This window comes from Pseudomonas sp. Rh2 (assembly GCF_040762985.1).
GTDB classification, from domain to species: domain Bacteria; phylum Pseudomonadota; class Gammaproteobacteria; order Pseudomonadales; family Pseudomonadaceae; genus Aquipseudomonas; species Aquipseudomonas taiwanensis.
In genome coordinates, this window is the sequence record NZ_CP142890.1 from 2,673,720 (window position 1) to 2,787,843 (window position 114,124).

Consider the following 114,124-nt stretch of genomic DNA (forward strand, 5'->3'; position numbering starts at 1 on the left):
TCTGTTGCAGGCTGCGCTTGGCGTTTTCCACCGTGGCCAGGATCAGGTGCGACTGGCGCAGGAACTGGTGGCCTTGGTGCGTGAGGGTCATGCCCTTGGCGTGGCGGTCGAACAGACGCACGCCGATTTCTTCCTCCAGCTGCTGGATGGCCAGGGTCAGGGTGGACTGGGAAATGAACACTGCCTGGGCGGCAGCGGAAATCGAGCCGGTTTCGGCGACGGCGATGAAATGGCGGATCTGGCGGAGCGTCATCATAGGTAGTGGGCCGCTTTCGATCAATCGGCGCGCAAGCCCGTCGTCGAGGCGGGTAGGGCGCTTTTTCGTTGTGGTTTATCGAAAGCCCATGGGAGCATTCTTTTTAATCGAAAGAAAGCAGTTGGACGCAAGCAATCAGGACCTGGGCGGTTCTCGTTCGAAGCAATGGCGCATGGCGTCCAGATAACGGCGTGCGCCAAGGCCCAGTGGTCGGGACTTGATCCAGATGATATCCACCCACAGCCGCAGGCGGCTGGCCATGTTGTCGAAGCGCACCTCGGCCAATGCGCCGGAGGCGATCAGTGGCTCGACCAGCGGCTGCGGCAGATAGGCCCAGCCCAGGCCGGATTGCACCAGGTCGAGCGTGGCCAGGTAGCTGTCGGTCAGCCAGATGCGCCGGGACAGCACCATGCGCGGGTCGGACCCGGTAGGGTTGCCGGACGCCACGATGATCTGCCGCTGTTCGGCAAGCTGTTCCTCAGGCAGCGGTGTGCCGCTGTGCTGACCGGCGGGGTGACGTGGCGAGGCGACCGCCACCAGCAGTTGGCTACCGGCTTCGAGAAAGGACTCGCGCTCGTCGATGCCAGGTCGTTCGAACACCAGGGCCAGTTGCACGCTGCCCTCATGCAGCAGGCGAATGGCTTCCGATTGCGTGGCAGAGCGGACCTCGATCTCCAGGTTGGGAAACGCGTTCGCCAGCATCTCCAGTGGTTGGCTCCAGCGCCCGGTCTGCAGTTCGGGTGCCATGGCGATGGTCAGGCGCTTTTCCAGCCCTTTGTGCAATTGCAGGGCCTGTGCATCCAGCAGGTTCAGTTGGCAGATCACCTGCCGGGCCTGGGGCTCGAGTGCCAGCGCCGCGCTGGTGGGCAGGGCCTTGCGGGTTGCGCGGTCGAACAGGGCCAAGTCCAGTTCGGCTTCCAGTTGGCCGATGGCCATGCTCACCGCCGAGGGTACGCGGCCAAGCTTGCGGGCGGCCGCAGAGAATGAACCGCCGTCCAGCACGGCGAGGAACACGGCCAGGGAATCGCTCGTGAATGCCATTGTCAGGAAACCTGATGACGCTTGTGTTTTATTGATAGAAATTATGAACACAAGAGGGCGCTATCACAACTATCGGCCTTGCCCACCGGGCGCACCGGTGGGCAAGGCTGAAGGACCGCTACAGGCCTTCCTGCAGGATCCGCTCGATGCTGTCGACGAAGTAGTCGACGCTGGCCCGCGTGGTGCACATCGGCGGTTTGATCTTGAGGATGTTCAGGTAATCGCCGGTCGGCTGCATGAAGATGCCGAGGTCGCGCAGGCGGTTGCACAGCGCGGTGGTTTCTTCGGTGGCTGGCTCCAGGGTCTGCCGGTCGCGCACCAGCTCCAGCCCCAGGTAGAAGCCCGAGCCATGGGCGGCGCCAGCCAAGGGGTAGCGGTCGACCAGGTCCTGCAGGCGCGCCTTGAAGTAACGCCCGACCTCCCGCGCATTGTCCAGCAGTCCTTCGCCATGCAGCACATCCAGCACCGCCATGCCGATGCGGCAACTGACCGGGCTGCCGCCTGCCGAGGAGAAGAAGTAGCCCTCTGCCTCCAGTGCCTCGGCGATTTCGCGGCGGGTAATGACCGCGCCCAGGGGTTGGCCGTTGCCCATACCCTTGGCCATGGTGATGATATCCGGCACCACGCCTTGCTCTTCGAAGCCCCAGAAGTATTCGCCCAAGCGTCCATAACCCACCTGTACCTCGTCGGCGATGCACACGCCACCGCGAGCACGGACCTTGGCGTAGGCCGCCTGCAGGTAACCCGCTGGCAAGGAAATGCCGCCGGCATTGCCGTACACCGGCTCGCAAATGAATCCAGCCAGTTGGCGGCCACGGGCATCGAGGTCGGCGAGCTTGGCATCGACATCGCGCAGGTAGTCCGCGGCGCTGTCCGGGCCCTTGTAGCGCCCGCGGAAGGTGTTCGGCGCCTGCACCGGGTGCACCCAGTCCGGTCGGGTTTCCAGGGCCTGCGGGTTGTCGGCGATGGAGGTGGAAATGGCATCGGTGGCCACTGACCAGCCATGGTAGGCCTCCAGCACGCTGAGCAGGTCACGTCCGCCGCTATAGGCCCAGGCCAGGCGAATCGCCAGGTCGTTGGCCTCAGTGCCACTGTTGACCAGGAACACCCGGTCGAAGCCCTCGGGCGCCAGTTCCAGCAGGCGTTCGGAGAACTCGGCGATGGCCGCGTAGTGGAAGCGCGAGTTGGTGTTGACCAGCGACCACTGGCGCGCCGACTCGGCGGCCATGCGCGGGTGACCGTGGCCCAGCACCGCGACGTTGTTGAGCATGTCCAGGTAGGAGCGGCCCTGCATGTCGATCAGGTAGTTGCGCCAGCCGCGCTCGATGTGGGGCGGCTGGGCGTAGTAGTGCTTCTGCGAGCGGGCGAAGCTGGCATCGCGGCGCGCCAGCAGGGCTTGCGGGTCGGGCAGTGGCTCGGCATCGCAGTCCAGGCCCAGCAACGCTGCCGGCGACGGGCACAGGGCCATCCAGGCGGCGGCCTGCGAGGGCGCGGCAAAGAATGGCGGCTGCAGGCCTTCGTCCAGGCACAGCTGAACGCTGAGAAAACCGCAGCTGCTGCCCAATGCCTGCCCTTTGGCCAAGGCCTGGCCATGCTCGGGGGCATCTTCCAGGCCACTGAGCCACAGGGTCCAGGTGGCGGTGCGCAGGCAGCCGCGACCATCGCCGGTACGCTGCCAGGTGCCGGCCTCCGGCGCCTGCACAAGGCTACCGTTCGGCAGATTGAGCTCTACGCCCAGGGCGCAGGTCGCCGGTTCGTCAGGGCGGTCGATGTGGGTTTGCGACAAACGGAACTGGCCATGCAGGCTGCACGCGGGGGCGGGCTGGGCCGTCAGTACGTGCTGGTCGAAACCGGGCTGCTCCCAGTTGCCAGCCTCGCAGTGCGGGCTGAGCACACCCAGGTCGACCCGGCTCACGGCCTGTCCGGCCAGGGCGGGAATCAGGGGCAGGCAGCCGGCGAAGTCCACGGTGGCCTGGGGTTTGCCGGCGGCGTGCAGGATTGCCGCCTCCATCAGTGCGGCGGGCACGGCACAGGCGGTGTCGAAGATTTCCCATTCGTGGGCGATGTTGTCACGGGTGTACTGGTTGGCCGGGTCGACCGCCAGTTGCTGTTCGCTGCTCAGGACCAGTACCGCCGAACGCAGTTGCACCAACGGCCACAGGGCATGTACCTCGGCGTCGTGAAGTGGGTTTAGCGCCTGGTAGGCACTGATCGCCGGCAGGATACGCAGCGGGTCGCCCTCGGCGTGGTGGAGCAGGGCCGAGCACGTCACCGACAGGTCGGCGATGCGCCAGGTGCGCAGCAGGTCGCCGAAGTCGATCACCCCTTGCACTTGCCAGTGACGTTCGGCATCGCGGCCCCAGACGACGTTGTCGTCGGTGATGTCCAGGTGCACGGCTTGGCTCGGCAAGTGCTCGACCAGCGGTTCCAGGCGCTTGGCCGCCTGCTGTGCCAGGCGCGATACCTGGTCCCGGCGCGCAGGGTCCTTCAGCACGGGGAGCAGGTGTTCGATCAGTGCCAGGGCGTGGCGAGGGTCCCATTGCAGGGTGCGCTCCAACCCCGGATGGTCGAAGCCGGCCAGGGCCTTGTCGACCCGGGCGCACAGCGCGCCGAATTCGGCAACGACCGAGGCTGGCAGGTGCGCCAGACGAGTCAGAGGTTGCCCGTCCAGATAGTCGAGCAAGCGTGCACGCAACGGCTGGCCGCCTACCTCGACGGCCAGCAGCGCCCGGCCATTGCGTGCCGTGCGCACGGCGGGTACCTGCAATCCCTGGTCACGCAGGTACGCCAGTGCCGCGTGTTGCGCTTCGAGCTCGATCTGGGCGTAGGTGCCATGGCAGGCCTTGAGCACATACCGCCCCTGCGGGCTATCGACCCGGTAGTTGAGGTCCTGCTGGCTGCCAAGGGCCTGTAGCGTCCCGTCGAGGTCATAGTGCTCACGCAGCAAGGCATGGGCCTGGTCTTCGTTGAGCGAAGGGCTGGACTGGCTGGAGCGTTCGAGCAGCGAAGCGAGCGAGGTGGAGGTTGCGTGCGGGAAGGACATGGATGCCACCGTGGGTCGTACAATTATTGGCGCCGAATCTATGCCTCAGTTGGCTGACGATAAAAGACAATCGTGATCAGAAATTCTGATAACGGCGCCCGGAGCCAAAGCCCATCTCCTTTTGGCGTCTCGGGGATGGCGGCGGCGACGCCAGCTTTCGGGTAAGAGGCTTGCACCCTTCGACATTAACCCGGCACGTTTGCAATCGCTGATTACACTGTTGAAACCGCAATACATGGAATACCCGGCATGGGCGAGGTGTCGATGGGTCGTGCAGCTTGGCTGGCAGGCCGCCTGGTGGCGCGTCTTGGGAAGGTGATTCGTGCGGTCGAACCGGCTTGTGCCAGGGAGACACCCCCATGAACAACCCAGGACGGGGTGTTTCCCTGCAGTGGCTGGTGGCATTGGCGATCATGCTGGGCATGCTGGTACTGGGTGTTGGCTTGGCCTGGCAGGGCTATCGCGCCATACAGCAGACGCTGGTGGCCGCAGCCGGCGACACGGCCGAGCAATTCGCCCGGACCATCGATGAGCGCGCCCGTCGCCTGGTCGACCCAGTGCAAAGCAGCATTCGCCTGCTTGCCGTCAACCCGTCCGCCAGTGGCTTGGCCCACCGTCTGCAGCAATTGGCCCAGCTGGTCGAAAGCCTCAACGCCAACCCGATGCTCAGCGCTGCCTACGTCGGTTACCCCAATGGCGAGTTCATGCTGCTTCGCCCGCTGCGCACGGCGCAGTTGCTCGAGCGCTTCGCCGCACCGCCAGGCACGGAGTTCCTGGTGCAGAGCGTCAGCCTGGGGGAGGGCGGGGCGATGCTGGGCGAGTGGCGGTTCTACGACCGTGCCCTGACCTTGCTCGAATCTCGGGTCAAACCGGATTACCACTACGATCCACGTCAGCGCCCCTGGTTCGTCGAAGCCTCAAGCCAGGCACAGACCGTGCTGACCCACCCCTACGTGTTCTTCACCACCGGCCAGATCGGCCTGACCATGGCCCAGCGCAGCCGCGATGGTGGGGCTGTGATCGGGATGGATGTGTCGGTCGACGACCTGGCGAGCCAGAGCCGTGACCTACGCATCACCGCTGGCACCGAAATCGCCGTGGTCGACGACCAGGGCAATGTGGTGGCTTACCCGGACCTTGCGCGCGTAATCGTGCGCGAGGGCGAAGCGGTGCGCCTGTCGCGCCTTTCGGAACTGGGTATCCCCAGCCTCGATCGGATATACACTGACTTGCCCCAGGGCAGCCGACCACAGCCGTACGAACTGCAGGGGCAGACCTGGTACGGCATGCGTGTGCGCTTCACCACCCTGGCTGGCCAGGAACTGCAGGTGCTGATCGCCGTGCCTGCTCGAGAGCTGCTGGCCGGAGCGCGCACGGTGCTGGTCGAGCAAGTGCTGTGGACGCTGGCACTGATGGCCATACTGCTGTTGCTGGGTGGGCTGCTCGGACGTCGTATCGGGCGCCCGCTGCGCCTGCTCGCCGAGCAGGTGCGGGCGCTGGCCAGTTTCGATTTCAGTCGTGAAGTTGGGGTGTCTTCGCGGGTGTCCGAGGTGCGTGAGCTGAGCCATGTGCTCAGCCGCATGTCCGTCACCATTCGCAGCTTCCAGGCGATCACCCTGGCGCTGAGCCGAGAAAGCCAGCTGGAGCGCATGCTCGACGGGGTGCTCACCCACTTGGTGAATGCCGCTGGAGTCAGTGCCGGTGCGGTTTACCTGCTCGACGCCGAGGGCGCCTCGTTGCGCCTGGCCGCCTGCCAAGGCGAGGGGTACCCGGCAGAGCTGGCCCTCGACGACCATGAGCGCGACGATCTGGCCAGCGCCGTGGCCCATGCCCTGGAGCTGCGTGGGGAGAGCCTGGCGGTGGTGCTCAACGATCGCAGCCAGGCGCTGCTCGGCATCCTGGTGTTGCAATTGAACAGCCAGCACGCCCGCGAAGAAGTACGCCAGCCGTTTCGACGCTTTGTCGAAGAGTTGTCCGGTGCCGCCGCCGTCGCCATCGAGACGCGCCAGCTGATCGAGGCACAGCAGCGACTGCTCGATGCCATGATCAAGTTGCTGGCCGACGCCATCGACGCCAAGAGCCCATACACCGGCGGCCATTGTGAACGGGTGCCGCAATTGGCGCAGATGCTGCTGGACAAGGCCGTGCAGGCCGAAACGGGCCCCTACGCCGACTTCGCCATGAGCGAAAGTGAACGCTACGAGTTTCGCGTGGCGGCCTGGTTGCACGATTGCGGCAAGATCACCAGCCCCGAATATGTGGTGGACAAGGCCACCAAGCTGGAGACCTTGTACAACCGTATCCACGAGGTGCGCATGCGCTTTGAGGTGCTCTGGCGCGATGCTGAGCTTGCTTACTGGCAAGGGCTGGCCGCCGGCGGCGACCGGCAAGGGCTGCAGCGCACCCTGGAGCTGTACCAGGCACAGTTGCAGGATGAGTTCGCGTTCGTCGCCAAGGCCAACATTGGCGGGGAGTTCATGCAGGACGAAGATGTCGAGCGGTTGCAGCGTATAGGCCAACGCCGCTGGCAACGGCATTTCGATGACCGTCTGGGCATTTCACGCGATGAAGAGCAGCGCTTTGCTGGCCTGGCGCCGGTGCCCCTGCCGGTGGAGGAGCCATTGCTGGCTGACCGGGACGAGCACCGCGTACCCTGGGGCCCGCGCAAGCCCCCCGTGACCCGCGACGACCCGCGCAACCTGTGGGGGTTCGACATGCGCCTGCCGGCCAATGCCAGCAACCATGGCGAGCTGTACAACCTGTCGATTCGGCGGGGAACGCTGAACGACGAGGAACGCTTCAAGATCAACGAACACATCGTGCAGACCATCATCATGCTCAGTGCCTTGCCGTTTCCACGGCAGCTGCGGCGCGTGCCTGCCATCGCCGGCAACCACCACGAGCGCATGGATGGCAATGGTTACCCGCGCCGATTGGGCGAGGACCAGCTGAGCCTCGCCGAACGGGTCATGGCCATTGCCGACATCTTCGAGGCACTGACCGCCGCCGATCGCCCGTACAAAGCGCCGAAGACACTGTCCGAATCGGTGAAGATCCTGGTATCCATGGCGCGCGACAGGCATGTCGACGGGCAACTGCTTCAGCTGTTCCTGAGCAGTGGGGTATACCGCGAGTATGGCGAGCGGTTCCTGCGTCCCGAGCAGCTTGACGAGGTGGACGTAACGTACTGGTTGGCCCAGATTGCGGGGCAGTCGCTGCTGGAAAGTTGAGGCGGTCGAGGAATCCGTCGGCGCGGGCAGGTCCCGCTGCCGGGTGTGCATGCGGCCCTGGCTTTTTCACTGGCTGGCGAGCTATCCCGGCGTTATGCTGGTGACTCACTTATCGGAACACTCAGCATGCGCAGGTTAGTGCTGTTACTCGTTGCCAGCGTCATCGCGGGCTGCCAGGCTCCGATGCCGGTGGCAGACCCGCAAAAGGCCTGGGTCGATTTTTCCACACCGTTTCCCAATGACAGGTTGCTGCTGGCCGAGCGGCTGGACAAACAGCGCCTGCGCGATGGCCGCTTCTTCGAGGTCGCCCCTGGCAGCCATGAGCTGATCGTACGGTTCGATTTCGAAGTGGCCGGTGGCGGTAGCATGAGCATGATGGGCGGTCCTTCCACCCGTGTCTGTTACCTGACGCTTCACTACGCGCATTTCGAGGCCGGCCAGCGCTACTTGCTCGAAGGCCGCTCGATGGCGTTCACCCCCGAGGCTCGGCTGTTCAACGCCAAGCATGAGGTCGTTGCCCAGGCCAGTGAGTACTACTGCCTGACCTGAGGTGGTGCACTGGCCATCTGCCCCCGCCCTGAATCCACGCCTTGCTCCTGTTGTCGCGCTCGCTGTGAGGGCATGGGCGCGCGCGTGCGTTTAGCTGAGGAACATGACCTTTGATGCGATTTGTGGATCCACAAAAAGTTTCCATTGCCTAAATAATTTGACTTTTCTCGCTTCTGTATCAGTTAATGGATCCACAAAAATAAATAGCCGGAGAGTCAAATGTTCCCGAAAAACGCCTGGTATGTGGCTTGCACCCCTGATGAAATCACCGAGAAGCCGTTAGGCCGACAAATCTGTGGGGAAAAAATGGTGTTCTACCGCGGGCAGCAGGACCAGGTCTGCGCCGTGGAGGATTTTTGCCCGCACCGCGGCGCACCCTTGTCCTTGGGGTATGTCGAGAACGGCAACCTGGTCTGCGGCTACCATGGCTTGGTCATGGGCTGCGATGGCAAGACCCTCGAAATGCCTGGCCAGCGGGTACGGGGCTTCCCATGCAACAAGGCCTATGCCACGGTTGAGCGCTACGGTTTCGTCTGGGTCTGGCCCGGCGACCAGGCACTGGCCGATCCCGCGACCCTGTGCCACCTGGAGTGGGCCGAGAGCGAAGAATGGGCCTACGGCGGTGGGTTGTTCCACATCAGGTGCGACTATCGCCTGATGATCGACAACCTGATGGACCTGACCCATGAAACCTACGTGCATGCTTCGAGCATCGGCCAGAAGGAGATCGATGAAGCGCCTCCGGTGACAACGGTCAATGGCGACGAAGTCGTCACGGCCCGGCACATGGAAAACATCATGGCACCGCCGTTCTGGCGCATGGCCTTGCGGGGTAATCATCTGCCTGACGACCTGCCGGTGGATCGCTGGCAGATCTGCCGTTTCACTCCGCCGAGTCACGTACTGATCGAAGTGGGCGTGGCGCTCGCGGGCAAGGGAGGCTATGACGCAGCGCCCGAACACAAGGCGTCGAGCATCGTTGTGGACTTCATCACGCCGGAAACCGAGACCTCGATCTGGTACTTCTGGGGCATGGCGCGCAATTTCAATCCGCAGGACCAGGCGTTGACCGACAGCATCCGGGAAGGGCAGGGGAAGATCTTCAGCGAAGACCTGGACATGCTCGAGCAGCAGCAAGCCAACCTGCTCGCCAACCCACAGCGCACTCTGCTCAAGCTCAATATCGACGCAGGCGGCGTGCAGTCGCGACGCATCCTGGAGCGGTTGGTGGCTCAGGAGCAGGCTGGCGTCGCAGCACAGCTGATCGCTACCGCGCAGTAACCGTCCCTGTCGATGTCCAGCACGGCCACCGGGTGGCCGTCAATGGAAGGTGAGCCATGATTGAAGTTGTCGTCACATCCCGTACCCGTGAAGCTGAAGGTATCTGCAGCTACGAACTGAGCTGCGCCCACGGCAACCCGCTGCCCGCATTCAGCGCCGGGGCGCACATCGACGTGCACCTGCCAGGAGGGCTGGTGCGCCAGTATTCCTTGTGCAACCACCCCCAGGAACGCCATCGCTACCTGATCGGCGTTCTCAACGACGCTGCTTCACGCGGTGGCTCCCGTTGCCTGCATGAGCAGGTCGTGACGGGGCAGTCCCTGCTGATCAGTGAGCCGCGCAATTTCTTTGCCCTGGCCCCCAAGGCCAGTCGCAGTCTGCTGTTTGCCGGCGGGATCGGCATCACACCGATCCTGTGCATGGCGGAGCAATTGTGGAGCCAGGGCGAGGAGTTCGAACTGCATTACTGCGCACGCTCCCACGAGCGAGCGGCGTTTCTCGAGCGTCTGACTAGCGCCGCGTATGCCAGCCAGGTTCACCTGCATTTCGACGCGCATCCAAACACGCGGCTCGACCTGGAGCAGGTGTTGGCAAACCCTGGGGCGCAGGACCATCTGTATGTCTGCGGCCCCGGTGGGTTCATGCAGCATGTGCTGGACAGTGCCCGCAGCCACGGTTGGCCAGATGCCCGGCTGCATCGGGAGTACTTCGCCGCCGAGCCGGTCGACACCCGCGATGACGGAGCGTTTTCGGTCAAGCTCGGCAGCACCGGTCAGGTATTCGAGATCCCAGCAGACAAGACCGTGGTCCAGGTGCTGGAGCGTCATGGCGTGTCGATTGCCGTTTCGTGCGAGCAGGGCGTATGCGGTACCTGCCTGACCCGGGTGCTGGAAGGCGTGCCAGAACACCGCGACCTGTACCTGACCGAAGACGAGCAGGCGGCCAACGATCAGTTCACACCCTGTTGCTCACGGGCTAGGACAACCATGCTGGTGCTCGATCTGTAACGGGCGTCTAGTCGCCCCTGGAAATCACCTGGACGCCACTTGCCGTGCTGGCTGCGCCGAACACCTCGGCGTAGCGCAACGTGGCATTGGCATGCTCGCGCATGATGCTTTCGGCGCGCGCGCCCTGACGGTTGCGCAAGGCGTCGACCAGCGAGTGGTGCTGCATATGGGCAAAGTTGAAGCGCCGGTATTCGCGGGCCATGTCGTCGCGGTCGAAGGCCAGCGCCGACACCGATGCGAATGGCCGATGATCGTTGCGTGCCAGTGCCTCGGCGATTGCCGGGTTACCGCTGCCGGTGATGATTACCTGATGCAAGCGCACGTTCAGGTCGTGGTAGGCCGCCAGGTCCTGCTCGGTGATGTAGCCCTTGTCGAACAGCGCGTCGCCCTCGTCCAGGCATTGCTTGAGCGTGGCCATGGCTTTGGCGTCCAGGCCGCGCTCGGCGCACTGCCGTGCTGCCAGGCCCTCGAGTACACCCCTCACCTCGACGGCGCCGGTAAGGTCTTCGACGCTCAGTGCGCGAACCTGAAAGCCCTTGCCGCCATGGCGGACCAGCAAGCCTTCCTGTTCAAGGGTACGAAACGCCATGCGCACCGGCATGCGCGAAACGCCGAAGCGCTCCGCCGTGGGAACTTCCATCAAGCGCTCACCGCCGGCCAACTCACCGGAAGCGATCATCTTGCGCAGGGCGACCAGGATGGTCTGGCCATGTTTGCTCATTGCAGGCGACCTCGGGGAATGAGCCGCCATGGTAACGCAACGAGCACAGGCGTGCGCGGTGCTGGCAGGGCAGCCTCCGGGTCGACGGTTTTTTCCTCGGTCGATGCATTGACGCGCGCGGCGATTGCTGACTATTCTCTCGAAACTGGAACGAGAATTCTAATTCTGTTGCGGGGTTCGAATCGGTACCGCCGGCCTCCCAGCCCTCGCCCAGCGACTCATCATGACAATAAGAGGACACACATGATGCGCTTCTCAGCATTCCTGGTCGGCCGCTCGACCGCCCCTGAACAAGACCGTTTCGTCATGGACGCCCTGGTAGAGCATGCCTGCGCTGCCGAACGGTTGGGCTTCGACGCGGTGTTCATGCCGGATCACCACTTCACCGGCTATGCCCCCATGTCCAGCGACCCGTTCATGTTCGCGGCCTACCTGGCAGCGCAGCTCAAGCGAGTAAATTTCGGCATGTCGGTCACCACGGTGCCACTGCACCATCCGGTGCGTTTCGCCGAGCGGGTGAATCTGCTTGACCAGTTGACCGATGGGCGTTTGCTGGTGGGGGTGGGCAGCGGGACCACACCGGAGGAGATGATTGGCTTCGGTGTGAACTACAAGCATGCTTCGGCCTTGCTGCAGGAAAATCTCGACCTGGTCCAGCGCCTCTGGGACAAGGAACTGGAAGACGCCCCAATCTCCTTCGAAACCGCGCACTACAAGGGCGCCGTCGTGCAACGCATCGTGCCGACGGCCTACCAGAAGAAGTTCAACCGCATCATGCCGGTGGCGCTGCGCGAAACCAGCATGCAGCGGGCCGCCGACTCGGGCTGGCCAGCCTTCATTCCGGCGTTCACCCCGCCAGTGGCGGCCAGTGCCGATCCGTTCACCGAGCTGACCAAGTACTTCCACCGCTACCGCGACGCGCTGCACGAAGCCGGTCATGCGCCGGAGGTCGTCGCACATTGCCTGTCCTGGACCACACATACCTACCAATGCGTGCACCTGGCCCCTAGTGCGGAGCAGGCGCAAGAGGAGCTCATGCAGATCCTCAAGGCCTACAAGCAGGCCATCGACCGCGAGTACCACTACAACAAGCGCGCCGAAGTGCTCAGCGGCGTCTCGCTGCACCCACACCCTGACTGCTTCAGCCCGGAATGGATCAAGACCTGGTGCTTGCACGGGACACCGGAGCAGGTCGCCGAAGAACTGCACAAGCACAAGCAGCTTGGCATCGGCAACGTACTGATGGGCTTCACCAATGGGCCGCTCACTGAGCAGCGCATCGGCTTTGCCAACCAGTCGCTGGATCTGTTCTCCCGCGAAGTCATGCCGCAATTTCGTTGAGCCGGAGGCTTGAGTCATGAAACGTACTGTTCAATTGCATGATGCTGATCGGCCACTGATCGTCGGCATCGGCGGCACCACCCGGCCGGGGTCCAGCACCGAGAAGGCTCTGCGTTGTGCCTTGGAGCGCGCGCGGCAGTTGGGCGCACGGACCATTTTGTTCGGTGGCGCCGAGCTCTCTGCCTTGCCAAGCTTCGATCCGCAGGTGACCGAGCGCACCCCGGCCGAGGTGGCGTTGATCGAGGCGGTGCGTGCCGCCGATGGTGTGATCTTCGCAACACCCGGGTACCACGGCGGCGTTTCCGGATTGGTGAAGAACGCCATCGACCTGCTGGAAGACCTGCGTGAGGATCGCCGCGTCTACCTGGATGGCCGTGCGGTGGGTTGCATCGTCACAGCGGCCGGATGGCAGGGGTGTAACACCACCTTGGGAGCCCTGCGCTCCATCGTCCATGCACTGCGGGGCTGGCCAACGCCATTGGGCGTAACGCTCAACACTGCCGGCGCTGCGCTGTTCGACGCCGAGGGCCGTTGCACCCATGAGCAGATAGCGGCGTCGTTGGCCACACTGGCAGAGCAGAGCCTTGCGCTGGTGCAGCAGCGTCAGGGGGCAGGGCAGAGGTTCAGCCATGGGTAGCCCAGTATTCGATTGGCGCCAGGTGGCGCACCTCACGGCCGGGCAGGATATGTGGTCGACTCATCCGCTGCCGGCAATCGGGCTCAAGTCCGTGCGTTTTTCCGACGGCCCGATGGGCATCACTGGAGGGCGGGTGGATGAGCGCGATCTTGCGCTGCTGACACCGTGCGGTCTGGCGCTGGCGGCCAGTTGGGATGGGGCGCTGGTGCGCAAGGTCGGCCAGGTGGTGGGCGACGAGGCGCTGCGTCTGGGAATCCAGGGCATCCTTGCGCCCAATCTCAACCTGATGCGTAGCCCGTTGGCGGGCCGGGCCTTCGAGTTGTTCGGCGAAGACCCACTGCTGATCTCGAATCTTGGTGGGGCCTGGGCTGCAGGGGTGCAGTCCCGTGGGGTGGCGTCGGTGATCAAGCACCTGGTGTGCAACGACTCGGAAACCGACCGGCGCAACATGAACGTGACGGTAGACGAACAGACCCTGCGGGAGGTGTATTTCCGCCCGTTCGAGCACACGGCCAGGCAGGGAGCGTGGGGCATGTTGACGGCTTACAACAGCGTCAATGGGGTGCGCTGTGCCGAGCTTGGCCAAGCCATTGGCTGGCTCAAGCAGGGCTTGGGTTGGGACGGACTGGTGATGTCGGACTGGTTTGGCACCCACGACGGCGTCGCTAGCCTGGCGGCAGGGCTGGACCTAGAAATGCCCGGCCCTGCCCGGCATATGGGCGCGGCGCTGGACGTCGCTGCGCCGATCGGCGAACGCCTGGTCGATGCCGTCGAACGCCTGCAGCGCCTTGCTGGTCGAGTCGACAACCCGCTTCCCTATGACGCCAGCGTCGCTGCCGAATCGGAGCGCATCGAGGTGCTGAAAGAGGCGGCGGCGGCTGGAATGGTGCTGTTGCGCAACGACGGCCTGTTGCCGTTGCGGCCGGATAAGGAAAAGCGCATCGCGGTCATCGGCCCCAACGCGATCCAGCCTTGTTTCCAAGGTGGCACGTTCGCCAAGGTAGCGCTCGACCCGGCGACGGAAATGCCGGTCACCTCGATCACGGCACGTTTCCACGAGGTGGTGTATGCCGAAGGCGTGGTCGCCGAGTACCGGATTCCCCCGTTGACCCGCGAGCCGCTGGACCTGAGCGTGACGTTCCGCGATGCCGAAGGGCACCTGGTGCACGAGGAAACGCGCCATGCTTCTTCGCTGGTCTGGTTCAAGGACATGCCCGGTGTGGGCGATCTTCTGTCGCTCGAAGGCATTGCCAACGTTACGGCTAGCACGGTCATGCAAGTGGCCAACAGTGGTGTGTATCGCTTCTTCCTCGGCGGTACGGGCGAGGTCAGCCTCTCCATCAACGGGCAGGCCTATGCCAGCTTCGATGGCGTCACCTTGTCCGGTGACATCATGGGCAAGTTGATGCAGAGCCCACACACCTGGGTCGATGTGATACTGGAGGCGGGCCAGCAGTGTTCGCTTGAATTCTCGATGAACATTGGCCGAAGTCTGGCGCATGGCCTGTGGTTCGGCTGTCGAGCACCTCAGTCACATGACCTGCTCGCGCAAGCCGTGGCGTTGGCGCAGCAGGTGGATAGCGTCGTGCTCATGGTGGGGGAGACCGCCGATGCGGGGCTGGAAAGCGTCGACCGCGACACCACCCAGCTCAGCGCCGCACAGCAAACCCTGGTTCGTGCGGTCTGCGAGGTCAATCCGCGTACGGTCGTTGTGCTCAATGTGGGGCATCCGGTCGATACGGCCTGCCTGAAGCACGCCGCCGCTGTCATCGTCGCCTGGTATCCGGGGCAGGCCTTCGGGCCTGCACTGGCCTCGGTATTGGCAGGCGATCTCGAGCCAGGTGGGCGGTTGCCGGTGACCTTCGCTGAGCGGGAGCAGGATTATCCGGTCTGGTCTCTCACGCCTGATCCGGCGGGTGAGGTGCACTACCACGAGCGTTGGTGGGTGGGGTATCGCCATTTTGCGGCGCACTCGCTAACGCCTGCCTTTCCCTTCGGCCATGGCTTGGGTTATGCATCGATCGAGCCTGAAGTGGCCCAGTTGTCCGGGGAGCACGTCGAGACACTGAGCGTGCGCCTTGGGTTGCTGAACAACTCGTCTCGCCAGGGCAAGGCTGTTCCCCAGCTCTACCTGCTGGCCCCCCCCGAAGAAGGCCAGGACAGGCGATATTCTCTGGAGGCCTTCGCGGCGGTGGACGTTCCCGCGACGGGGAGGGCCGCTGTCGACCTGGTGCTCCAGGCGCGCAGTTTTTCCCGTTGGGATTGCGAGCAGCAGCGGTGGCGACTGCAACCTGGGCTTTACCGCATGACCCTGGGCGCTTCGAGCACTGACGGCTGGCTGCAGCTGGCGCTTGAGGTCGATGAGAAGGGCGGCGTGGAGGCGGGCGCATGGCATTCGCTGTTCGATCAATCCATCCAAGCCAGCGATAGGCCGCTCACGAGATAAATGATGTGCAGTGGCGCGAGTGCTGTGGCTCACTGCCAGACAATCAGAATAAGAATCCTCGTTCAGAATAACAATGGCGGTCAGGAACCGCCCTACAAGGAGGTAAGACGTGTACCCATCAGCCTGTATCGAATGGCTCTTTCAGGATGACTGTCCCAATTTCGCCGATCGCATCCGTGCGGCGAAATCCGCCGGGCTCAGCCATGTCGAGTTTCACCTGTGGCGCGACAAACCCATGGACCAGGTAGCGCACGCCTTGCGTGAAACCGGCGTGACCTTGACCAGCTTCTGCGTCGATCCGCGACGAAGCCTGGTCGATCCGGCGCAGCATGCCGAGTTCATCGAAGCGGTGCGCGACAGTCTGGCGGCCAGCCAGAAGGTCGGTTCGCCTCCGCTGATCGTGGCCTCTGGCTTCACCCGTGAGGGCGTGTCGCATGCCGAGCAACGCGCAGCCGCCATCGACGCGCTGAGCAACGCCGCCCACCTGGCCGAACAGGCCGGCGTGGAGTTGCTGATCGAGCCACTCAACACCCGTATCGACCACCCCGGTATGTTCCTGCACGACACCCGCGAAGCCCTGGACATCATCGAGGAGGTCGACAGTCCGAACCTCAAGCTGCTGTTCGATGTGTACCACTCCAGCGTGATGGATGAATCGCTGGAGGATGTGCTGCGCGGCCGCATGCACCTGGTGCGCCACGTGCAGATCGCCGACCTGCCAGGGCGCAATGAGCCTGGCACCGGGCAACTCGACTGGGACGATGTGCTGCGACGGCTCGAGACGCTGGGGTACCGGCAAGCGATCGGCCTCGAGTACAAGCCCACCCTGCCTTCCCTGCAATCGCTGGCCACCGTGCGACAAGCCACCGGCCTGTAACAGCCACTCCAGGAAAAATGCCATGAACAACAAGATCAAACGCGGCGTCAGTCTGTACAGCTTCCAGAACGAAACCTTCCTCGGCAAGATGGACCTGGCCGATTGCATCCACCAGTGCGCGCAGATGGGGGCACTGGGTATCGAGATCATCGGTGAGCAGAGCTTCGCGGGCTGGCCGGAGCAGGGCGTGGCCGACACGGCCATCGAGCATTGGCATCACCTGATGAAGAAGTACGGCACCGTGCCGGTGAGCCACGACTTCATGCTCGATTACAAGCGTTACAAAGGGCGGCCGATGCCCTTCGAAGAGCAGGTTCGCAGTGTGCGCAACGACCTGGAGTTCGGTGCGCGCCTGGGCATGAAATACATCCGCTCGCTGGTCTCGGTCGACCCGGAAGTCTTGGTGGCCGCCGCACCTTATGCCGAAGAACTGGGGCTGAAGATTCTCCTTGAAGTTCATGCTCCGCTGCACTTCGACCATCCCTGGATCATCCGCCACGCCGAAGCCTATGAGCGCGCCGGTACCCAGGCGTTGGGCTTCTTGCCGGACATGGGGATGTTTCTCGATCGCTTCCCGCGGGTCTGGAAGGAGCGGTTCATCCGCAATGGCTGCCCGGTCGCTGCCGCCGACTTCATCGAAAAGAGCTACGAAGACCGCCGCCTCAGCGAGTACGTCATCCTGGACGTCATGGAGAAATGGGGGCCGGGCCCGCAACTGGCGATGGCCGAGACCCTGCGACACAACGCGGCGTTCGAACCCAAGCGAATGCTCGATTTCATGCCGCGCATCCACAATATCCACGCCAAGTTCTACGAGATGACCGAGTCGCTGCAAGAGTGGTCGATCCCGTATGACGAGATCTTCCGCGTGCTGCAAAAAGGTGGCTATGAGGGTTATGTCTGTTCCGAGTACGAGGGCAACCGTTGGGTGGAAGACGCCTTCGAAGTCGACAGCCTGCATCAGGTTCGCCTGCAACACCGCATGTTCTGCAAACTGCTGAACGAAGATCTGCCCGCCGCTTTGGCCGCCTGAGGATAGCCCCGATGTTCGATAAACACATGATTTGCCAGGAAGGCTTCAACAATGTCATCGAAGGCGGCAAGGTCACCGGCTTCCGCTTCCTCGCGCGTTTGCCGTATTACCGCGGCCTTGGCCTGTCGATGATCGAAGACATCGCTATCAGCGTGGACGGCGAGGCGATCGAACGCAGTGCGATTCGCTTTAGCGTAAGGGGCCGCAGCTGGAGCCTGGATGAGCTGGAAACCGTGTACGACGACCGCTGGAATTTTGGTGAGAAAGCCGAGCTGATCGTGCTCAAGCCCGGCGGCCTCGCCGAGGGCAAGCATCGCCTGAAGCTTGCCGAGAAGCTGCGGATTTCCTACCTGCCGTTCGTGCCCACCACGACGTGCGAGGCGGATGTCGCGCTGACGCAATGAACTGAACCTGTCCTGAACGCGGGCGAGTCGGGCCTTCCCGATTCGCCTTGCTGCGTGCCCAGTCCGTTTGATCTCCACAAGAACAATGAAGGAGAAGATCGTGGGAACTCCCCTTTCTGCTGCTCAAACCGCTCCACGCGCCGGGGTGGCGCAAGGCCTGATCATGGTGCTGACCGGATTCCTGCCCATTCTGGCTATTGTCTCGCTGGCACCGGCTGTACCGACGCTGATCGAGCACTTCGCGCCTGTCGCCCATGCGCAGGTGCTTATCCCGTTGATGATCACCGCACCGGGCTTGGTCATCGCCTTCGTGGCGCCTTTTGCCGGCTTGCTTGCCGACCGGCTGGGGCGTCGTCGTCTGCTCATCGGTGCGACATTCCTGTTCGGCGTGTGCGGTACCATGCCGCTGTGGTGCCAGTCGCTGACGCTGATCTTCGCCAGCCGTCTGGGCGTGGGTCTGGCGGAGGCCGTGGTACTGACGCTGGCTAACACCATGCTGGTGAACTATTTCAATGTCCGCCGTCGTCGCTTCTGGCTGGCGCTGCAAGGGTTCGTCGGGCCTTCGCTCGCCGCCGCTGTCATCGCCAGCTCTGGCTACCTGACCGCCCTGGTCTGGAATGGCGCGTTCTGGATCTACTCCATCGCCTTCCCGCTGTGCTTGGCCATGAAGGTATGGATGTTCGAGCCCGATGCCGATACCCGCCACGATGACGAGCCGCTGATCGACGACAGCGTTTTCCCTTGGCTGCGCATGGCGACCATCTGCCTGACCACCTTCGTCATTGCCGTCGTGTACTACGTCTACACCATCAACGCCGGTACCGCGTTCCATGCACTGGACGGCGCATCGCCGCAGCGCATCGGCATGCTGATGTCGTTGGCGTCGTTGGCGGTGCCGCTGGGGGCATTGCTGTTCGGCTGGGTCTCCAGCCGGACCACGCCGGAGCGTGTGCTCACCGTCACGTTGGCGTTGATCGGTGCGGGCATGATCGCTATCGGGCAGGCACGCAACCCGATGGTCATGGGCGTTGGCGCGGTGGTTCAACAGGTCGGTGCCGGCATGGCCGTCAGCGCGATGATCTTCTGGGTGGCCTCGCTGGTGGGGCCTGCGCATCGCGGTCGGGCGATGGGGGCGTGGTCCAGTGCCTTCTTCGCCGGGATGTTCGTCAGCCCACTGTTCGTCAACCTGCTGCGCGTGCAGGCTGAGGGCAATATCATGGTGCCGTTTTCGGTATTCGGTGGCGTGGCGTTGGTGCTAGCAGCCGCGATCTTCGCCTATTCGCTTTCCGGACACGGGCATGCGCTACGCAAGCTTCCCGCCTGAAACGCTTTATCGGCAGTAAAACAAAGGGCCTCCTGTTCAGGAGGCCCTTTGTTTTGTCAGCGTCACGACTCTGCAGCCACGCTCGCACTCTCCCTGGAAGGCTACTGGGCACGTAGCCAGACGATTCCGCCAACCATGAACGCCTGACACAGGGCGCAGACGATCACCATCGACAGGCCGCTGCCGAAGGACGCCAGGGCGGCAACCAGTGCCCCAGCCAGCGATGCACCGGCCATCTGCATGGCACTCATCAGCGCGCTGGCAGTGCCGGCGTGCTGACGGAAAGGCTGCAGCGCCATTTGCGTTGCATTGCCACTGACCAGCCCGCCAGACATCGTCAATGCAAGGATGGCGACCAACCAGGGCCAGATCGAACGGGCGTCGGTGAGTGCGCAGGTCGCCAGCCCTACACAGCCCGCGACGGCCAACCCGGCGCCGGCGAGCAGCAGTTTGTGTGCTTCGACATGTTTGGCGCTGAGGCGCCCGTTGCTGACGGCCCCCACGATCAGTCCCGCCGAGCAGGCGCCGAAGGTGAGCCCGAATTGTTGTGGGGTCAGCCCCAGGGTATCGATGAACAGGCTGGGGGCGGCACCGACGTAGGCGAAGATCGAGGCGAACGAGGCAGACGTAACGAGGGTGCCGGCAAGGAACAGGGGTTCTGCCAGCGCCTTCATGTATCCCGCGGCCAGGGACCTTGGGCTGAGCTGGGGCAGGGGAACCTTGAGGGTTTCCTTGAAACCACGGGCGAGCAGCAGCCCGATCACGATCCCGTAAACCGCCAGGAACACGTACAGCATCTGCCAGCGTGCAAACCCGATCAGCAGCGAGCCCAGGCTCGGCGCAAGCAGAGGCGCGAGCATCCCTAGGGCGGCCATGAACGACAGCTTGCTGCGCGCCTCGCTGCCTTGGAAACAGTCCCGCATGATTGCCAGGATCACCGGTCGGCCAGCGCCGCCGCCGACGCCCTGCAGCAACCGCCAGGAAAGCAACGTACCGAGGCTGTCCGACAGCGCACAGCCCAGGCTGGCCACGCTGAACAGCACCAGCGAGACAAGCAGCACCGGCCTTCTGCCGTAGCGGTCGCACAGCGGGCCCGCGATCAGTGGAACGGCGGCGAAGCCAGCAAGGAACACGCTGAGTGACCAGACCATCGCCTCCGGCGCGATCCCTAGCGCTGAAGCGGTGCTGCCGTTGGCCGGCAGCGCCATGTCGATTCCTAGCGCACCCAAGGCGCTCACGGCGGCCATGAGGATCAGAAACGCGCGTGCATGCGGGTCTATCGCCTTCAAGGGGCTAACCTCCTGATTGGATAAAACAAGAATTCTAATTCTAATTTAAGGCAGTGCCAATCCCGATTCGGCGGTTGAGCCGAGGCGGGAGGCGGTCAATGGGTGAGGAAGAGCACGCTCATGGTGCCCAGGTCTTGCTTCAAGTGGTTCCAGTCGCCTTCGCCCGCGGCGTCGGCCGCCGAGCCCAGCCCAAGGAAACGGGCAAGCGAGGAGTAGATGATGCGAAAGCAGGAATGGATGGCGCGGTCAGGGTCTGGATGACGGATTTCATCCTGGTGAGCGTTGATCTGTGCCATGAACGCGGCTGCCATCCTGGCGTGATATTCCTTGCCTGAACGGGCGATATCGGCGTGGCTGGCGCGGTTCATGAATGGCTTGAGGATCGCGGCATGCCGGGCCAGGTGTTCGGCCAGGGTGTCCACCAACAGTGGTAACCGTTCCGAGAGGTCAAGCTGGCGGGCGCCAAGCTCGCGCATCGAGGACTGCCACTCGAGGTCCATCTTCTCGAGCGCATCTTCGAAGACTACTTGCAGCAAGTCGTCCTTGCCCTTGAAACGGCCGTAGATCGAGCCGATCGATACGCCAGCTGCCTTGCTGACCTCAATCAGCGTGAGGTCTGCGGTGAGGCTTTCGCACAGTAGTTGTCGCGCTGCGGTGAGCACTTTTTCCAGGGACTGGCGGCTTCGGTCTTGCTGGGGCGGGCGTACGTTTGGGGTAGTCATGGTGGCAAGCTTGGAGTTTTTTCCGATGGCCCGCAAGGAAAAACTTGACGGACATGAAAAGGCAATTAAGTATGACTCATAGAACCAGAATTATGGTTCTATTTGCAAGCGACTTTGCTTGCCACCCACAACAAGAAAGGCCCGCTCGCCGAGGCGGGTGCAGGAGGTCGACATGGAAATGCCAGCAAGAATGCCAACGCCGCAACCAGGAGGGCCGTCCGATCCTAATGCGCTTGGGTGTCTCCATCTTCAGTCTTCACGTCGTTGAGGGGCCGCGCTCATGCGATTGAAGGGGCTGGATCTGAATCTGCTGATGGTGCTGGATATCCTTCTGCAGGAGTGCAACGTCTCAAGGGCCGCGCAACGCCTGGGCCTGGGGCAGTCCACCGTCAGCTCGTCGCTGGCCAGGTTGCGCGAGCATTTCGCAGACGAACTGCTGGTCAAGGGCAATCACAGCATGCTGCCCACCGCGCTTAGTCAGGAGCTCAAGCCTTTGGTGAGGCAGTGGTTGCAGGATGTGGGCGGCCTGCTCGAACAATCAACGGCCTTCGTGCCCGCGCAGTGCGATGCTACGTTGCGCATTGCCTGCACCGACGATCTGGCCCAGCAACTGCTGCCACGGATCATCAGGGCTTTGGGCCGGCAAGCGCCTGCCATGCGCGTTCAACTGCTGGCCGCACCCCGGGGCAGCGCTGAAAACCTCGATGCCTGGATGGCGCGTCAGCAGATCGATTTCATGATCGCCAGCGACGCCTGCAGCCATAGTGAGGCACTTTTCGATGAGCAGTGGCAGTGTCTCGCCCGGACCGATCACCCCGCCTTGCAAGACGGCCTGAGCCTGGAAACGTTCAACCGCCTGCCGCACCTGCGGGTGGCGGGGCAGCACTTCGCGGGCGATGAAACCCGCGACATCTGTGCGTGGGTGCCGGGTTACCTGGCCCTTGATACCTACCTGGACGCAGGGCAGGCGATTGCCTGCGTGCCCGCGTCCCTGAGTCGTGCGTACAGGACGCAGAGACCGCTCCAGGTGTGGCCGCTGCCTTTCGACACCGCAAGGCTGGTGCAGCGGCTGTCCTGGCGGGCTGGCGCCATACAAGAGCCACTGCACGATTGGGTACGTCAGTTGATCCGAGGCTGTGTGAACCTGCCGGACAAAGGAGCGCTGCCATGCGTTATCGGGCTCTAGACCTGAACCTGCTGGTCGTGCTGGACGCATTGCTTGAACACTGCAGTGTCAGTCGGGCAGCCGAGCAGCTGTACGTCAGCCAGCCCGCGATCAGCGCAGGCCTGGCCCGGTTGCGCCTGCATTTCGATGACCCCCTGCTGGAGCCGGACGGCCGACGGATGCGCCCGACCCCGCTGGCACTGGAAATGCGCGAGAAAGTGCGTCATGCCGTGCATCGAGCGGCCGAGATCGCGCGTCGCGACAAGGTATTCGATGCTGCGCATACCCGGCAATCGTTCAAGGTGATGTGCTCGGACCTCGACGCGGGTTTTCTCATTCCGCTGCTGTATCAACGCCTGGTGAAGCTTGCGCCTGGGGCTCGTCTGGAAGTGCTGTCGATTTCCCAGCTGGGCGAGAGCGCAGTCCAGGATGCTTTCCAGCGTCATGGCGCAGATGTGCTGATCCGCCCATTCGATGAGCACGACGAGGCCTACGCCAGCCAGATGCTGCTCGACGTGCCGCTGGCGACGCTGGTCTGCCAGCGCCCGGTCGAGCCGAGCTTTGTCGTCGATCCAGACGATGGCTGCGAGGTGATCGCTTCGGACCTTGGGCTGAAGTCGACCGAGGGTTGGCGCACCGACCACCTGCTGGCGCTGCCGACACTGCTCGGGGCGAGCAATCTGCGCGTGAGGCTGCCGGATTTCATCGCGCGCAGGTTCTGCCAACGCTACCCGAACCTGCGGATGCTCAACGCCTCACAACAGGCACCGCGTTGCCGGCAAGTGATGCAATGGCCCAGACACCGTGATCAGGAACCCGCGCACACGTGGCTGCGCGAGCAGTTGCTCACATGCGCAGCCCAGCTTGTGCAAGCGCCAGTGGGGGAAGGGCGCTCAGTGTCCCAGCTTCACCCATTGGCCACCCAGGGCGTGGCTGCGCAACATGGCCTCGATAGCGGCGAGACCGCGTAGTCCTGTGTCGAAATCAGGTAGCAGGGTAGCTGCGTAGGCGGCGGGACGCAGGGTTTGTCGTGCCAGCCAGAGCTCTGCGTAATCGCAATAAAGCTGGGCGAATGCCTCCAGGTATCCCTCCGGATGGCCCGCGGGTAGGCGCAACAGCGCATCCCGTTGTCGCGCATGTTCGCCCGCTGCGCGTTTGATGATGCGCGTCGCCTGGCCGGTTTCGGTGAACAGCAGCGCCTCGGGTTGTTGTTGATCGAAGGCCAATGCGCCCTTGCTACCGAACAGCCGGAGGCGTAGCCCATTCTCCTGTCCGGGCGCCACCTGGCAGGCCCAGAGGCCGCCCCGAGCGCCGTTGGTGAACCTCAACAGCGCTTGCACCTGGTCGTCCAGGCGACGTCCAGACACCAGCGATGCGAGGTCTGCGCAGACTTCGTTCAATACCAGGCCACTGACGAACTCCACCAGGTGCAAGGCGTGGCTGCCGATATCGCCCAGTGCCCCGGCCGGCCCAGCTTGGTCAGGGTCATCGCGCCAGGTTGCCTGCGGGCTCTGCGACAGATCCGTGAGCCATTCCTGGGCGTACTCGACCTGGACCACGCGTACCTCGCCGATGGCTCCGGCGGCTACCAATCGGCGCGCCTCACGCACCATGGGGTAGGCGCTGTAGGGATAGGTCACGGCAAAGATGCGATCGCTCGCACGTACGGTCGCGGCCAGTGCATGAGCTTGGGCGTACGTGCGGGCGAGGGGCTTCTCGCAGATCACATCGATACCATGGTCGATGAATGCCGACGCAATCGGTATGTGCAGGTGATTGGGCGTGGCGATCACCACGGCATCGATGCCATCGTCACGCATCGCTTCGGCGCGCGCCATTACCTGCCAGTCGTGGTAGCTGCGCCCTGGATGAATGAACAATGCCCTGGCGCTGGAATCGGCTCGTGCGGGATCTCTGCTCAATGCGCCCGCGACCCACTCGAAGCGGTCGTCGAGGCGGGCTGCCATGCGGTGGACGGCACCGATGAACGCGCCGTCACCGCCGCCGACCATGCCAAGTCGCAGACGCCGTGTCTGTGCACTCATCGCTCGCCTCCTATGCCCAGCAGATGCGATTGCGCCGTTGCGTCGAGGGTGCTGCTTGCGAAGTCGTCGAAGGCGTAGCGCGCCACGGGAATAATGTGCTCTGCGATGAACCGCGCGCCTTCGCGGGCACCGTCCTCGGGATGCTTGAGGCAGCACTCCCATTCGAGGGTGGCCCAGCCTGGATAGTCGTAGGTTGCCAGGCGCGAGAAGATCGCCTTGAAGTCGATCTGTCCGTCGCCCAACGAGCGGAATCGGCCAGCGCGTGATATCCAGTCACCATAGCCGCCGTAGAGACCCTGGCGGCCATCGGGTCGGAACTCGGCATCCTTGACATGAAATGCCCCGATCCGTGCATGGTAGTGATCGATGAAGGCCAGGTAGTCGACCTGCTGCAGATGCAGGTGGCTGGGGTCGTACAGCAGTTTTGCCCGGGGATGCTGGTCGACCTCGGCCAGAAAGCGCTCGAAACTGACTCCGTCGTGCAGGTCTTCGCCGGGGTGCAGCTCGAAGCAGACATCCACGCCGTGCCGGTCGTAGGTGTCCAGCAGAGGACGCCAGCGATCGCCCAGTTCCTTGAAAGCTCGCTCGACCAGCCCTTGCGGACGTTGCGGCCAAGGATAGAGGTAGGGCCATGCCAGCGAACCGGAGAAGGTCGCGTGGGCCGTCAAGCCGAGGCGCACAGAGGCCCGCGCAGCCAGCGCCACTTGTTCGCTGGCCCATTGCCGGCGTGCGCCGGGGTTGCCGCGCACTTCACGGGGAGCGAACGCGTCGAAGAGCGTGTCGTAGGCAGGGTGCACGGCGATCAACTGACCTTGTAGGTGAGTGGAAAGCTCGCTGACAACGACCCCGTGTCGGTCCAACCGACCGCGGATCTCATCGGCATAGCCCTGGCTTTGCGCAAGCTGCTGCAGGTCGAACAGGCGTGGATCGCAGGGGAGTTGCAAGGCCTTGTAGCCAAGGCTCGCTGCCCACTCGGCCAGGTTGTCCAGGGTGTCGAAGGGGGCGGTATTGCCCACGAACTGCGCAACGAACAGCGAGGGGCCTTTAAGCGTGACCATGGGTGTGCTCCTGCAGGATGCGCTCGCAGGCGCGTACGGCGAGGGCGACGCTGGTCAGCGTCGGATTGCAGGCCGTCGGAGTGGGAATGACGCCGTTGCCTGCGACGAACAGGTTCCTGAAGCCCCATACCTGGCCGCGGTCGTCACAGACACTGGTGCCATCGTCCGCTTCGCCCATGCGCGTCGTGCCCTGGTAGTGGAGCGAGCTGCCTGGCGGCAACATCAAAGGTGCTTCACCCAGTGGCTGGCCGAGGGCTTTGCCTGCGCGCTGCAACAGGTCGCGCGCCTTGTCGACCTGTGCCAGGTCGCGTTCGGTCAAGCTGTAGTCGAGGGTCATGGCGGGCATGCCGAGGAAGTCCTTCTCGGTCTCGCTGAAGCGCACACGGTCTTCGGCGCGGATGTCCTGCTTGCAGCAGAACCAGCCCATGGCGACGATGTGCTCGACGTTCGCCTGGGCTTCATCCGTCAGTGCAACCGGGCACGCTTCCATCTGCATGACCTGGCCATGAAACGGGTGATGCTGCCGGTCGAAGGGTACCCAGTACACGCCAACCGTCGCATCCTCTCCAGGGCGGGTGATACCGCATTCCTCGGCATCGAGTCGAACGGCATGCACGACCTGGGGCTGATCGTTGAGGTAGCGGCCGAGGGCCTGGGGGCGTATGCCCGAGGCCCAGAGCAGTTGCGGGGTGCGCAGTGCATCGGCGGCGACGATGACGGTCTTGGCGTCGACGCGGTAACGTGTGCCGCTGCTGCGGTCCAGCAGTTGGGCACCGATCACGCGGTCGTGCCTGACCAGCAACTGCAGGCAGGCGGTGTCATGGCGTAGTTCGAATCGCTCCGGCCTGCCTGCTTCGTCCGCCAAGGCACCGAGAATCGTATCGCTGCCACTCCATCGGCGTTGGTCGTGCTCGGCACTGCAGGCAAGCGGCATGCGCTGCACGGCGCGATCGCGCGAAGTGACCTCAGCGAAGGCATTGCTCAGGCGTTCACGCAGGCGTTGGCTGACAGGGGTATCTGGGTACGCGGCCGCCGTAACTTGCAGCAGCTCCCTGGCTGTCGCCAAGGCGGCTTGCATCTCGTCGGTGGGGATGAAGCCGATGGCTTCACCGTCGGCCGGCGGTGGGCACGCGCACGTCCAGTGCGCGCCCATGCCGCCAACATTGGTCGAGCAAGCGGCGGCAGGCAGTTCACCCCATCGTTCTCCGTTCGGCAGGTGAGTGCCGGGGCGCACGAGATGCTCGAGTCGATAGCGGCCCAACACGGCAGCGCCGGCGCGTTCAGGCATGCTGGGCACTGCGTAGCGGAAGGCGGTCGGCCCTTGCGCGGCGACCTGTGCTGCCACGCGGGCCTCTTCAGGCAGGTTGCGAACGTGCAGGCCGGCGCGCTCGGTCAATCGTGGGCCGGCATCCACCATCAGCACGTGCAAGTGGCCCTGGTCGACGAGCAGGCGAGCGCATGTCGCACCGACCGGCCCGCTGCCAACGATCAGCACATCTACATCGATCATCGCGTCACGCATTATTGGAATTCTCCGCGAGTGGCTAACAGCCTGGAAGTATGCGTTTCAAACGTTGCGGCGGGGCATGATAAATATCGATGTGGCAGTATCCGTCCAGCTGATGGGTAATGCCGAGGCATAATCAATGAAGATAGGAGGTGCTCGCCATAAACGATTTCTAAGTTAACGGCTGCTGTGGGTTACTTGTGGTGCAAGTCCACGCCTTGCGATGGTTTCCGTACAACTACAAGAACTTCGGGAGTCCTGACGTGCTTAAAAGTCACAAGGGCAGTTGCCTGCCGTCCATTTTAATGCTGCTGGTTTCATCGGTACTCACCCATTCGGCGTTTGCCGGGTCGACTGAAGAAACAAACGACACGGTCGGCCAGGCGTCCAAGGCACCGGCACCTTACAGTTGTGAATACTTTGACCAGTTTCTCTCGCGGGCGACCGCTGTCATCCGCCCTCAATCGAACTGTGAGTCGCTGCTTGGCGATGCCGGCGGCATTCGCTCCGAACTGGCCGACCGGGGTATCGGCGCACAGCTGACCTGGAACCCGATGGGGCTTTACGACCTGAAAGGTCAGAACCGCGACCCGCAAGAATACGGCGGGCAGAATTTCACCTACAGCCAGAGTGTCGCCCTGACCTTGACCTATGACCTTGAGCGCATCGGCTTCAGCAAGGATGCACAGCTGACATTCACGCCGCAGGTGCAGACATCCAACTACCAACAGGGCTACCCAAGGTTGCACAACGTCGCGATTCTCGCGGTCAACCAGCCGTTCAACGACGGCAAGCTGGAGCTGCAATACGGCTTCTACCCCCTGATTCGCCAGTTCTACGGCATGATTCTGGGCGGTAACTCGGCATCGGCGGCCCTTGGTCCGACCAGCGTGATACCCGTTCAGGTGGGCCTGAGCCTGAACGCACCGACGCCGTCATTCGATGTCACCTTCCGCGACGACAGCAAACGCTGGTACAACCATTCCTCCATCAGCCGAAGCATGACACCTGAAGGGTTCCTGGCCGATGTGCAAAAGAACCCCTATGGCTTGAAGTGGCACGTGGATGGCGCCAATCCCCTGTTCGTCAATGAGTTCGGCTACAAAGTCCAGCCCGGTCAGGGCAGCCATTCGCATTGGTTCCGAGCCGGGCTGATCTATAACACATCGCACTACACCTATTTGAAGACGCAGCAGCCGACCGACAGTAACTACGGTGCGTATGTTGCCAATACGATCCAGTTGACCACCCCCAGCCCGGGTACTGCGCAAGGGTTGTACCTGGATACCAAGGCGAGCTGGGCGCCAAAGGACCGCAACGCTTACAACGGCGATGTCCAGTTCACGTTATTTGACATCGGCCTGTTTCCGGGGCGGCCTCGTGATATGACATCCATTGGCTTTACCCGCTCATTTATCAGTAAGGACTTTCGCGACGTAATGGGCGAACGAGGTTTGGCGCCCGCCGATACTATTACCGCCGTCTCACTTTCCCACGCCTTCCGGGTCACCAAGGGTATCTATTGGATCAACGGGTTTACGTATCAGGATAATCCAACGTTAGTGCCCAAGCGCGGGGATGCCTTCTTGTGGCAGACCAGCATGTATTGGAACTTCTAGGTGGGGACTTTATAGGGTAGAGCACGTGCTTAGTTGGTGAATGTGAAAAGTGCCTGCATGTTTCAAGGGCGTGTGTGGCCGTGTAATCTGTACGGGGCATCAACCCGGCCCGCTAACAACAAGGTACAGACGGTTGAAACTTCACCAACTCAAGGCGCTGGTCGCCATCCATAACGCAGGCAGCATCCTTGAAGCCTCCAAGCTCATGCACATCACGCAGCCCGCATTGAGCCGTTCGATCAAGGAGCTGGAACGGGAGGTTGGCTTTACCCTGTTGCAGCGCTCGCACAAAGGCATGGCGCTCACCGAGGAAGGCAAGCGCGTCATTCGCCATGCCAACCTCGTGGTGGAGAGTATCCGGCGCCTGCAGATCGAAGCTGCGAGCATTCAGGATGCCGCGCTGGGCGCGGTATCCATCGGGGTCACTTCGCTGACTGCGATGCTCGACGGTGTCGATGAGAGCATCCTGGCCTTTCGGCGTAAGTACCCGAGGGTGAAGATCACCATCACCGACTTGCGGCCGTCCCAGATCCTGCAGCGGTTGCGCGATGGCAGCCTCGATTTCGCCATTACCTCCCAGCAGCCGCTGAGCCGTATGAGTCTGGATTGGGAGGCACTGGGCAGTATCAAGGGCAGGGTGATCTGCCATGCGTCGAATCAGCAGAAGTTCGCCAAGTCGCTGCGCACCTTGCAGTATGCCAACTGGATCAGCCTGGATGAACTGTCGGACCAGGCGTCGCAGTTTCATCAGTTGTTCGAAAGCAATGGCCTTCGGGTGCCGCAGAACACCGTCGAATGCACCTCCGTGATGATGGCGCTCAAGCTGCTTAAGAACACCGAATCGTTGATGACGATCAGTGAGCTGGCCGTGGACCAGGGGTTCACCTTTGGCGTCGAGTGCGACTACGTGGCCATGCCGGTGCAGGAGCTGATTCCGGACTACCCCATCAATTTGGTCTGCATCGACCGCCATAGCCTTACGGCACCTGCCCAGGAGCTGTTCCACAGCTTGCGCGGGCAGGTGCTCAGGCAAACTCGCCCGGTACCCTCAGAAGTGGTAGTACATTCCTAGCGCGACATTGCTTGGATCATCGCCAACCTGGTCCACCGGTGTGCCGGCGTAGGTGACCGACGAAGCTCGCTGGTTGACGATCCTGCCGAGTCGCCCATAGATGGCCCAACGCGGGGTGATGAAATGGTCATAGCCGATCATCACCCCGGTTGCGTCCTTGTCGCCGGCGCTGACTTGGCGTTGCATCACGGCCAGACGCAGGACGTCCCGATTGCCGACCGGTGCCAGCACGCCGAAGGTGTACAGCGTGGTGCTGGGCGTACCGGACTGGTCCACCTCCTGGCGTTGCCAGGTCATGCTGGTGGACAACGGGCCGAAGTCATAGAACGCTGACAGGCTCTTGTAGTGGTTGGCCGTCTGCCGGGAGACGCCACCGTCGTCATACGGATCGCTGTAGTACAGGTTGTAGGAGGCCAGCAGCATGACCTGGCTGTTGCGGTACTGCAACTTGGCACCGCCGCCACGGACGGTGCGCCCCGCGCTGGCGGCATCATCGAAGCCGAAGCTCAGTGCGGTGCCGATGCTGAAACCGTCCAGGTTCGGGCTGGTATAGGCCAGGGTGTGCTTGGGGCGCAGGTCCAGGTAATAGGCGCCCTTGCCAGCGGCAGGCAGGGCCAGGTAGGTGTAAGGCGAGCCGTAGGTGGCCAGGAACGGGTCGGCGTAGGTGGGCGTGCTCATGCTGTAGGTCTTGCCGAACTCGAGCTTGCCCAGGGTTCGCGAGCGCAGGGCGATCGTTGCCAGGCGCAGACTTCCAATGCTGTCCCAGGTTGCGTCCAGGGCTTTGCCGTTGATGTTGAAGCCCTCTTCGACGTCGAGCTCCAGCACCGTATCGGGGCTGAGCCCCTTGCGGGCATACAACCCGAGCTTGTTGGTCCATGCGCCGCCCCCGGCCAGCCGGTAGCCCGAATGGTGCTGCGAATCGTGATAGCTGGCGAATGCATCCACGGTGCCATAGACCTTGAGTTGGTCATCGAAACCGTAATCCACGCCGTAGTAACCAAAACCTGGCGCAAGGCGATCGAGCGCCGGAAAGCCTTCGGCTTGCGCCTGAACGGCCAGGCAAGCCCCTTGGATCATCAACAGCAACGACGTCATGCGAGTGTTCATTCACGACTCCAAGCCAGCACAGTGATGTGTGCCCGTAGCGTCGGTGAACGGAACGTTTCAGCGTGATTGCTTATTCGGCCATGTCATGCCGTTTGGTTAATAGCAGCTTCACGCGGCGTTGTGTTTCGCGGGAGCGCCGTTTCTACAGAGGCTGCCAAGCCGCCGAGAAGCGGCCCTTCAGGCGCGGTTCGGTGGGCATAATTGGGGCGGTGTGGCGAGGCAGGGCAAACTGTGCGCTAGCTCAGGGCAAATTGGCCAACCACCGATGAGGCCAATTAACCAGAGGTTAGCTTCATGCCGAAACTGCAAGTGTGTTGAGTGCCCGATTGGCAGATATTCGTTGCACGCCGCGATTTGCCATCGGAGACAACAATGACCAGAACGCCCCCCGCGCCGTCAGTCGTGCAGACAGGCCCGCATTCAGCCGCGAAAGCATCCTCCTCCCGCAAAACCTTGATCGCGTGCTCGTTGGGCAACGCGCTGGAGATGTACGACTTTACGATCTACAGCTTTTTCGCTGTGCTGATCGGCAAGCACTTTTTCCCCTCCGACTCGGCGATGGCTTCATTGCTCATGTCGCTGGCCACCTTTGGCGTCGGTTTCCTGATGCGACCGGTCGGGGCGATGGTCATCGGTCGCTACGCCGATCGGCATGGACGCAAGGCAGCATTGAGCCTGACCCTCGGGCTGATGACCCTGGGCACCGGGCTGATCGCCTTCGCGCCGACGTATTCGCAGATAGGTATTTTCGCGACCTTGCTGCTGGTGGCGGGCCGGCTCATCCAGGGCATGTCGGCGGGCGGGGAAGTCGGCACCGCGTCGGTGTTCCTGATGGAATCCAGTGCAGTGAGCAACCGTTGCCGCAATGTCAGCTGGCAGGCCGCCAGCCAGGGTTACGCCGCATTGGTGGGAGCAGGCTTTGGCGTTGCCCTCAACCAGTTGCTCGACCCCGCTGCCCTTGAAAGCTGGGGGTGGCGAATACCGTTCATCTTCGGGCTGCTGATCGGTCCGGTCGGCTGGTACATTCGCACGCGTTTGCCCGAAACCCACGACACAGGGCCTGCGCAGAAGGCCGAGCGGGGGCTCGACGCCGAGCTGCTCAAGCGTATCGGCCTAGGCATCGGCCTGATGGCCAGTTCGACCATAGGCATGTACCTGTTCGTGTTCTACATGCCCACCTACCTGACCACGGCGTTGCATTACCCGCCGGGCAGCGCCATGGCCATTGCCTGTATCAGCAGCGGTTGCATGGCAATCATCTGCCCGTTGGCTGGCCGATTCGCGGACAAGTATCAACTCAGGAAGCGCCTGCTGGCGTGGACGGTTGCGACGCCGGTGGTGCTGATACTGCCGGTGTTCCACCTGCTTGGCGAAGTGCGACACACAGGCCTGGCCATGATGTGCGTAGCCATCCTGATCCTGCCGTCCTGCATCGGTGCCGGTGCGTTCTTCGCATTGATCATGGAAGGTTTTCCCAAAGCTCGGCGCTCCTTCGGCACCTCAGTCAGCTATAGCCTGGGGGTGACGATCTTCGGTGGTTTTTCGCCGCTGGTGGCTACCTGGTTGATTGGCGTGATGGGCACCGCGCTGGCGCCAGCCTATTTCCTATTGGCTGGGGGCGTCGTCAGCCTGGCCTGCCTCAAACATTTCCCTGAAAACAAAGGATGCGCGTGACATGGGTACTTTCCAGAGCAAGCAACCTCGGCCCTCGTCTGCAGAGCTGGATGAGTTCGTCATGCTTCGTCGGCAGATCCATGCTGCGCCGGAACTGGGCGGCGACACCCCCAATACCGCCGCATTGGTGGCCGACAGGCTGCAGGCCTGGGGCTATGAGGTGCATCGCAATGTCGGTGGGCATGGTGTGGTCGGCGTATTGAAAGCAGGGGACAGCCCACGCAGCATTGGCTTGCGGGCCGACATGGACGCATTGCCCATGAGCGAAAAGAATCGCTTCGAGCATGCCAGCAAGATTCCCGGGCGCATGCATGCCTGTGGCCATGACGGGCATACCGCGATCCTGCTGGCCGCCGCTGCGCAACTGGCCGAGACGCGTGACTTCGATGGCACGGTGAATGTGATCTTCCAGCCTGACGAGGAAGGTCTGGGCGGGGCCAAGGCGATGATCGACGACGGCCTGTTCGAGCGCTTCCCATGCGACTCGGTGTACGCATTACACAATATGCCTGGCCTGCCAGTGGGTACCTGCGTGGTGCAGGCCGGGCCTACCATGGCGTCCTCTGAGCGGGTGAGCATTCGCATTACCGGCAAAGGCGGGCACGGTGCGATGCCGGAGCTGTCGGTGGACCCGGTGATGGCGTTGAACAGCCTGATCAGCGGCATCCAGACCATCAAGTCGCGCAACCTGAGCGTGGATGAATATGCGGTCATCAGCATCGGCATGATCCAAGCCGGCACCGTCTACAACATCATCCCTGACGAGGCCTGCATGCTGTTGAGCGTGCGCACCGACACGGCCCAGACCCAACACAAGATCAACCGCCGCATCGACGCTCTGGTCAAGGGGCATGCCGAGAGTTTCGGCGTGGCGATCGATGTGCAATTCACCCAACTGGCGCCCGCACTGTGCAACAGCGACCACGAAAGCACGTTGCTCCGTGAAAGCCTGAGGCCTTTGTTCGCCGACGGCTCAGTGCTGGACAAAATGCCCAGCAAGGTCATGGGCACCGAAGACTTCGCCTACATGCTGGAGGCGCGGCCAGGCTGTTACTTCATGTTGGGCAATGGTACGGGCGAGTTCCATGGATGCTCGGTGCACAATCCTCATTACGACTTCAACGATGCGCTGGTGAAGATTGGCGCCGATTGTTGGGTAAAGTGGGTCCAGGACTACTTGCGCTGATGGTGGATGGGCGCGGTTTAACTGCCAACGCTGTCACGCGCGGTTCCCACGGACACTGCTGGTACGCCTGAGGCGCGGGTGGTCTTTTGGCTTTAGCAGACGATACTTCTCTGTACAGGCGGGCGCATAGCCGGTGGCGCACCGCGGGAGGTGTCAGGTGAACAAGCTATCAATCGTGGGTGCTGGGATGGTGGGTGAGGCGGCGGCTCAGGCCATCGCCCGGGAAGAGTTGTGCAGCGAGTTGGTGTTGATCGATGTGCAGGGTGATCTGGCACGGGGCAAGGCACTGGATGTGTGGCAGGCGGCGGTCGAGTCAGGGTCTGATACCCGGGTTTACGGCGGGGCCGATGCCCAATGCCTGCAGGGCTCCGACCTGGTGGTGATAACGGCCGGTGTGCCGCGCAAGCCCGGCCAGTCGCGTCAGGATGTGTTGAGCGTCAACCTGCCGATTCTCGATGGCATCATGCGGGATATCCAGCAGCATGCGCCAGCCGCCACGGTACTGGTGGTGTCCAATCCGGTCGACGTACTGACCTATCGGGCCTGGTCCCTCAGCGGGCTGGGGCGCAACAAGGTATTTGGGCAGGCAGGGGTGCTCGATACCGCACGCATGAAGTGTTTCATCGCCGAGGAAACCGGCTTTTCAGCGCGGGATATCACCGCGCTGGTGCTGGGCGGGCATGGCGATAGCATGGTGCCGTTGATGCGCTATTGCGCGGTCGGTTCGGTGCCGTTGTCCCACTTCCTGTCGGACGAGCAGATAGCGCGGATCGTGCAGCGCACACGGCAGGGCGGTGGCGAGATCCTCGGCTTGAAAAAATCGGGCAGCGCCTGCGATGCGCCGGGCGTGGCCATTGCGCGGATGGTTGACGCCATCGCTTACGGACGGCGCAGTATCGTGCCGACGGTCGCGATGCTTGAGGGCGAGTACGGGCGCACGGGTATCGCCATGGGCGTCCCATGCGTACTGGCAGCGGACGGGATTTCGCAGGTGATCGAGTTGCCTCTGGATACCCGGGAACAGGCGATGTTCGACCACTCCGCCGACCAGGTAGCGCGTGATATCGCTGAGATGAACGCACTGGTGAGCGGGACGGCATGAGGGTGCAATGGCCCTGGGATTAAACCTTCGCGTCAGCGCGCAGTCAGTTGCAGTAACAAGCCTCGTTTGGTGATGGCTGGAGGGGTAGCTGATGAAACTCGTCTGCTTGCTGCGTGGTTGCCAGTGGCGCACGGTGATGACCCGTGAAGTCGCGGGTCTCGAATGCCAGTGTTGCGAGCGCTGCGGCGCCCTGCGCTACAGCAGCGCTGGCGATCCGTTCAACCCATAGGAGGTCAGCATGGCGCGGGCCATCTGGAAAGGCGCGATCAGTTTCGGCTTGGTGCACATCCCAGTTTCGCTCAATACGGCGGTGCGTACCGAGCGGGTCGATTTCGACTGGCTCGACAAGCGCAGCATGGAGCCGGTGGGCTACAAACGGGTGAACAAGGTCACTGGCAAGGACATCGACAAGGAAAACATCGTCAAGGGCGTGGAGTATGAGAAAGGTCGCTATGTGGTGATCAGCGAGGAAGAGATTCGCGCCGCGCGGCCTGAGGCGACCCAAACCATCGACATCTTCTCCTTCGTCGACGCCGGCGACATCCCGCTGCAGCACTTTGACACCCCTTACTATCTGAGCCCCGACCGCCGTGGTGGCAAGGTCTACGCACTGTTGCGCGAAACCCTGGAAAGCACCGGCAAGGTGGCGTTGGCGACGGTGGTGCTGCACACCCGTCAGCACCTTGCGTTGCTGCGGCCGCTGGACGATGCCCTGGTGATGATCACCCTGCGCTGGCCCGAGGAGGTGCGCAGCATTGAAACCCTGGAGTTGGACAAGAGCGTGACCGAAGCCAAGGTCGACAAGCGCGAACTGGACATGGCCAAGCGGCTGGTCGAGGACATGAGCGGGCCGTGGTCCCCGGATGAGTACCACGATGCGTTTCGCCAGACCATTCTTGACCTGGTGGAGGAAAAGGCCAGCAAAGGCAAGATCGAGACGGTGGAGAAGGGCGAAGGTACCCGTACGGAGAAAGGCGCCGACATCATCGACCTCACCGAACTGCTCAAGCGCAGCCTGGGCGGCGGCAAGACCGTCAAGGGCAAGAAATCGACGACCAAACGCTCGCGCAAGGCGTCATGAGGGCGACGGGTCGCCCCCATGCTGTGCAATCAGGCTGTAGCGTGACTCAGGCCGCGCCGCGGGCGGCTTCCCGGCTGCCTTGTGCTGGCAGTGGCTCGTGCAGCGAGATCCGCGATGTCTCCGGTAGCGCCAGGCCGCCCAGCAATGCCACCAGGGCAATCACCACCAGGTAGAATGCTGGCGCAAGGCTGCTGCCGGTCTGGCCGATCAGCCAGGTCGCCACCAAGGGCGCCGTGCCGCCGAACAGCGTGTAGGCCACGTTGTAGGTGATCGCCGATGCGGTGTATCGGGTGCGGGTCGGGAAGGTTTCCGACAGCAGCGCCGCGGTCACCACCCCGCTTAGCAGCGCCCCGACCGCCAGCAGGATCACCCCCAGCAGTGCCCCGGACATCGACCCGGAACTGGCCAGCCAGTAAGCAGGGAACACGCAGGCCATTACCCACAGGCAGGTGAAGCCAATGGTCTTGCGCCGTCCGACCCGGTCCGAGAATGCGCCAGCCAGCGGGCAGCCAATGGCGGCGAACAGCAGCGCCACGGTAGTCACCAGCAGCGACTGGGCGCGGGTCAGGTGGCCAACCAGTTGCAGGTAGGTGGCGAAGTAAGTGGTGAACATGTAGAACGACAGCGCCGTCAGCGAGATGAAAGCTCCCAGGTTGCGGATCGCCCGGCCATGGGTGCGCAGGGTCTCCTTGAGCGGCGAGTGCTCGTGTGCCTTGCCCTCGGCCATGGCTTCGCGGAAGGCCGGGGTTTCTTCCATGCGCCAGCGCAGGTAGAGGCCGACCAGCCCCAGCGGCGCGGCGACCAGGAACGGAATGCGCCATCCCCAGGTGTTCATCGCTTCGCTGGTGAGGCTGGCTTCCAGCCCGTACGCGATCACTGCGGCGCAGGCGAAGGCCGAGAAGGTCGAAACCGGAACGAAACTGCCGTAGAAGGCCCGGCGGTTTCTGGGCGCGTGCTCCATCAGGTAGGCACACGCACCGGCATACTCGCCGCCGGCAGAGAAGCCCTGCAGGCAGCGCGCCAGGGTCAGCAGTGCGGGGGCGGCCAGGCCAATGCTGGCATAGGTCGGCAACAGGCCGATCAGGGTGGTGGAGCCGGCCATGAGCAAGATGGTCATCGACAGGACGCGCTTGCGCCCAAGCCGATCGCCCAAGGCGCCGAACACAATTCCGCCCAGGGGGCGCAAGGCAAAGGCCACGGCGAATACCGCGAACGTCTTGAGCAGCGCCACGCTGGCATCTTCGCTGGCGAAGAACTGGCTGGCGATCAGGGTGGCGAGAAAACCGTAGACGGCAAAATCGAACCACTCGACGAAATTGCCGATGGCCGAAGCGGCGATGACGCGGCGTAGCGTGGCGGGGGATACCTCATGAGGTGCGGACATGCGTGTGCTCTCCGGTGGTCATAGGCAGCCTGGATGAATGTAGAGCGGTCGGGCCGCTTTATCGTTGTGGTACAGGCAGTAGACAGGCCAGCGCGGGTGAGTGCTGCTTCGAGGGCGACATCGGGATATCTGTTTTGACCGTTTGTCGTGCGATACGGCCCCGTAGGAGCCGGCTTGCCGGCGATGCGACCCATGCGGTGTATGCACCGGCCGAGCGGTGATGGTCGGCAAGCCGGTTTCCACAACGACCGTCCAGTCGCAATCGCTTAGACGGTGAATACGACGCCAGTACGCGATGCGGCATTGCGAATATGCTCCTGCATGGCCCGTTGCGCTCCAACTTGCGAACGCCGTGCCAGCGCGCGGAGGATCTTGCGGTGCTCCTGCCAGGTTTCCATGGCGCGCTCGGGGCGAATGAACGGAAGCTTCTGGCTTTCCAGGAAGATCTCCTGGCTGGCGGTGATCACCTGCAGCATCGCCTGGTTGCCGCAGGCTTGCAGTAACTGCTGGTGGAAGGCGAAGTCCAGGCGCGCGGCCGCTTCGAAGCGACCGGCCCGCAATTCCACACGCATGGCCTCGACATTGGCCTCCAGGCGGTCGATGTCGTCAGCGGTCAGCCTCAAGGCAGCTTGCCCGGCGGCAAAACCTTCCAGCGTGTAGCGCAATTGGAAGGTGTCGGCGGCCGACACCTGCTCGGCGTAGGGCCAGGCGAACGCCGGCGGCGTCTGGGCCAGCGGCGCCTGGACGAACACACCCTTGCCCGGCTGGACGCTCACCAGTCCCAGCGCACTGAGCGAGGAGAGGGCTTCGCGCAACGAAGCCCGGCTGACGCCCAATTGTTCCGCCAGGTCGCGCTGCGAGGGCAGGGCATCGCCGGGCAGGTAACCGCCGTCGTCGATCAGTTTACGAATCGCCTGCAGGGCGATTTCAGGGACTGCGCGGGGGAGGGTGTCGAGCATGCTGTTCAGACCGGTCGGAGGCGATATCCGCTCCTTTTACGGGCATTGGCGGCGCCTTGCAAGTCTTGCCCCGGTGTGGCGCAGAATCGGTTCACCCTGCACGAATGCGGGGCGCGGCGCACCGCTGTGGGTGAAGCGTTCGAAGTAACTGTTCAGACCAGTAAGACCTTGCAGGCGCGGGCCTTGCGCAGGGTTCGTCGTGTGTTTTCAGGGATCTGGCATGGCCCATGCAATGGCCTTGCAGACTCATCACCCCGTTCCCTGCGAGGCTTTTCCATGAAGATGTTCCGTCCCCTGCTTCTGGCCACCCTGTTCTGCGGCAGCACCCTGGGCTTGTCCCAGGCGCAGGCCGACGCCCTCGCCGACATCACTGCCCGCGGTGTACTGAAGGTGGCGGTGCCGCAGGACTTCCCGCCGTTCGGTTCGGTCGGTCCCGACCTCAAGCCTCGTGGCCTGGACATCGACACCGCCCAGCTGCTGGCCGACAAGCTCGGTGTCAAGCTGGCGCTGACGCCGGTCAACAGCACCAACCGTATTCCATTCCTCACCACCGGCAAGGTCGACCTGGTGATCTCGAGCCTGGGCAAGAACCCCGAGCGCGCGGCGGTGATCGATTTCTCCCGCCCTTATGCGCCGTTCTACCTGGCGGTATTCGGCCCGCAGGACGCCAAGGTCGACAATATCGACGCCATCGCTGGCAAGACCATCAGCGTCACCCGTGGCGCGATCGAGGACATGGAGCTGTCCGCCGTCGCGCCCCAAGGCACCCTTATCAAACGCTTCGAGGACAACAACTCGACCATCGCCGCTTACCTGTCCGGCCAGGTCGACCTGATCGCCAGCGGCAGTGTGGTAATGGCTGCCATCGCCGAGAAGAACCCTTCCAAGGTCCCGGTGATGAAGGTCAAGCTCAAGGACTCGCCAGTTTATGTGGGCCTGGCCAAACAAGAGCCTGCGTTGCTGGAGAAGGTCAACGCCACCCTGGAAGCGGCCAAGGCCGACGGCAGCCTCAATCGCAATGCCGAGAAGTGGCTCAAGCAACCGCTGCCGGCTGATCTTTGAGCGGCAAGCGGAGCCTGAACCATGGCCTATCAATTCGACTTCGCCCCGGTGCTGGCGCAGGGTGACCTGTTGCTCAGGGGGGCGCTGTTCACCTTGCAGCTGACGGTTATCGGTACGCTGCTCGGTGTCGCCATCGGCGTGGTCGGCGCGGTGGTCCGCGCCTGGCGGCTGCGCCCGTTCGATGCGCTGTTCGGCGTGTACGTGGAACTGATCCGCAACACGCCTTTCATCGTCCAGCTGTTCTTCATCTTCTTCGGCTTGCCGGCGCTGGGCGTCAGGTTGACCGAGTGGCAAGCGGCGGTGCTGGCGATGGTGATCAACCTCGGGGCGTATTCCACCGAGATCATCCGTGCGGGGATCCAGGCTATAGCCAAGGGGCAGTTGGAGGCCGCTGCGGCATTGGCCATGAGCCGCTTCGAGGCACTGCGCCATGTGGTGTTGCGCCCTGCATTGGCCAAGGTCTGGCCGGCGTTGTCGAGCCAGATCGTGATCGTGATGCTGGGCTCGGCAGTGTGTTCGCAGATCGCCACCGAAGAGCTGTCCTTTGCCGCCAACTTCATCCAGTCGCGCAACTTCCGCGCCTTCGAAACCTACCTGCTGACCACGCTGATGTACCTGGTCATGGCCATTGTCGTGCGCCAGTTGCTGGCCTGGGTCGGCCAACGTTGGCTAATGGGGAGACGCTGAATGGATTTCACCTTGTGGGACATTGTCCGAAACCTGCTAACCGGGCTGCAGTGGACCTTGCTGCTGTCGCTGGTCGCGTTTCTGTGCGGCGGGCTGGCCGGGTTGCTGCTGTTGCTGGCGCGGATCAGCGACAGCTCCTTATTGCGTGGCTTTGCCCGTGGCTACATCGAGCTGTTCCAGGGCACGCCGCTACTGATGCAGCTGTTCATGGTGTTCTTCGGCATAGCGCTGTTCGGCATCGACGTCTCGGCGTGGATGGCCGCTGCCATTGCCCTCACGCTGTTCACCAGCGCCTTCCTGGCCGAGATCTGGCGTGGCTGCGTCGAGTCCATTCCTCGCGGTCAGTGGGAGGCGTCGGGCAGCCTGGCGTTGAATCGCCTGGAGCAACTGCGCTACGTGATCCTGCCCCAGGCACTGCGCATCGCCATCGCCCCGACGGTGGGCTTCTCGGTGCAGGTGGTCAAGGGCACGGCGGTGACCTCGATCATCGGCTTTACCGAGTTGACCAAGACCGGCGGCATGCTGGCCAACGCCACGTTCGAACCGTTCCTGATCTACGGCCTGGTCGCGCTGGGCTATTTCCTTCTCTGCTATCCGCTCTCGCTGAGCGCCCGTTATCTGGAAAGGAGGCTGCATGCCCCTGCTTAGAGTATCCGCACTGCACAAATACTATGGCGACAATCATGTGCTCAAGGGCGTTGACCTGAGTATCGAGGAAGGCGAGGTGGTGGCCATCATCGGCCGCAGTGGTTCGGGCAAGAGTACCTTCCTGCGTACCCTCAACGGTCTGGAGTCGATCAGCGATGGGGTGATCGAAGTCGACGGCGAATACCTCGATGCCAGCCGCGCGGACTTACGCGCCCTGCGCCAGAAGGTTGGCATGGTGTTCCAGCAGTTCAACCTGTTTCCGCACCTGAGCGTGGGCGAGAACGTGATGCTCGCGCCACAGGTGGTGAAGAAGGCCAGCCGTGCAGAGGCCCGCCAGCTGGCCGAGCAGATGCTGGCGCGGGTGGGGCTCGCCGAGAAGTTCGATGCGTATCCTGACCGACTCTCTGGTGGCCAGCAGCAACGCGTGGCAATCGCCCGGGCGCTGGCGATGTCGCCGAAGGTACTGCTGTGCGACGAGATCACCTCGGCACTGGACCCGGAGCTGGTCAACGAAGTGCTGGGCGTGGTTCGCCAACTGGCCAGCGAGGGCATGACCCTGATCATGGTCACCCACGAAATGCGCTTCGCCCGCGAGGTGGGCGACAAACTGGTGTTCATGCACCACGGCAAGGTGCACGAGGTGGGAGACCCCCGCGAAGTGTTCGCCGCCCCGCGTACGGCGGAGCTGGCGAACTTCATCGGTGCGGTGGCGTCGGCCTGACCGGCCAAACGATCAGAAACGAAGGTCCAGCGCCAGCTCGAAGGTGCGTGGCGCGCCCATGTAGTACTGCTGGTGGTAGGCCTGCTTGGCATATACCTCATTGGTCAGGTTGCGCACCCGCCCGGTGAGGGGGGTGTGCTCGTCCAGGTGATAGCGGACGAAGGCACCCTACAGGGTGTAGGCTGGTGCCTTGGGGGTATTGGCGTTGTCGGCGTACACCGAGTCGACATAGCGAGCGTCCACGCCCCCTGACCCGTCCTGGGGCAGGCTGTAGGTCAGCCACAGGTTGCCGACATTTGGTGCATTACCCTTGCGCGACACCGATGCGCCGTTGAGCGCTTCGTTGAGCTGATCGTACCGCCCGTCGCCGACGTTGTAGTTCTCGAAGCGCTGGCTCTTGTCGCTCTGCAGGGTGCTGCGACCAGGCAGGAGCGGCGAGCCCCAGTACGGACTGTCCTCGGTGTCCTACTGGTATTCCAGTGCCAGGGCAGCACGCGGGCCCGTGGGGTGATTTTCATGGCGGCGAATCTAGCATTGGGGTGAATGGTCAGGTAGTGCTTCGCGGTGGCGGATTGCCGCACCTGGCATCGCATAGGACTCAGCCCTGCGAATCACCGGTGCACAGCCGGTTGCGCCCGCTCTGCTTGGCCTGGTACAGCGCCCGATCCGCCTCGCTCAGCGCCTCGCCAGGGTCGCTGCCTTCCACTGCCTGCCAATGCGCGACACCCAGCGAAATGGTCATTGCGCCCACCGGCTCCAGCGGCGTGTCCTGTACCGTCACTCGCAGGCGCTCGGCTACATTCGTGGCCACCTCCAGACTGGCACCGGGCAACAGCATCAGAAACTCCTCGCCACCGGTTCGGCATAGCAGGTCGCCTTCACGGCAACAGCCGCGCATCAGTTCGGCGAGGCGGCGCAGCACCTGGTCGCCAACATCATGGCCATGGCCATCGTTGATCCGCTTGAAGTGATCGATGTCCAGGACGATGGCCGAGAATCGCCGCCCTTCAGCTTTGAGCAGCGACAGGCTGAACTCCAGGCTGCGGCGGTTGCCCAGCCCGGTCAGCGGGTCGGTCTGGGCGTCGCGGTTGAGCCGGCCTATGCGCTCGTGCAACAGGTTCAAGCCAAACAGTAGCGCACGCTTGAGCTCGGCCGCTTCAAAGTACCAGGCGCGCACGCGATGCAGGCGTTCGGCGGTACTGGCGCGGTCCATCGACCTGGCCCCGGCCGCCAATTGCCATAGCGGGCGGGCGATGATCATTGCCAGCCACCAGAGCAGCAGGCAGCCAAGCAACGCCAAGGGAGCTGAAATACCCATCACGCTGAGTATCAGGTGGCTCAATGGTGCAACGGTTTGCTCCAGCGGCTGCTGGGCTATCACGCCCCAGCCCGCGCTGGGTACGGTGGCGAATCCGGCCAGCATCTCGACGCCACGGGTATTGGTCACTTGCCGGGTGCCGCTGGGCACCGTCGCCAACTGGTCCACCAGTGCGTTGCCTTCCACCAGCGTGCCGACACGCTCTGCATCGGGGTGATACAGCAACCGACGATTGCGATCGACCACGTAGAGGTACGAGCCGTCTTTGTAGAAATGTTCACCCAGCAAGCTGTTGAGGATGTTGCGCTCGCGCAGGTAAAGGCTGCCGCCGACATAACCGAGGTACCGGCCGTTGCCATCGAAGATCGGGTGCGACAGCGCTACCACCAGGTTGTTGGCGGCTGACAGAAAAGGCGTCGAGACCAGAGGCCGGCGCTGGGTCAGTGCCTCCTGGGACCCGGGTGAATGCACGCGGGTGCCGATGAAACGACGTAGTGTAGCGGGCGATATAGCCCGCAGGACGCCCTCGGCGTCCACCACGAAGGTGGAGTTGAAGGCACTGCTCTGTCGCAGCAGACGCTCGGTTTCCGCCACCATCGCTTCGGTGTCGTCCATCTGACGTCCCTGCAAACCGGCGCTGAACGACAGATGCTGCAAGGCGTTGCTGATGAAGGTCTCGGTGATGGCCGCCAGCTTGGCCGCATACACGCGGTTCGCTTCAAGCGCGTGGTCGATCAGCAACTGTCGTTGCACCCGGTAGCTGGCGAAATAGCTGGCGCACAGCATCACCAGGGCGGTGAGGGCACAAAGGACGAGAATGAGCGTGCGCAGGTCCAGGCGCAGTCCGTGCTTGGCGTGTGGCAATCCTGATCTCACTGACGCGGAAAATGGAATAACCTTACTCGTTATGTGTTTGCACGGCTATAGAAGAACGGTGTGAGGTACCGAGGCATCAAGCGCCGGCCTTTTCCAGCGACCTCAGCTCGTCTTCCACTTGTTGCATGCGCTGTTTGGCCAATGCCTGCACCTTTTCATCACGTGCAGACTCACGCATGAGTGCGGTCAGCTTGCGGCTGAGGCGCTGGCCTTCCTCGGTCTCTTCCAAGGCCCTGGCCTTGGCCGGGTCGCGGGTGGCTTCGACGATGGTGTTGAACTCGGTGTCGCTGAAGTTCTTCTCGCTGTAGAGCTTGTACAGGTCCTGGCGCTGGTCCTCGACGGTAAGGTGCTTGCGCAGCACTTCCCTGATCGTGGTTTCGGCCAGCGCCGGGTGGGTGCGGGTGAGCAGCGACGCCATACGGTCGATATTGTTCTCGTAGGCCTCCTGCAGCGGCAAATTGGCCAGGATCTGTTCGTTGCGGCTGGGCTTTTGGTCGCAAGCGACGAGGGCAGCGGCGAGCAACAGGGGAAGCAGGAGCGAGGGGAGGCGGGGCATGGACTGGCCTTGGGCGCGATGTATGGGGCAATTATACCGATGTCGATGTGCCGGCGACGAGAGCGAATGTGCGTCAGCAATTGGCCGGCCAGGGCAATGCCCGAACGGGCAAGCAGGCCTTGTGGCGCCGACCTTACTGAAGTACAACTCAGGTCGCACTCGCCATCGCTACCTGCCGACCATGCCACATTGGACCCTCCATACTCCCAGCCATGACGCCATCGCAGAAGTCGTGAGGTTCGTCGACGCGGCACGCCGTGATCTGTTCCCCATGCTCGCCGAAGCGCCGTTACCCAACGACCTTGCCCACTTCGGCGATACCTACCTCGATGGCGCTGGTCGTTTCCTCGTGGCCCGCGACCAGGGCCGGCTGGTCGCAGCCATCGGCTATCTTCCGTATGACCATCGCTTCCCTCAGCTCGACTACCGAGGTGCTCACGTGGTCGAGGTGGTGCGCTTGTTCGTCCGGCCCGAGTACCGCAGGCATGGGCTGGCTGGCGCCCTGTTCGCGGCACTGCGCGAGCAGGCCATGAATGCAGGTGTCGACTGCCTGTACCTGCACACCCATCCCTTCCTGCCTGGCGCGATTGCGTTCTGGGAGCGGCAAGGATTCAAGGTGGTCGATGTCGAGGATGACCCGCTGTGGCGCACCACCCATATGCACCAATGGCGGCGAACCTAGTGTGGTGTTTCGCAAGTAACACTCATATTTTTCGGCCTAACGCCTCGGCTGCACGACCGACGCTTGCCAAGATGTCATCGGCCTTTCGATGCCAGCGAAAGGGTCGAGGGTTGGCGTTGTGGGTGGCAAGGTAGTACTCAATGGACTCTTCCAGATCCTTCACGCTGGTATGTGCCTGGCGCTTGATCCACTTTTCGCTCAGCGTCGAGAAGAAGCGCTCCACCAGATTCAACCAGGATGCCGAAGTAGGTGTGAAGTGCACTTGGTAGCGCGGATGCGCTGCCAGCCACACTTTCACGTTGTCAGTCTTGTGTGTCGCGTAGTTGTCCATTACCAGATGAACAGGCATGTCCTCGGGTACGTTAGCGTCCACCTCTTTGAGGAAAGCGAGAAACTCTGTACTTCGATGGCGGCGCTTCAATCTTCCGATGACTTCACCCGTAGCGATATCCAGCGCCGCGAACAACGATGTGGTTCCGTGGCGCTTGTAGTCGTGGGTGCGAGTGACGGGTTTGCCGGGGGCAAGAGGTAAGCCTGGCTGGGTACGGTTCAGCGCCTGAATCTGGCTTTTCTCGGCGATGCAGAGCACCAGGGCCTTTTCGGGAGGGTTGAGGTAGAGCCCAACAATGTCGTGGACCTTGTCGACGAACAGAGGGTCGGTCGAAAGTTAGAAGGTCTTCTCAAGGTGAGGCTTGAGGCCGAAGGCATGCCATATCCGCATGACGCTGGCTGGAGAAATGCCGGTTGCCTGACTCATCGAGCGAGTGCTCCAGTGACTGGCATCTTCGGGTTTGGACTGCAGTGCCTGATTGACCACGGCCTGTACTTGTTCATCGGTTATGCTGCGAGGCCGGCCTGAGCGATGTTCGTCATTTAAACCATCGAGCCGCAGCCGACTGAATCGCACTCGCCAACGCGAGACCGTGTGTACGCCGATGCCAAGTCTGTGGGCGATTGAGGTGCCTGATTCTCCACTAGCGCACGCCAAGATGATTTCGGCGCGAATGCGAGATTCAGCAGAGCCTTTACGCTATCGGGAGCGACGAAGCAGTTCGATGTGTTCTTCGTCGCTCAGCTCAATCGGGGCAGCAGGTCGGCCGGCTTTCATATCGTGGCTCCGAGGCATTTCTGATGCTGTAAAGCCTAGACCAAAATATGAGTGTTACTTGCGAAGCACCACACTAGGAAGGCTCCTACATCCGCGCTGCGGCGCGGGCCATCACGTTCATTTCATTCCCCCGCCGCGTTCCTTACCTTCCCGTCCGATCATCAAGACGAGGAAGCAATGCCCATGGCGCACCTGGCCCTGTACAAGCTCAAGCTGCTGGACCATTTCGAAGACCGCAGAGACGCCTGGACCTTCGCAGACTTCGAGAGCAGCTTGCTCAAGGCCTGGCGCCGGGCGACGCGCGATGATGCCAAGGCCATCATCCATGCGGCGCATAAGGAAGGATGCTGGCCAAAGACTGTCAAGCGTTACGTGCTGACCCACTACCAGGTTTTTGGCAATGTCAGTGCGCAGCTCAGTGCAACGTTCGCTGATGTCGTGGCGTCGATAAGCTCGCAGGAGAGGGCGCAGTGGCGATTGCAGGCATCAACCTGAAAGCGCAGCGGGCCGCGCGCAGGATCAGAATCCTCCTGTCAGCGGCCACTCCACCGCCAGGCGGATCTGGTTCCCGTCCAGTTCCGCTTGCGCGGTATTGCCCCGGTGCACGTTGTGCCGCACAGAAAACGCAGTGCCCTTGGCCTTGCCGCTCTGCACCACGTAGCGCGCCTCAAGGTCGCGCTCCCAATGCTTGCCGCCCTTGCCATAGCCCAGGTAGGCATAACCGCCGTTGGGGTCCACATGCGATCCGTCGATATCGAACCCCCTGACGTACAGAGCTGTCAGGCTCAACCCTGGTACCCCATAGGCGCCCATGTTCAGGTCATAGCGCGCCTGCCAGGACCTTTCGTTGGGTGCGTTGAAGTCGGACATCTGCACGGCGTTGGCGATGTAGATCGCTCCACGGCTGACATAGTCGAACGGCGTGTTACCGTCCACCTGCTGCCAGCCGAGGCTGAAGCCGTGGGGGCCCTGGTTGTAACGCCAGACCAGGCTCCATGTGGTGTTGTCAATGTGCCCGGATAGCGCCTTGCCGGTATCGGTGGTGCGATACAGGTTGAGATCCAGGCTCAGGCTGCGACGGTCGTCCAGGGCATGGGTGAGTGTGCTGCCCAGGTAGTGCTGGTTCCAGCTGTCTTCATAGCGAGAGGTGTACAGGCTGCCACTGAAGGCGGCGCCGGGGTTCCACACCACGCCTGCCAGGTCGAAACCGTTGCCTTGCCGGCCGTTGGAATAGTTGACCACGAAGCCTTGGTCGTGGCTCGACGCGTTGCGGTCGGTGTTCTCGTTGAAATGGCCGGCCACCAGCTTGAGTGAGTCGAACGGGTTGCTGGTGAGGAAGAGTCCGGTGGCCGTCTCAGGCAACAGGCGGCTGTCGGAGGAACTGAATACCGGCGTCTTCACGCGCTGTTCGCCATAGGACAGCACGGTATTGGAAACACGCAGCTTGAGCGCAGCACCGCCCCGGCTGTACTCGGATTTGGGGTGGCCATCGTTGTCCAGGCTGAGCAAGCGTGCCTTGCCGGCGCGTCCTCCGCCGCTGTCCAATTGCAGGCCAAGGTAGGCGTGTGCATCGACACCCACGCCGATAACGCCTTGGGTAAATCCTGAGGTGAAGGTGCCCATCAAACCGTAGGCCCACTCTTCGGCAAGGCCGTTGCGTTCGTCACGCGGCTTGTAGGCATTACGCGCGCTGCCGTTGCGGCCCCCATGCTTGTAGTCGCGCTGGTCGAATACGCTGCGATTGAGCAGGCCCCAGGTGCTGTCCTCGACGAAGCCGTTGCTTTGCGACTGCGTGGAGTCGGCCATCGTGAATGGGGTGATGCCCAGCAGCGGCAGCGCCAGCAGCAAGCGGCTCATCGTGCGGCCTCGAGTTTGCTCAACTGTGCGGCGAAGCGGTCTTTGGCGCGGGTCGGCAGGTTTCCTGGGATTGGCGTGGCCTGGGCGTCACCCACTTGAATCAACATCACCATGCCCATGGCCACGTGGGGAATGCACTGGACGCCATATGTACCGGGCACCGTGAAGCTGTGCTCGAAGGGCTGGTTGAGCCTGCTCATGAATGCCTCGGCCCCGGCAGGCAGCAGCCCTGGAACGCTGGCGGCGTTGTGCCCGCTTTGGCTAGGCAGGAAGCGAACCGTGTCGCCTGGCGCAATGCGCAGATAATCCGGCTCGTACACCATCGACCCCTCGGCGCCGCGATTGAGCATTTTCACTTCATGCACCTCGGCCTGGGCGGCGTGGGTGAAAACGGTGCTGACGAGCAGTAGGGCGAAAGGACGCAACGGCATGGTGGGAACTTCCAGGTTCAAGGGGCGCGAAAACGCAGGATGCGCGCGCCATCGAAGGGGTCGGTGAGGTAGTGCGCCTGCACGCCGAAGGTGCTCAGCAGACGCTCCGGCGTCAGCACGTCCTGCGGTTTGCCCAGGGCGACCAGGCGGCCTTTGTCCAGCATGGCGACACGGTCACAGGTGAGCGCCTGGTTCAGGTCGTGCAGGGCGATCAGGGTGGTGATCGGTAGCGCCTGAACCTGGCGTAGCAGGCTGAGCTGATGCTGGATATCCAGATGGTTGGTCGGCTCGTCGAGCAGCAGCACCTGAGGGCTTTGGGCCAGGGCGCGGGCGATGTGCACCCGTTGGCGCTCGCCCCCGGACAGTGAGTTCCAGATGCGGGTGCGCAGGTGCTCGGCGTCGAGGTCGACCAAGGCTTGCTCGACGATGGCGCGGTCGTGGCTGGAGAACGGCGACAGGGCCGATAACCATGGCGTGCGCCCCAGGGCCACGGCGTCGAACACGCTGATGGCGTCGAGGGTGTCGGCCTGCTGTTCGACCAGCGCCAGAGTCTGGGCGATACGCCGTCGGGGAAGCCGCGCCAAGGCGTTACCGAGCAACTGGACACTGCCGCTGGCCGGCGCGCGTAGCCCGGCCAGCACTTTGAGCAAAGACGATTTACCCGAACCATTCGGGCCGACGATCCCCAGCGTTTCGCCGGTGACCAAGGTGAGGTCGATATCGCGGAGCACGAGATTGCCCGACAATTCGAGGCTCAGGCCCTGACAGGCGAGTGGGGCGATGGGCGCATTGATCATGAGGGTCATGGGCGCCCCCGACGGCTGACCAGGATCAGCGCGAACACAGGCGCGCCGATCAATGCGGTGACCACGCCAACCGGTATCACTTGGCCCGCAATCAGCGTGCGTGACAGTACATCGGCGGCGATCAGGAACAAGGCGCCGCCCAGGGCGCTGGCCGGCAGCAGGTGGCTATGGCCAGGGCCGAGCAGCAAGCGCAGGGCGTGGGGAATCACTAAACCGACAAAACCGATGGCCCCGACGATCGACACCATCACCGCTGTCACCAATGCAGCGCAACTGATCAGCAGCAACTGGGTGCGACGCACGGCAATACCCAGCGACGCTGCCGAGTCGACTCCGAAAGTAAAGGCATCCAGCGTGCGGCGGTGCCACAGGCACACCACCAGGCCGGCCAGCGCCACTGGAAGTGCCAGCCACACCGATGGCCAGCGCACGCCACTGAGGTTGCCCAACAGCCAGAACAGGATGCCACGCGCCTGCTCGGCGGTGGCCGACTTGGTGATCAGGAAGGCAGTCAGTGCATTGAACAGTTGCGAGCCAGCAATGCCTGCGAGGATGACCTGGGCGCTGTTGCCAGTGGAGCCGCTGGTGCGGGCCAGCACCAATACCAGCGCGAAGGCAGCGAGTGCACCGAGGAACGCACCTGCTGACATGCTCAGTGCCATGCCACCGAACCCCAGCAAGCCCACCAGCACCGCACCGGTCGAAGCGCCTGCCGAGAGGCCCAGCAAGTAAGGCTCGGCCAGCGGGTTGCGCAGCAATGCCTGGAGAATCACCCCGCAGGTCGCCAGCCCGGCACCGCAGGCGGCAGCCACCAGGGTGCGGGTCAGACGGTAGTTCCAGACGATGCCCGCATCGATCGGGTCGACCGGGTAACCAGCCTGCCACAGGTGGTTGGCCAGCACTTGGTAAACCACGCTGGACGATACGTTGGCCTCTCCGATGACGGTGCCGGCCAGGACGGCGGCGAGCAGGGCCATTGCCGACAGGACGCTATAAATCAACAAACGCTTCATCACGGCGCCGCATTGCCGCTGGCGAAGGCGGCAGACAAAGTCTGCAGGCCACGGAACAGACGGATGCCGGCCTGCATGGCATCTGCATCGAGGATGATGATGCGGTTGTTCTTCACCGCGTCCATGTTGCGGGTGACCGGGTCGTTGTGCAGGAAGTCGAGTTTTTTCTGGTAGTCGTCGGCGGGGAAGCGGCGGCGGTCCATGCGGGCAATGATCAGCCAGGTTGGATTGGCCTTGGCCAGCGTTTCCCAGCCCACGGTCGGCCATTCCTCGTTGGACTCGACCACATTGCGCACACCGAGGGTGCGCAGCATGAAGTCAGCCACCCCTTGGCGACCAGCCACATAAGGGTCTATCTGGAAGTCGGCGCTGGAGAACCAGAACAATGCGCTGGTGTTGGAGAGGTCCTTGCCTGCAACGTGCTTTCTGGCACTGTCCAGGCTTGCCTTGAGATCGGCGTTCAATGCCGCGCCGCGGTCCTGCACGTCGAAGATCTCGGCCAGTTGGCTGACGCTTTTGTAGATGCTCTGGACCTGGAAAGCTTGTAGACGGGTACCGTCGGCTCCGACCAGGTTGTCCTTGCCTTCGCAGTCCGATGGCAGCAGGTACGTAGGAATCTTCAGCTCATCGAACTGCTCGCGGGTTGCCACGACGCCCTGGGCGCCGACCATCCACTCGAATTGCACCGCCACCAACCGTGGGCGCTTGCCCACCACGGCTTCGAAACTGGGGTCGTTGTCGGCCAGCCGCTCGACCTTGTCGTTCACCGCCTTGTACTCGGGCAGCACATTGTTGAACCACAGCGAAGTGCCGGCCACTTTGTCGCCCAGCCCAAGGGCATAGAGGATCTCGGTCGCCGCCTGGCCGATGGTGACGGCGCGCTCGGGGGCCTGGGCGAAGGTCTGGGGCCGGCCACAGTTGTCGACGGTGAGCGGGTAGTGGGTGGTAGCGGCCTGGGCCAGGCCGGCGAGGCTCAGGCCTGCAAGCAGGGTGGTGAAGCGCAGCAGCATGTGGGGGCGATCTCCTATCGGACAGTTCACGGCATGAACGCACGGACAGGCATCGCCAAGCCCCATGCGCACGGCGTGGGGCTGCACCCGGGAACGGGTGGAGATGGCCATCCCGGACACCCCGCCGGTTGGTGAATGTAGGCCGGCAGGTCTCCTGACTGGTGCGTCCTTGCCCGGCTCCGGCCTTCCCGGATCGGCAGACCCAGTGGCTTGGTTGGAGCAGGCTCGGCACCTACAGTTGCGGGGGCAGTTCCGATTGGCCAGTGAAAGCTGGCCCTGGATTCCCTATTAATTCCGTGGTGGAAACCGGCGGGCCGCATGGTAGACCATTCGGCCGCCGGGTGAAAACGTCATATCAGAAGTACTTCAGCCAGCTGATGTCGCGGCGACGCGCCTTCAAGCGGCCGAATGCCCGCACCGGCAGGTACAGCGCCACCGCCAGCAGCACGGCGACCAGCCACACTGCACCGATCCCGTCGAAGCCAAAATACTGGCCCTGGTTCAGCCCGAACAGGGCGACGCAGGCCAGGTACAACAGCTTCAGGACGTAAAGGTGCAACAAGTAAAAGAACATGGGGGCTGCGCCAAACACGGCCAAGGCCCTGATCCAGCGAGCCTGGCCGGCACGTTCGAAGACGCGCAGCAGCACGAGGCCGCCCCCCAGGGTCAGGGCCAGGAACAGCAGTGAAGGAGGGTACTTGGTGATGTTGAAGAAGCTCATCGCCGTCTGCGTCAAGGTTGGGTAACCGCTCCAGGGCGCCTCGCCATAGCCATTGATCATGCGCAGCACGACGAAGCCCAGCAGGGCGATCACGCCGGCCATCAGCAGACGATGCTGGCGTTGGCCTGCGTCGCTGCCGCGGGCGAACCATGGACCCATGCCATAGCCCAGGGCGATGACGCCAATCCATGGCAACACCGGGTAGGACGTGCGTAGGCGCAGGCCGTCGGAGAGCGTCAACCAACCACGATCATGCAAGATGGCCCACGGGACATGCAGAGCCGATCCCGGCTCGAAGTGCAGGCCGTCGAGCAGGTTGTGCCCGGCCACGATGACAGCGCCCACGGCGAGCATCAGCGGACGCGGCAGCCACACCAGCACAGACAGGGCAATCATGCTCACGCCAATGGCCCAGATCACCTGCAAGTAGATGACGGTGGGCGGCAGTTGGAAGGTCCAGGCGAAGTTGACCAGGGTGAACTCCAGTGCCACCAGGAACAGCCCGCGCTTGAACAGAAATGCCGACACATCGCTGCGGCCCTTGTGCTTTTCGCCGTACAGCCAGGCCGAAAGGCCAGTGAGCAGGACGAACACCGGGGCGCACAGATGGGCGAGGGTACGACTGACGAACAGCGAGGGCTCGGTGGTGTCGATGTCCATCGGGTCGCCTACCTGGCGGTGCAGGAAGAAGGTTTCGCGGACGTGGTCCAGCAACATGAACACGATCACCAGGCCGCGCAGGGCATCGATGCTGTGCAGGCGCTGGGTGAGTTGGGTAGGCGTGGCTATGGCGCTTGTCATGGGGGGTCGCAGGCAGGAATCATTATCAAGTGAAACGTTATCTTATAACTATTTGATGAGCCCTGAACAGGCTTTTTCAGGTGGGTGACATTTTGTCGCGCCCGCGCCAGCACTGAATAATCGTTATTGCCCGGCGCGCACGGGACAATCTCGATATTTTGGCTTTTCAGTCACGCACGACAGGCTTATGGTGTAGGTCGTCAAATTTCTTGGAGCTTCCATGTCCAGCCGTTTCCCTGTTGTTCGCCCTCGTCGTCTGCGCCAGAACGAGTCCCTGCGTACCCTGTTCCAGGAGACGGAGTTCCGCCTCGAAGACCTGATCCTGCCGATCTTCGTCGAAGAGGGCATCGATGACTTCGTCCCGATCACCAGCATGCCTGGGGTCAACCGCATCCCGGAGAAACGACTCGCCGAGGAAATCGAGCGTTATGCCCGTGCCGGTATCAAGTCGGTAATGACTTTCGGTGTTTCCCACCACCTGGACGAAACCGGCAGCGACACCTGGAACGAAAACGGCTTGGTCGCGCGCATGGCGCGAATCTGCAAGGACACCGTGCCGGAGATGGTGGTGATGTCCGACACCTGTTTCTGTGAATACACCAGTCACGGCCATTGCGGCGTGTTGCATGACCATGGCGTGGACAACGATGCGACCCTGGCCAACCTCGGCAAGCAGGCGGTGGTGGCCGCTGCCGCGGGCGCCGACTTCATCGCCCCTTCGGCGGCGATGGACGGCCAGGTCCAGGCGATTCGCTCCGCCCTCGATGGCGCCGGCTTCCATGACACCGCCATCATGGCCTACTCGACCAAGTTCGCCTCGTCGCTCTATGGCCCGTTCCGCGAGGCCGGTGGCACCGCACTCAAGGGCGACCGCAAGAGCTACCAGATGAACCCGATGAACCGTCGCGAAGCCGTGCGCGAATCATTGCTCGACGAGCAGGAAGGCGCTGACGTGCTGATGGTCAAGCCAGCCGGCGCCTACCTGGATGTGATCGCCGACATCCGCGCAGCCTCGCGCCTGCCGCTGGCGGCCTACCAGGTCAGCGGCGAGTACGCGATGATCAAGTTCGGCGGCCTGGCTGGCGCCATCGATGAAGGGCGCGTGGTGCGTGAAAGCATTGGCGCGATCAAGCGTGCCGGCGCGGACCTGATCCTCACCTACTTCGCCATGGATCTGGCCCGCGAAGGCATCTGAGACACGCGACCCGGGCTCAGCGGGGCATGTAGCCCCGTTGCCATGAGCGCGGAATGAACCGCGCCACCAGGGCCAGCAGGCACGCCAGGGCGCAACTGCCCACCAGTGCCTGCAGGCCGAGGTGATGTTGCAACCAGCCGCCCAGCGCGGCACCCAGCAGCATGCCGCTCCACGGCACCAGTTGCACACGCCAGCCGTCGCGACGTTCACCCATTAGCCAGCGGCCAAAGCCGCGACCGAACCGGGACAGCGCTCCGGTCACGTAGGTCAGGCCGATCGGCAGCCCATTCACTTGTTCGACCACGGCATTGATCATGCCCATGGCCAGGATCGCCGCGATCAGGGGTAGCCAACTCGTGACCGTTGGCCAGGAGGCCGCCAGGGCAAGCAGGGCTGCGACCACCACCAGCACAGGCCAGGCTCGTTGCCTGAAACCGCGGGCCAGCACTATCCCCAGCGCATTACCAAGCACGAAGCTGAGAATGGCGGCGCTCAGGCGCAGCACCAGGGCCAGGTCCGCCTGGCTGATGGCCACTGCCAGGCGGGTGGTGTTGCCACTCATGAACGAGACGAAATCGCCTAGCGCCAACAGGCCAATGGCATCGGTCATACCCGCCAGTACCGATAGACTGGCGACCAGGCCAAGACCTACCCGACCACGCAATCTCTGCAGCCTCAGGCGTTTGGCGCTGCGCGAGGGCAGGGCATTGGGCAACATAGCGGTGGTCTCAGCGCAGCAGGTTTTCGCGGGCCAAGGTGCCCTTCAGGGTGCGCTCGACCACATCCACCAGGACCATGGTCTGGTGGTCCACCTCGATATTGATCAGGTCACCGTTCTGGTAGCGGGCGAAGGTGGTCTGGCGCAGGGTTTCGGGAATCAGGTTGATGGTGACGACGTTTTCTTCAACGTCGGCGACAGTCAAGCTGCAACCATTGACGCCGAGGAATCCGCGCGCAAATACGTATTTGGCCCATTCCGGCGGCATGCGGAACTTGATGAAGGCCCCGGTCTCCTTGATCGACAGCTCGACAATCTCTGCAGTGGTGGCGATGTGGCCGGCCATCAGGTGCCCACCGACTTCGGCGTTCATCTTCGCCGAGCGTTCTATGTTCACGCCTTGGCCTGCGCTGAAGAAGCGCAGGTTGGTACGTTCGAGGGTGGCGGTCATGGCGTCGAACTTCACCTGACTGCCGTTGATTTCGGTGACTGACAGGCAGGTACCTTCTACGCTGACGCTGGCGCCGATCTTCAGCTCATCGAGCAGCTCGGCGGTGAGGTCGATGGTGAACTGGTTGTGACCTGGGTAGCGGGTTACATCAAGTAGAGGGCGGACGGCCTGGACGATGCCGGTGTACATGGGGAGCTCCTGGGCACAGGGAATGCTGAACTCTCGAACGCTATGCCCGTGGGCCGGTAAATGCAAGCGCTTGGCTTTCGTGATGGGGGTTGTGGACGCCGATCCTGCGCGGGTAAACCCGCTCCGACAGCGGGCTGGCATGTGGCTAGGTAAAGTGTCTGTCCATCAACGCCGCGCCGACAATTGCTGCGGCGCCAGAAACGCTCCGTGGAAGTAGGTGCGCACGGCCTGCATCGCTGGGCTGAATGCCCGTTCGCGGTGCCAGGCCAGCCCCACGCTCATGGGTGTGACAGGGTCGCTGATGGTGACGGTCTCGATCCGCTTGCCCTCCAACGACCAGGGGCGGTGCACCAGATCGGAGAGGATCGCCACGCCACTGCCGTTGGCCACCATGCTGCGCACCGCTTCGACCGAACTGGTGCGCACGCGCACACGTGGTCGCTGACCGGCCTGCTCCCAGTATCGTAAGGTGGCTTGTTCCGCCTCATCCACGGTCAGCTGTATGTAAGGCTCGCGGGCCACGTCGGCCAGGCTCACCGATGAGCGTTCGCACAGCGGGTGATGGCTGGGAAGCCACAGTCGACGCTCGGAGTTGAACAGCGTCTCGGAAACGATATCCGGGTGCGTCAGGTTGGCGGTCAGCACCACGGCCATGTCGAAGTCGCCCTCCAGCAGGCCTTGTTCGATGGTGCTGCGTTCTTGCTCTTGCACCTGAAGGCTCACATCCGGATGCCAATGCTCAAGCCGTTGCAGGTGGTGCGGCAGGAAGTAGCCCAGCACTGTGTAACTGGCTGCCAGACGCAGCACCCCGCTGGCGCGCAGGTCGGGCAGCGGGCTGTTGAGCGCGTCATCGACGCTGCGCAAGATCACATAGGCGCGGTTGAGAAAGTGCCGGCCGGCCTCGGTCAAGGTCATGCCCTGGGCCGAGCGCTGAAACAACAGCGCACCGAGCATCGCCTCCAGCTCCTTGATGGCGGTGGTCACTGCCGACTGGGAAATGTTCAGGTGGATCGCAGCCTGGGAAATCTGGCCGATTTCGGCGGTTGCGACGAAGTAACGGACCTGGCGCAGGGTCAGTGACACAGCATGCTCCTGTCGTATCTGTTTTTCAGAAGACACCCCATCTGTTTATAAATCTTCCCAAGGGGGTGAGGAAAATCTAACGTGGCTGGCATGCAGTCACAAGTATCAGGAGCCAGGGTATGCACGCAGTGGATTTCAACTCTGACATGGGTGAGGGGTTCGGTCCCTGGACCATCGGTGATGGTGTCGACGACGAGCTGATGGCCTACATCAGTTCGGCCAACGTCGCCACCGGTTTCCATGCAGGCGACCCCGGCACCATGCGCCGTACCGTGGCGCGGGCCAAGGCGTTGGGCGTGGCGGTGGGTGCCCATCCAGGTTTTCGTGATCTCGTCGGTTTCGGGCGTCGCCACATCAATGCGCCAGCCCAGGAACTGGTCGACGACATGCTCTACCAACTGGGTGCGCTACGTGAAATTGCCCGTGCCCAGGGCGTGTCATTGCAGCACATCAAACCCCACGGCGCGCTGTACATGCACCTGGCCCGTGACGAAGAAGCCGCACGTCTGCTGGTGGAAAACCTGCGGGTGGTCGAGCCTGAGCTGTTGCTTTACTGCATGCCTGGTTCGGTGATCTGCCGTGTCGCCCAGGAGATGGGGCAGCCGGTGGTCCGTGAGTTCTATGCCGACCGCGAATACGACTTGAGTGGCTCCATTGTGTTCACCCGTCATGTACGCGGCTACGAACCCCAGCGGGTTGCCGAACGGGTTCTGCGCGCTTGCCAGGAGCGGGTAGTGCGTACGGTCGAAGGCCAGGACCTGGCGATAAGTTTCGATTCCATTTGCCTGCACAGCGATACGCCTGGCGCTCTTGACCTGGTCGAGGCCACACGCAAGGCGTTGAATGGGGCGGGCATCAGGGTGCGCGCACCGCGCTGAGGCCTGTCACAGGCACCCGGCGCAGACAAGCCTGGGCCTCCGCATGATTCGAATTCGCCTGCCTTTGTATAAAGACTCCAAAAAGGAACAGAGATGGCCGAGCCGCTTGCAACTTCCCCGATTCGCTACAGCTTTGGTGCCGACGAGCACTTGTTCGCCGAGGTCAGCGACAGCATGTCGCTGGAAGCCTTTTTCAAAGGTATGGCCGTGACACGTGCAGTGGAGCGCCTGGCGCTGGACGGCGTACTGGATGTGTGCCTGGCCAATGCCTCGTTCCAGATCCGCTTCGACCCGGACCGTATCGCCCCGCAGGACCTGTTGGAGGCGGTACGTGGCGCCGAGTCCGAAGCGGTAGCCGAGCGCTCGCTGCAGACGCGCATCATCGAGATTCCGGTGTTGTACAACGACCCCTGGACCCATGAAACCCTGATGCGCTTTCGTGACCGCCATCAGGAGCCGGACAGCACCGATCTGGAGTATGCGGCGCGAATCAACGGCCTGGCCGATGTTCAAGCGTTCATTGCCGCGCACAGTGGTGCGCCGTGGTTCGTGTCCATGGTCGGTTTCGTCGCAGGCTTGCCGTTCATGTTCCAGATGGTCGAGCGAGAACGGCAGTTGCAAGTGCCCAAATACCTGCGTCCGCGCACCGACACACCCAAGCTGACCCTTGGACATGGCGGTTGTTTCGGTTGCATCTACTCGGTGCGCGGAGCAGGGGGATACCAGATGTTCGGCGTGACCCCAGCACCGATCTATGATCCGCAGCAGCGTCTGCCCTACCTCAAGGAGCACATGGTGTTCTTCCGTCCGGGCGATATCGTGCAGTTCAAGCCCATCGACCGGGCCAGCTACGACCAGGCCGTATCCGATGTGGAAGAGGGACGTTTCAACCTGCGCATACGCCCCGTGGACTTTGACCTCGATGCCTTCCTGGCCGACCCGGTGGGCTACCCGAAATCGCTTCAGGAGGTACTGGCATGATCAAGGTGCTCAAACCTGGCTTGGCCACATCGGTTCAGGACCTTGGCCGCGAGGGTTATTATCATTTGGGTATCCCGCCTTCCGGCGCTCTGGACCAGTATGCCCTGTGCGCGGCCAACCACCTGGTGGGCAATCCGGCGGGTGCGGCGGCACTCGAATGCGCGCTGGTGGGGCCGGAACTGGAGTTTCAGCACGATGCCTTGGTGGCGGTGTGCGGTGCACAGATGCCGGTGCTCCTGGACGGTCGTCAACAGCCACCGGACACGGCGTTTGCGGTCCGCGCCGGACAAGTGCTGCGCTTCGGCTTTCCCTCGGCGGGCGCCCGTGCCTATCTGGCAGTGGCCGGTGGTATTCAAGTGCCCGAGGTGCTTGGTAGCCGATCGACCTACGCACTGGGGGCGCTTGGAGGATTGCACGGCCGCAAGCTGATGGCCGGCGATGTGCTGCCGGTGGGTGTGAGCACTGGAAAGACGCGGGCAGGTGCGAGCTTGCCAATGGCGCTGCGTCAATCGCTAGGTGGGGAGGTGGTGCTGAGGGTAGTGCCCGGGTTGTATTTCCACCGTTTGACCGAAGCGGCTGCCAAGAGCTTTTTCACCGAAGCCTGGACGGTGGGCTCGGAGGCCGACCGCATCGGCTATCGCTACAAAGGCGCAAGCGCGTTGAGCTTCCAGCCCCGTGAGCAACCCTTCGGCGCCGGGTCGGACCCTTCGAACATCGTCGACAGTTGCTACCCCATTGGCTCGATTCAGGTGCCGGCAGGGCTTGAGCCGATCATTCTGCACCGCGACGCGGTGTCGGGTGGCGGGTATGCCATGATCGGCACGGTGATCAGCGCCGACCTCGACCACATCGGGCAGATGCAGCCGAACCAGCAGGCAAGATTCCTGGCCGTTAGCCTTGAGGAGGCTCTACAGGCCCGGCGTTCGTACAAGAAGAAACTTGCCTGCCTGGGGCGGTTGTTCGGCTGATCAATGTCATTTGCCGGCGGCGTGGCTGATCTTTTTGCCCCGTTGTTCCGCCACTTCCAACGCCTGGCCGTCGCGCTGCTTGCCTTGGCGCGCCAGGCCTTCCAGCTGTGGAATCAGCATCCCTTCGGGCAGGTGGCGCCAGAACCGCCCTGGCATGTGCAGGCGCAAGGCTTCGGGGTTCAGGCGGGCAGGGTTGAAGGTGTGACGATAATAGGTGCGCCACAGCTCGGCATCCGGATCGTTGGCATGGCGTGCCCACTGCTGCCAGGTCGATGGGCAGCAGCGTTGGTAGTCGAAATGCTGACCGTCGAAACGAATGCCGTCCTGAGGCGTGGCGATCATCCAGCGTTGGCGACCCAGACGATCGGCAAAATGCGCGCTGGCGCTTTCCAGGATGTCATGTGCCGGCTCATGGTAAGCCACCAGATCCAGTTGCAGCTCATGGGCAAGCGCTTCGGGCAATGGCACGAAGCGCAGGAAGGCATGCAGGTGGTGTGCTTCGCGGTTGACCTGCTTGATACGACGGTGCAGTTCGCTGCCCAGGCGGTCACCGGCGAGCATGGCTGTGCGGTCGCCATGGGCCACGCGCCAGAGCACTTCGTAGAGCAGGTTCCAGCGTTGCTCGCCTCGGTAGCGAGCCGCCCGTTCGAGTTGGTTCAGCAATTCCGGCGGAACCCGTGCGCGAAAGGGACCGGGGCCTTCGGGCAATGGTGTTGGCACCGCCAGTAAGTCGTCCATCGGACCCTGGGACCAGGTCACCTCGGCCGGGTCGATGCCGTGGCCAAGCAGTGTCCGGGCCTGGCCGCGCCAGGTGGCGAAGTGGTTGTCGCAGTCGAGCGCGATCATCCCCACAACCCCATCTGTACCGGAGCCTGGGACTCACGCAGACGGGCCCGCAGCAGGCCGCTGCGCAACTCGGCCTGCGCGGGCCGGTAATCGCTGGTGACGATGAACGGGCGCGCCTTGTCCAGCACGCAACGCAGCTGGATCAGGTCATCGTAGCGGATGCGTCGCTCGCGGCGAAGTGCCACCAGGCGTTGCACACTGCGCAAGCCAATGCCCGGAATACGTGCCAGCAGGGCGGGTTCTGCGCGATTCACATCCAGTGGAAACACATCGCGGTTGGCCAGTGCCCACGCCAGCTTCGGGTCAATGTCCAACGCCAGGTTGGCGTTCGGGCCCAACAGCTCGCCTGCCTTGTAGCCGTAACCTCGAAGCAGGAAGTCAGCCTGGTACAGACGATGCTCGCGCAGGAGCGGCGGCGCGGCCAGCGGCACGCTGTTGGGGCTGTCCGGGATGGGGCTGAACGCCGAGTAGTACACACGCTTTAGCCCGTAGCCCTGGTAGAGCGATTCGGCGTTGCGCAGCAGGGTGCTGTCGTCGGTCGAGTCGGCCCCGACGATCACCTGGGTGCTTTGCCCGGCCGGGGTGAAGCGCGGTGCCTTGGGTTCGTTGGCCACAGCCTGTTGGCCGCGATGGATCACGCCCATTGCCTGGCGAATGGTGTGCGCGCGTTTCTCCGGCGCCAGGCGCTTGAGGCTGGCGTCGGTGGGCAGCTCGATATTGACACTCAAGCGGTCGGCCAGGCGCCCAGCTTCCTCGATCAGCAAGGGGTCGGCGTCGGGAATGGTCTTGAGGTGGATGTAACCGCGGAACTGGTGGGTTTCCCGCAGCAGGCGGGCTACGCGGATCAACTGCTCCATGGTGTAGTCGGCCGAACGGATGATGCCGGAACTCAGGAACAGCCCGCTGATGCAGTTGCGCCGGTAGAAGTCCAGGGTCAGGCGAACCACCTCCTCGGGGGTGAAACGGGCCCTGGGAACGTTGCTGGATCGACGATTGACGCAGTACTGGCAGTCGTACAGGCAAAAGTTGGTCAGCAGCACCTTGAGCAGCGAGACGCAACGCCCATCCGGGGTGAAGCTGTGGCAGATGCCCATGCCATTGGTTGCACCCAGGCCATCGCCACCGCGCGAATTACGCTTGGGCGCACCGCTGCTGGCGCAGGAGGCATCGTACTTGGCGGCATCGGCAAGGATGCCGAGCTTGGCGATGAGTTGCATGGCGTCGTCTCGCAATACTGATTATTCATACAGTATTTTGAGTGTGCCCGGATTGCAAGCACCTGCGCGCGGCACCCGACTCGCTTCGGCGACCGCTAGACCTTGGGATCAGGATTGCGCCGCGGCCCACACCTGTTGGCGGAACCAGCTGCGCATCGGGTCTGCGTGGGTTCGTTGGTGCCAGATCTGCATCACTTCCACCTGCGCAAGCTTCAGCGGCAGCGGGTGATGACACAGGTCCTGATCACGCTCGGTGGCGTCCTCTGCCACCGAGCGAAGGCAAGTGAGCAGCAGGTCGGTACCCCGCACCAACCTGGCCGGCGCCAGGAAACTCGAAAGGCCCGCAACCACCTTGCGGCGGTGCCCTTGGGCGTGCAAGGCCCGATCCACCAGGCCATCGAGATCGCCCGTGAGGGTGGTCAACAGGTGATCGCAGCGCAGGAATGTATCCAGGTCCAGGCCTTGGGCCAGATGTGGATTGTGTTTCCAGGCGAGCACGACGAAGTCCTCGCTGAGCAGACGCTGTTGGTGAAAGGTATCTGGAAGGTCGGTGTAAAAGCCGGCGATGGCCAGGTCGCAACTGCCTTTTTCCAATGCGTCGCGGGGTAGCTGACCCCGCGTGTTATGGGTGACCAGCACCAGGTTCGGCGCCTGCTCGCGCAAAACCGGCAGCAGTTTCGGTAACAAGGTCTGCTCGATGTAATCGGTGCTGTACAGGTGCAGGCGGGCAGGGCGGGAGAGGAAGTCCTGGCCATCGCAGCGCTCGTAGAACGCCTCCAGCCCTTCCACCAAACGCTGTACCTCGGGCGCCAGTTCGTGGGCCCGAGGCGTCGGGGTCATCCCCCGCGGCGCGCGGACGAACAATGGGTCGCCAAACTGGTGTCGCAGTTTGTTGAGCTTGTGGCTGAGTGCGGGTTGGCTCAGGGCCATGCGCTCGGCGGCAAGGGTGGCATTGCGTTCCTGATAGAGCACGTGGAACAGGTGCAGCAGGTTCAGATCCTTGCGGGTGATATTCATTTTACGAATCGCAGGCATGAAGGCTTTCGAATAATCGAATCATAGCGCGCCGGGTAGCATGGGCCCACTTTTCGCTTGATCCGGAGATCGTTGCATGAAAAAGACATCCACTCTAGCGTTGGCCGTGGCCGGCGCGCTGCTTGCCGGCACGGTCAGTGCCGCCCCCAAGGGGGAAGTGCTGGTGCTGCTGTCCAGCGAGAACCAGCTGCCGCTGCAGGGCGGTACAAGCTATGCCACCGGCTACTACCTCAACGAGTTCGGTGTACCTGCGGACCAGTTGCTCAAGGCTGGCTACACACTGGTCCTGGTCACGCCCAAGGGCAACGCGCCGAGGGTTGACCAGCGTTCGGTCGACCCCCAGTATTTCGGCGGCGATGCTGCCGAGATGCAGCGCATTCAGACGGTTGTGCAGGGGCTGCCGGACATTGGTGACACGCTTTCGGTGAAGGAAGTACTGGCCGGTGACCTGGACCGTTATGCGGGGCTGTTCATTCCAGGTGGCCATGCGCCGCTGATCGACCTGGCGAACAACCCTGAGGTCGGCGCTTTGCTGAACCACTTCCACCAGGCGGGCAAGCCGACCGCTGCCATCTGCCATGGCCCTATTGCGCTGCTCTCGGCTCAGAAAGACCCGGCCAGTTACCAGGCCGCACTGGCCCGTGGTGAGAAGCCAGCAGCCACTGACTGGGTGTACCAGGGTTACAAGATGACCATTTTCTCCGACCCGGAAGAGCAGGTGTTCGAAGGCTCGCTCAAGGATGACCGGCTGCTGTTCTATCCGGCCAAGGCAATGGCTGGAGCCGGCGGTAACATGACCTACGCCCCGGCATGGCAGCCGAACGTGGTGGTGGACCGTGAATTGATCACTGGGCAGAACCCCTTCTCGGACAAGGCGCTGGCCAAGGCGTTGCTGGAGAAGCTGGCAAGCCGCCGGCAATGACAGCCTTGTGGTTGCCAAGGCGGTTTCCGTGATCGCGGGCGACCCTGCGCCGACCAGGGTTCGCTCTGCGGTTTGAACTAAACTTATGCGTGGTTCGCTTGCAGAACGTTTCATCCATCCGACCACCGCCCTCCGGACAGGACTGCCCTCGTTGACGGTGGCCTTCTTGCAGAGGAGGGCTGGTCATGGACGAGGCAAGGCTTCACGATTTCATGGGCAAGCTGGTCGGCGACATGGGCGCGGCGGCGACGCTGGCCAATGTCATTCTCGGCGATGAGCTGGGGCTGTACCGAGCCATGGCTGACAGCCAACCCGTCACCCCCGAGGCACTTGCGGCCAAGACCGGTTGCCACCCACGGTTGGTGCGTGAGTGGCTGAATGCCCAGTCGGCCGCCGGCTACGTCGTTCATGAAAAGGGCAGCTTCGTGCTACCCGAAGAGCAGGCCATGGCCCTGGCGCTGGAAGACTCCCCCGCCTACATGGCAGGGGGCGCGTCGGTGATCGCCGCCCTGTTCCATGACAAGGACAAGCTGGTGGCAGCCATGCGCGGTGGTGGAGGCCTGGCCTGGGGCGATCATCACCCGTGCATGTTCAGCGGTACCGAACGCTTCTTCCGGCCGGGCTATCGGACCTTCCTGGTGGCTGACTGGTTGCCAGCGCTGGAGGGCGTGGTGGCCAAGCTGCAGGCCGGGGCGAAGGTCGCGGACGTGGGATGCGGTCATGGGGCGTCGACCCTGGTCATGGCCGAGGCGTTTCCAGCCTCGACCTTTACCGGTTACGACTACCACGCGCCTTCTATCGCCACGGCCAGCGAACGTGCACGCGAGGCTGGGCTGACTGAACGCGTCAGTTTCCAAAAGGCTTCTGCCAAGGATTACCCAGGTCATGATCATGACCTGGTGTGTTTTTTCGACTGTCTGCATGACATGGGCGACCCGGTCGGGGCGGCGCGGCATGCCTACCGTGCGCTCAAGGCAGATGGCACGGTAATGTTGGTGGAGCCTTATGCCGAGGACTCGCTGGATGGCAATCTGACGCCGGTGGGGCGGCTCTTCTACGCGGCCTCGACGTTTATCTGCACACCGAATTCGCTTTCGCAGGAAGTCGGGTTGGGGCTTGGCGCCCAGGCCGGGGAGGCGCGTTTGCGGGCGGTGTTCGAGGAAGCGGGATTCACCCGGTTCCGGCGCGCGACGCAAACGCCCTTCAACCTGATCCTGGAGGCGCGCAAGTAGCAGGCGCTGGCTTGTCAGGGATGCGGCCAAAGCAGAAGGGGCGCCATCTCGGCGCCCCTTCTGTCTTGTTGCTTAGGCTTCAGCGTCCCAAGGACGGTCGCCTTTTTCGTCTTTCACGCGGGTTGGCAGGCCCATGACGTCCAGCGCCTTGAGGAACGGCTCGGCTGGCAGCTCCTCGACGTTGACCATGCGCTTGGCATCCCACTCGCCGCGTGCGACCAGCAGGGCAGCGGCCACTGGCGGTACGCCAGCGGTGTAGGAAATGCCCTGGCTGTCGGTTTCGGCGTAGGCTTCTTCGTGGTCCGCGACGTTGTAGATGAACACTTCGCGGGGCTGGCCATCCTTGGTGCCCTTGACCAGGTCACCGATGCAGGTCTTGCCGGTGTAGCCCGGGGCCAGGGAGGCCGGATCAGGCAGCACGGCCTTGACCACCTTCAGCGGTACCACTTCCAGGCCTTCGGCGGTCTTGACCGGTTGCTCGGAGAGCAGGCCCAGGTTCTTCAGCACGGTGAACACGTTGATGTAGTGCTCGCCGAAGCTCATCCAGAAACGCACGTTCGGTACGTTGAGGTTCTTGGAGATCGAATGAACTTCGTCATGACCGGTCAGGTACAGGTTCTGCGAACCTACCACCGGCAGGTCGTCGGTACGCTTGACCTCGAACATGGTGTTGCTGGTCCACTGGCTGTTCTGCCAGCTCCAAACCTGACCTGTGAATTCGCGGAAGTTGATTTCCGGGTCGAAGTTGGTAGCGAAGTACTTGCCGTGGGAACCGGCATTGACGTCGAGAATGTCGATCGACTCAATGCTGTCGAAATACTGTTGCTGCGCGAGTTTCGCGTAGCTGTTCACCACACCCGGGTCGAAGCCGACACCAAGAATGGCGGTAATGTTCTTTTGTTGGCACTCTTCGAGGTGTTTCCACTCGTAGTTGCCGTACCAGGGCGGCGTCTCGCAGATCTTGCCCGGTTCTTCGTGAATGGCGGTGTCCAGGTAGGCGACACCGGTATCGATGCAGGCACGCAGCACCGACATGTTGAGGAAGGCGGAACCAACGTTGATCACGATCTGCGATTCGGTTTCGCGGATCAGCGCTTTGGTCGCCTCGACATCGAGAGCATTGAGCGAGAAGGCCTGGATGTCGGCGGGTACCTTGAGGCTACCCTTGGCCTTTACGCTGTCGATGATGGCCTGGCATTTGGAGATGTTCCGCGACGCAATGGCAATACGACCGAGTTCGTCGTTATGCTGCGCGCACTTGTGGGCCACCACCTTGGCGACACCTCCTGCACCAATGATAAGAACGTTCTTCTTCAATTTATCCCTTGCTCCTTACTGAAAGCCCGTCTTACGACAGGCTGGAAACGTAGTCTTCGAAACCGAACTCGCGGACAACTTCGACGCTGCCGTCGAGTTGCTTGACCACGATGGCTGGCATTTTCAGACCGTTGAACCAGTTTTTCTTGACCATGGTGTAACCCGCCGCGTCGATGAACGACAGGCGATCGCCGATGGCCAGCGGTCGATCGAATTGGTACTCGCCGAAGATGTCACCGGCCAGGCACGACTTGCCGCAGACCATGTAGGTGTGTTCGCCCTCGTTAGGGGCCATCTTGGCATTGAGGCGGTAGATCAGCAGATCGAGCATGTGCGCTTCGATGGAGCTGTCGACCACAGCCAGGTGCTTGCCATTGTAAAGGGTGTCGAGCACGGTCACTTCGAGCGACGCGCTCTGGGTGATGGCAGCTTCGCCCGGCTCGAGGTAAACCTGCACGCCGTACTTTTCCGAGAAGGCTTTCAGGCGCGCGCAGAAGGCATCCAGAGCATAGTCTTCGCCGGTGAAGTGAATGCCGCCACCGAGGCTGACCCACTCGACCTTGTGCAGCAGGTGGCCGAAGCGTTCCTCGATGTGCGAGAGCATCTTGTCGAACAGGCTGAAGTCGCCGTTCTCGCAGTTGTTGTGGAACATGAAGCCGGAGATCTGCTCGATGACCTGCTCGATCTTGGCCGGGTCCCATTCGCCCAGGCGGCTGAACGGGCGGGCCGGGTCGGCCAGCAGGTAGTCGGAGCTGCTCACCTGCGGGTTGACGCGAAGGCCGCGAACCTTGCCTTCGGACTGCTCGGCGAAGCGTTGCAGCTGGCCGATGGAGTTGAAGATGATCTTGTCGCAGTTCTCGAGCATTTCCTCGATTTCATCGTCGGCCCACGCCACGCTGTAGGCATGGGTTTCGCCAGCGAATTTCTGGCGGCCGAGCTTGAGCTCGTACAGCGACGAGGAAGTGGTGCCGTCCATGTACTGTTGCATCAGGTCGAATACCGACCAGGTGGCGAAGCACTTGAGGGCGAGGAGGGCCTTGGCACCGGAGTGTTCGCGCACGTAGGCGATCTTCTCCATGTTGCCCAGCAGCTTGGTTTTATCGATGAGGTAGTACGGCGTCTTGATCATTTAAAGGCCCCCGGCCAGGCCGGCCAAAAAAAGGACACGCATTGTGCCTTCACTTGCCGTATATCGAAAGGGCGGAAGACGCATTTCGTCAGAGTTATGTGGCTGACGGTAATCGATGCGCCATCCGTCCTTCGCGCAAGGCAGTTGAACAGACGAATATGACTATCCTAATCGCCGCGTTCGGTGGCTGGCGGGAACCCGATCGACGACCTGCGCCGTACCTGCCAGCAGGGGGGATCTACTGCGCCGCCGCCAACCAGGTCTGAATCTGCGCCAGGGTCGCCGTGGCGCCACCACAGACCACCACCAGCACCTGGCGGTATTGCTCCAGTGCCTGCGGGTCGTAGGCCAGGGCCAAGGCTGCGCCGCAGGCTGGCTCGACCAGTACCCGATGATCGAGCAGGAACCGCTCGCAAGCCTGTAGTGCGGCGCGGTCGCTGACCAGGTGGCTCTGGACCGGGTGCGTGCGCACGCAGGTCAACGCTTGATCGGCCACCCGTTTGGCGCCCAGCGAGGTGGCGACCGACGTGATGCGCGCCAGTTCGATGGACTGGCCGGCCTGCATGGCCGCGTGCAGCGAAGCTGCACCTTCGGTTTCCACCGCCAGCACCGGTACATCGTCCCAGCCGTTGCGCTGCAGGCCTTCGACCACGCCGCTGAGCAAGCCTCCGCCGCCAACCGAGAGCACCACCGCATCGGGTTTGAAACCGGCCTGGGCCAGCTCGTCCACCAGGCTGGCATGGCCGGTCCACAGCAATGGGTCGTCGAAGGGGTGGATGAAGGCATCGTTCGGCCCGACCAAGGTCTGCGCCAGTTCGTTGGCCTCCTGCCAGGAACTGCCGTGCACCACCACCTCGGCGTTCTCGAGGCGCAGCAGCTCCTTGGCGCGTTCAGTGGTGGTTTCGGGCACCACCACCGTGACCGGGACGCCCAACTGGCGACCGGCATAGGCCACGGCCAGGCCAGCGTTGCCACCGGAGGACGACACGAAGTGCCGGGCTCCACGCGCATGATGCGTCTCGCAGGCGTGGCCGACCCCGCGTAACTTGAACGAACCGCAGGGCTGCAGTGCATCGAGCTTGAGCCACACCGCTCGACCGGCTGCGATGGACATGGGCCGGGATTCGATCAGGGGCGTCTGAATGTGCAAGGTCATGGGTAGATCCCTCTGTTTACCAAGGCTGAAATGAGTCGCGTACGGTACAGGTCACATTGCCTCCTGGACCATCTGTAGAAAAGTCGCCACCACCCGCCGTGTGCGTTGTTCGCTCAAGCACACCAGGGTTTCGGTCAGGTGCCGCTGGCAATCGACGATAGGCAGCGCGCATACACGGGCGTCGGCGCCGAACTCGGCTGCCGAGACCACCCCCACGCCAATTCCCACCACCACCGCCTCACGCGCGGCCTCCCGGCCCTCGACCTGAATCGCCGGGCGTATGCGCAGGCCGGCACGTTGCATTTCTTCTTCAAGCGTTTGCCGGGTTACCGAGCCCGGTTCGCGAAGCACCAGCGGTGTGTCGTCCAGGTCGGCCAGGCTGATCGACCCGCGACTGGCCCATGGGTGCTGATGGGAGACGAAGGCCACCATCGGGTCGCGTCGCAATGGCACGCAGTGCAGGCGCTCGTCGTCGACATCGCGCCCCAGCAGCGCCAGGTCCGCCTGGTAACTGAACAGGCGGGCGAGGGATTCATCGGTGTTGCCAGTCTCGACCTTTACCTGGATGCCTGGATAGCGCTGGCAGAAGCGGGCGATCTGCGGCAGCACGTGGACAGGCGCATCCACGGCCAGGACCAGGCTGCCGGTTTGCAGGGCGCGGGAGTCTTGCAGCAGCTCGTGGGCCTCGGCTTCGCAGGCGAACAGGCGCTGGCTGATACCCAGCAGGCGTTCACCCAGGTCGGTCAGGTGCACCGAGCGCTTGTTGCGATGAAACAGCAACACGCCAAAGCGTTCTTCGAGTTTGCGCACCTGGTCGGACACCGCCGGTTGGCTCAGGAACAGTTTTTCTGCGGCGCGGGTGAAGCTCCCGTGCACGGCCACGGCATGAAAGGCCTTGAGTTGAGCGTGGGAAACCGCCATGACGTCTCCAGTAACAAGCTGAGCTTATGTCTGAAATACCTTAAATCGTTTTTATTTATCAGTCAGTAGCTGTTTCCATACCGATCAGCCCCAACCAGCCGCCACAAGCGGCCGCCTGTGGCCATGGTGCCCATACGGCGCCATCTGACCAGATGACGAGCCACGTCATGCAGTGCGCAACACAACAACAAGACAGGCATTTTCTTCACATTCTGCCGGCACACTTGAGCAAGAGGTCAGAGTCAAAATGAATCAAACCCTAGCCGCGATGAAACGTTGGCGCGTACAGATCTTCGCCATCACCTGGCTGGCCTACGCCGCCTTCTATTTCACCCGCAAAGCGTTCTCGGTGGCCAAGCTTGGCATCGGCGAAGACCCGAATTTCATGCTCGACAAGGCCGCCATGGCCAACCTCGATGCGATCTACCTGGCCGCCTATGCCGTGGGCCAGTTTACTTGGGGCATGCTTGCCGACCGCTTTGGCCCGCGCGTGGTAGTGCTCGGCGGCCTGCTGATTTCGGCCGCCGCTGCGGTGGTGATGGGCAGTTACGCCACCTTCCCGATCTTCGCCACCTGCATGTTGATCCAGGGCCTGGCGCAGTCCACCGGTTGGGCGGGGCTGTGCAAGAACATCGGCAGCTTCTTCCCGGCCTCGCAGCGTGGCCGGGTATTGGGGCTGTGGAGTTCCTGCTATGCCTTTGGCGGCTTGGTCGCCTCGCCATTCGCCGGCTGGTGGGCCTACACCCTGGTCGGCACCTGGCACGCGGCGTTCTTCTCCAGTGCCGCGGTGGTGGCGGCTGTCGCTGTGCTGTTCTTCTTTCTGCAGCGCAACAAACCCGAGGATGTAGGCCTGCCAGCGGTGGAGCCTGAGCCGCAGAGCATGTCCCCGGGTTCAAACCTGTGCAGTGTCTGGGCGCCGCTACGTGAAGTGCTACGCAACCGTACGGTACTGACCCTCGGCCTGGCTTACTTCCTGCTCAAGCCGGCACGTTATGCCATTTTGCTGTGGGGGCCGGTGATCGTCTTCGAGCAAATGCCTTCGGTGGGCAAGGTGGGGGCGGCGATCATTCCGACGGCCTTCGAGCTGGCCGGACTGCTGGGCCCCATCATCATTGGCCTGGCCTCGGACAAACTGTTCGGCGCGCGGCGCATGCCGGCCTGCGTGATCAGCCTGCTGCTGTTGACCCTGACACTGGCAGCCTTCATGGGTGCGATGCATAGCGGCAGCGTGATGCTGGTGGTGGCGCTGCTGTTCGTCATGGGCCTGACCCTCTATGGGCCTGACTCGATGATCAGCGGCGCGGCAGCGATCGATTTCGGCACGGCCAAGGCGGGGGCAACGGCGGCCGGTTTCGTCAACGGGTGTGGTTCGGTGGGTGCCGTGCTGGGCGGCTTGCTGCCCGGTTACTTCGACAGCGTCACGGTGTTCATCGTCTTCGCAGGCTGTGCGCTGTTCTCGGCCCTGGTGCTGGTGCCGCATTGGAACAGTCGCCCGGCGAGCACGGCCCAGGCCAGTGACGTGGCGCCCAACACCAGCATGGCAATAAAGCCACTGCGTACATAAAGGAAAGCAAGCGAATGAGACCCTTCTGGCTGCAACAGGCCCTGGATTCCGAACAGGCGGCTGTGTGCCCACCGCTGCAGGGCGATGCCCGCTGTGATGTCTGCATCGTCGGTGGCGGCTACACCGGGCTATGGACAGCACTGATGCTCAAGCAAGCGGTGCCAGCACTGGATGTATTGCTGATCGAGGCGGATATCTGCGGCGCTGGGGCCAGTGGGCGCAACGGCGGATGCGCGCTGTCGTGGTCGGCCAAGTATTTCACCTTGGAGCGTCTGTTCGGGGTGGCTGAGGCGGTGCGCCTGGTGCGCGAGTCCGAGCGCAGTATCAGCGCCATCGGCGCGTTTTGCACTGAGCATGGCATTGACTGCGACTACCGACTGGATGGCACGCTGTACACCGCTACCAATCCGGCCCAGGTGGGGGCCACCGACGCAGTGATCGCAGCGCTGGAGCAGAAGGGGATCAATTCGTTCCAGCGTTTGCCGCTGGAACAGGTGCAGCGCCTGGCCGGTTCGGCGCGACACCTGGAGGGCTGGTTCTCTCCGGCTGCCGCCACCGTGCAGCCGGGGCGCCTGGTGCGCGGCCTGCGCCGGGTGGCCCTGCAGCTGGGGGTGCGAATCCATGAAGGCACGGCCATGACCGGGCTTGAGCATGGCGCTCCGGTGCAGGTGCGCACTGCCCACGGTACGGTCCGTGCCGACCGCGTGGTGCTTGGTCTCAATGCCTGGATGGCGCGGGCATTCGCGCAGTTCGAACGCACCGTGGCCATCGTTTCCAGCGATATGGTGATCACCGAGCCGTGCCCCGAGTTGCTCCGGGAAATCGGCCTCGACAGCGGCATCAGCGTGCTCGATTCGCGCATTTTCGTGCATTACTACCACAACACCTCTGACGGCCGGCTGATGCTCGGCAAGGGCGGCAATACCTTCGCCTATGGTGGGCGCATGCTGCCAGTGTTCGACCAACCGTCGCCGTACCGGCCCTTGCTGCGCGAGAGCCTCGGCGCGTTCTTCCCAGCGCTGGCCGATGTGCCTCTGGCGGCCAGCTGGAACGGGCCCTCGGACCGTTCGGTGACCGGTTTGCCGTTCTTTGGCCGGTTGGATGGGCAAGGCAACGTGTTCTATGGCTTCGGCTATTCCGGCAGCGGTGTAGGGCCTTGCCACATGGGCGGGCAGATTCTCTCGTCGCTTGCGCTGGGGCTGGACAACCCATGGACCCGTTCGCCACTGGTCAACGGACCGCTGGGCCTGTTCCCGCCAGAGCCGATTCGCTACCTGGGCTCGTTGATGGTGCGCAATGCCATTCGGCGCAAGGAGCGCGCCGAGGACCAGGGTGTAAGGCCGCGGCGGCTGGACGTGCGGCTGGCACGGTTCGCGGCGGCGGCGGGTAAGTCTGACAAGGCCTGAGTGGCTCTGGGCGTGTAGGCGCTGGCTTGCCAGCGCTTGGGCGAAGATTTCTTGTCGAACCATCGCCCGAGGGCGTATAAACTGCACCCACTTTTGGCCGGTCGCTTCCTGAACCGGCCGCTGAAACAAAGAGAGTCGACATGGGCGCACAGTGGAAAGCCAAACATAAAGAAGCCGCGGCCAACGCCAAAGGCAAGATCATGGGCAAGCTGTCCAAAGAGATCCAGATTGCCGCCAAGTCCGGCGCCGATCCCGACATGAACCCGCGTCTGCGCCTGGCCATCGAACAGGCCAAGAAGGCCTCGATGACCCGTGAAACCCTGGAACGGGCGATCCGCAAGGGCGCAGGGCTCGATGGCGACGCGGTGCAGTATCAGGCTGTGAGCTACGAGGGCTTCGCACCGCACCAGGTGCCGCTGATCGTCGAGTGCCTGACCGATAACGTCAACCGCACCGTCGCCCAGATCCGCGTGCTGTTCCGCAAGGGCCAGCTGGGTGCCAGCGGTTCGGTGGCCTGGGACTTCAACCACGTTGGCCTGATCGAGGCGACCCCGAACGGTGACGCCGACCCGGAAATGGCCGCCATCGAGGCCGGCGCCCAGGACTTCGAAGAAGGCGAGGAAGAGGGTTCGACCCTGTTCATCACCGACACCACCGACTTGGACGCCGTGCAGAAGGCGCTGCCAGAGCATGGTTTCACCGTGACCTCGGCGAAAATCGGCTACACCCCGAAGAACCCGGTAAGCGCTGCCAGCCTGAGCGCTGAAGCCCTGGCCGAGGTCGAGGCATTCCTCGAAGCGATCGACGAAAACGACGATGTGCAGAACGTCTACGTCGGCCTGACTGCCTGAAGACAGGGGCCGCGTTGCGTCCCAATCGCCGGCAAGCCGGTTCCTGCAGGGGCTGGGGGGCTGGCGATTGGGCATGGCGCTCCCTTGCTGGAAGGCTTGAATGAACCCCACCTTCACCTCCCTCAGCCTCGCTCACCTGCGTACGCTTGACTGCCTCCTGCAGTTGAAGAACCTCAGCCATGCAGCCGAGCGCCTGGGCGTCAGCCAGTCGGCCCTAAGCCGTCAATTGGCCCATCTGCGCGAAGCGTTCGACGACCCGCTGCTGGTGCGACAGGGCCGTGGCTATGTGCTCAGCGAGCATGCCGAAGCCTTGGTCGAACCGCTGCGTCAGGTGCTGGAAGAGCTCCAGGCCCTGCGCCAGCCAGCGGCCTTCGACCCAGCCCGTTGCGAGCGTCGGTTCTGTCTGGCTGCCTCCGATTACGTCGCCGAACATATGCTGCCGCTGCTGGTGGCAGCGCTGGAGCGCGAAGCGCCGGGCATAAGCCTGGAGTACCGCACCTGGCAGGCTGGCCAGTATGCGCTTCTGGCCAGTGGTGAGATCGACCTGGCCACGACCCTGTTCGATGAGTCTCCACCCAACCTGCACGGCCGCCTGCTGGGCGAGGACCGTGCGGTGTGCCTGATGCGTCAGGACCATCCGCTCACAGCATTCGAAGCCTTGAGCCAGGAGGACTACCTGGCGTTCAAGCATGTGCGTATCTCAGGTGGCGGCGACAAGGACAGCTTCATCGATCGCCACCTGCGCGCCCAAGGCCTGCAGCGGCGGGTTGGCCTGGAAGTGCCGTTCTTTTCCGCCACCGTGCAGGTGGTCGGCAACAGCCAGGCTGTGGCGACCGTTCCCGAACACATCGCCCGCCAATTGTGCCGGCTGCACCCACTGGCCTGGCGACCGCTGGGCTTTATCGAGCACACCCAACGCTACTGGGTGGTGTGGCACCAGCGCCTGCAGGCATCTGCTGAGCATCGCTGGTTGCGCAACCGAGTCTTCGAGCTGTGGCGGCAATCGCAGTTCGGTGTACAGGGCGGTCATGCGCCTTTGCCATAGCAGGTATGCGCCAAGTGGGGTTCTTCGGCGGCGTGGGGCTGCCTAGACTGGGGGACATCGTGGTGTCGGGGCTGGCCCTTTTCGTGGGTGAAGCCGTTCCTTGCAGGACTGCGCTGTTTTCGGAGCCAGTGAGTAATCTGTGGGAGCGGGCGTGCTTGCGCAAAGAGCGGCACTGACGCCAGGCACCCCCAAAGGAGACTGAGCGTGACCCCCGAACAATTTCGCCAGTATGGCCACCAACTGATCGACTTGATCGCAGACTATCGGCAAGGTATCGCCGAGCGCCCGGTCATGGCACAGGTTGAGCCGGGCTATCTCAAGTCGGCATTGCCCGATGCAGCGCCGCAGAAGGCCGAGCCGTTCGAGGCAATTCTCGACGACGTCAACCACCTGCTGATGCCTGGCCTGTCGCACTGGCAGCACCCGAATTTCTTCGGCTACTTCCCGTCCAACGGCACGCTGTCGTCGGTCCTGGGCGACTTCCTCAGCACCGGCCTGGGCGTGCTCGGGCTGTCCTGGCAATCCAGTCCGGCACTCAGCGAGCTGGAAGAGACCACCCTGGATTGGCTGCGCCAATTGTTGGGTTTGTCGGCACAGTGGAGCGGGGTTATCCAGGACACCGCTTCGACCAGCACCCTGGTGGCGCTGATCTGCGCGCGCGAACGAGCCACCGGGTACGCCCTGGTGCGGGGTGGCCTGCAGGCCGAGGCAAAACCGTTGGTCGTGTATGTCAGCGCCCACGCGCACAGTTCGGTGGACAAGGCAGCGTTGCTGGCGGGTTTCGGACGCGACAACATTCGCCTGATCGCCGTTGACGAACAGTTCGCCATGCGCCCTGAGGCGCTACGCGAGGCCATCGTGCAGGACCTGGCAGCGGGCAATCAGCCCTGTGCGGTCGTCGCCACCACCGGCACCACCGCCACCACCGCGCTCGATCCGCTCCGTTCGATTGGCGAGATCGCCCAGGCGCATGGCTTGTGGCTGCACGTTGATTCGGCCATGGCTGGTTCGGCGATGATCCTGCCGGAATGCCGCTGGATGTGGGAGGGCATTGAGCTGGCCGACTCGGTGGTGGTCAATGCCCACAAGTGGTTGGGCGTGGCCTTCGACTGCTCGATCTACTATGTGCGCGACCCACAGCATTTGATCCGGGTGATGAGCACCAACCCCAGCTACCTGCAGTCGGCGGTGGATGACGAGGTGAAGAACCTGCGCGATTGGGGGATCCCATTGGGTCGTCGGTTCCGCGCGTTGAAGCTGTGGTTCATGTTGCGAAGCGAGGGGGTAGAGGCCTTGCAGCAACGCTTGCGCCGGGACCTGGAAAACGCCCGCTGGCTGGCCGAGCAGGTGCAGGCTACGGCGCAATGGGCGCTGTTGGCACCTGTGCAATTGCAGACGTTGTGCATTCGCCATTGTCCAGCAGGGTTGGATGGCGAGGCGCTGGATACCCACACCAAGGGCTGGGCGCAACGGCTCAATGCCTCGGGGGATGTTTATGTCACGCCGGCTACCCTGGATGGGCGCTGGATGGTGCGAGTGTCGGTGGGGGCTCTGCCGACCGAGCGAGAGCATGTGGAGCGGTTGTGGGAGCGGTTACAGCAAATCGTCAACGACTGAAACAAGGGGGCCGCTAAGCGGCCCCCTTGTCCATCAATGTCCTACTGTCTGAAAGCTGCCTTTGCGGCTGGCCTCGTAGGCTTCTTTTTCCATCGGCTTGGCCTGTGGGTTACCCAGGTCTTCCATTGCCAGGCGGTGGGTTTCCGGTGCCAGGTAGGCAGCGAAGGCGCACACGCAGGTGATGAGGAACGCCAAACCGCCGATCACCAGTGGGATGTTGTCCGAACCTGGCGGGGCAACGAAGGCGAACAGCGCCGGCAGCATGGCGGTGAGCATGGTGCCGATGTTCTGTGCGATGGCCATGGCCGAGACCCGGTAGCGGGTCTGGAACAGCTCTGGATAGAAGCTTGGGAACACCGCGTTGTAGCCTTGGTACACCAGGCCCCACATCACGATCGAGGCGACGAAGGCCATCGGTACGTTCTGGATGCTGATCGCATACAGGTAGACGAAGGCTAGCAGACCAGAGCCCAGGCAACCGGCAATCATGGTCGGGCGACGACCGATCTTGTCCGAGAGGTTGCCGACGAACGGAATCACCAACACTGCAACGATGTTGCCGACCACCGGAATCCACAGGTAAACGCTCTTGTCGAAGCCAATGCCGTAGGCCGGCTGTACTGCGTAGGCTGCACCGAAGATGGTGGCCACGACCGGGATCACGTTCATCAGTGCCATGAACATCACCAGCACCATGTGCTTCCAGCTGTGACGGAAAGCTTCTTTGACGGGCGACTTGGCGACTTTGTCCTGCTTCTCTTCTTTCACGAAGGCTGGGGTTTCATGCACTTCCCGGCGGATGATGAAGCCCGCTACCAGCACCAGGGCGCTCATCAGGAACGGAATACGCCAGCCCCAATCGTTGAAGGCTTCACTTGGCATGAAGTAGGCCAGCGGCAGGAATACCGCGGCGGCCATGACCTGACCGGCCTGTACGCCCTGCAGTGTGAAGCTGGCGTAGTAGCCGCGCCGGCCGAACGGAGCGTGCTCCATGATCATCGAACTGGCGCCGGAGATTTCGCCGGCCACGGCAAAGCCTTGGACCAGGCGCAGCAACACCAGCAGTGCCGGGGCCAGCAGGCCGATGTCGTGGTAGGTAGGCAGCAGGCCGACAGCCATCGTCGACAGGCCCATCAGGAACATGCACAGCAGCAGTACGTTCTTGCGCCCGCGGGTATCACCCCAGTGGCCGAGCACGAAGGCGCCGACCGGACGGGCCAGGTAGCCGACACCGTAGGTGGCCAGCGAAGCGATGATGGCCATTTTCGGGTCGGTGTTGGGGAAGAAGATCTGCGGGAAGATCAGGGCCGCAGCTTGCGCGTAAATGAAGAAGTCGTAGTACTCGAGTGCCGAGCCGATCCATCCGCTGGCGGTCGCCTTCTTGGCTTGAGAGCTGGAGTGGGCCATCGTTGTCTCCGTTGTTCTTGTTGGTTACCGCACGGCTGGCAGCGTTCGCGAGGCGCGACAAGGGGCCAGACGTAGCGATCGATATCGGGAGTAGGGGCGTTGCTAAATGGCGCGCAATCGCGGATGGGAAGTGCGAAGGGAGAGCGAGCGAGCAGGTGCGGATCGCAAGGCGACTGGAGTGTGCATAGGTCGGTACCCGGTTTATTGAACTTATTATGTGGTGATACTGGGCTCTTCAGCGCAGGTTCCGCCGAACGACCTTCTGGGCAGAATCGGATCTTCGGTTTACCTGCGTCTGGAATTCATAGTTGCGCACGGGTTGGCATTTGATCAATTCATCGAAACGGGTTTTGTTCGGTAATCGAACACAAAACTAACCATTTCGTACAAACCAATTGCTGACAGGACTTTACCTGCGAATAATTGATCGTGCCAGAAACCTGTTCGAGGTTTCGGCACCGTCGTCCTCCGCGCAGGCCCCGCGCCGCGCTCCAATAACAAGGTATTCCAGCATGCAGCGTTCGATAGCCACCGTGTCCTTGAGCGGCACTCTGCCGGAAAAGCTCGAAGCCATCGCCGCCGCCGGTTTTGACGGCGTTGAAATCTTCGAGAACGATCTGCTCTATTACGCCGGTAGCCCACGTGAAATTCGGCAGATGTGCGCCGACCTGGGTATCGCCATCACTCTGTTCCAGCCGTTTCGCGATTTCGAAGGCTGCCGTCGTGAACGCCTGCAGAAGAACATCGATCGGGCCGAACGCAAATTCGACTTGATGCAAGAGCTGGGTACCGACCTGGTCCTGGTGTGCAGCAACGTCCAGGCCGATGCGCTGAGCGAAGAGCAGATTCTGGTGGATGACCTGCGTCTGCTGGCCGAGCATGCCGGCAAGCGCGGTCTGCGCATCGGCTACGAAGCCTTGGCCTGGGGCCGCCATGTGAACACCTACCAGCAAGTCTGGAACCTGGTGCGCCAGGCTGACCATCCTGCGCTGGGCGTGATCCTCGACAGCTTCCACACCCTGTCGCTCAAGGGCGATCCGTCGGCGATCCGCGATATCCCCGGCGACAAGATCTTCTTCGTGCAGATGGCCGATGCGCCGATCCTGGCGATGGACGTGCTGGAGTGGAGCCGCCACTTCCGCTGCTTCCCAGGGCAAGGTGAAATGGATCTGGCGGGCTTCCTCGCACCGATTTTGGCGACTGGCTATCGTGGTCCGTTGTCGTTGGAGATTTTCAACGACGGCTTCCGCGCGGCACCGGCACGGCAGAACGCCGCCGATGGCCTGCGTTCGCTGCTGTACCTTGAAGAGCAGACCCGCCTGCGCCTGGAGCAAGAAGCCACGCCCATCGAGCCGGGTGTGTTGTTCGCGCCACCGGCGGCCAGTGCCTATGACGGTGTCGAATTCCTTGAATTTGCAGTGGATGAGGCCGTTGGTGCGCGCCTTGGCGGTTGGCTCAAGCGCCTGGGCTTCGCCGAGGCTGGCCAGCACCGAAGCAAGGACGTGACGCTGCTGCGTCAGGGCGATATCAACATCGTGCTCAACGCCGAGCCGTATTCCTTCGGCCACAACTTCTTCGAGGCTCACGGCCCTTCACTGTGTGCCACGGCCTTGCGAGTCAAGGACGAGGAGGCGGCACTGCAGCGTGCGACGGCTTTCCGTGGTCAGCCGTTCCGCGGCCTGGTCGGCCCCAACGAATGTGAAGTGCCTGCGGTGCGTGCCCCGGACGGTAGCCTGATCTACCTGGTGCAGCAGGGGCGCGAAGGCCGCTCGCTGTACGATACCGACTTCTCCCTGGACCCTGAAGCGACTGCCAGTGGTGGCTTGCGCCGAATCGACCACATGGCTCTGGCCCTGCCGGCCGAGTCGCTGGACAGTTGGGTGCTGTTCTACAAGAGTCTCTTCGACTTCGCCGCCGACGACGAGGTGGTTTTGCCCGACCCATACGGCCTGGTGAAAAGCCGCGCCCTGCGCAGTCAGTGCGGTACCTTGCGTTTGCCGTTGAACATCTCGGAAAACCGTAACACCGCCATCGCCCACGCATTGTCCAGCTACCGGGGCTCGGGTGTTCATCACATCGCCTTCGATTGTGACGATATCTTCCGCGAAGTGGCCAGGGCCAAGGAGGCGGGAGTGCCGTTGCTGGAGATTCCGCTGAACTACTACGACGATCTGGCTGCGCGCTTCGATTTCGACGACGAATTCCTCAGCGAGCTGGCGTATTACAACGTGCTGTACGACCGCGATGCCCAGGGGGGGGAGTTGTTCCACGTCTACACCGAGGCGTTCGAGGAGCGTTTCTTCTTCGAAATCATCCAGCGCAAGGGGGGGTACGCCGGCTATGGTGCCGCCAACGTTGCGGTGCGTCTGGCGGCGATGGCCAAGCGGCGCAGTGGTGCGGCGCGCAAGCCGGTGTTGTGAGCATGGCGTTAGGCTTTGGGGGCCTGTGAGATCGAGCGCCGCCCGCGCGGCGCATCGCGAGCAAGGCTCGCTCCTACGTCTGTTTCGGGCCAATGACGTCAGTGACAGGCGCGCGCGAGCGCCTTGCTTGTACGACCTGATATCGCGTCAAGCGCACATCTTTCAGGAATTATTGGCCCGGAATAGACGTAGGAGCGAGCCTTGCTCGCGATGCGCCGCGCAGGCGGGGTTCGATCTCACAATCACCACACCCTCCGCGACGCCACCCGACCAACAGCGCGCTTCCCTGTATCGCTTCGCTCACGGATAATCCTCGCATTCCAATAAACAGCCTGTGAGTGGGTATGAGTGATTCCGTAGTCAGCCTCGGCCAGCCTGAGATCGAAGGGGTGCGCAAGACGCGCAAGAACAACCCCGAGAAAACGCGCGAGGACATCCTCCAGGCCGCGATCAACGAGTTCGTCCAGCAGGGGCTGGCAGGCGCGCGGGTCGACGCCATCGCCGAGCGCACGGCCACCTCCAAGCGCATGATCTACTACTACTTCGGCAGCAAGGAACAGCTGTACGTCGAGTGCCTGGTCAAGCTTTACGGCGATATCCGCAAGACCGAACAAAGCCTCGAGCTAGAATCGCTGCCGGTCGAGCAGGCAATTCAGCGTCTGGTCGAGTTCACCTTCGATCACCATGACCGCAATGTCGACTTCGTGCGCATGGTCTGCACCGAGAACATCCATTACGGCGAATACGTCAAGAAGACCCCGGTCATCCGCGAGATGAGCAGCCTGGTGCTCCAGGCCTTGAGTCGTACGTTGCAGCGCGGTGTTGAAGAGGGCGTGTTCCGGCCCGGAATCGAGGTCATCGACCTGCACATGCTGATGAGCTCGTTCTGTTTTTATCGGGTATCGAACCGGCATACCTTTGGCGACATCTTCCAGGTCGATTTCTCCGACACCAACGTCAGGCAGCGCCACAGGGCGATGATCTGCGACGTAGTGATGCGCTACATCCGCGCCTGACCGGCGCTCATTCACCCAGCCGTTGCTCGCGTGACGGCGGGTAGCCGAAGTAGGCGGCATAGCATTTGCTGAAGTGCGACACCGAGACGAAACCACAGGCCACCGCCACCTCCATCACCGACAGGTCGGAGTATTGCAACAGGCGGCGGCTCTTGGTGATGCGCAGCTCCATGTAGTAGCGCCGCGGCGAGGTACCCAACTGGGCCTGGAACAGCCGGTCGATCTGTCTTCGCGAGCGCCCGCTGTAGGTGGCCAGCTGGTCGAGGCTGAGGGTTTCTTCCAGGTTGTTTTCCATCAGCTCGACGATGGTGCGCAGGTGCAGGCTCATGGACTTCTTCGCTCCAGGCCCGACCTGGCGATAGCGAGCACCCGAGAACGACAGGATTTCCTCGACACCTTCGGCCAAGCCATCGCCGTAAAGCCTGCGTACCAGCCCTAGCATTAGCTCCATGGCGCCGTTGGGGCTGGCCGCGCTCAGGCGGTCACGGTCGAGGGTGAAGCTGGCAGGGGTGATGCGTGTCTGCGGGCTGCGCTCGGACAAGCTCGCGCGCTGTTCGGGGTGGATGCTGCAGCCATAGTCATCGAGCACGCCGGCGCGGCCAAGGAACCAGGCACCGTTCCATAGGCCACCCAGGGCCATGCCATGGGCAGCGCAGTCCCCCAACAGGCGATCGAGTTCGGGGTACTTCAACGGCGTGCGCAGGCCGCCACACACCAGCAGCAGATCAAGGTCCTTGAGCGCTTGCGCCTCCAACTCGGTAGCCACCAGTTCCAGGCCCAGGTCGCTCAGCACCCGATCGCCACTGAGCGACAGCGGGGTAAAGCGGAAACTGTCGGCGCGCAGCAGGTTGGCGGTGACCAGCACATCCATGGCCACGGTGAAACTGGCCATCGAAAAGTGTTCGAGCAGGACGAAGTCGACCCGATAGGGCGCCTGTGCGTTCTCGGTCGAGGATTTGAGCCTTAGCATGTTGCTGGTGCTGGTCTTCTTGCTGAACTGACGTGGCGTTGGCACTCTGAACTCCGCTTCCAGGCTGGTTCGCAGAGTGTGGCGGCAGGCCGAGGGAAAGACAATCTCCGGGGTGCGGGCGTGGTATTGGAGGTCGTATTGAGGCAACTGAGCTATGCTGGCGTACCTCACCCGGAGACCCTCGATGAAATACGCCCTCGCTTTGCTGTTGAGCTTGTTGCCATTCATTGCCAATGCCTTGCAAACAGGTGAAACACTGGCGCCCTGGACGCTGCTCGACCAGTACGACCAGGCCGGCAGTCTTGAAACCGGCACCCATATCTTGCTGGTTGCCCGCGATATGGACGGCGCCAAGCTGGTGAAGGCGGCGCTTGCCGATCAGCCCAAGGGCTACCTTGAAGCACGCCATGCGTTGTTCGTCGCCGATATCCAGCGCATGCCGGCGCTGATCAGCAAACTGTTCGCCATTCCGGCGATGCGTGACTACAGCTACCGGGTTCTGCTTGACCGTGACGGCCGAGTGGCCAGTCGTTACCCAGCCGAGGAGGGCAAGGTGCTGTGGTTGCAGCTGGAGCGGGGCGCGTTGGTGAGCCAACGGCTGTTCAGCGATGCGCAGGCGCTCAAGGCCGCCCTGGACCAAGCGCCGCACCCTTGAAAGGGGTGATCAGGGCACCCGATGCACTGATGCCCTGAGCGGGGTCATGGAATATTGAGCGTGATGGCGCTACCAAGGCCATTGACCATCAGGCTGCCTTCGAACTCGATGTGCTTGATCACGTCCGCCGATTCGAGTTCGCCTTTTATTCGCATGCGGACCTGGCGTTTCGCTTCGCGGGCCTTGTCATCGAGGGTGGCGGGTGCCAGCTCCACTTGGCCGAGCAGTGTGGTCTCGATATCACCGGTGGTTTCCCAACCCAGGTTGTGGCGCAGGATGGTGCGCGCTTTCTCCGCCGAAGCTACGTGCTGTGGTTTGCCGGTGTCGAGGGGGCTGATCGTGTAGGCGAGTTGGAAGTCGTGTTTCATGGCATTTCCTTTTCTGTGGATGCAGGCCTCCGTGCCGGGGCCTGCAATCTAACCGGCCGTTAGCGAAACTGAAACCAACGCGTTGTTCAGGCTGCTCCGGTCGCGGTGGGAATCTGCCCACAGCGTTCTTCGGCGCGCGTTAAACTGCTAATTTTTCGAGCCCGCCTCATGCTGCCCATCGAATTGCTTGAAACCAGCCCCGACCAGGCTGAACTGCTGCGCAACCTTTATCAGTTCTATGCCTATGAATCCTCCGACTGGGAGCAGGAGGACGTCGAGGTGGACGGGCGTTTCTACATTCATGAATCACACCTGCAACGTTATTGGCACGCTCCCGACTGGAGCGCCAGCCTGGTCCTGGTGGATGGTTTCATCGCGGGTTTCGTGCTGGTCGAGCGCAGCGAATTGCCGGGGGTCGATGCCCTGGAACTGGCTGACCTGTTCATCCTTAAAAAGTATCGCCGCCAGGGCGTTGCGCGGGCTGTCGCGCAACAGTTCCTCGGCCGCCCCGGCGACTGGCTGCTGCGCTGCCATGGCCGGGACCGCCAGGCCGTGGCGTTCTGCCAAGCGCTGGTGGATACCCTGCCGCGTCCGGTGCGGATGATCGAGCTGGATGACGACCCGGAGTTGCTCAATTTCTGGGTAAGCGCGGCCCGCCACTGAGCGCCGCGCCGCGATGGGCAACGGCAAAATTTTGTGAGTCACTTCACAAAAATCAGGTAATTGGCATAATGCCAGCACCCTTTTGCAAGACCTGGCCGCCACCGTGCCCGGCGGCTTATCGTTCCCTTGGCAGGTTCAGGTAAATCTCATGTCGCTAGTCGCAAGTTCGGACATCATGTACCGGCTGTTGATCCAGAGTGTGCTGGATTACGCCATTTACCTGCTTACCCCCGAGGGGATCGTCGCCAACTGGAATCCGGGAGCGCAGCGGGCCAAGGGCTATGGGGCCGACGAGATTGTCGGAAAGCACTATTCGCTGTTCTACAAGGACAGCGAGCGTAACGCCGGTCTGCCCGAGCAGAACCTGGATCAGGCCCGGCGCACGGGGCGCTTCGAGGAAATCGGTGTGCGCTTGCGCAAGGATGGCACGGCTTTTCACGCCCATGTGGTGATCGACGCGGTATACGACGACGATGGCCAGTTGGTCGGCTTTGCCAAGGTCACGCGTGACATCACCGAGCGTCGCCAGCAGGAGCTGGAGCTGTTGAAGGCCAAGGAGCTGGCCGAGCAGTACAGCCAGGAGATGACCAACCTGTCGCAGTTCCTCGACTCGGTGATCTCCAATATTCCTGCCAGTGTGATCGTCCAGGACCTGCAGAGCCAGCGCATCCTGCTGGCCAACCAGCAGGCCGAGCGCCTGTTCGGCGGCCGTGACGCGAACATGATCGGCCAGATGCCCAACGAGTGCCTGACCCCGGCTGGCGCTGAATTCCTGGGTCAGCAGTTCAGCCGTGGTGCCCGCAGTGCCAAGGGGTTTGCCGCCGAAACCCGGGTCGACACCGCCTGCGGCCCGCGCATCCTGCGCAGCCGGTCGCTGCTCTGCCAGAATCGCGACGGTCAGGCCGACTACGTGCTGTTCGTCGCCGAAGACGCCACCGAGGAGCTGGCCGCCCACGCACAGATCCACCACATGGCACACCATGACGCGCTCACCGGGTTGCCGAATCGCACGCTGTTCAACGAGCGTTTGAAACAGGCGCTGGTGCGGGGTGAGGACAACAGCAAGCTGACCGCTGCGCTGTGCCTGGACTTGGACAATTTCAAGAACATCAACGACTCGCTTGGCCATGCTTTCGGCGACAAGTTGCTGCGAGCCTTGGGCAAGCGGCTGCGTCGCGAGCTGCGGGAGCACGACACCCTGGCCCGTCTGGGCGGCGATGAATTCGCCGTGGTCCTGACCAACCTGGAGAACCGTGAGGGTGCCTACCACATCGCCCAGCGCCTGATTGAAGCGATCAGCCCGCCGTTCCAGATCGAAGGCCATCAGTTCTCGGTAGGGGTCAGCATCGGGGTGGCCATCGCCCCGCAGGACAGCGATCAGGCCGAGCAACTGCTGGGTTATGCCGACATGGCGTTGTACGAAGCCAAGCGCAATGGGCGCAATCGCTACGAGTGCTTCAGCGTCGAGATGGACGTTGCCGCACGCCAGCGCCGCCTGGTCGAGACCGACCTGCGTACAGCGCTGCACCTTGGGCAATTGCACCTGCACTACCAGCCAGTGGTCGACCAGCAGACCAGCCAGATCACCGGGTACGAAGCGCTACTGCGCTGGGAGCATCCGACCCGGGGCATGGTGATGCCGATGGACTTCATCCCCATCGCCGAAGAAACCGGGCTGATCCACGAGCTTGGAACCCGCGCACTCAACCTGGCGTGTCAGGAGGCAGCCAGCTGGGAAGGCGAGCAGACGGTGTCGGTGAACCTGTCGCCGGTGCAGTTCAAGAACGCCAATCTGGTGCACACGGTGGCCCTGGCGCTGGCCGACTCGGGCCTGGCGCCTCAGCGCCTGGAGTTGGAAATCACCGAATCGGTGTTGCTGGGCAACAGTGAAGAGAACGTGCGTACCCTGCGGGCGCTAAAGGCACTCGGAGTGTCCATCTCGCTGGACGATTTCGGGACGGGTTACTCGTCGCTGGGCTACCTGCGTTCATTCCCGTTCGACCGGATCAAGATCGACAAGTCCTTTGTACATGACATGTGCGAAAGCCGCGAGGCGATGTCGATCATTCGGGCCATTACCGAGCTGTCCAACAGTCTGATGATCAAGACCACGGCCGAGGGTGTGGAGTCGGAAGAGCAGATGCGCCGCCTGGCTGCCGAGGGGTGCTCGCACTTTCAGGGGTACCTGTACGGTCGACCGGCACCGGCGAGCGAGCGATTGAAACAGGTGGGCTGATCGCTGGCGGTGCCGGCTCCATGCCCCGCCGTCGCTATGCTGCGGGGTCTATGCAGGAGCCGGGTTGGCGGCGATGGGGGCGCTCAGCTATTCCACTGGGGCGCAAAATCTGGGCTCACAACCCGCTGATCCTTCGGCAGCGCCGCGATCAAGGTCCGGTCATCATCATCCAGTTGCACGTCCAGTGCCGCCAGGTTGGCCAACTGGTTCTGGCGGCTGCTGGCTTTTGGAATCACCGCCACGCCATCCTGGTCCAGCAGCCACTTGAGCGCGACCTGGCTTGGCAGGACGCCATGCTTGGCGGCGATATCGCCAATAGCCTGCTGTTCCGCGGCCCGTCCGCGCGCCAGCGGCGTGTAGGCAGTCAAGAGCAGGTCATGCTGACGCGCGTAGTCCAGCAGCGGCTGCTGGCTGAGCAGCACGTGGTACTCCACCTGGATCGCCGACAGCGGCGCCCCCAGCTCCTCGACCACCTGGCGCAACAGGCCGAGCGGGAAATTGGCCACGCCGATACTGCGCGCCTTGCCTTCCTCGTGCAGGGTGACCAGTGTCTCGATACTGCGGGCCAGGTCCATGTCCTTGGCGGGCCAATGGATATGGAACAGGTCTACCTGGTCGGTGCCCAGGAGACGCAGGCTGTCCTCCAGCGATTGACGCATGGCCTTGGGTTCGAGCTTGTCCCACCAGACCTTGGTGGTCAGGTGGATGGCTTCGCGCGGCACTTCGCTCTCGCGCAGGGCCTGGCCGACCGCGGCCTCATTGTCGTAGGCGGTGGCGGTATCGATGTGCCGATAACCCAGCTCCAGCGCCTGGCGGACCGCTGTGGTGCATTCGCTGCCGGTCATTGGCCAGGTGCCCAGGCCGATACAGGGCAAGTCCAGACCGTTGCGGGTTGTTAACCTATGCATGAGAACTCCTTGTAGGGGGGAGGAACGGGCATTGATGGTGCGTGTGTGTTGCGGCCTGGGCCATGTGCCTGAGGCAAAAAGTGGTCGATCAGCGAACGAAATCTTCTGGGCCTTGAGCGGGAACGGCAATGGGTCTTCCTTAAGTTGTCGTATCTCTTCTAGAATTCGACCTGCCGCACCTGCCTTTCACCCTGGCGCAGTATCCCGCCGCGCCGCCATCGAGAGCGCCATGAGTTCCAGCACACCGCTGTCCGGAGTCAATCAACCACTGCGAGGCATCGCCCTGGTGGTGGTGGCGACGTTTCTATTTGCCAGCCACGATGCCTTGTCCAAGTTTCTCGGCGGGCTTTACCCGATCATCATGGTGGTCTGGGCGCGCTATCTGGTGCATACCTTGCTGATGGCCGGGATCTTCCTGCCCAAGTCCGGCCTTAACGTGCTGCGGACTCGTCGCCCGGTGCTGCAGACCTTGCGTGCGTTGAGCCTGCTGAGCACCAGCCTGTTATTCACCACCGGCCTGCAGTACCTGCCGCTGGCCGAGGCGACGGCGGTCAACTTCCTTGCGCCGGTGCTGGTTACGGCATTGTCGGCACCGCTGCTCAAAGAGCGGGTGACGGCGGGGCAGTGGGTGGCGGTGGTGCTGGGGTTCGTCGGGGTGCTGGTGGTGGTGCACCCGGGAGGCGCGATGTTCACCCCGGCGATTCTGTACCCGTTCGGCTCGGCGCTGGGGTTCTGCTTCTACCAGTTGCTGACCCGTATCCTGGCCGCCCACGACAGCCCGACCACCAGCAACTTCTATGCAGGGTTGTGCAACACCTTGGTGATGACGGCGCTGGTGCCATTTTTCTGGGAAGTGCCGCGCTGGGATCATGCGCTGTTGATGCTGGCACTGGGCGGCTTTGGCATGAGCGCGCACTTGCTGCTAACCCAGGCGTTCCGCCATGCGGCGCCGGCGCTGTTGGCACCGTTCAGTTACTGCCAGATCGTATTCGCCGGGTTGCTCGGCCTGCTCATTTACCGGCAGGTGCCGGACAGTGCCAGCCTGATCGGGATCGCCGTCATCTGCCTGAGCGGTTTGGGTGCGGCGTGGATGCAGCGCAGGAAGTGACCGTCATTGCGTGCAGCTGGATGTGGAAGAACCCATGCATTGCGAAGGGGCTGCTCGATGGCCACATGGGTCAGGCACGCCCCCCCAGCAAGCTGCTCAACGACGCATCGAAGTCTCGCAACGCATCGGCCTGCACTGCCTGCTCATCGTCGATAACCCGTGTCACATCGCCAAGCGCCTTGTGCGCCCGTCCCTCGGCACGGCCGATGTAGGTCAGCTGGTCGTCGAAGAAGCGTGCTACCACACGGCTTTCGATATCGGCGCTGGCGAGTCGGCTTTCGCTATCGAGGAGCACGATGATGTCCGGGCGATCGGCCAACAGTGTGTCCAGGTCGTCATAGAACGTCACTTCGGCGAACTGTTGGGCCAGTGATTTGGCCAGCCAGTCGTAGGCTTGGCTGCCGCTGTTGAGGGTGGCGACCGGAATGCTGCGGTTCTGCGCGGGCGCAGTGCGTTCGTCGCGATGGCGCTGCAGGTAGTCGAGTGTCGAGGCGCCGTTGCGCCCCAGCAGTACTGCGACATGCTGGCCGGGCGCAAGCACCACACTGGACATTGCGGTGGCGGAGTAAAAATGCCCGTCGGGCCTGGCGTCGTGGTTCGCTGCAGGCGCCGCACAGCCGCTGAGAGCCGCGAGCAGGACGAGCAGGGCAGCGATCATGCCGGTTTTCATCGGGAAACCTCGTCAATGCATCAATGCCGCCATCTTCCGCCAGGCACTGCTTGCGGCGGAACTCGATGCTGTTCATGGTGGCTATTGACGAGGTCGATGAATCAACGAGGGTCGGCCATGAACTGCATGATCCGCTCGCGCAGCCAGCGTTCAGCCGGGTCGTTGTCCTGGGCGCCGCTCCAGACCATCGACAGCTCTGCCTCGGTGACATCGAACGGTGCGGGGTCGGCGCGCAGGCTGCCATCGTCGGCCAGGGCACAGGCGGCATAGTCCGGCACCGTGGCGATCAGTTCGGTGTTACGCAACAAGGCCCGAAGGCTGCCGAACTGCGGCACTGCAAGGACCACCTTACGGCAGCGGCCGATGCGGGCCAGGTCAAGGTCGATGTTGCCGCTCATGTCGCCCGAGAAGGACACCATCACATGGGGGCGGGCGCAGTATTCGTCCAGGGTCAGCGGGCCGGGGCGGTCATCGGCGCGCAGCACCCGCACACCGATGTTGCGCAGCTTGCGACGCTTGGCCGTGGCCGGCAGGTCGGTGGTGTAGCTCACGCCGACGGAAATTTCGCCGCTGGACAGTAGCCCTGGCATCAGCAGGAAGTTGGCTCGACGCACCACCACACTGATCTCAGGGGCCTCTTCGCGCAGGGCTTGGAGCAGGGCGGGAAACAGGCCGAACTCGGTGTCGTCCGACAGGCCCAGGCGAAACACGTTGCAGCTGTTGGCCGGATCGAAATCCCGCGCCCGGCTGATCGCCGCGGAAATCACGTCCATGGCCGGCCCAAGCTCGGCAAAAATCTGCATCGCCCGCGGCGTCGGCTCCATGGCCCGGCCATTGCGGATCAGCAGCGGGTCGTCGAACAGCTCCCGCAGGCGGGCGAGGGCGGCGCTGACCGTGGATTGGGTGATGAACAGCTTTTCGCCGACACGGGTCAGGTTGCGTTCGATCATCAGGGCTTCGAACAGCACCAGCAGGTTCATGTCGACGCGGCGCAGGTCATTGCGGTTCATGTGCTTGGCTCTGGGCGTCAGTGGTTGGCGATGAATTGAAGCACGCCGAGGGCCCTTTTGCCTTGTATGGATGTGCCCGGCCTTTGACCGGGAAAAAGCATACGCTGACGCTATCGCCCCGCAATAGCCACTCTATTAGAAGTCTGCCCAAGGTCGGCTAGTCTTGTCCCTGGCTCCGCGAATTGTGCGTGCGGGCGGCGTGTCAGCACCTGTGTGCAAGACCGAGCCGCGGCGCCGTGGCAAGGTCGCTAGCCCCGTGTCGGCACGCGTCCGACCCAACCTGATGAGGGGTAGGCATGAGCCCCTGTGCTCAGCTGAAAGAACACCTGGCATAGACCGGAAATCTGGATAACCGACCCAAAAGGTAACCGCAGATGTCGAACGAATCGAAATGCCCGTTCCATCAAACCGCAGGTGGCGGCACCACCAACCGCGACTGGTGGCCTGACCAGCTCAATCTTAGGATTCTCCATCAACATTCCTCGAAGTCCGACCCGATGGACAAGGACTTCGATTACGCCAAGGCGTTCAAGAGCCTCGATTTCCAGGCCCTGAAGAAAGACCTGACCGCCTTGATGACCGATTCCCAGGACTGGTGGCCAGCCGACTTCGGTCACTATGGCCCATTGTTCATCCGCATGGCCTGGCATAGCGCGGGCACCTACCGCATCGGTGACGGCCGTGGTGGCGCTGGCTCTGGGCAGCAGCGTTTCGCCCCGCTCAACAGCTGGCCGGACAACGTCAGCCTGGACAAGGCACGGCGCCTGCTGTGGCCGATCAAGCAAAAGTACGGAAACAAGATTTCCTGGGCCGACCTGATCGTGCTCACCGGCAACGTTGCCCTCGAATCGATGGGCTTCAAGACCTTCGGTTTCTCGGGTGGGCGTGCCGACGTCTGGGAACCAGACGAAGACGTGTATTGGGGCTCGGAGAAAGTCTGGTTGGGTGGCGATACCCGCTATGGCAAGGCCCAAGCGCCCGGCCAGGGCGACCTGGTGGCCGAACCGGCCAAGCGTCCGGAAGAAGAGAGCCGTACGCTCTCCGGCGAGCGTAATCTTGAAAACCCGCTGGCCGCTGTGCAGATGGGCTTGATCTACGTGAACCCGGAAGGCCCGGAGGGCGTTCCCGACCCAGTGGCCTCGGGCAAGGATATCCGTGAAACCTTTGGCCGCATGGCCATGAACGATGAAGAAACGGTTGCCCTGATTGCCGGCGGCCACGCCTTCGGCAAGACCCATGGTGCCGGCCCGGCCGACAACGTCGGGCCCGAGCCGGAAGCCGCGGGGCTGGAGCTGCAGGGCCTGGGCTGGGCCAACAAGTTCGGCACCGGCAAGGGCGGCGATACCATCACCAGTGGTCTGGAAGTGACCTGGACCTCGACCCCGACCCGCTGGAGCAACGAGTACCTGAACAACCTGTTCAACTTCGAGTGGGAACTGACCAAGAGCCCGGCGGGTGCGCACCAATGGCGACCCAAGGACGGCAAGGGGGCCGGCACCGTGCCGGATGCCCACGACCCGGCCAAACGCCACGCGCCGTCCATGCTCACCTCTGACCTGGCCTTGCGCTTCGACCCGATCTACGAGCCCATCGCCCGTCGCTTCAAGGACAATCCCGACCAGTTGGCGGATGCCTTCGCCCGCGCCTGGTACAAGCTGATCCACCGTGACATGGGGCCTCTGGCTCGTTACCTGGGCCCGGAAATGCCCAACGAAGAGCTGCTGTGGCAAGACCCGTTGCCGAAAGTCGATCATCCGTTGGTGAACGAGCAGGACATCGCGACGCTTAAGGCCAAGGTGCTGGCGTCGGGCCTGAGTGTTGCCGAGCTGGTGTCCACCGCCTGGGCTTCGGCCTCGACGTTCCGCGGGTCGGACAAGCGAGGGGGCGCGAACGGCGCTCGCCTGCGTCTGGCGCCGCAAAAGGACTGGGCTGCCAACCAGGGCGTTGAGAACGTGTTGACGGCGCTGGAAAAGATCCAGAGCGAGTTCAACAGTGGCGGCAAGAAGGTCTCCCTGGCCGACCTGATCGTGCTGGCCGGCAACGCGGCGGTGGAGAAGGCCGCCAAGGACGCCGGGCACGATGTCAGCGTGCCGTTCCATCCTGGGCGTGTCGATGCCAGCCAGGCGCAGACCGATGTCGAGTCGTTCGCCGTGCTGGAGCCGCTGGCTGACGGCTTCCGCAATTTCACCAAGGCGCGCTACAGCGTCAAGGCCGAGAAATTGCTGCTGGACAAGGCGCAGTTGCTGACCCTCACCGCTCCAGAGCTGACGGTGCTGATCGGCGGCTTGCGTGTGCTGGGGGCCAACCATGGTGGTTCAAAGCATGGTGTGTTCACCAACAAGCCCGGCAGCCTGAGCAACGACTTCTTCCGTAACCTGCTGGACATGGGCGTGGAATGGAAGTCGACCTCGGCCGACAACGACACCTTCGAGGGGCGCGATCGCAAGACCGGGCAAGTGAAGTGGACCGGCACCCGGGTTGACCTGGTGTTCGGCTCCCATGCCCAACTGCGAGCCTTGAGCGAGGTGTACGGCAGCAGCGATGGCAGCGCCAAGTTCGTCAAGGACTTCGTCGCGGCCTGGGCCAAAGTGATGGAACTCGACCGCTTCGACTTGCCGCGTTGAGTCCCCTCCCCAAGGCCTGATGCGACAGGCCTCGAGTTACCCTCCGGTTGCGATGTTTTGCCGGAGGGCGACTCACCCCTGGGTTTCCTGAAACATCAGTCATTCCCCCTTCCAATCTGCCGACGGAAGTTTGCTGTTAGTGCATGCTTCCCCATAAGACGCAGGCAGTAATCGCAGCAAGGGTGCGCTATCATGCGGCCCTTTTTTCGCGTGCATAGGTGGCTGTCTGACAGCTGTTCGTTCCATTGGCGTTTATTGGGGGCGTGGGCGGTTATAGATCGCCGCGGCGTCAAGGAAGGCTTTGGGGAAGTGTGTTCCCTGATTGTAACCAGGTGGTGTGTGTGGGTCGTATCAAGCTGTATTGGTGTCGCGGTAGCGGGCGTAAAGACCCGAACCGTCAAAACTTCGGAGACTACCTCTCTGCCGATATCGTCGAGTTCGTATCCGGCAAGAAAGTCGAACATTCGCCGATAAAATCCGCCGAACTCATTGCCATTGGCAGTGTCTTGGGGCGCGAGAAGAAAGCCAGGATCTGGGGCTTTCCACGCAAGCTGCACATCTGGGGGGCAGGCACCGCAGACGCGCAGGATCTGTTCTCGAGTCGGCACTACTACCACGCGGTACGTGGGCAGAAATGCGCATCGCGTATCCAAGGTTTGAAACGCCAGCCTGTGCTGGGCGACCCTGGGCTGCTTTCGTCTTCACTGGTCAACAGGCCACTGCACAAGCACACCCGCATCGGCATCATTCCACATATCAATCACCGTGCTGCTCCCGTCATCAAGGCGCTCTTACAGCACCTGCCGGGTTCGAAGGTCATTGATGTGTATTCGCCAGTAAAACAGGTGTTGTCCGAGATAGCCTCCTGTGAGTTCGTGCTGTCCACCAGTCTGCATGGGCTGATCGTTGCAGATTCCTACGGTGTGCCCAATAAATGGATGGCCATGGAAAGAAATGCCAACTGGGAGTTCAAGTTCCAGGACTACTACTCAGCCTTCGGCATCGTTGACCCCGCACCGATAACGCCCGACCAGATCTTGCAGGACGCTAATTGGTCTGTCGAAAGCTGCATGGGCGATTATCTTCGCCCAGGACTTGGCGATATCCAGCAAAACCTCATCAAGGCGTTCCCAGCGTTGTAACCGCCGATTCGACAAGCCGAGGCATTCGAGCTTCGGCTTGTCGACGGCCATAGCGCCAATTCCAGGTCGGATAGATACAAAAGCGTTCCCGAGCGTTCTGTTGCAATGCTTCCCAGGCGGCCGGCCTGAACAGCGTGCTCACAACCACAAGGAATACCGACCATGCAAATGCCCAAGACCCTGAGGATTCGTAACGGCGAGAAGGTGCAGCCCACCTTCAGCGCCCAGGAATACGCCGCTCGCCACGCCCGTCTGCGCGCCTACATGGCCGAGCACGACATCGAAGCCGCGATCTTCACCTCCTACCACAACGTCAACTATTACAGCGACTTCCTGTATTGCTCGTTTGGTCGTCCTTATGCGCTGGTGATCACCCAGGACAAGGTGGTGTCGATCAGCGCCAATATCGACGGCGGCCAACCCTGGCGCCGCACCGTAGGCACCGACAACATCGTCTACACCGACTGGCAGCGCGACAACTTCTACGTCGCCATCCAGCAGGCCCTGCCACTGGCGTCGCGCATCGGCGTGGAGTACGACCACCTCAACCTGCAGAACCACGCCAAGCTCGCCGCCTGCTACCCCAAGGCCGAGTTGCTGGACATCGGTGCTCCCTGCATGCGCATGCGCATGATCAAATCCGCCGAGGAACAGGCGCTAATTCGCCACGGCGCACGGGTGGCCGACATCGGTGGTGCGGCGGTCGTCGAAGCATTGCGCGACCAGGCACCGGAGTACGAAGTGGCGCTGCATGCCACCCAGGCCATGGTGCGCGAGATTGCCAGAAGTTTCCCCGATGCCGAATTGATGGACACCTGGACCTGGTTCCAGTCCGGGCTCAACACCGACGGTGCTCACAATCCGGTAACCAGCCGCAGGGTCAACAAAGGCGACATTCTCAGCCTCAACTGCTTCCCGATGATCGCCGGCTACTACACGGCGCTGGAGCGCACGCTGTTCCTGGACCACTGCCCAGACGAATACCTGCGCCTCTGGCAGGCCAACGTGGAAGTGCACGAGGCGGGACTGAAGCTGGTGCGCCCAGGCATGCGCTGCTGCGATATCGCCCGCGAGTTGAACGAGATCTTCCTGCGGCATGACCTGTTGCAGTACCGCACCTTCGGTTACGGCCACTCGTTCGGTACCCTCAGCCACTACTATGGCCGCGAAGCCGGGCTGGAGCTGCGCGAGGACATCGACACGGTGCTGGAACCGGGGATGGTGGTGTCGATCGAGCCGATGATCATGCTGCCGGAAGGGCGACCGGGGGCAGGCGGGTATCGCGAGCACGATATCCTCATCGTCAACGAGCATGGCGCCGAGAACATCACCAAGTTCCCGTATGGGCCAGAGCACAACATCGTTCGCAAGTAAGGACCGATGTCGGTCGCTTCGCGGGTGAACCCGCGCCCACCGGTCAGGCAGTGTGCTCAACAGCTGCCAGTACCCGTGGACGCTGGCTTGCCGGCGAGGCGGCCGAGGCATACAACAAGAACATCACTGAATGACCATCAGACCCTGCCTCCAATTAGAAGAATCAGAGGGTACCCGTCATGTCAAGCACCACCCTGAATGCATCCACACTCGACGCCGCCAGCCAGAGCGCCGAGCGCCAGGCCTTGCGCAAGGCCGCCCGCGCCAGCTTCATGGGCAACTTCGTCGAGTGGTTCGACTACGCCGCCTACGGTTACCTGGCCACCATCATCGCTGCGACCTTTTTCCCCCAGACCGACAAGACTACCGGCCTGTTGGCAACCTTCGCGGTATTTGCCCTGTCCTTTCTGGTCCGCCCTCTGGGCGGCATGGTGTGGGGACATTTTGGTGACCGCCATGGGCGACGCAATGCGCTGTCACTGTCGATCCTGATCATGTCGATCTCGACATTCTGCATCGGCCTGCTGCCGGGCTATGGGCAAATCGGCCTGTGGGCGCCATCCCTGCTGTTGCTCATTCGCCTGGTCCAGGGCTTCTCCGCCTCAGGCGAGTATGCCGGGGCTTCGGCGTTTCTGGCTGAATACGCGCCACCCGGGCGGCGCGGGCTCTACACCAGTATCGTGCCGGCCAGTACCGCGGCGGGGCTGTTGTTCGGTGCGACCTTCGTGGCGGTGCTGCACGAAGTGCTCAGTACCGAAGACCTGCACAGTTGGGGATGGCGCCTGCCGTTCCTGCTGGCCGCCCCCTTTGGCCTGGTCGGCCGCTACATCCGCATGAGCCTGCAGGACACGCCCAAGTTCCTGGAAATGGAGCAGCGTCTGGAGAGCAAGGCCTGCATGACCCCGGCACCGATTCGCGAATTGCTGTCCCGGCACCGTCGTAGCCTGGCCATTGGCATCGGCGTGACCTGCCTGAATGCCGTGGCCTTCTACCTGCTGCTGAGCTACATGCCAACCTACCTGTCCACCGAGATGGGCTTGAGCGAGCGGGATTCGTTCATCGCCTCGACCGTGTCGCTGGCGACCTACATCGGCCTGATTTTCCTGATGGGACGGCTGTCCGACCACTTTGGCCGCAAGACCATGCTGGTAGTGGCTTCGCTGTTGTTCCTGGGGCTCACCATTCCGCTGTTCAAGTTGCTCGAGGGCCAGCCGCTGCTGGTGATCCTGGCGATCCAGATTCTGTTCGGAGCGATGCTGGCGATGAATGATGGAACGCTGCCGTGTCTGCTGGCGGAAATCTTCCCCACCCGGGTTCGCTTCAGTGGCTTTGCCTTGTGTTTCAACGTGGCCAATGCGCTGTTCGGCGGCACGGCTCCGTTCATCGCCACCTGGTTGATTCAACTGACGGGCAACAAGCTGGCCCCAGCGGGGTATCTGCTGGCTGCAGCGCTGGTGGCGTTGGTGGCGATGCTGATGTGCCGGGAAACGGCGCATGCGGCCTTGAAGGACTGAGCCGTCGATACGCGCCTGATCGGCGGCGAGCCGGTTACTACGCAGCGCAAGCCGAACCCGCCAGGCGCCGGCTTGCCGGCGATCAGGCTGTCAGTGCAACGAAGCCTGTCGCCGTTCGCCCAACGGCGACAAGCCAAAGAACCGGCTATAGCTCTTGGAAAAATGCGCCGGCGAGCTGAACCCGCAGGCCAACGCCACTTCCCGCACCTGCACATTGCTGCGCAGCAGCAACTCCCGCGCCCGCGACAGGCGCAATTCCAGGTAGTACTGGCTAGGCGTGCGCTGCAGGTACTTGTGGAACAAACGCTCAAGCTGGCGGACGGTCACCTCGTTGAGGCTGGCCAGTTCCTCCAGGCCCAGCGGCTCCTCAAGATTCGCCTCCATGATCGCCACCACCTGGCTGAGCTTGGGCTGTGCGCTGCCCAGCAGAGTGCGCAAGGGCACCCGCTGACGTTCCCGCTCACCGCGTACCCGGTCGCACAGCAGCAGCTCGGCGGCCTTGGCGGCGATGTCCTGCCCACCGGCTTCACGGGCCACCAGCTGCAGCATCATGTCCATGGCGGCCACACCGCCGGAGCAGGTATAGCGGTCGCGGTCGAGCTCGAACAGCTGGCTGGAGATGACGATGCCGGGAAACTGCTCCTGCAGGGTCTGTAGGTCTTCCCAGTGGATGGTGCAGCGGTAGCCTTTGAGCAGGTCGGCCCGCGCGAGCAGGTAGCTGCCGGTACAGATACCGCCCAGCGGCAGCCGTTGTCGCGCCAGTTGACGCAGCCAGTCGATGAGTGGTCGATTGCTCTCGCGCCCTCGATCGATGGGGTTGGCGCCCACCACGAACAGGGCATCCAGCGCCGGGCTGTTGGCGATGCTATGGTCAGGCAAGACGCGCATGCCATTGCTGGCCATGACCGGGGCATCGCTGGCTGCGATCAGGACGGTGCGGAACAAGGTGCGGCGGGCTGCCAAGTTGGCCATGCGCAAAGTCTCCACCGCCGAGGCCAGGCCGATGGTGGTGAAGTTCGGCAAGACCAGGAATCCGAACGTTCTGGTCGTGGACGGCGTACCAATCGTTGAAGCGGGGTGGACCATTGCGATCTTCCTGTGCAAGCTGAGGCGTAATTCGTCAGGGGCAGTGAAAAATTGAAGCCTCATGTGTTTCTTGTAGTTATGGGTCGTTGCCGGGTCGATCTTACACCCCGCGTACAGCGACCAGGAATGGACCTGATTGCACAGAAAAGGTGAACGTTGGTGAAACCCGATTCCATGCTGGCTGCGCTGCCAGGTGTCTTCATGCCCGCCGAGTCGATCCAGGTACTGCCCGATGCCGCAGCCTATCGGGCCTGCCTGCTGGAGCGCATCAAGGCGGCCACCCGGCGCATCGTCATCGTCGCGTTGTACCTGCAGGAGGACGAGGCCGGCCAGGAGGTACTCGACGCGCTGTACCAGGCCAAAGCCGCGCGGCCGGGGCTTGAGATCGTCATCGTGGTCGACTGGTTCCGGGCCCGGCGCGGCCTCCTGGGGGCAGGGCGCCAGCCGGGCAATGCCGCGTGGTACCAGGCCCAGCGCCAGTTGCGCGGGTTGGATGTGGTGATTCACGGCGTCCCGGTGCAAACCCGCGAGCTGTTCGGCGTGTTGCACCTGAAAGGCAGCGTCATCGACGATTGCGTGATCTATACCGGCGCCAGCTTGAATAACGTCTATCTGCATCGATTCGACCGCTATCGCCTGGACCGTTACCATCTGTTTCACTCGCCGGCGTTGGCCGATGCCATGGTCGATCTGGTTCGACGCCTGCTGCATCATACCGCCACGCCGCGCCTGGACCTGCCGGCTCCGCCAGTGAACCGTGGCTTGCGCGCCGATATCCGGCGCCTGCGGGCTCGCTTGCGGCGCATGGCCTATGAAGTGCCAGCAGCGCAGCAGGGGGAGGGTGTGCGGGTGATTCCGCTGCTCGGCGTTGGGCGTGGCAACCTGCTCAACCGAACACTTTGCACGCTGTTGGCCACCGCCCGATCACAGATCATCATCAGCACGCCGTACTTCAACCCGCCACGGGTACTGATGCGCGAGATCAACCATGCCTTGGAACGCGGCGTGCGCATCGAGCTGATCGTCGGTCACCGAACGGCCAACGACTTCTATATCACGCCCGGTGAGCCGTTCAGTGCCAGCGGTGCCTTGCCCTACCTGTATGAAGACAATCTTCGGACCTTCGCCCGCCGTCGCGATGGCGCCATCGCCAGTGGTCAGCTGGTGGTGCGGGTGTGGAACGATCCAGGGCATACCTTCCATGCCAAAGGGCTGTGGATCGACCAGCGTTATTCACTGCTGACCGGCAACAACCTCAACCCGCGCGGGTTCAACCTGGACCTGGAAAACGGTTTGCTGATCGACGACCCGCAAGGGCACTGGCTGGTACCTCGGGCATCCGAGCTTGAGTCGTTGCGCCACCATGCACCGAAGATTGCCTCGGCAGAAGAACTGGGTATCCAGGCCGAACATCCCAAGGAAGTGCGCAGGTTTTTGCGCAGGCTGCGCTACAGTCGATTGGAGCCTTTGATCAAGCGCGTGTTGTGAGGACGGGCCAGCGTCCAGGTTAACCTGAAGGCGGCATATTCAAATGGATGTGCCCCCTCTGAAAAGCCATGACAAGCGCATACAATCAGCGGCTTTCACGTTAACCAGATAGGCCAATCCGTATCATGGCGCTTGACCCTCCTACGATGCTGACCATATCGATCGCCCTGGCCGCCGCGGCTGCCTTTTACCTGGCAATCGAGTGGCGTAGCGTTCGCGAACCTTCTTTGCTGTTCTGGAGTGCCGGGTTCGCCACGATCACCGTCGGTTCCACCTTGGCCTTGCTGCGGGGAGTCGGCCTGCTGCTGATCGGGATCTGGTTCGCCAACGGCTTGCTGGTGGTCGCCCACGCGTTCTTCCTGGCCGGGGTAATGCATTTCACCCAGGCGCGGTGGTCCAAAGCATGGCTGCTGATCGTGCTGGCGTGGTTCGCCTTGCTGCTGCTCCCCGTGGGGCCGCAGTGGTCAAAGGTCATGCTGATGGTCAACTCGCTGCTGGTGTCGCTGTTGACGCTCTGGGCCAGCTTCCTGCTGCGCCCGCATGGCAAATCATTGAGCGTGGGTGCGGTGCAACTGCGCTATGTGTTGCTCATCCATGGGCTGTTCTACGTCGCCAAGGCGGTCATCGCGATCATGCCGGGCACCTTGATCGACCTGGCCACCTTCGGCGGGCTGATCATCCAGATTTCCCTGGTCGAGGGGGCAATGGCGATCATGCTGATCGCCTTGTCGATGACGGGCACCGTGCGCTACAGGCGCGAAGAACGTATTGCCCGACTGGCCGCACGCGACCCACTGACGGCCCTGTACAACCGCCGTGCACTGGAAGTGCGTGCAACCCACCTGTTCAAGGATGTCAGCCCGGCGCGACCGGGGGCCTTGCTGCTGATCGATATCGACAATTTCAAGCTGGTCAACGACCTGCATGGTCATGCAGCTGGTGATCGCCTGCTGGTTACCCTGAGCGAAATGATTCGTGCGCTGCTACCAGAGCGTTCGCTGGCCGCCCGGCTGGGGGGCGATGAGTTCGTCATTCTGCTCAGCGATGCCAGTCGTGAGCGCGTGGAGGCGTTGGGTGGGCGATTGCGGGAGCAGTTTCGGGAGGCGGCGGCGCAGAACCTGCCAACACCTGAGGCGGTGACCCTGAGCATCGGTGCCAACCTGTTCGACCAGCCGCCAGTCAGTCTGGCCGCGCTGATCGAACAAGGTGATGTGGCGTTGTATCAGTCCAAGCGGGGTGGGCGTAACAGCATTCGGTTGGTTGACCGCACGGTGTAGCGCCTGCTCGGCTGGTCGCCATCGGCCGTGGGTCAGGCCACTACCTGGTAGCATGGCACGTAGGCCGCGCCGCCGGGCAGTTTCATTCGGTGCTGGTCGACGAACGCCTGCAACAGACGACCCAATGGGTCCATCACGGCGCGGTCGCCGCGAATCTGGTACGGCCCGTGTTCCTCGATCAGGCGAATGCCCTTGTCCTTGACGTTGCCGGCTACGATCCCGGAAAACGCCCGGCGTAGGTTGGCCGCCAGCTCATGGGGCGGCAGCTCCCGGCGCAGGTCCAGATCCGCCATGTTCTGGTGAGTAGGGTCGAATGGACGCTGGAAGCTCTCCTCGATCTTCAGCAACCAGTTGAAGTGGAATGCGTCGTTTCGCTCGCGGCGGAACTGCTTGACCTCCTTGAGGCCCTCGACCATGTGCCGGGCCACCTCGGCCGGGTCGTCGATGATGATCTTGTACAGGCGGTGAGCGGCTTCGCCGAGGGTCGAGCCGACGAACTGGTGCAACTGCTGCAGGTAGGGTTCGGCACTGCGTGGGCCGGTGAGAATGACCGGGAACGGCAGGTCCTTGTTGTCCGGGTGCATGAGGATGCCCAGCAGGTACAGGAACTCTTCTGCAGTACCGGCACCGCCGGGGAAGATGATGATGCCGTGGCCGACACGGACGAAGGCTTCCAGGCGCTTCTCGATGTCCGGCAGGATCACCAATTCGTTGACGATCGGGTTGGGCGCCTCGGCGGCGATGATGCCCGGCTCGGTCAGGCCCAGGTAACGGCTGCCGTGCATGCGCTGCTTGGCGTGGGCAATGGTGGCACCTTTCATCGGGCCCTTCATCACACCCGGCCCGCAGCCGGTGCAGACGTCCAGCTTGCGCAGGCCCAGCTCGTGGCCGACCTTCTTGGTGTACTGGTACTCCTCGCTGCTGATCGAGTGACCGCCCCAGCACACGACCATTTTGGGCTCGACGCCCGGACGCAGGGTGCGTGCGTTGCGCAGCAGGTGGAAGACGTAGTCGGTGATGCCTTGGGAGCTTTCCAGATCGATGCGCTGGCTGGCCAGCTCGCTTTCGGTGTAGACGATATCGCGCAGGGCGCAGAACAGCATTTCACGGGTGCTGGCGATCATTTCGCCATCGACGAAGGCATCGGCCGGGGCATTGAGCAGCTCCAGGCGTACGCCGCGGTCTTGCTGGTGAATACGGACCTCGAAGTCTTGGTAGGCCTCAAGGATGGTCTTGGCATTGTCGACATGGGCGCCGGTGTTGAGGATGGCCAGGGCGCACTGGCGGAACAGGGTGTAGAGGCTACCGGTACCGACTTCACTCAGTTGTTGGACTTCACGTTGCGACAGCGTTTCCAGGCTGCCTTTGGGGCTGACGGATGCATTGATGACATTGCGTTGGGGCATCTAAGTCTTTCCTGTGCAGGTAAAACATCCTTCTTTGACACCACCATACCGACAATTTCACCTGGCAACGAGAGGGGTCAATAAAATCTTGACGTGGCATGGCCCTCTTCGCGGGTTTACCCGCGAAGAGGGCCATGCCACGTCAACCGCTCATCCGAACAGCTTTTGCACCCCCAGGGTAATGGCCAGGCCACCCCCGACCAGCCACAGGTTGAGGATCGCGCCGGTGGCCAACGCCCGGGGGCCGGCCTGGCGAATCTGGCTCAAGCGGGTTTCCATGCCCAGAGCGGTCATGGCCATGGTCAGGGCGAAGGTGTCGAGGCTGTTGACCGTCTGGATCAGCCCGCTTGGCAGGACCTGCAGCGAATTCACCAGCACCAGCGCGAGGAAACCGAAGGCGAACCAAGGCATGGCGATGCGCCCGTTGCCGTGCACCTGGCCGGCCTTGCGCGAGCGGCTGATCCACACACCCACTACCAGCAACACGGGGACCAGCAGCATGACCCGGGTCATCTTGACGATGGTAGCGATGTGCGTGGCCTCTGAGCTGATGTTGCTGGCGGCGCCCACCACCTGGGCAACTTCATGGACGGTGCCGCCGAGGAACAGGCCGGCACCGAGGGTGTCGAGCGGGATCCAGCCAGCATTGATCGCCAACGGGTAGAGAAACATCGACAGGGTGCCGAACAACACCACGCTGCCGACGGCCATGGCGCTTTTGTGCGGGGCGCTGCGCAGGGCGGATTCGAACGCCAGTACGGCGGCGGCGCCGCAGATCGCGCTGCCCGCGGCAGTAAGCAGCGCGGTATCGCGGTCCAGCTTGAGCAGTTTCATGCCGCACCAGAGGCCGATCAGCAGGGTGCTGACGACAATCAGCAGCGACACCGTCAACCCCGACCAACCGACCTCGGCGATTTCCTGCAGACTGACCCGTAGACCAAAGAATGCCACGGCAATTCGCAGCAGCTGGCGAGCAGAAAAGTTGATACCTGCCGCCCAACTGTCAGGCACGCCATGGCGCAGCGCGTTGCCATACAGGGCACCTGCGACGATGCCGACGATCAGCGGGCTGATGCCAAGATTGGCGATGGCAGGCAGGCCGGCCAACTGGGTGACCGCAAGCGCGAACAGCGCGACGAACAGAACGCCATTGAGCCGCCCTCGGGTGGCGAGGGTAGGAGCAAAGGCAGGGTGGGACGGAACCGTGGCCATGTGAGTCCTCCGGAAAGGTGTTTCGACATGACCTACGTTAATCTGGTTATAAGCTTATAAAAAATCGTAATTTAGAATGGAAAATATCCGTTTAGCTGATATTTTATCCTCATGACCCCAGAACAACTGATAACGTTCGCCACGGTTGCGGAACACGGCAACATCAGCCATGCGGCCCAGGCGCTGCACCTGTCGCAGCCGGCGGTGTCTGGCCAGCTCAAGTTGCTGCAGGAGGCCTTTGGCGAACCTCTCTATCAGCGCGCCGGCCGGGGTGTGCGGCTGACAGCTGCCGGGGAGCAGTTGCTGGCCCATGCTGAGCGCCTGCGCGAAACGTTTCGTCAGGCCCAGGCATTGCGCGAGGCCATGCGTGGGCTGGAGCGCGGTACCTTGCGCATCGGCGCCAGCACCACGCCGGCCAGCTACCTGCTGCCGTACCTGATTGCCGATTTCCATGCTCGCTACCCGGAGGTGCTGGTGAGCACTTCCAACGGCAACACGGCGGAGATCGTCGCCGCGCTCGACAGCGTCGACATCGCCCTGATCGAAGGGCCGCCGGGACAGGAGCTGCCATTGGGCACGGTGGTGACGGCGTGGCGGGAAGACGAGATCGTCGCCATCGTGCCGCGTGGGCATCCGCTGGCTGGCAGTGACCAGCAAACGCTGGCGGCGCTAGGGGCCTACCCACTGGTGCTGCGCGAGAGCGGCTCGGGTGTGCGACAGATCGTCGAGCGGGCATTTGCCCGCAGCGGCGTGGCGATGCGTGTGGCGCTGGAGATTGCCGGGGTGGAAGGGGTGAAGGAGGCGGTGCGGGCCGGGATGGGGATCGGTTTCGTGTCGGCGATGTCGATCCGTCACGAGGATGGCGCGTTGCACCGGTTGCAGGTTGTGCCGCAGGCGTTGGTGCGGCGGTTTTCCATTCTGGTCCCGCATGCCGCCTCCCCGTCGCGGGCGGCGGCGCGGTTTCTGGAATTATGTAATGGCCTGCAAGCGTCGGGTTGACTGTGTTGGCCGCCAATTACCGGCTTTGTGATCGAAGTTTATTGCCGGGGCGGTATAGCGTCGAGGGGAATTGACGCGTCAGCCAAGTGGTCTGTTAAAACTGCCAGTGTTCAGGCCACGGCTTTCTCTTTAAAGTGGCCCTTCCGTCAGGCGCGGGGTGATTCACGATGGATCGTTGTTTTCGCAGTGCCAGCTGCCACAACCGTCAGTGCCATGACTAGGCCTACACGCCCTATGGTATGTCCGTCAGTTCCCAATGTTCATCGCGTGTTGGTTTTGCCGGCCAATGGCAGGACACACACAGTGGCTGTTATCTGCTGGGTATGGGGCGGCGGATGTACGATCCCTCACTGGGTCGTTTTGTCAGCCCCGACGTCTTGAGCCCGTTTGGTAGCGGCGGTGTAAATGCCTATGCCTACTGCGCTGGCGATCCAGTGAATTACGTCGACCCTTCAGGGCTCAGCAGGAGCGGCGTCGGAAGGCAAGCGAATCCTCAAAAGCGCTTGGATATCAGCGTTCTGAAAAGCGCGAATCTTCGACCAAGCTTGTATCCACAGCTCGCGAACTTTAGGCAACAGGCTAAGGGAATGACTGGACGGCCCATGGAAAGGGAAACAGTAGTTGCACGGATATATAAGCACGGGGTTCCGCACTACGGTTACAATAGATGGGATTTAACATACAACTTTGCTGCTGATGAGTTTTCAGCTAATTTTGTGTATGGGTCACCTATTCTTCATCTGCCGGCTGGTAACGATGAGGTAAAAAAGAATAACTACGTATTGGGTGTTGGAGCGTTTCAGCCCGCACGTGGGCTCAGGAATTATAAATCTTATGAAGTCCGTAAAGCAGATCTTGGAGGCTTTTCTCTTCCTGCTGCTCAGCACCCTAGAGCGCAACTTGCAGAGTCTGCATGGCCTGAAGTCGCCAAAGCAATTTGGGATGTGCGTCTTCGACGGGAAGTTGACCAATTTGACAAGATGCTGCAAAGCTATTCACCACCAGACGCCCCCACGCCACCCCCCAGGCGGCGTTAACCTGGGAAGCGAGTGCGCCTGACACCCGGCCGGGACCCTCAGCGGCGAACCTTGCACCGCACCGATACACTGGCCGCCGCGCTCGACCATGGCGATGAAGAAGGTTACCCGGGGGATAGCCAGAGGGCACCGCTCAGGCCCAGCACCGGCGGGTTGCGCAAGGTAAGCGCATCGCCCAGGTGTTTATCCGATCGCGACATCGGTTGTGGCCTGGCTGCGCCGTGTCACTCGTCTGCGTAATTCATGATCGACAACAGGCGGATGGGTACCTGCACCAGCTGCTCGGGGCCGTGCGGGGTCTCGCCGTCGAAGGTCAGGCTGTCACCGGCCTGCATGTGATAGAGCTGGTTGCCGTGGCGATACACCAGCTCGCCCTCCAGCAAGTGGAGGAACTCGGTGCCGGGGTGAGCGAAGGTCGGGAATTCTTCACTGGCGTCGTCCATGGTCACCATGTACGCCTCGAAGTTTTTTTCGGCCCCCTGGCGTGATTGAGCAGATGGTAGGTGTGGCCTTTTTCGGTCCCGCGGCGAACCACCTCCAATCCTTCGCCGGCCTTCACCAGCAAGGCATTGCCGTCGGGCTGGTCATATTGGCTGAACAGCTTTGCCATCGGCATACCCAGCACGTCGCACAGGCGACTGAGCGTGTCGAGGCTGGTGGACACTTGGGCGTTCTCGATCTTGCTCAGCATGCCTTGGCTGATGCCGGCGATGCGCGCCACATCGGCGAGCTTGAGGGACTGGGCCTGGCGCTGGCGCTTGATCTGCAGGCCCAGGTACTGCTCAAGGCGGAGGCGGGGTTCGGTCTCGGTCAACATCACGTTTCCTTTCACGCGTTGCACTGTTTCAGTTCAGGAATAAAGATTTCGCACTGGGAAAGCGCAGGGTGAGGCTGCAGCAGACGCCTCTTTCCTCGGGTGAAAACTAGTTTCCCACATATATAAAAGAAAAACTGCCCCATGGCCGGACTGGCTTCATCGTCGACAAGCCGGCGCCTGCACGGGTAAAGCATTACCCCAAGCGCCGGCTTGCTGGCGACAGGGGCACTCCTGGCAAAAAGTTGGCAAGGCTGTTGCATTCCTGATAGGAAAGTAAATTTCCCGTGCGGAATTACATGCAGGTCCACCATGCCTTGCCCCCTTACCCAGGAGTGTTCAACCCATGTTGCCAGCAGAAACCCAGCGCACCCTCGATCAACACGGCATCAAGTACGTGTTGGCCCAATTCGTCGATATCCATGGCTCGGCGAAAACCAAATCGGTGCCGGTATCGGGCCTGAAGATGGTGGCCGAGGAGGGCGCCGGCTTCGCCGGGTTCGCCATCTGCGGTATGGGCATGGAACCCCATGGTCCGGACTTCATGGCCCGTGGTGATCTGTCCACACTGATCCCGGTGCCTTGGCAGCCCGGCTATGGTCGCGTGGTGTGCGTCGGTCACGTCAATGGCCAACCCTGGCCTTACGACAGCCGCTACGTGCTGCAACAACAGGTACAGCGCCTGGCCGACAAAGGCTGGACCCTGAACACTGGCCTCGAACCGGAGTTCAGCCTGTTTCGTCGGGACGAAAGCGGCAAGCTGCAGTTGGTGGATGCCTCGGACAACCTCGACAAACCTTGCTACGACTACAAAGGCTTGTCGCGTTCGCGGCTGTTCCTCGAGCGCCTGACCGAGGCCCTGCAGCCGGTCGGCTTCGACATCTACCAGATAGACCACGAGGATGCCAACGGCCAGTTCGAGATCAACTACACCTATTCCGATGCCATGGAGTCGGCCGACCGTTTCACGTTCTTCCGCATGGCCGCCGGCGAGATCGCCAACGACCTGGGGATGATCTGCTCGTTCATGCCCAAACCTGACCCCAAGCGTGCGGGCAATGGCATGCACTTTCACCTGTCGCTGGCCAGCAGCACCAACAAGAACCTGTTCCACGATCCCTCCGACAGCAGCGGCATGGGACTGTCCAAGCTGGCCTACCACTTCGCCGCCGGCCTATTGGCCCATGGGCCGGCCCTGTGTGCCTTCGCCGCGCCAACGGTCAACTCGTACAAGCGCCTGGTGGTGGGCCGTTCGCTGTCTGGCGCCACCTGGGCTCCGGCTTTCGTCGCCTACGGCGCCAACAATCGCTCGGCCATGGTGCGCATTCCTTACGGGCGCCTGGAGTTTCGCCTGCCGGACGCGGGCTGCAACCCTTATCTGGTCACCGCCGCGATCATCGCCGCCGGCCTGGATGGTATCGACCGGCAGTTGGAGCCGGGCGAGATGTGCAACGAGAACCTCTACAACCTCAGCCTCGAAGAGATCGCCGACCGCGGCATCAAGACCCTGCCGCAGTCGCTCAAGGAAGCCGCCGACGCCCTGGAGGCCGACCCGCTGTTCCGCGAGGTGTTGGGTGCCGAGATCGTCGACGAGTTCATCAAGCTCAAGCGCATGGAGTGGGTGGAATACAGCCGCCATGTCTCCGACTGGGAAATCCAGCGTTACACCGAGTTCTTCTGACCGCCCCCAATCCCCTGGGCGGCTACAGCGAGCGCGGTCGCCCACTGCCTTGTAAGGAGTATCACCATGTGTGGAATCGTAGGTCTGTACCTGAAAAAGCCCGAGCTGGAGGCCCAACTCGGCAAGCTGTTCGAACCCATGCTGCAAGCCATGACCGATCGCGGCCCCGACAGTGCCGGCTTTGCCATCTACGGCGACGAAGTGGCCGAGGGTTGGGTTAAGTTGACCTTGCAGGCCAGCGACATCGACTACCCCTGGACCGCCCTGATGGGCGAGCTGGAAGGGCGTCTTGGCTGCTCGCTGGACTGGTTCCAGAACGCCAGTGCCGCCGTGTTGAAGGTACACAGCAGCGAGGCCGCCGTGCGCCAGGCACTGGTCGAGCTGGCGCCGAACGTGCGCATCATGAGCGCTGGGCGGAGCATCGAGATTCTCAAGGGCATGGGCCTACCGGCGGAGATTTCCAGCCGTTTCGGCCTGGCCACCATGAAGGGCAGCCACATCATTGGTCATACCCGCATGGCCACCGAAAGCGCGGTGACCATGGAGGGCAGCCACCCGTTTTCCACCGGCGCCGACCTGTGCCTGGTGCACAACGGCTCGCTGTCCAACCACTTCCGTCTGCGCCAGGAGCTCAAGCGCGAAGGCATCAGCTTCGAGACCGACAACGACACCGAGGTGGCTGCCGGCTACCTGACCTGGCGCCTTCGCCAGGGCGACACCCTGGCCCAGGCCCTGGATGGTGCGCTGGAGGACCTGGATGGCTTCTTCACTTTCGCCATCGGCACCCGCAACGGCTTTGCCGTGATTCGCGACCCGATCGCCTGCAAGCCGGCGGTGCTGGCCGAGACCGATGACTACGTGGCCATGGCCTCGGAGTACCAGGCCCTGGCCAGTCTGCCAGGCATCGACAAGGCCAGGGTCTGGGAACCAGCACCCGCCACCCTCTACGTCTGGGAGCGCGAAAGCGCCTGACCCTTTCACCGAACACTGGAGCACTTGCATGAAGACCATCGACCTTTCCAGCGCCTCGGTGCGCGAGCTCAACCAGGCCTTGCACGGCGAGGTGCAAGACCGTGAATGGCGGGTCAGCCACCCGGACGGCAAGCACAACCTGGCTGTAGGCATCAACCAGGCCGTTTCCGTGGACATCGACGGCCATGCCGGCTACTACTGCGCCGGAATGAACCAGAGGGCTAGCGTTACCGTGCACGGCAATGTCGGCGTGGGCGTTGCCGAGAACATGATGTCCGGCTCCGTGCGCGTCAAGGGCAGCGCCTCGCAAGCAGCCGGCGCGACTGCCCATGGCGGCTTGCTGGTGATCGAGGGCGATGCCGGAGCGCGTTGCGGCATTTCCATGAAGGGCGTGGACATCGTCGTCGGCGGCAGCATTGGCCATATGAGCTGCTTCATGGGCCAGGCCGGGCGCCTGGTGGTGTGCGGCGATGCGGGCGATGCACTGGGCGATTCACTGTATGAGGTGCGTATCTACGTCAAAGGCACGGTGCAGTCGCTGGGTTCTGACTGCATCGAAAAGGAAATGCGCGCCGAACACCTGCAAGAGCTGCAAGAGCTGCTGAACAAGGCCGGCCTCGACCACAAGGCCGCCGATTTCAAACGCTACGGCTCGGCTCGCCAGCTGTACAACTTCAAAGTCGACAACGCCAGCGCGTACTGAATCAGGAGCACCATCATGAGCGAGCAACCCACCCCGGTACTGCGTGAGTCGGCCACCTTCGACCGCCTGACCATCCAGGAAATCCAGCGCGCCGCCGAAACCGGCATCTATGACATTCGTGGCGGTGGCACCAAGCGCCGTGTGCCGCATTTCGACGATCTGTTGCTGCTGGGCGCCAGCGTGTCGCGGTACCCGTTGGAAGGCTACCGCGAAAAATGCGGCACGGACGTAGTCCTGGGCACCCGTTTTGCCAAGAAGCCGATACACCTGAAAATCCCGGTGACCATCGCCGGCATGAGCTTCGGCGCGTTGTCAGCCAACGCCAAGGAGGCTCTGGGCCGTGGGGCCACCATCGCCGGTACCAGTACCACCACCGGTGACGGCGGCATGACCACGGAAGAGCGCGGCCAGTCGCAGCATCTTGTCTACCAGTACCTGCCTTCGCGCTATGGCATGAACCCGGATGACCTGCGCAAGGCCGACGCCATCGAGATCGTCCTTGGCCAGGGCGCCAAGCCTGGCGGCGGCGGTATGTTGCTGGGCATGAAAGTGACCGAGCGGGTGGCCGGTATGCGCACCTTGCCGATCGGGGTCGATCAGCGCAGCGCCTGCCGCCACCCGGATTGGACCGGACCGGATGACCTGGCGATCAAGATTGCCGAGCTGCGCGAGATCACCGATTGGGAAAAGCCCATCTACGTCAAGATCGGTGCCAGCCGACCGTACTATGACGTGAAGCTGGCGGTGAAGGCCGGTGCGGACGTGATCGTGCTCGACGGCATGCAGGGCGGTACCGCAGCGACCCAGGAAGTGTTCATTGAGCACGTGGGTATCCCGATCCTGCCAGCCATCCCGCAAGCGGTGCAGGCGCTGCAGGAAATGGGCATGCACCGCCAGGTTCAACTGATTGTCTCCGGAGGCATCCGCAATGGTGCTGACGTGGCCAAAGCCATGGCCTTGGGCGCCGATGCCGTGGCCATCGGGACTGCCGCGCTGATCGCCCTGGGCGACAACCATCCACGGCTGGATGCCGAACTGAAAAAAATCGGCTCGGCTGCCGGCTTCTACGACGACTGGCAGAACGGCCGAGACCCAGCGGGTATCACCACGCAGGACCCGGAGCTGGCCAAGCGCCTGAACCCGGAGGAGGCCGGTCGTCGCCTGGCCAACTACCTGCGGGTCCTGGTGCTCGAAGCCCAGACCATGGCCCGCGCCTGCGGCAAGTCGCACCTGCACAACCTTGACCCTGAGGACCTGGTGGCGCTGACGGTGGAAGCAGCGGCCATGGCGCGGGTGCCGCTGGCGGGTACTGCCTGGGTACCGGGGCAGGCGCAGTACTGATGTTGTTGCACTGACTGCTCTGGTCTCATCGCCGGCTTGCCGGCGATGAGACCGATGCAACGCCTACATCGGCAACAGCCGATCCTGGATCACCTCTTTCATCACCAATGTCGAACTCAAGCGTTTCACATTGGGAATGCTGGTCAATTGCTCGTCGTACAGCTTCTGAAACGCCGGCAGGTCCTTGGCCACCACATGCAACAAGTAATCTGGGTCGCCAAACAACCGCTGGGCCTCGACGATCTGCGGAATTTCACCCAGTGCGCCTTCGAAATCGGCCACGGGCTGGCGGGTGACTTCGCGCAAGGTGACGAACACCAATGCCGCGAAATTGAGCCCCAAGGCCGAGGGCGCCAAGCGTGCGTGATAGCCAAGAATCGCGCCGTTCTCCTCCAGCGCCTTCAGCCGCCTGTGGCATGGCGACAGGCTCAGGCCGACGCGGTCGGCGAGCTCTGTGACCGACAGCCGACCGTCTTTTTGCAGTTCGGCAAGTATCTTTCTGTCTGTTCTGTCCATTGGGAAGAATCTTCCACCAAATAACGTTCCGCGGGGAATATACGAAAGAAAATCCCCTGGCGGAACCCGTACGCTGTGTCCATCCCCTACCGCGTGCAAAGGAAGTTTCAAGTGGCTATGAGTGTGCTGATGGCGTTCTGGGCCGTGTCGTTGCTGTTCGTGATTACCCCCGGAGCCGACTGGGCATATGCCATCTCGGCGGGCATGCGTGGGCGCTGGGTGATGCCGGCGGTAGCAGGAATGCTGTCGGGGCATTTCATGGCCACACTGGTGGTGGCGGCGGGTGTTGGTACCGTGCTGGCGGGGCACCCCGTGGCCTTGATGTTGCTGACGCTGGCCGGCTGCATCTACTTGCTGTGGCTGGGCGGCAATCTGTTGCTCAGCCCACCGGTGCCGCAATCGGGGCAAAGCAGTATTGCTGACTCTGGCAAGCGCTGGGCACTGAAGGGCTTTTGCGTGAGCGGCCTGAACCCCAAGGTGTTCCTGTTGTTCCTGGCCTTGCTGCCGCAGTTCACCGACCCGCAATCGAGCTGGCCGGTACCGTTGCAGATTCTGCTGCTGGGCCTGGTGCACCTGTGCAGTTCGCTGGTGGTCTATTCGCTGGTGGGGTACGGCGCCAAGGCGGTGCTGAGCAGCCGTCCGGGCGCGGCCAGGATGGTCGGGCGGGTCTCAGGGGGGGTGATGATCCTGGTCGCAGTGGGGTTGATTGCCGGGCAGTTGGGCAGTTGATCGCGCCTTTGTCGGCTCAGCGCATGAAATGCACTTTGCCGGTATCGTCATTACCCATGTAGATCCCATACACCCCCGCCTGCCGTTCAAGGATGTAACGCTCGAGAATCTGTCGGATCGCCGGGTAGTAGATGTCGTCCCAGGGAATCTCGTCAGGCTCGAAGAACTGGTAAGCCATTGTCTCGGGCCCGAACTGGCCGGTCTCTTCGGTGGCGATGGCGCGGAAGATGATGTACACCTCGCTGATCTTCGGCACGCTGAAGATCGAATAAGGCGAGACGATATCGGCGCGCACGCCGCTTTCTTCCCAGACTTCGCGCAGGGCCGCCTGTTCGGTGGTTTCACCGGCCTCCATGAAACCGGCCGGCAAGGTCCAGGTGCCTGGACGGGGAGGGATGGCACGCTGGCACAGCAGGTACTTGCCCTCGCGCTCGATGATGCAGCCGGCGATGATCTTCGGGTTGATGTAGTGGACGTAGCCACAGCCAGGGCAGTGCAGGCGCTCGTGGGTGTCGCCAGTGGGAACGCCCCGGGCCAGTTCCGTGGTGCAGTGCGGGCAGTAGCGCGGGGCGGTGGTCATGGTCAGCGGCCTATGCGAGGTTCCTTGAGGGCCAGGGGCTCGACGATATCGCGCACCTTGGTGTTGTCGTCCTGCTTCTGGCGCAGGTATTCCAGCGCTACCTTGGCGGCGGCGCGAACGTGGTCGACCGAAGCTTGGTGGGCAACCACTGGGTCGCCACTCTTGATCGCCTCGACAATCTTCTCCATCTCACGGTTGCTGGCGCCGCGGCGGTTCTCTTGCGACACCGAAGTGGCGCGCAGGTAGCTGATGCGGGCCTGAAGCTGGCGTAGCTGTTGCGCCGCCACCTGGTTGCCGGAGCCTTCGAGCAGGACGTCGTAGAAGCCTTGTACCGACTCGAGCACTTGCTGCAGTTCGCCTTCTTCGAGGGCTTCGCGGTTGACCTCGAGGGCGCGCTCAAGGGCGCGGATGTCCTTGGCCTTGGCGTTGAGCGTGAACAGCTGCACGATCAGGCCTTCGAGTACACAGCGCAGCTCGTAGATGTCGCGGGCATCTTCCAGGGTGATGATGGCAACGCGTGGGCCCTTGGCGTCGGCGAATTCCACCAGGCCTTCGGATTCCAGGTGACGCAGGGCTTCGCGCACCGAGGTGCGGCTCACGCCAAGGCGGTCGCAGAGGTCGCGCTCTACCAGGCGGTCGCCTGGTAGAAGGTGGAAATTCATGATCGCGCCGCGCAGCTTGTCGAGCACGATTTCACGCAGAGTAACGGGGTTGCGGTTGACCTTGAAGCTGTCGTCGAGTGGCTGGCGTTTCATCAGGTGCGCTCTTTATGAGGCTGTTGCGCCAACATCGCGGAGTGCCTTGAACCTGGCACTCCTTGCAGTGGTTCGAACAGCCCGTTGTTAACGGGTTGACTCCGCATCGGCTTCGGCGAACGCTTCGCGGGCCAGGCGGAAACTGTCCACCGCCGCGGGTACGCCGCAATAAATGCCGACCTGGAGCAGGATCTCGCGAATCTGTTCACGGCTCAGGCCATTGCGCAATGCGCCGCGAATGTGCAGCTTGAGCTCGTGGGGCCGGTTGAGCGCGGAAATCATGGCCAAGTTTATCATGCTGCGCTCTTTGAGCGACAAGCCTTCGCGGCCCCAGACGTGGCCCCAGCAGTACTCGGTGACCAGCTCCTGCAAGGGCTTGGTGAAGTCGTCGGCATTCTGGATCGAACGGTTGACGTACTCCTCGCCCAGCACCTGGGTACGGATCTGCAGGCCCTTGTCGTACTTTTCGTTGCTCATTGCCGTGCTCCGAATGAAAAAGGGGGCCGCAACCGAGGGTGAGAGGTGGGCGCGGCCCCTGAAAACAGGGGAATGTGTGTGAGCTTCTGCGCGGTTTTACCCGCGAAGAAGCCAACACCGCTTCCTTGGGGGTCTTAACCCAAAGGTGGCAGGGCACCTAGCTTGCCTTTGTGGTAGACCATCGGCGTCACCGGCTCGGCTGGCAGCACCAGGTTCTTCACCGCGCCAACGATGATCGCGTGGTCGCCGCCGTCGTATTCACGCCACAGTTCGCACTCTATGATCGCCGTGGCCTTGCTCAGCAACGGGTTGCCCAGTTCGCTCAGGTGCCATTCGATGCCTTTGGCCTTGTCCTTGCCTTTACCGGCGAAGGCGTAAGCCTCAGCAGTCTGGTCGGCTGACAGCAGGTGAATGGCGAACTGCTTGCTGTCACGCAGGATCGGGTAGGTGTCGGAGGCGTAGTTGGGACAGAACAGCACCAGTGCCGGGTCGATCGACAGCGCGCTGAACGCGCTGGCGGTGATGCCGACGATGGCGCCGTCGGCATCGAGGGTGGTGACCACCGTCACGCCGGACGGGAAGGAGCCCATCACGTCTTTGTAGATGCCAGGTTCGATCATCTCGTGTTACCTCTTAGCGCATCACGAACGGGTCGGGCATCGGCGCGGTGGAGAGATTGATCCACACCGTCTTCAGCTCGGTATAAGCCAGCACCGAGTCGATGCCGCTCTCACGGCCGTAGCCGCTGTTCTTGAAGCCACCGATCGGCGCCATGGCCGACACGGCACGGTAGGTGTTGACCCAGATGATGCCGGAGCGTACGTCACGGGCCAGGCGATGGGCACGGCCCAGGTCACGGGTCCAGATCCCGGCTGCCAGGCCGAACTGGGAGTCGTTGGCGATTGCCAAGGCCTCTTCCTCGGTCTTGAAGCGGATCACCGCCGCGACCGGGCCGAATACCTCTTCCTGCATGATGGTCATCGAGTTGCTGTCGCACTCGAACAGGGTCGGCTCGTAGAACCAGCCGTCCCCCTCGACCTCGGCACGCTTGCCACCCATGTGCAATTTGGCGCCTTCGGCCTTGGCGGCCGCAACCAGGCCTTCGACCACGGCCAGTTGCTGGGCGGTGGCCATCGGGCCCATCTCGCTGGCATCGTCCTGCGGATTACCGATACGAATGCGCTTGGCGCGGGCGATCAGGCGCTCGACGAACTCATCGAAGATCTCATCCTGCACCAGCAAGCGCGAACCTGCCACGCAGCTTTGTCCCGAGGCGGCATAGATGCCGGCTACGGCGCCGTTGATGGCGCTGTCCAGGTCAGCGTCGGCGAAGATGATGTTTGGCGACTTGCCACCCAGCTCTAGGGACAGCTTGGCGAAGTTCTCGGCGCTGCTGCGCACCACATGGCGGGCGGTGGCAGCACCGCCGGTGAAGGCGATCTTGCGCACCAGTGGATGGCGGGTAAGCGCTGCGCCAGTGCTTGGGCCGTAGCCGGTCACCACGTTGACCACGCCAGCCGGGAAGCCGGCTTCTAGGGCCAGGCGGGCCAGCTCCAGAATGGTCGCTGAGGCGTGCTCGGACGGCTTGAGCACGATGGTGTTGCCGGCGGCCAGAGCCGGCGCCAGCTTGATCGCGGTCAGGTACAGTGGGCTGTTCCACGGGATGATCCCGGCCACCACGCCGATCGGCTCGTGCACGGTGTAGGCGAACAGGTCAGGCTTGTCCAGCGGCAGGGTGCCGCCTTCGAGCTTGTCGGCCAGGCCTGCGGTGTAGTGGAAGAACTCCGG

100 protein-coding genes, 5 pseudogenes and 1 riboswitch (2 of these 106 only partly in view) are annotated in these 114,124 nt (G+C 62.7%); of the genes and pseudogenes, 57 read left to right on the plus strand and 48 right to left on the minus strand.

Features of this window, described 5'->3' with window-relative positions; all coding sequences use genetic code 11:
* The 3 genes from VXM67_RS12045 to VXM67_RS12055 all read right to left on the minus strand — a co-directional run.
* On the minus strand, positions 1-256 hold the 5' end (the start) of the coding sequence (locus VXM67_RS12045; RefSeq protein ID WP_023380149.1) for a LysR family transcriptional regulator. Its footprint begins 656 nt before the window's first position; 256 of the gene's 912 nt are visible here — the first part of the coding sequence; the start codon lies at positions 254-256; the stop codon falls past the left edge of the window.
* A gap of 135 nt (positions 257-391) precedes the next feature.
* Positions 392-1,297 (minus strand): LysR family transcriptional regulator, encoded by a 906-nt coding sequence (locus tag VXM67_RS12050; RefSeq protein WP_023380150.1) that lies wholly within the window; start codon positions 1,295-1,297, stop codon positions 392-394.
* 118 nt (positions 1,298-1,415) lie between these two features.
* The gene (locus VXM67_RS12055; RefSeq protein WP_027907164.1) at positions 1,416-4,340 is read right to left on the minus strand and encodes an aminotransferase; all 2,925 of its coding nucleotides are present in this window, start codon (positions 4,338-4,340) and stop codon (positions 1,416-1,418) included.
* Between the two features lie 359 nt (positions 4,341-4,699).
* Here VXM67_RS12055 and VXM67_RS12060 point away from each other — a divergent pair, with 359 nt between their 5' ends.
* The 4 genes from VXM67_RS12060 (at position 4,700) to VXM67_RS12075 (ending at position 10,407) form a co-directional block, all read left to right on the plus strand.
* On the plus strand, positions 4,700-7,570 hold the full coding sequence (locus VXM67_RS12060; protein WP_367237697.1) for an HD domain-containing phosphohydrolase: 2,871 nt from the start codon (positions 4,700-4,702) through the stop codon (positions 7,568-7,570).
* A 126-nt stretch (positions 7,571-7,696) separates the two neighbouring features.
* Positions 7,697-8,119, plus strand: a complete 423-nt coding sequence (locus tag VXM67_RS12065; protein ID WP_041925476.1) for a hypothetical protein — start codon at positions 7,697-7,699, stop codon at positions 8,117-8,119.
* 219 nt (positions 8,120-8,338) lie between these two features.
* Positions 8,339-9,400, plus strand: a complete 1,062-nt coding sequence (locus VXM67_RS12070; RefSeq protein WP_023380154.1) for an aromatic ring-hydroxylating dioxygenase subunit alpha — start codon at positions 8,339-8,341, stop codon at positions 9,398-9,400.
* 56 nt (positions 9,401-9,456) lie between these two features.
* Positions 9,457-10,407: a PDR/VanB family oxidoreductase gene (locus VXM67_RS12075; RefSeq protein ID WP_027907167.1), complete on the plus strand. Its 951-nt coding sequence runs from the start codon at positions 9,457-9,459 to the stop codon at positions 10,405-10,407.
* 7 nt (positions 10,408-10,414) lie between these two features.
* On the opposite strand, the gene VXM67_RS12080 is transcribed toward VXM67_RS12075, so the two are convergent.
* A complete protein-coding gene (locus VXM67_RS12080; protein ID WP_023380156.1) occupies positions 10,415-11,128 on the minus strand; it encodes a GntR family transcriptional regulator in 714 nt (237 codons plus the stop codon).
* 243 nt (positions 11,129-11,371) lie between these two features.
* Here VXM67_RS12080 and VXM67_RS12085 point away from each other — a divergent pair, with 243 nt between their 5' ends.
* The 7 genes from VXM67_RS12085 to VXM67_RS12115 all read left to right on the plus strand — a co-directional run bounded on the left by VXM67_RS12085 (position 11,372) and on the right by VXM67_RS12115 (position 19,190).
* Complete coding sequence (locus tag VXM67_RS12085) at positions 11,372-12,469, plus strand: LLM class flavin-dependent oxidoreductase (RefSeq protein WP_367237698.1); 1,098 nt, start codon at positions 11,372-11,374, stop codon at positions 12,467-12,469.
* Positions 12,470-12,485: 16 nt separating this feature from the next.
* The gene (locus VXM67_RS12090; protein WP_049818744.1) at positions 12,486-13,106 is read left to right on the plus strand and encodes an NADPH-dependent FMN reductase; all 621 of its coding nucleotides are present in this window, start codon (positions 12,486-12,488) and stop codon (positions 13,104-13,106) included.
* On the plus strand, positions 13,099-15,552 hold the full coding sequence (locus VXM67_RS12095) for a beta-glucosidase (RefSeq protein ID WP_081669659.1): 2,454 nt from the start codon (positions 13,099-13,101) through the stop codon (positions 15,550-15,552). The genes VXM67_RS12090 and VXM67_RS12095 overlap by 8 nt, the downstream gene beginning before the upstream one ends.
* A gap of 109 nt (positions 15,553-15,661) precedes the next feature.
* The gene (locus VXM67_RS12100; RefSeq protein WP_027907169.1) at positions 15,662-16,429 is read left to right on the plus strand and encodes a TIM barrel protein; all 768 of its coding nucleotides are present in this window, start codon (positions 15,662-15,664) and stop codon (positions 16,427-16,429) included.
* Positions 16,430-16,451: 22 nt separating this feature from the next.
* Complete coding sequence (locus VXM67_RS12105) at positions 16,452-17,462, plus strand: TIM barrel protein (RefSeq protein WP_023380162.1); 1,011 nt, start codon at positions 16,452-16,454, stop codon at positions 17,460-17,462.
* 11 nt (positions 17,463-17,473) lie between these two features.
* Positions 17,474-17,866 carry a DUF6379 domain-containing protein gene (locus VXM67_RS12110; RefSeq protein WP_023380163.1) on the plus strand — a complete coding sequence of 131 codons (393 nt, stop codon included), beginning with the start codon at positions 17,474-17,476 and terminating at the stop codon, positions 17,864-17,866.
* Positions 17,867-17,966: 100 nt separating this feature from the next.
* Complete coding sequence (locus VXM67_RS12115) at positions 17,967-19,190, plus strand: MFS transporter (RefSeq protein ID WP_209439656.1); 1,224 nt, start codon at positions 17,967-17,969, stop codon at positions 19,188-19,190.
* A gap of 101 nt (positions 19,191-19,291) precedes the next feature.
* Here the strand turns inward: VXM67_RS12115 and VXM67_RS12120 are convergent, their stop codons facing one another.
* Together VXM67_RS12120 and VXM67_RS12125 are read right to left on the minus strand one after the other, a co-directional pair.
* Positions 19,292-20,479, minus strand: coding sequence for a multidrug effflux MFS transporter (locus tag VXM67_RS12120; protein WP_367237044.1), 1,188 nt, complete (start codon positions 20,477-20,479; stop codon positions 19,292-19,294).
* Positions 20,480-20,574: 95 nt separating this feature from the next.
* Positions 20,575-21,201, minus strand: coding sequence for a TetR/AcrR family transcriptional regulator (locus VXM67_RS12125; RefSeq protein WP_023380166.1), 627 nt, complete (start codon positions 21,199-21,201; stop codon positions 20,575-20,577).
* Between the two features lie 280 nt (positions 21,202-21,481).
* Between VXM67_RS12125 and VXM67_RS12130 the strand changes: the two genes are divergently transcribed.
* The gene (locus VXM67_RS12130; RefSeq protein ID WP_104881877.1) at positions 21,482-22,387 is read left to right on the plus strand and encodes a LysR family transcriptional regulator; all 906 of its coding nucleotides are present in this window, start codon (positions 21,482-21,484) and stop codon (positions 22,385-22,387) included.
* Positions 22,369-23,337 (plus strand): LysR family transcriptional regulator, encoded by a 969-nt coding sequence (locus VXM67_RS12135; protein ID WP_023380168.1) that lies wholly within the window; start codon positions 22,369-22,371, stop codon positions 23,335-23,337. The genes VXM67_RS12130 and VXM67_RS12135 overlap by 19 nt, the downstream gene beginning before the upstream one ends.
* Here VXM67_RS12135 and VXM67_RS12140 read toward each other — a convergent pair.
* Genes VXM67_RS12140 through VXM67_RS12150 form a run of 3 tightly spaced genes read right to left on the minus strand, consistent with a single transcriptional unit; the run spans position 23,260 to position 26,991 of the window.
* The gene (locus VXM67_RS12140) at positions 23,260-24,411 is read right to left on the minus strand and encodes a Gfo/Idh/MocA family protein (RefSeq protein WP_023380169.1); all 1,152 of its coding nucleotides are present in this window, start codon (positions 24,409-24,411) and stop codon (positions 23,260-23,262) included. The two genes, VXM67_RS12135 and VXM67_RS12140, sit on opposite strands and share 78 nt — an antisense overlap.
* The gene (locus tag VXM67_RS12145; RefSeq protein WP_367237045.1) at positions 24,408-25,469 is read right to left on the minus strand and encodes a sugar phosphate isomerase/epimerase family protein; all 1,062 of its coding nucleotides are present in this window, start codon (positions 25,467-25,469) and stop codon (positions 24,408-24,410) included. Before VXM67_RS12145 ends, VXM67_RS12140 begins: the two co-directional genes overlap by 4 nt.
* Positions 25,456-26,991, minus strand: a complete 1,536-nt coding sequence (locus tag VXM67_RS12150) for a GMC oxidoreductase (protein ID WP_367237046.1) — start codon at positions 26,989-26,991, stop codon at positions 25,456-25,458. The genes VXM67_RS12145 and VXM67_RS12150 overlap by 14 nt, the downstream gene beginning before the upstream one ends.
* 248 nt (positions 26,992-27,239) lie before the next feature.
* Between VXM67_RS12150 and VXM67_RS12155 the strand changes: the two genes are divergently transcribed.
* Both VXM67_RS12155 and VXM67_RS12160 read left to right on the plus strand, forming a co-directional pair.
* Positions 27,240-28,595, plus strand: a complete 1,356-nt coding sequence (locus VXM67_RS12155; RefSeq protein ID WP_202676079.1) for a carbohydrate porin — start codon at positions 27,240-27,242, stop codon at positions 28,593-28,595.
* Positions 28,596-28,728: 133 nt separating this feature from the next.
* Positions 28,729-29,667 (plus strand): LysR family transcriptional regulator, encoded by a 939-nt coding sequence (locus VXM67_RS12160; RefSeq protein ID WP_104881875.1) that lies wholly within the window; start codon positions 28,729-28,731, stop codon positions 29,665-29,667.
* Here the strand turns inward: VXM67_RS12160 and VXM67_RS12165 are convergent.
* A complete protein-coding gene (locus VXM67_RS12165) occupies positions 29,644-30,774 on the minus strand; it encodes a porin (protein WP_027907175.1) in 1,131 nt (376 codons plus the stop codon). The genes VXM67_RS12160 and VXM67_RS12165 overlap by 24 nt on opposite strands.
* Before the next feature lie 372 nt (positions 30,775-31,146).
* Between VXM67_RS12165 and VXM67_RS12170 the strand changes: the two genes are divergently transcribed.
* The 5 genes from VXM67_RS12170 to VXM67_RS12190 all read left to right on the plus strand — a co-directional run bounded on the left by VXM67_RS12170 (position 31,147) and on the right by VXM67_RS12190 (position 35,817).
* Positions 31,147-32,448 carry an MFS transporter gene (locus VXM67_RS12170; RefSeq protein ID WP_367237047.1) on the plus strand — a complete coding sequence of 434 codons (1,302 nt, stop codon included), beginning with the start codon at positions 31,147-31,149 and terminating at the stop codon, positions 32,446-32,448.
* A gap of 1 nt (position 32,449) precedes the next feature.
* Positions 32,450-33,634, plus strand: coding sequence for a M20 aminoacylase family protein (locus VXM67_RS12175; protein ID WP_023380176.1), 1,185 nt, complete (start codon positions 32,450-32,452; stop codon positions 33,632-33,634).
* A 157-nt stretch (positions 33,635-33,791) separates the two neighbouring features.
* A complete protein-coding gene (locus VXM67_RS12180) occupies positions 33,792-34,736 on the plus strand; it encodes a malate dehydrogenase (protein ID WP_023380177.1) in 945 nt (314 codons plus the stop codon).
* 91 nt (positions 34,737-34,827) lie between these two features.
* Positions 34,828-34,965 (plus strand): PSPA7_2676 family Cys-rich small protein, encoded by a 138-nt coding sequence (locus VXM67_RS12185; protein WP_167332796.1) that lies wholly within the window; start codon positions 34,828-34,830, stop codon positions 34,963-34,965.
* A gap of 9 nt (positions 34,966-34,974) precedes the next feature.
* Complete coding sequence (locus VXM67_RS12190) at positions 34,975-35,817, plus strand: Ku protein (protein WP_023380178.1); 843 nt, start codon at positions 34,975-34,977, stop codon at positions 35,815-35,817.
* A gap of 46 nt (positions 35,818-35,863) precedes the next feature.
* Here VXM67_RS12190 and VXM67_RS12195 read toward each other — a convergent pair whose 3' ends face one another.
* Together VXM67_RS12195 and VXM67_RS12200 are read right to left on the minus strand one after the other, a co-directional pair.
* Positions 35,864-37,201, minus strand: coding sequence for an MFS transporter (locus VXM67_RS12195; RefSeq protein ID WP_027907177.1), 1,338 nt, complete (start codon positions 37,199-37,201; stop codon positions 35,864-35,866).
* Positions 37,202-37,467: 266 nt separating this feature from the next.
* The gene (locus VXM67_RS12200) at positions 37,468-38,160 is read right to left on the minus strand and encodes a FadR/GntR family transcriptional regulator (protein WP_023380180.1); all 693 of its coding nucleotides are present in this window, start codon (positions 38,158-38,160) and stop codon (positions 37,468-37,470) included.
* A gap of 282 nt (positions 38,161-38,442) precedes the next feature.
* Between VXM67_RS12200 and VXM67_RS12205 the strand changes: the two genes are divergently transcribed.
* From VXM67_RS12205 to VXM67_RS12220, 4 genes are read left to right on the plus strand one after another with little or no spacing between them, the layout of a single operon-like run.
* The gene (locus VXM67_RS12205; protein ID WP_049818750.1) at positions 38,443-39,222 is read left to right on the plus strand and encodes a transporter substrate-binding domain-containing protein; all 780 of its coding nucleotides are present in this window, start codon (positions 38,443-38,445) and stop codon (positions 39,220-39,222) included.
* Positions 39,223-39,243: 21 nt separating this feature from the next.
* On the plus strand, positions 39,244-39,909 hold the full coding sequence (locus VXM67_RS12210) for an amino acid ABC transporter permease (RefSeq protein WP_023380182.1): 666 nt from the start codon (positions 39,244-39,246) through the stop codon (positions 39,907-39,909).
* A complete protein-coding gene (locus VXM67_RS12215; protein ID WP_023380183.1) occupies positions 39,910-40,557 on the plus strand; it encodes an amino acid ABC transporter permease in 648 nt (215 codons plus the stop codon).
* Complete coding sequence (locus VXM67_RS12220) at positions 40,544-41,278, plus strand: amino acid ABC transporter ATP-binding protein (protein WP_023380184.1); 735 nt, start codon at positions 40,544-40,546, stop codon at positions 41,276-41,278. Before VXM67_RS12215 ends, VXM67_RS12220 begins: the two co-directional genes overlap by 14 nt.
* Before the next feature lie 12 nt (positions 41,279-41,290).
* On the opposite strand, the pseudogene VXM67_RS12225 reads toward VXM67_RS12220, so the two are convergent.
* From VXM67_RS12225 to VXM67_RS12235, 3 genes and pseudogenes are all read right to left on the minus strand, one after another.
* A pseudogene (locus tag VXM67_RS12225) lies at positions 41,291-41,644 on the minus strand (TonB-dependent receptor); the annotation flags it as partial.
* Between the two features lie 232 nt (positions 41,645-41,876).
* Positions 41,877-43,460, minus strand: a complete 1,584-nt coding sequence (locus VXM67_RS12230) for a sensor domain-containing diguanylate cyclase (RefSeq protein WP_023380185.1) — start codon at positions 43,458-43,460, stop codon at positions 41,877-41,879.
* A gap of 88 nt (positions 43,461-43,548) precedes the next feature.
* A complete protein-coding gene (locus VXM67_RS12235; RefSeq protein WP_023380186.1) occupies positions 43,549-44,028 on the minus strand; it encodes a hypothetical protein in 480 nt (159 codons plus the stop codon).
* Between the two features lie 181 nt (positions 44,029-44,209).
* Here VXM67_RS12235 and VXM67_RS12240 point away from each other — a divergent pair, with 181 nt between their 5' ends.
* The gene (locus tag VXM67_RS12240; protein ID WP_027907178.1) at positions 44,210-44,710 is read left to right on the plus strand and encodes a GNAT family N-acetyltransferase; all 501 of its coding nucleotides are present in this window, start codon (positions 44,210-44,212) and stop codon (positions 44,708-44,710) included.
* Positions 44,711-44,732: 22 nt separating this feature from the next.
* Here VXM67_RS12240 and VXM67_RS12245 read toward each other — a convergent pair.
* Positions 44,733-45,716, minus strand: a pseudogene (locus VXM67_RS12245) (IS630 family transposase).
* Positions 45,717-46,001: 285 nt separating this feature from the next.
* Between VXM67_RS12245 and VXM67_RS12250 the strand changes: the two are divergent.
* Positions 46,002-46,313 (plus strand): hypothetical protein, encoded by a 312-nt coding sequence (locus VXM67_RS12250; RefSeq protein ID WP_023380188.1) that lies wholly within the window; start codon positions 46,002-46,004, stop codon positions 46,311-46,313.
* Positions 46,314-46,337: 24 nt separating this feature from the next.
* Here VXM67_RS12250 and VXM67_RS12255 read toward each other — a convergent pair whose 3' ends face one another.
* The 6 genes from VXM67_RS12255 to VXM67_RS12280 form a co-directional block, all read right to left on the minus strand.
* On the minus strand, positions 46,338-47,675 hold the full coding sequence (locus VXM67_RS12255; RefSeq protein WP_023380189.1) for an OprD family porin: 1,338 nt from the start codon (positions 47,673-47,675) through the stop codon (positions 46,338-46,340).
* The gene (locus tag VXM67_RS12260) at positions 47,672-48,106 is read right to left on the minus strand and encodes a pseudoazurin (RefSeq protein WP_023380190.1); all 435 of its coding nucleotides are present in this window, start codon (positions 48,104-48,106) and stop codon (positions 47,672-47,674) included. Before VXM67_RS12260 ends, VXM67_RS12255 begins: the two co-directional genes overlap by 4 nt.
* A 17-nt stretch (positions 48,107-48,123) precedes the next feature.
* Complete coding sequence (locus tag VXM67_RS12265) at positions 48,124-48,912, minus strand: ABC transporter ATP-binding protein (RefSeq protein WP_023380191.1); 789 nt, start codon at positions 48,910-48,912, stop codon at positions 48,124-48,126.
* On the minus strand, positions 48,909-49,925 hold the full coding sequence (locus VXM67_RS12270) for an iron chelate uptake ABC transporter family permease subunit (RefSeq protein WP_023380192.1): 1,017 nt from the start codon (positions 49,923-49,925) through the stop codon (positions 48,909-48,911). The genes VXM67_RS12265 and VXM67_RS12270 overlap by 4 nt, the downstream gene beginning before the upstream one ends.
* A complete protein-coding gene (locus VXM67_RS12275; protein WP_023380194.1) occupies positions 49,925-50,935 on the minus strand; it encodes an ABC transporter substrate-binding protein in 1,011 nt (336 codons plus the stop codon). The genes VXM67_RS12270 and VXM67_RS12275 overlap by 1 nt, the downstream gene beginning before the upstream one ends.
* A gap of 126 nt (positions 50,936-51,061) precedes the next feature.
* Positions 51,062-51,261, minus strand: a riboswitch (cobalamin riboswitch).
* A 29-nt stretch (positions 51,262-51,290) separates the two neighbouring features.
* Positions 51,291-52,457: a DUF1624 domain-containing protein gene (locus tag VXM67_RS12280; protein WP_023380195.1), complete on the minus strand. Its 1,167-nt coding sequence runs from the start codon at positions 52,455-52,457 to the stop codon at positions 51,291-51,293.
* A 220-nt stretch (positions 52,458-52,677) separates the two neighbouring features.
* Between VXM67_RS12280 and hemB the strand changes: the two genes are divergently transcribed.
* On the plus strand, positions 52,678-53,652 hold the full coding sequence (gene hemB, locus VXM67_RS12285) for a porphobilinogen synthase (protein WP_023380196.1): 975 nt from the start codon (positions 52,678-52,680) through the stop codon (positions 53,650-53,652).
* A gap of 16 nt (positions 53,653-53,668) precedes the next feature.
* Here hemB and VXM67_RS12290 read toward each other — a convergent pair whose 3' ends face one another.
* The 3 genes from VXM67_RS12290 to VXM67_RS12300 form a co-directional block, all read right to left on the minus strand.
* Positions 53,669-54,370 carry a YoaK family protein gene (locus tag VXM67_RS12290; protein WP_023380197.1) on the minus strand — a complete coding sequence of 234 codons (702 nt, stop codon included), beginning with the start codon at positions 54,368-54,370 and terminating at the stop codon, positions 53,669-53,671.
* 10 nt (positions 54,371-54,380) lie between these two features.
* Positions 54,381-55,010 carry a riboflavin synthase gene (locus VXM67_RS12295; RefSeq protein WP_023380198.1) on the minus strand — a complete coding sequence of 210 codons (630 nt, stop codon included), beginning with the start codon at positions 55,008-55,010 and terminating at the stop codon, positions 54,381-54,383.
* A gap of 165 nt (positions 55,011-55,175) precedes the next feature.
* Positions 55,176-56,093, minus strand: a complete 918-nt coding sequence (locus VXM67_RS12300) for a LysR family transcriptional regulator (protein WP_023380199.1) — start codon at positions 56,091-56,093, stop codon at positions 55,176-55,178.
* Positions 56,094-56,212: 119 nt separating this feature from the next.
* Between VXM67_RS12300 and VXM67_RS12305 the strand changes: the two genes are divergently transcribed.
* The 3 genes from VXM67_RS12305 to VXM67_RS12315 all read left to right on the plus strand — a co-directional run bounded on the left by VXM67_RS12305 (position 56,213) and on the right by VXM67_RS12315 (position 58,920).
* Positions 56,213-56,971 carry a 5-oxoprolinase subunit PxpA gene (locus VXM67_RS12305; RefSeq protein ID WP_023380201.1) on the plus strand — a complete coding sequence of 253 codons (759 nt, stop codon included), beginning with the start codon at positions 56,213-56,215 and terminating at the stop codon, positions 56,969-56,971.
* Positions 56,972-57,064: 93 nt separating this feature from the next.
* Positions 57,065-57,952: an allophanate hydrolase subunit 1 gene (locus VXM67_RS12310; protein ID WP_023380202.1), complete on the plus strand. Its 888-nt coding sequence runs from the start codon at positions 57,065-57,067 to the stop codon at positions 57,950-57,952.
* On the plus strand, positions 57,949-58,920 hold the full coding sequence (locus VXM67_RS12315; protein WP_023380204.1) for a biotin-dependent carboxyltransferase family protein: 972 nt from the start codon (positions 57,949-57,951) through the stop codon (positions 58,918-58,920). The genes VXM67_RS12310 and VXM67_RS12315 overlap by 4 nt, the downstream gene beginning before the upstream one ends.
* 6 nt (positions 58,921-58,926) lie before the next feature.
* Here the strand turns inward: VXM67_RS12315 and VXM67_RS12320 are convergent, their stop codons facing one another.
* The 3 genes from VXM67_RS12320 to VXM67_RS12330 form a co-directional block, all read right to left on the minus strand.
* Complete coding sequence (locus tag VXM67_RS12320; protein ID WP_027907180.1) at positions 58,927-59,772, minus strand: TIGR03915 family putative DNA repair protein; 846 nt, start codon at positions 59,770-59,772, stop codon at positions 58,927-58,929.
* Positions 59,763-60,983, minus strand: coding sequence for a putative DNA modification/repair radical SAM protein (locus tag VXM67_RS12325; protein ID WP_023380208.1), 1,221 nt, complete (start codon positions 60,981-60,983; stop codon positions 59,763-59,765). Before VXM67_RS12325 ends, VXM67_RS12320 begins: the two co-directional genes overlap by 10 nt.
* A 108-nt stretch (positions 60,984-61,091) precedes the next feature.
* On the minus strand, positions 61,092-62,000 hold the full coding sequence (locus VXM67_RS12330; RefSeq protein ID WP_027907181.1) for a LysR family transcriptional regulator: 909 nt from the start codon (positions 61,998-62,000) through the stop codon (positions 61,092-61,094).
* Positions 62,001-62,094: 94 nt separating this feature from the next.
* Between VXM67_RS12330 and VXM67_RS12335 the strand changes: the two genes are divergently transcribed.
* Both VXM67_RS12335 and VXM67_RS12340 read left to right on the plus strand, forming a co-directional pair.
* A complete protein-coding gene (locus VXM67_RS12335) occupies positions 62,095-62,940 on the plus strand; it encodes a type 1 glutamine amidotransferase domain-containing protein (protein ID WP_023380210.1) in 846 nt (281 codons plus the stop codon).
* 185 nt (positions 62,941-63,125) lie between these two features.
* A complete protein-coding gene (locus VXM67_RS12340; protein WP_023380211.1) occupies positions 63,126-64,172 on the plus strand; it encodes a class I SAM-dependent methyltransferase in 1,047 nt (348 codons plus the stop codon).
* 72 nt (positions 64,173-64,244) lie between these two features.
* Here VXM67_RS12340 and VXM67_RS12345 read toward each other — a convergent pair whose 3' ends face one another.
* The 4 genes from VXM67_RS12345 to VXM67_RS12360 form a co-directional block, all read right to left on the minus strand.
* Positions 64,245-65,489 carry a saccharopine dehydrogenase family protein gene (locus VXM67_RS12345; protein ID WP_023380212.1) on the minus strand — a complete coding sequence of 415 codons (1,245 nt, stop codon included), beginning with the start codon at positions 65,487-65,489 and terminating at the stop codon, positions 64,245-64,247.
* A gap of 31 nt (positions 65,490-65,520) precedes the next feature.
* The gene (gene nspC / locus VXM67_RS12350; protein WP_023380213.1) at positions 65,521-66,618 is read right to left on the minus strand and encodes a carboxynorspermidine decarboxylase; all 1,098 of its coding nucleotides are present in this window, start codon (positions 66,616-66,618) and stop codon (positions 65,521-65,523) included.
* A gap of 238 nt (positions 66,619-66,856) precedes the next feature.
* Positions 66,857-67,774, minus strand: coding sequence for a pyridoxal-phosphate dependent enzyme (locus tag VXM67_RS12355; protein WP_023380214.1), 918 nt, complete (start codon positions 67,772-67,774; stop codon positions 66,857-66,859).
* 51 nt (positions 67,775-67,825) lie between these two features.
* Positions 67,826-68,695, minus strand: coding sequence for a LysR substrate-binding domain-containing protein (locus VXM67_RS12360; RefSeq protein WP_023380215.1), 870 nt, complete (start codon positions 68,693-68,695; stop codon positions 67,826-67,828).
* A gap of 247 nt (positions 68,696-68,942) precedes the next feature.
* Between VXM67_RS12360 and VXM67_RS12365 the strand changes: the two are divergent.
* From VXM67_RS12365 to VXM67_RS12385, 5 genes and pseudogenes are all read left to right on the plus strand, one after another.
* A pseudogene (locus VXM67_RS12365) lies at positions 68,943-70,193 on the plus strand (MFS transporter); the annotation flags it as partial.
* Positions 70,194-70,273: 80 nt separating this feature from the next.
* A complete protein-coding gene (locus tag VXM67_RS12370) occupies positions 70,274-71,665 on the plus strand; it encodes an FAD-dependent oxidoreductase (protein WP_367237048.1) in 1,392 nt (463 codons plus the stop codon).
* A gap of 140 nt (positions 71,666-71,805) precedes the next feature.
* On the plus strand, positions 71,806-72,516 hold the full coding sequence (locus VXM67_RS12375) for a YebC/PmpR family DNA-binding transcriptional regulator (protein ID WP_023380218.1): 711 nt from the start codon (positions 71,806-71,808) through the stop codon (positions 72,514-72,516).
* Positions 72,517-72,616: 100 nt separating this feature from the next.
* Entirely contained in the window at positions 72,617-73,561 is a 945-nt protein-coding gene (locus VXM67_RS12380) for a LysR family transcriptional regulator (protein WP_104881868.1), read from the plus strand.
* A gap of 204 nt (positions 73,562-73,765) precedes the next feature.
* Positions 73,766-75,178: a DOPA decarboxylase gene (locus VXM67_RS12385; protein ID WP_315693603.1), complete on the plus strand. Its 1,413-nt coding sequence runs from the start codon at positions 73,766-73,768 to the stop codon at positions 75,176-75,178.
* A 33-nt stretch (positions 75,179-75,211) separates the two neighbouring features.
* Here the strand turns inward: VXM67_RS12385 and VXM67_RS12390 are convergent, their stop codons facing one another.
* The gene (locus VXM67_RS12390; protein WP_023380222.1) at positions 75,212-76,585 is read right to left on the minus strand and encodes an MFS transporter; all 1,374 of its coding nucleotides are present in this window, start codon (positions 76,583-76,585) and stop codon (positions 75,212-75,214) included.
* 512 nt (positions 76,586-77,097) lie between these two features.
* On the opposite strand from VXM67_RS12390, the gene quiC reads away from it, so the two are divergent.
* Positions 77,098-79,005 carry a 3-dehydroshikimate dehydratase QuiC gene (quiC, locus tag VXM67_RS12395; protein WP_023380225.1) on the plus strand — a complete coding sequence of 636 codons (1,908 nt, stop codon included), beginning with the start codon at positions 77,098-77,100 and terminating at the stop codon, positions 79,003-79,005.
* Between the two features lie 344 nt (positions 79,006-79,349).
* Positions 79,350-80,021: a TetR/AcrR family transcriptional regulator gene (locus VXM67_RS12400; protein WP_023380226.1), complete on the plus strand. Its 672-nt coding sequence runs from the start codon at positions 79,350-79,352 to the stop codon at positions 80,019-80,021.
* Between the two features lie 7 nt (positions 80,022-80,028).
* On the opposite strand, the gene VXM67_RS12405 is transcribed toward VXM67_RS12400, so the two are convergent.
* Positions 80,029-81,036 (minus strand): GlxA family transcriptional regulator, encoded by a 1,008-nt coding sequence (locus VXM67_RS12405; RefSeq protein ID WP_023380227.1) that lies wholly within the window; start codon positions 81,034-81,036, stop codon positions 80,029-80,031.
* A gap of 139 nt (positions 81,037-81,175) precedes the next feature.
* Between VXM67_RS12405 and VXM67_RS12410 the strand changes: the two genes are divergently transcribed.
* Positions 81,176-81,646, plus strand: coding sequence for a hypothetical protein (locus VXM67_RS12410; RefSeq protein ID WP_023380228.1), 471 nt, complete (start codon positions 81,176-81,178; stop codon positions 81,644-81,646).
* A 44-nt stretch (positions 81,647-81,690) separates the two neighbouring features.
* On the opposite strand, the gene VXM67_RS12415 is transcribed toward VXM67_RS12410, so the two are convergent.
* On the minus strand, positions 81,691-82,014 hold the full coding sequence (locus VXM67_RS12415) for a hypothetical protein (protein WP_023380229.1): 324 nt from the start codon (positions 82,012-82,014) through the stop codon (positions 81,691-81,693).
* 168 nt (positions 82,015-82,182) lie between these two features.
* On the opposite strand from VXM67_RS12415, the gene VXM67_RS12420 reads away from it, so the two are divergent.
* Together VXM67_RS12420 and VXM67_RS12425 are read left to right on the plus strand one after the other, a co-directional pair.
* A complete protein-coding gene (locus tag VXM67_RS12420) occupies positions 82,183-82,677 on the plus strand; it encodes a GNAT family N-acetyltransferase (protein ID WP_023380230.1) in 495 nt (164 codons plus the stop codon).
* Between the two features lie 148 nt (positions 82,678-82,825).
* Positions 82,826-84,913, plus strand: a complete 2,088-nt coding sequence (locus VXM67_RS12425; protein ID WP_023380231.1) for an EAL domain-containing protein — start codon at positions 82,826-82,828, stop codon at positions 84,911-84,913.
* Between the two features lie 83 nt (positions 84,914-84,996).
* Here VXM67_RS12425 and VXM67_RS12430 read toward each other — a convergent pair whose 3' ends face one another.
* Positions 84,997-85,821, minus strand: coding sequence for an aldo/keto reductase (locus VXM67_RS12430; RefSeq protein WP_027907186.1), 825 nt, complete (start codon positions 85,819-85,821; stop codon positions 84,997-84,999).
* Positions 85,822-86,050: 229 nt separating this feature from the next.
* Here VXM67_RS12430 and VXM67_RS12435 point away from each other — a divergent pair, with 229 nt between their 5' ends.
* A complete protein-coding gene (locus VXM67_RS12435) occupies positions 86,051-86,929 on the plus strand; it encodes a DMT family transporter (RefSeq protein ID WP_023380233.1) in 879 nt (292 codons plus the stop codon).
* Positions 86,930-86,999: 70 nt separating this feature from the next.
* Here VXM67_RS12435 and VXM67_RS12440 read toward each other — a convergent pair whose 3' ends face one another.
* Together VXM67_RS12440 and VXM67_RS12445 are read right to left on the minus strand one after the other, a co-directional pair.
* Positions 87,000-87,599 (minus strand): hypothetical protein, encoded by a 600-nt coding sequence (locus tag VXM67_RS12440; RefSeq protein ID WP_027907187.1) that lies wholly within the window; start codon positions 87,597-87,599, stop codon positions 87,000-87,002.
* 101 nt (positions 87,600-87,700) lie between these two features.
* A complete protein-coding gene (locus VXM67_RS12445) occupies positions 87,701-88,609 on the minus strand; it encodes a LysR family transcriptional regulator (protein WP_023380235.1) in 909 nt (302 codons plus the stop codon).
* A gap of 374 nt (positions 88,610-88,983) precedes the next feature.
* Here VXM67_RS12445 and katG point away from each other — a divergent pair, with 374 nt between their 5' ends.
* The 4 genes from katG to VXM67_RS12465 all read left to right on the plus strand — a co-directional run bounded on the left by katG (position 88,984) and on the right by VXM67_RS12465 (position 95,263).
* Positions 88,984-91,233, plus strand: coding sequence for a catalase/peroxidase HPI (gene katG / locus VXM67_RS12450; RefSeq protein WP_023380236.1), 2,250 nt, complete (start codon positions 88,984-88,986; stop codon positions 91,231-91,233).
* A 341-nt stretch (positions 91,234-91,574) separates the two neighbouring features.
* Positions 91,575-92,375: a polysaccharide pyruvyl transferase family protein gene (locus VXM67_RS12455; RefSeq protein WP_023380237.1), complete on the plus strand. Its 801-nt coding sequence runs from the start codon at positions 91,575-91,577 to the stop codon at positions 92,373-92,375.
* A 162-nt stretch (positions 92,376-92,537) separates the two neighbouring features.
* The gene (locus VXM67_RS12460) at positions 92,538-93,749 is read left to right on the plus strand and encodes a M24 family metallopeptidase (RefSeq protein ID WP_023380238.1); all 1,212 of its coding nucleotides are present in this window, start codon (positions 92,538-92,540) and stop codon (positions 93,747-93,749) included.
* A 179-nt stretch (positions 93,750-93,928) separates the two neighbouring features.
* Positions 93,929-95,263, plus strand: a complete 1,335-nt coding sequence (locus VXM67_RS12465; RefSeq protein ID WP_023380240.1) for an MFS transporter — start codon at positions 93,929-93,931, stop codon at positions 95,261-95,263.
* Positions 95,264-95,353: 90 nt separating this feature from the next.
* Here the strand turns inward: VXM67_RS12465 and VXM67_RS12470 are convergent, their stop codons facing one another.
* The gene (locus tag VXM67_RS12470) at positions 95,354-96,349 is read right to left on the minus strand and encodes a GlxA family transcriptional regulator (RefSeq protein ID WP_023380242.1); all 996 of its coding nucleotides are present in this window, start codon (positions 96,347-96,349) and stop codon (positions 95,354-95,356) included.
* A 174-nt stretch (positions 96,350-96,523) separates the two neighbouring features.
* On the opposite strand from VXM67_RS12470, the gene pssA reads away from it, so the two are divergent.
* Together pssA and VXM67_RS12480 are read left to right on the plus strand one after the other, a co-directional pair.
* Complete coding sequence (gene pssA / locus VXM67_RS12475) at positions 96,524-97,837, plus strand: CDP-diacylglycerol--serine O-phosphatidyltransferase (RefSeq protein ID WP_367237708.1); 1,314 nt, start codon at positions 96,524-96,526, stop codon at positions 97,835-97,837.
* Positions 97,838-97,962: 125 nt separating this feature from the next.
* Positions 97,963-99,114 carry a GGDEF domain-containing protein gene (locus VXM67_RS12480; protein ID WP_084212819.1) on the plus strand — a complete coding sequence of 384 codons (1,152 nt, stop codon included), beginning with the start codon at positions 97,963-97,965 and terminating at the stop codon, positions 99,112-99,114.
* A gap of 32 nt (positions 99,115-99,146) precedes the next feature.
* Here VXM67_RS12480 and ppnN read toward each other — a convergent pair whose 3' ends face one another.
* Together ppnN and VXM67_RS12490 are read right to left on the minus strand one after the other, a co-directional pair.
* Positions 99,147-100,520 (minus strand): nucleotide 5'-monophosphate nucleosidase PpnN, encoded by a 1,374-nt coding sequence (gene ppnN, locus VXM67_RS12485; protein ID WP_023380248.1) that lies wholly within the window; start codon positions 100,518-100,520, stop codon positions 99,147-99,149.
* Positions 100,521-100,670: 150 nt separating this feature from the next.
* Complete coding sequence (locus VXM67_RS12490) at positions 100,671-101,732, minus strand: YeiH family protein (protein WP_027907192.1); 1,062 nt, start codon at positions 101,730-101,732, stop codon at positions 100,671-100,673.
* Between the two features lie 111 nt (positions 101,733-101,843).
* Between VXM67_RS12490 and VXM67_RS12495 the strand changes: the two genes are divergently transcribed.
* The 3 genes and pseudogenes from VXM67_RS12495 (at position 101,844) to VXM67_RS12505 (ending at position 103,768) form a co-directional block, all read left to right on the plus strand.
* Positions 101,844-102,731, plus strand: coding sequence for a LysR family transcriptional regulator (locus tag VXM67_RS12495; protein WP_023380250.1), 888 nt, complete (start codon positions 101,844-101,846; stop codon positions 102,729-102,731).
* Positions 102,732-102,967: 236 nt separating this feature from the next.
* Positions 102,968-103,180, plus strand: a pseudogene (locus VXM67_RS12500) (RHS repeat-associated core domain-containing protein); the annotation flags it as partial.
* 153 nt (positions 103,181-103,333) lie between these two features.
* On the plus strand, positions 103,334-103,768 hold the full coding sequence (locus VXM67_RS12505; RefSeq protein WP_238546570.1) for a hypothetical protein: 435 nt from the start codon (positions 103,334-103,336) through the stop codon (positions 103,766-103,768).
* A 224-nt stretch (positions 103,769-103,992) separates the two neighbouring features.
* Here the strand turns inward: VXM67_RS12505 and VXM67_RS12510 are convergent.
* Positions 103,993-104,585: pseudogene (locus VXM67_RS12510) on the minus strand (helix-turn-helix domain-containing protein).
* 343 nt (positions 104,586-104,928) lie between these two features.
* Here VXM67_RS12510 and glnT point away from each other — a divergent pair.
* The 4 genes from glnT (at position 104,929) to VXM67_RS12530 (ending at position 109,279) form a co-directional block, all read left to right on the plus strand.
* Complete coding sequence (glnT, locus tag VXM67_RS12515) at positions 104,929-106,263, plus strand: type III glutamate--ammonia ligase (protein ID WP_023380254.1); 1,335 nt, start codon at positions 104,929-104,931, stop codon at positions 106,261-106,263.
* Positions 106,264-106,329: 66 nt separating this feature from the next.
* A complete protein-coding gene (locus VXM67_RS12520; RefSeq protein WP_023380255.1) occupies positions 106,330-107,235 on the plus strand; it encodes a glutamine amidotransferase family protein in 906 nt (301 codons plus the stop codon).
* Between the two features lie 28 nt (positions 107,236-107,263).
* Positions 107,264-107,938 (plus strand): glutamate synthase subunit alpha, encoded by a 675-nt coding sequence (locus tag VXM67_RS12525; protein WP_023380256.1) that lies wholly within the window; start codon positions 107,264-107,266, stop codon positions 107,936-107,938.
* A gap of 15 nt (positions 107,939-107,953) precedes the next feature.
* Positions 107,954-109,279 carry an FMN-binding glutamate synthase family protein gene (locus tag VXM67_RS12530; protein WP_027907194.1) on the plus strand — a complete coding sequence of 442 codons (1,326 nt, stop codon included), beginning with the start codon at positions 107,954-107,956 and terminating at the stop codon, positions 109,277-109,279.
* 63 nt (positions 109,280-109,342) lie between these two features.
* Here VXM67_RS12530 and VXM67_RS12535 read toward each other — a convergent pair whose 3' ends face one another.
* Positions 109,343-109,795: an Lrp/AsnC family transcriptional regulator gene (locus tag VXM67_RS12535; RefSeq protein ID WP_023380258.1), complete on the minus strand. Its 453-nt coding sequence runs from the start codon at positions 109,793-109,795 to the stop codon at positions 109,343-109,345.
* 111 nt (positions 109,796-109,906) lie between these two features.
* Here VXM67_RS12535 and VXM67_RS12540 point away from each other — a divergent pair, with 111 nt between their 5' ends.
* Positions 109,907-110,524 (plus strand): LysE family translocator, encoded by a 618-nt coding sequence (locus VXM67_RS12540; protein WP_023380259.1) that lies wholly within the window; start codon positions 109,907-109,909, stop codon positions 110,522-110,524.
* 16 nt (positions 110,525-110,540) lie between these two features.
* Here the strand turns inward: VXM67_RS12540 and VXM67_RS12545 are convergent, their stop codons facing one another.
* From VXM67_RS12545 to VXM67_RS12565, 5 genes are all read right to left on the minus strand, one after another.
* Positions 110,541-111,104, minus strand: coding sequence for an NUDIX hydrolase (locus VXM67_RS12545; RefSeq protein ID WP_186598409.1), 564 nt, complete (start codon positions 111,102-111,104; stop codon positions 110,541-110,543).
* A gap of 2 nt (positions 111,105-111,106) precedes the next feature.
* Entirely contained in the window at positions 111,107-111,859 is a 753-nt protein-coding gene (locus tag VXM67_RS12550; protein WP_023380261.1) for a GntR family transcriptional regulator, read from the minus strand.
* Between the two features lie 87 nt (positions 111,860-111,946).
* Positions 111,947-112,336 (minus strand): carboxymuconolactone decarboxylase family protein, encoded by a 390-nt coding sequence (locus VXM67_RS12555; RefSeq protein WP_023380262.1) that lies wholly within the window; start codon positions 112,334-112,336, stop codon positions 111,947-111,949.
* Positions 112,337-112,470: 134 nt separating this feature from the next.
* On the minus strand, positions 112,471-112,956 hold the full coding sequence (locus VXM67_RS12560; RefSeq protein WP_104881861.1) for a flavin reductase family protein: 486 nt from the start codon (positions 112,954-112,956) through the stop codon (positions 112,471-112,473).
* A gap of 13 nt (positions 112,957-112,969) precedes the next feature.
* Positions 112,970-114,124 carry the 3' portion of an aldehyde dehydrogenase gene (locus VXM67_RS12565; protein WP_023380264.1) on the minus strand. 327 nt of this gene lie beyond the right edge of the window, so the window shows 1,155 of its 1,482 coding nt (coding positions 328-1,482); the start codon falls outside the window, past its right edge; it ends in the stop codon at positions 112,970-112,972.

Bases quoted from the DNA above. Each gene is read 5' to 3' on its own strand.
- VXM67_RS12105 (WP_023380162.1), top strand. From the start codon at position 16,452: ATGAACAACAAGATCAAACGCGGCGTCAGTCTGTACAGCTTCCAGAAC.
- VXM67_RS12495 (WP_023380250.1), top strand. From the start codon at position 101,844: ATGACCCCAGAACAACTGATAACGTTCGCCACGGTTGCGGAACACGGC.
- nspC (WP_023380213.1), bottom strand. From the start codon at position 66,618: ATGATCAAGACGCCGTACTACCTCATCGATAAAACCAAGCTGCTGGGC.
- VXM67_RS12250 (WP_023380188.1), top strand. From the start codon at position 46,002: ATGGCGCACCTGGCCCTGTACAAGCTCAAGCTGCTGGACCATTTCGAA.
- VXM67_RS12535 (WP_023380258.1), bottom strand. From the start codon at position 109,795: ATGGACAGAACAGACAGAAAGATACTTGCCGAACTGCAAAAAGACGGT.
- VXM67_RS12275 (WP_023380194.1), bottom strand. From the start codon at position 50,935: ATGCTGCTGCGCTTCACCACCCTGCTTGCAGGCCTGAGCCTCGCCGGC.
- VXM67_RS12440 (WP_027907187.1), bottom strand. From the start codon at position 87,599: ATGAAAACCGGCATGATCGCTGCCCTGCTCGTCCTGCTCGCGGCTCTC.
- VXM67_RS12545 (WP_186598409.1), bottom strand. From the start codon at position 111,104: ATGACCACCGCCCCGCGCTACTGCCCGCACTGCACCACGGAACTGGCC.
- VXM67_RS12060 (WP_367237697.1), top strand. From the start codon at position 4,700: ATGAACAACCCAGGACGGGGTGTTTCCCTGCAGTGGCTGGTGGCATTG.
- VXM67_RS12380 (WP_104881868.1), top strand. From the start codon at position 72,617: ATGAACCCCACCTTCACCTCCCTCAGCCTCGCTCACCTGCGTACGCTT.
- VXM67_RS12555 (WP_023380262.1), bottom strand. From the start codon at position 112,336: ATGAGCAACGAAAAGTACGACAAGGGCCTGCAGATCCGTACCCAGGTG.
- VXM67_RS12430 (WP_027907186.1), bottom strand. From the start codon at position 85,821: ATGCATAGGTTAACAACCCGCAACGGTCTGGACTTGCCCTGTATCGGC.
- VXM67_RS12080 (WP_023380156.1), bottom strand. From the start codon at position 11,128: ATGAGCAAACATGGCCAGACCATCCTGGTCGCCCTGCGCAAGATGATC.
- VXM67_RS12130 (WP_104881877.1), top strand. From the start codon at position 21,482: ATGCGATTGAAGGGGCTGGATCTGAATCTGCTGATGGTGCTGGATATC.
- VXM67_RS12520 (WP_023380255.1), top strand. From the start codon at position 106,330: ATGTGTGGAATCGTAGGTCTGTACCTGAAAAAGCCCGAGCTGGAGGCC.
- VXM67_RS12550 (WP_023380261.1), bottom strand. From the start codon at position 111,859: ATGAAACGCCAGCCACTCGACGACAGCTTCAAGGTCAACCGCAACCCC.
- VXM67_RS12220 (WP_023380184.1), top strand. From the start codon at position 40,544: ATGCCCCTGCTTAGAGTATCCGCACTGCACAAATACTATGGCGACAAT.
- VXM67_RS12170 (WP_367237047.1), top strand. From the start codon at position 31,147: ATGACCAGAACGCCCCCCGCGCCGTCAGTCGTGCAGACAGGCCCGCAT.
- ppnN (WP_023380248.1), bottom strand. From the start codon at position 100,520: ATGCCCCAACGCAATGTCATCAATGCATCCGTCAGCCCCAAAGGCAGC.
- VXM67_RS12090 (WP_049818744.1), top strand. From the start codon at position 12,486: ATGAAACGTACTGTTCAATTGCATGATGCTGATCGGCCACTGATCGTC.
- VXM67_RS12390 (WP_023380222.1), bottom strand. From the start codon at position 76,585: ATGGCCCACTCCAGCTCTCAAGCCAAGAAGGCGACCGCCAGCGGATGG.
- VXM67_RS12525 (WP_023380256.1), top strand. From the start codon at position 107,264: ATGAAGACCATCGACCTTTCCAGCGCCTCGGTGCGCGAGCTCAACCAG.
- VXM67_RS12480 (WP_084212819.1), top strand. From the start codon at position 97,963: ATGGCGCTTGACCCTCCTACGATGCTGACCATATCGATCGCCCTGGCC.
- VXM67_RS12460 (WP_023380238.1), top strand. From the start codon at position 92,538: ATGCAAATGCCCAAGACCCTGAGGATTCGTAACGGCGAGAAGGTGCAG.
- VXM67_RS12085 (WP_367237698.1), top strand. From the start codon at position 11,372: ATGATGCGCTTCTCAGCATTCCTGGTCGGCCGCTCGACCGCCCCTGAA.
- VXM67_RS12075 (WP_027907167.1), top strand. From the start codon at position 9,457: ATGATTGAAGTTGTCGTCACATCCCGTACCCGTGAAGCTGAAGGTATC.
- VXM67_RS12235 (WP_023380186.1), bottom strand. From the start codon at position 44,028: ATGCCCCGCCTCCCCTCGCTCCTGCTTCCCCTGTTGCTCGCCGCTGCC.
- VXM67_RS12355 (WP_023380214.1), bottom strand. From the start codon at position 67,774: ATGACCTTGCACATTCAGACGCCCCTGATCGAATCCCGGCCCATGTCC.
- VXM67_RS12410 (WP_023380228.1), top strand. From the start codon at position 81,176: ATGAAATACGCCCTCGCTTTGCTGTTGAGCTTGTTGCCATTCATTGCC.
- VXM67_RS12490 (WP_027907192.1), bottom strand. From the start codon at position 101,732: ATGGCCACGGTTCCGTCCCACCCTGCCTTTGCTCCTACCCTCGCCACC.
- VXM67_RS12240 (WP_027907178.1), top strand. From the start codon at position 44,210: ATGCCACATTGGACCCTCCATACTCCCAGCCATGACGCCATCGCAGAA.
- VXM67_RS12270 (WP_023380192.1), bottom strand. From the start codon at position 49,925: ATGAAGCGTTTGTTGATTTATAGCGTCCTGTCGGCAATGGCCCTGCTC.
- VXM67_RS12255 (WP_023380189.1), bottom strand. From the start codon at position 47,675: ATGAGCCGCTTGCTGCTGGCGCTGCCGCTGCTGGGCATCACCCCATTC.
- VXM67_RS12360 (WP_023380215.1), bottom strand. From the start codon at position 68,695: ATGGCGGTTTCCCACGCTCAACTCAAGGCCTTTCATGCCGTGGCCGTG.
- VXM67_RS12340 (WP_023380211.1), top strand. From the start codon at position 63,126: ATGGACGAGGCAAGGCTTCACGATTTCATGGGCAAGCTGGTCGGCGAC.
- VXM67_RS12400 (WP_023380226.1), top strand. From the start codon at position 79,350: ATGAGTGATTCCGTAGTCAGCCTCGGCCAGCCTGAGATCGAAGGGGTG.
- VXM67_RS12145 (WP_367237045.1), bottom strand. From the start codon at position 25,469: ATGGTCACGCTTAAAGGCCCCTCGCTGTTCGTTGCGCAGTTCGTGGGC.
- VXM67_RS12330 (WP_027907181.1), bottom strand. From the start codon at position 62,000: ATGAATATCACCCGCAAGGATCTGAACCTGCTGCACCTGTTCCACGTG.
- VXM67_RS12165 (WP_027907175.1), bottom strand. From the start codon at position 30,774: ATGAACACTCGCATGACGTCGTTGCTGTTGATGATCCAAGGGGCTTGC.
- pssA (WP_367237708.1), top strand. From the start codon at position 96,524: ATGCTGGCTGCGCTGCCAGGTGTCTTCATGCCCGCCGAGTCGATCCAG.
- VXM67_RS12370 (WP_367237048.1), top strand. From the start codon at position 70,274: ATGAGACCCTTCTGGCTGCAACAGGCCCTGGATTCCGAACAGGCGGCT.
- VXM67_RS12200 (WP_023380180.1), bottom strand. From the start codon at position 38,160: ATGCTCGACACCCTCCCCCGCGCAGTCCCTGAAATCGCCCTGCAGGCG.
- katG (WP_023380236.1), top strand. From the start codon at position 88,984: ATGTCGAACGAATCGAAATGCCCGTTCCATCAAACCGCAGGTGGCGGC.
- VXM67_RS12335 (WP_023380210.1), top strand. From the start codon at position 62,095: ATGAAAAAGACATCCACTCTAGCGTTGGCCGTGGCCGGCGCGCTGCTT.
- VXM67_RS12185 (WP_167332796.1), top strand. From the start codon at position 34,828: ATGAAACTCGTCTGCTTGCTGCGTGGTTGCCAGTGGCGCACGGTGATG.
- VXM67_RS12505 (WP_238546570.1), top strand. From the start codon at position 103,334: ATGGAAAGGGAAACAGTAGTTGCACGGATATATAAGCACGGGGTTCCG.
- VXM67_RS12065 (WP_041925476.1), top strand. From the start codon at position 7,697: ATGCGCAGGTTAGTGCTGTTACTCGTTGCCAGCGTCATCGCGGGCTGC.
- hemB (WP_023380196.1), top strand. From the start codon at position 52,678: ATGTCCAGCCGTTTCCCTGTTGTTCGCCCTCGTCGTCTGCGCCAGAAC.
- VXM67_RS12465 (WP_023380240.1), top strand. From the start codon at position 93,929: ATGTCAAGCACCACCCTGAATGCATCCACACTCGACGCCGCCAGCCAG.
- VXM67_RS12420 (WP_023380230.1), top strand. From the start codon at position 82,183: ATGCTGCCCATCGAATTGCTTGAAACCAGCCCCGACCAGGCTGAACTG.
- VXM67_RS12055 (WP_027907164.1), bottom strand. From the start codon at position 4,340: ATGTCCTTCCCGCACGCAACCTCCACCTCGCTCGCTTCGCTGCTCGAA.
- VXM67_RS12290 (WP_023380197.1), bottom strand. From the start codon at position 54,370: ATGTTGCCCAATGCCCTGCCCTCGCGCAGCGCCAAACGCCTGAGGCTG.
- VXM67_RS12210 (WP_023380182.1), top strand. From the start codon at position 39,244: ATGGCCTATCAATTCGACTTCGCCCCGGTGCTGGCGCAGGGTGACCTG.
- VXM67_RS12375 (WP_023380218.1), top strand. From the start codon at position 71,806: ATGGGCGCACAGTGGAAAGCCAAACATAAAGAAGCCGCGGCCAACGCC.
- VXM67_RS12150 (WP_367237046.1), bottom strand. From the start codon at position 26,991: ATGCGTGACGCGATGATCGATGTAGATGTGCTGATCGTTGGCAGCGGG.
- VXM67_RS12095 (WP_081669659.1), top strand. From the start codon at position 13,099: ATGGGTAGCCCAGTATTCGATTGGCGCCAGGTGGCGCACCTCACGGCC.
- VXM67_RS12175 (WP_023380176.1), top strand. From the start codon at position 32,450: ATGGGTACTTTCCAGAGCAAGCAACCTCGGCCCTCGTCTGCAGAGCTG.
- glnT (WP_023380254.1), top strand. From the start codon at position 104,929: ATGTTGCCAGCAGAAACCCAGCGCACCCTCGATCAACACGGCATCAAG.
- VXM67_RS12445 (WP_023380235.1), bottom strand. From the start codon at position 88,609: ATGAACCGCAATGACCTGCGCCGCGTCGACATGAACCTGCTGGTGCTG.
- VXM67_RS12325 (WP_023380208.1), bottom strand. From the start codon at position 60,983: ATGCAACTCATCGCCAAGCTCGGCATCCTTGCCGATGCCGCCAAGTAC.
- VXM67_RS12435 (WP_023380233.1), top strand. From the start codon at position 86,051: ATGAGTTCCAGCACACCGCTGTCCGGAGTCAATCAACCACTGCGAGGC.
- VXM67_RS12310 (WP_023380202.1), top strand. From the start codon at position 57,065: ATGGCCGAGCCGCTTGCAACTTCCCCGATTCGCTACAGCTTTGGTGCC.
- VXM67_RS12110 (WP_023380163.1), top strand. From the start codon at position 17,474: ATGTTCGATAAACACATGATTTGCCAGGAAGGCTTCAACAATGTCATC.
- VXM67_RS12215 (WP_023380183.1), top strand. From the start codon at position 39,910: ATGGATTTCACCTTGTGGGACATTGTCCGAAACCTGCTAACCGGGCTG.
- VXM67_RS12195 (WP_027907177.1), bottom strand. From the start codon at position 37,201: ATGTCCGCACCTCATGAGGTATCCCCCGCCACGCTACGCCGCGTCATC.
- VXM67_RS12190 (WP_023380178.1), top strand. From the start codon at position 34,975: ATGGCGCGGGCCATCTGGAAAGGCGCGATCAGTTTCGGCTTGGTGCAC.
- VXM67_RS12260 (WP_023380190.1), bottom strand. From the start codon at position 48,106: ATGCCGTTGCGTCCTTTCGCCCTACTGCTCGTCAGCACCGTTTTCACC.
- VXM67_RS12425 (WP_023380231.1), top strand. From the start codon at position 82,826: ATGTCGCTAGTCGCAAGTTCGGACATCATGTACCGGCTGTTGATCCAG.
- VXM67_RS12560 (WP_104881861.1), bottom strand. From the start codon at position 112,956: ATGATCGAACCTGGCATCTACAAAGACGTGATGGGCTCCTTCCCGTCC.
- VXM67_RS12415 (WP_023380229.1), bottom strand. From the start codon at position 82,014: ATGAAACACGACTTCCAACTCGCCTACACGATCAGCCCCCTCGACACC.
- VXM67_RS12205 (WP_049818750.1), top strand. From the start codon at position 38,443: ATGTTCCGTCCCCTGCTTCTGGCCACCCTGTTCTGCGGCAGCACCCTG.
- VXM67_RS12135 (WP_023380168.1), top strand. From the start codon at position 22,369: ATGCGTTATCGGGCTCTAGACCTGAACCTGCTGGTCGTGCTGGACGCA.
- quiC (WP_023380225.1), top strand. From the start codon at position 77,098: ATGCAGCGTTCGATAGCCACCGTGTCCTTGAGCGGCACTCTGCCGGAA.
- VXM67_RS12265 (WP_023380191.1), bottom strand. From the start codon at position 48,912: ATGACCCTCATGATCAATGCGCCCATCGCCCCACTCGCCTGTCAGGGC.
- VXM67_RS12295 (WP_023380198.1), bottom strand. From the start codon at position 55,010: ATGTACACCGGCATCGTCCAGGCCGTCCGCCCTCTACTTGATGTAACC.
- VXM67_RS12530 (WP_027907194.1), top strand. From the start codon at position 107,954: ATGAGCGAGCAACCCACCCCGGTACTGCGTGAGTCGGCCACCTTCGAC.
- VXM67_RS12140 (WP_023380169.1), bottom strand. From the start codon at position 24,411: ATGAGTGCACAGACACGGCGTCTGCGACTTGGCATGGTCGGCGGCGGT.
- VXM67_RS12050 (WP_023380150.1), bottom strand. From the start codon at position 1,297: ATGGCATTCACGAGCGATTCCCTGGCCGTGTTCCTCGCCGTGCTGGAC.
- VXM67_RS12470 (WP_023380242.1), bottom strand. From the start codon at position 96,349: ATGGTCCACCCCGCTTCAACGATTGGTACGCCGTCCACGACCAGAACG.
- VXM67_RS12280 (WP_023380195.1), bottom strand. From the start codon at position 52,457: ATGACAAGCGCCATAGCCACGCCTACCCAACTCACCCAGCGCCTGCAC.
- VXM67_RS12305 (WP_023380201.1), top strand. From the start codon at position 56,213: ATGCACGCAGTGGATTTCAACTCTGACATGGGTGAGGGGTTCGGTCCC.
- VXM67_RS12070 (WP_023380154.1), top strand. From the start codon at position 8,339: ATGTTCCCGAAAAACGCCTGGTATGTGGCTTGCACCCCTGATGAAATC.
- VXM67_RS12125 (WP_023380166.1), bottom strand. From the start codon at position 21,201: ATGACTACCCCAAACGTACGCCCGCCCCAGCAAGACCGAAGCCGCCAG.
- VXM67_RS12315 (WP_023380204.1), top strand. From the start codon at position 57,949: ATGATCAAGGTGCTCAAACCTGGCTTGGCCACATCGGTTCAGGACCTT.